Origin of the sequence: Nostoc sp. GT001 (assembly GCF_030382115.1) — a bacterium.
GTDB lineage: Bacteria > Cyanobacteriota > Cyanobacteriia > Cyanobacteriales > Nostocaceae > Nostoc.
Genome location: NZ_JAUDRJ010000003.1, coordinates 492,844 through 608,186, shown reverse-complemented (window position 1 = coordinate 608,186; position 115,343 = coordinate 492,844). Strand labels below are relative to the sequence as shown.

General features: G+C 42.0%; 103 protein-coding genes and 7 pseudogenes (2 of these 110 only partly in view). 54 read left to right on the top strand and 56 right to left on the bottom strand.

Translation table 11 applies throughout. The features are described 5' to 3' along the window. The 9 genes and pseudogenes from sbcD to pstB all read left to right on the top strand — a co-directional run. A protein-coding gene (gene sbcD, locus QUD05_RS05510) for an exonuclease subunit SbcD (RefSeq protein WP_289795203.1) crosses the window boundary here: on the top strand, positions 1-1,050 show its 3' portion. 204 nt of this gene lie to the left of the window's left edge; 1,050 of the gene's 1,254 nt are visible here — the last part of the coding sequence; its start codon lies off the left edge, out of view; its stop codon occupies positions 1,048-1,050. 324 nt (positions 1,051-1,374) lie between these two features. Further along, complete coding sequence (locus QUD05_RS05505; RefSeq protein WP_289795202.1) at positions 1,375-1,656, top strand: hypothetical protein; 282 nt, start codon at positions 1,375-1,377, stop codon at positions 1,654-1,656. Between the two features lie 15 nt (positions 1,657-1,671). Beyond that, a pseudogene (locus QUD05_RS05500) lies at positions 1,672-2,064 on the top strand (type II toxin-antitoxin system VapC family toxin). A 12-nt stretch (positions 2,065-2,076) separates the two neighbouring features. Beyond that, positions 2,077-2,226: a hypothetical protein gene (locus QUD05_RS05495; protein WP_289795201.1), complete on the top strand. Its 150-nt coding sequence runs from the start codon at positions 2,077-2,079 to the stop codon at positions 2,224-2,226. A 380-nt stretch (positions 2,227-2,606) separates the two neighbouring features. After that, positions 2,607-3,764 carry a sulfate ABC transporter substrate-binding protein gene (locus tag QUD05_RS05490; RefSeq protein ID WP_289795200.1) on the top strand — a complete coding sequence of 386 codons (1,158 nt, stop codon included), beginning with the start codon at positions 2,607-2,609 and terminating at the stop codon, positions 3,762-3,764. A gap of 57 nt (positions 3,765-3,821) precedes the next feature. After that, on the top strand, positions 3,822-4,823 hold the full coding sequence (locus QUD05_RS05485; protein WP_289795199.1) for a PstS family phosphate ABC transporter substrate-binding protein: 1,002 nt from the start codon (positions 3,822-3,824) through the stop codon (positions 4,821-4,823). A gap of 146 nt (positions 4,824-4,969) precedes the next feature. Continuing rightward, positions 4,970-5,911: a phosphate ABC transporter permease subunit PstC gene (pstC, locus tag QUD05_RS05480; RefSeq protein ID WP_289795198.1), complete on the top strand. Its 942-nt coding sequence runs from the start codon at positions 4,970-4,972 to the stop codon at positions 5,909-5,911. A gap of 6 nt (positions 5,912-5,917) precedes the next feature. Then, a complete protein-coding gene (gene pstA / locus QUD05_RS05475) occupies positions 5,918-6,817 on the top strand; it encodes a phosphate ABC transporter permease PstA (RefSeq protein WP_069068680.1) in 900 nt (299 codons plus the stop codon). Between the two features lie 51 nt (positions 6,818-6,868). Further along, positions 6,869-7,696, top strand: a complete 828-nt coding sequence (gene pstB, locus QUD05_RS05470; protein WP_289795197.1) for a phosphate ABC transporter ATP-binding protein PstB — start codon at positions 6,869-6,871, stop codon at positions 7,694-7,696. Between the two features lie 180 nt (positions 7,697-7,876). Here pstB and QUD05_RS34300 read toward each other — a convergent pair whose 3' ends face one another. The 3 genes from QUD05_RS34300 to QUD05_RS05460 all read right to left on the bottom strand — a co-directional run bounded on the left by QUD05_RS34300 (position 7,877) and on the right by QUD05_RS05460 (position 8,333). Then, a complete protein-coding gene (locus QUD05_RS34300) occupies positions 7,877-7,987 on the bottom strand; it encodes a PIN domain-containing protein (protein ID WP_502911381.1) in 111 nt (36 codons plus the stop codon). After that, entirely contained in the window at positions 7,980-8,126 is a 147-nt protein-coding gene (locus tag QUD05_RS05465) for a UPF0175 family protein (protein ID WP_289799886.1), read from the bottom strand. The genes QUD05_RS34300 and QUD05_RS05465 overlap by 8 nt, the downstream gene beginning before the upstream one ends. A 63-nt stretch (positions 8,127-8,189) precedes the next feature. Continuing rightward, entirely contained in the window at positions 8,190-8,333 is a 144-nt protein-coding gene (locus QUD05_RS05460; protein WP_289795196.1) for a hypothetical protein, read from the bottom strand. 171 nt (positions 8,334-8,504) lie between these two features. Between QUD05_RS05460 and QUD05_RS05455 the strand changes: the two genes are divergently transcribed. Then, entirely contained in the window at positions 8,505-8,930 is a 426-nt protein-coding gene (locus tag QUD05_RS05455; protein ID WP_289795195.1) for a hypothetical protein, read from the top strand. Positions 8,931-9,013: 83 nt separating this feature from the next. After that, positions 9,014-11,135: pseudogene (locus tag QUD05_RS05450) on the top strand (single-stranded-DNA-specific exonuclease RecJ). 78 nt (positions 11,136-11,213) lie between these two features. On the opposite strand, the gene psb30 reads toward QUD05_RS05450, so the two are convergent. Then, entirely contained in the window at positions 11,214-11,348 is a 135-nt protein-coding gene (psb30, locus tag QUD05_RS05445) for a photosystem II reaction center protein Ycf12/Psb30 (RefSeq protein ID WP_199784655.1), read from the bottom strand. A 226-nt stretch (positions 11,349-11,574) separates the two neighbouring features. On the opposite strand from psb30, the gene QUD05_RS05440 reads away from it, so the two are divergent. The 3 genes and pseudogenes from QUD05_RS05440 (at position 11,575) to QUD05_RS05430 (ending at position 12,934) form a co-directional block, all read left to right on the top strand. Continuing rightward, positions 11,575-11,925, top strand: coding sequence for a YkgJ family cysteine cluster protein (locus QUD05_RS05440; RefSeq protein ID WP_104907911.1), 351 nt, complete (start codon positions 11,575-11,577; stop codon positions 11,923-11,925). Between the two features lie 162 nt (positions 11,926-12,087). Then, positions 12,088-12,517, top strand: a pseudogene (locus QUD05_RS05435) (TMEM165/GDT1 family protein). Between the two features lie 114 nt (positions 12,518-12,631). Continuing rightward, complete coding sequence (locus QUD05_RS05430; RefSeq protein ID WP_104907910.1) at positions 12,632-12,934, top strand: TMEM165/GDT1 family protein; 303 nt, start codon at positions 12,632-12,634, stop codon at positions 12,932-12,934. Between the two features lie 34 nt (positions 12,935-12,968). On the opposite strand, the gene QUD05_RS05425 is transcribed toward QUD05_RS05430, so the two are convergent. Beyond that, positions 12,969-13,373 (bottom strand): phytochelatin synthase family protein, encoded by a 405-nt coding sequence (locus tag QUD05_RS05425; protein WP_289795194.1) that lies wholly within the window; start codon positions 13,371-13,373, stop codon positions 12,969-12,971. 200 nt (positions 13,374-13,573) lie between these two features. After that, positions 13,574-14,500 carry a cobalamin-binding protein gene (locus QUD05_RS05420; RefSeq protein WP_289795193.1) on the bottom strand — a complete coding sequence of 309 codons (927 nt, stop codon included), beginning with the start codon at positions 14,498-14,500 and terminating at the stop codon, positions 13,574-13,576. 449 nt (positions 14,501-14,949) lie between these two features. Here QUD05_RS05420 and QUD05_RS05415 point away from each other — a divergent pair, with 449 nt between their 5' ends. Continuing rightward, positions 14,950-17,169: a hybrid sensor histidine kinase/response regulator gene (locus QUD05_RS05415; RefSeq protein ID WP_289795192.1), complete on the top strand. Its 2,220-nt coding sequence runs from the start codon at positions 14,950-14,952 to the stop codon at positions 17,167-17,169. Positions 17,170-17,376: 207 nt separating this feature from the next. On the opposite strand, the gene QUD05_RS05410 is transcribed toward QUD05_RS05415, so the two are convergent. The 4 genes and pseudogenes from QUD05_RS05410 to QUD05_RS05395 form a co-directional block, all read right to left on the bottom strand. Then, a complete protein-coding gene (locus QUD05_RS05410) occupies positions 17,377-17,823 on the bottom strand; it encodes a GNAT family N-acetyltransferase (protein ID WP_289795191.1) in 447 nt (148 codons plus the stop codon). 193 nt (positions 17,824-18,016) lie between these two features. Then, a complete protein-coding gene (gene pruA, locus QUD05_RS05405; RefSeq protein ID WP_289795190.1) occupies positions 18,017-21,031 on the bottom strand; it encodes an L-glutamate gamma-semialdehyde dehydrogenase in 3,015 nt (1,004 codons plus the stop codon). A 348-nt stretch (positions 21,032-21,379) separates the two neighbouring features. After that, entirely contained in the window at positions 21,380-22,750 is a 1,371-nt protein-coding gene (locus QUD05_RS05400) for a protein kinase domain-containing protein (protein ID WP_289795189.1), read from the bottom strand. Between the two features lie 51 nt (positions 22,751-22,801). Then, positions 22,802-23,026, bottom strand: a pseudogene (locus QUD05_RS05395) (GUN4 domain-containing protein); the annotation flags it as partial. A gap of 47 nt (positions 23,027-23,073) precedes the next feature. On the opposite strand from QUD05_RS05395, the gene QUD05_RS05390 reads away from it, so the two are divergent. Further along, entirely contained in the window at positions 23,074-23,724 is a 651-nt protein-coding gene (locus tag QUD05_RS05390; RefSeq protein ID WP_289795188.1) for an HD domain-containing protein, read from the top strand. A gap of 147 nt (positions 23,725-23,871) precedes the next feature. Here QUD05_RS05390 and cpcF read toward each other — a convergent pair whose 3' ends face one another. The 11 genes from cpcF to QUD05_RS05335 all read right to left on the bottom strand — a co-directional run bounded on the left by cpcF (position 23,872) and on the right by QUD05_RS05335 (position 35,502). Further along, complete coding sequence (gene cpcF, locus QUD05_RS05385) at positions 23,872-24,600, bottom strand: C-phycocyanin alpha-cysteine-84 phycocyanobilin lyase subunit CpcF (protein WP_289795187.1); 729 nt, start codon at positions 24,598-24,600, stop codon at positions 23,872-23,874. A 170-nt stretch (positions 24,601-24,770) separates the two neighbouring features. Then, on the bottom strand, positions 24,771-25,616 hold the full coding sequence (cpcE, locus tag QUD05_RS05380; protein WP_289795186.1) for a C-phycocyanin alpha-cysteine-84 phycocyanobilin lyase subunit CpcE: 846 nt from the start codon (positions 25,614-25,616) through the stop codon (positions 24,771-24,773). Further along, positions 25,613-25,873, bottom strand: coding sequence for a rod-capping linker protein CpcD (gene cpcD, locus QUD05_RS05375; protein WP_502911380.1), 261 nt, complete (start codon positions 25,871-25,873; stop codon positions 25,613-25,615). The genes cpcE and cpcD overlap by 4 nt, the downstream gene beginning before the upstream one ends. A gap of 83 nt (positions 25,874-25,956) precedes the next feature. Further along, positions 25,957-26,826, bottom strand: coding sequence for a phycobilisome linker polypeptide (locus QUD05_RS05370; RefSeq protein WP_289795185.1), 870 nt, complete (start codon positions 26,824-26,826; stop codon positions 25,957-25,959). Between the two features lie 174 nt (positions 26,827-27,000). Continuing rightward, entirely contained in the window at positions 27,001-27,813 is an 813-nt protein-coding gene (locus QUD05_RS05365; protein WP_289795184.1) for a phycobilisome linker polypeptide, read from the bottom strand. A gap of 690 nt (positions 27,814-28,503) precedes the next feature. After that, a complete protein-coding gene (gene cpcA / locus QUD05_RS05360) occupies positions 28,504-28,995 on the bottom strand; it encodes a C-phycocyanin subunit alpha (protein WP_012411562.1) in 492 nt (163 codons plus the stop codon). Positions 28,996-29,087: 92 nt separating this feature from the next. Beyond that, positions 29,088-29,609, bottom strand: coding sequence for a C-phycocyanin subunit beta (cpcB, locus tag QUD05_RS05355; RefSeq protein WP_289795183.1), 522 nt, complete (start codon positions 29,607-29,609; stop codon positions 29,088-29,090). Between the two features lie 420 nt (positions 29,610-30,029). Next, on the bottom strand, positions 30,030-30,377 hold the full coding sequence (locus QUD05_RS05350; RefSeq protein ID WP_289795182.1) for a hypothetical protein: 348 nt from the start codon (positions 30,375-30,377) through the stop codon (positions 30,030-30,032). Positions 30,378-30,549: 172 nt separating this feature from the next. Then, positions 30,550-31,569, bottom strand: a complete 1,020-nt coding sequence (gene hpnH, locus QUD05_RS05345; protein WP_289795181.1) for an adenosyl-hopene transferase HpnH — start codon at positions 31,567-31,569, stop codon at positions 30,550-30,552. Positions 31,570-31,624: 55 nt separating this feature from the next. After that, positions 31,625-32,650 (bottom strand): hopanoid-associated sugar epimerase, encoded by a 1,026-nt coding sequence (gene hpnA, locus QUD05_RS05340; RefSeq protein WP_289795180.1) that lies wholly within the window; start codon positions 32,648-32,650, stop codon positions 31,625-31,627. Then, positions 32,650-35,502 (bottom strand): efflux RND transporter permease subunit, encoded by a 2,853-nt coding sequence (locus tag QUD05_RS05335; RefSeq protein WP_289795179.1) that lies wholly within the window; start codon positions 35,500-35,502, stop codon positions 32,650-32,652. Before QUD05_RS05335 ends, hpnA begins: the two co-directional genes overlap by 1 nt. A 120-nt stretch (positions 35,503-35,622) precedes the next feature. Between QUD05_RS05335 and QUD05_RS05330 the strand changes: the two genes are divergently transcribed. Further along, entirely contained in the window at positions 35,623-36,312 is a 690-nt protein-coding gene (locus QUD05_RS05330; protein ID WP_289795178.1) for a 5'-methylthioadenosine/S-adenosylhomocysteine nucleosidase family protein, read from the top strand. A 447-nt stretch (positions 36,313-36,759) separates the two neighbouring features. After that, positions 36,760-38,473 (top strand): annotated as a pseudogene (locus QUD05_RS05325) (putative bifunctional diguanylate cyclase/phosphodiesterase). Positions 38,474-38,580: 107 nt separating this feature from the next. On the opposite strand, the gene QUD05_RS05320 reads toward QUD05_RS05325, so the two are convergent. After that, the gene (locus QUD05_RS05320; RefSeq protein WP_289795177.1) at positions 38,581-39,243 is read right to left on the bottom strand and encodes a LuxR C-terminal-related transcriptional regulator; all 663 of its coding nucleotides are present in this window, start codon (positions 39,241-39,243) and stop codon (positions 38,581-38,583) included. Between the two features lie 111 nt (positions 39,244-39,354). Between QUD05_RS05320 and QUD05_RS05315 the strand changes: the two genes are divergently transcribed. The 5 genes and pseudogenes from QUD05_RS05315 (at position 39,355) to QUD05_RS05295 (ending at position 43,409) form a co-directional block, all read left to right on the top strand. Next, on the top strand, positions 39,355-39,774 hold the full coding sequence (locus QUD05_RS05315; RefSeq protein ID WP_289795176.1) for a DUF6220 domain-containing protein: 420 nt from the start codon (positions 39,355-39,357) through the stop codon (positions 39,772-39,774). A 56-nt stretch (positions 39,775-39,830) separates the two neighbouring features. Continuing rightward, on the top strand, positions 39,831-40,484 hold the full coding sequence (locus QUD05_RS05310) for a sulfurtransferase (protein ID WP_289795175.1): 654 nt from the start codon (positions 39,831-39,833) through the stop codon (positions 40,482-40,484). 67 nt (positions 40,485-40,551) lie between these two features. Beyond that, entirely contained in the window at positions 40,552-41,892 is a 1,341-nt protein-coding gene (locus QUD05_RS05305) for a transposase (RefSeq protein WP_289794346.1), read from the top strand. 13 nt (positions 41,893-41,905) lie between these two features. Beyond that, a pseudogene (locus tag QUD05_RS05300) lies at positions 41,906-42,130 on the top strand (sulfurtransferase); the annotation flags it as partial. A 154-nt stretch (positions 42,131-42,284) separates the two neighbouring features. Then, positions 42,285-43,409: a site-2 protease family protein gene (locus tag QUD05_RS05295; RefSeq protein ID WP_289799885.1), complete on the top strand. Its 1,125-nt coding sequence runs from the start codon at positions 42,285-42,287 to the stop codon at positions 43,407-43,409. A 234-nt stretch (positions 43,410-43,643) separates the two neighbouring features. Here QUD05_RS05295 and QUD05_RS05290 read toward each other — a convergent pair whose 3' ends face one another. The 6 genes from QUD05_RS05290 to QUD05_RS05265 all read right to left on the bottom strand — a co-directional run bounded on the left by QUD05_RS05290 (position 43,644) and on the right by QUD05_RS05265 (position 50,782). Beyond that, positions 43,644-44,363: a choice-of-anchor K domain-containing protein gene (locus QUD05_RS05290; RefSeq protein ID WP_289795174.1), complete on the bottom strand. Its 720-nt coding sequence runs from the start codon at positions 44,361-44,363 to the stop codon at positions 43,644-43,646. Positions 44,364-44,873: 510 nt separating this feature from the next. Further along, on the bottom strand, positions 44,874-47,087 hold the full coding sequence (locus QUD05_RS05285; protein WP_289795173.1) for a tetratricopeptide repeat protein: 2,214 nt from the start codon (positions 47,085-47,087) through the stop codon (positions 44,874-44,876). Positions 47,088-47,354: 267 nt separating this feature from the next. Continuing rightward, entirely contained in the window at positions 47,355-47,534 is a 180-nt protein-coding gene (gene psb34 / locus QUD05_RS05280) for a photosystem II assembly protein Psb34 (protein ID WP_289795172.1), read from the bottom strand. A 282-nt stretch (positions 47,535-47,816) separates the two neighbouring features. Then, on the bottom strand, positions 47,817-49,904 hold the full coding sequence (locus QUD05_RS05275; RefSeq protein ID WP_289795171.1) for a thiazole synthase: 2,088 nt from the start codon (positions 49,902-49,904) through the stop codon (positions 47,817-47,819). Positions 49,905-50,036: 132 nt separating this feature from the next. Further along, the gene (locus tag QUD05_RS05270) at positions 50,037-50,426 is read right to left on the bottom strand and encodes a hypothetical protein (protein ID WP_289795170.1); all 390 of its coding nucleotides are present in this window, start codon (positions 50,424-50,426) and stop codon (positions 50,037-50,039) included. Between the two features lie 17 nt (positions 50,427-50,443). Beyond that, the gene (locus QUD05_RS05265; RefSeq protein ID WP_289795169.1) at positions 50,444-50,782 is read right to left on the bottom strand and encodes a 2Fe-2S iron-sulfur cluster-binding protein; all 339 of its coding nucleotides are present in this window, start codon (positions 50,780-50,782) and stop codon (positions 50,444-50,446) included. 75 nt (positions 50,783-50,857) lie between these two features. On the opposite strand from QUD05_RS05265, the gene cimA reads away from it, so the two are divergent. After that, positions 50,858-52,528: a citramalate synthase gene (cimA, locus tag QUD05_RS05260; protein WP_289795168.1), complete on the top strand. Its 1,671-nt coding sequence runs from the start codon at positions 50,858-50,860 to the stop codon at positions 52,526-52,528. Between the two features lie 272 nt (positions 52,529-52,800). Here cimA and QUD05_RS05255 read toward each other — a convergent pair whose 3' ends face one another. Beyond that, positions 52,801-53,679 (bottom strand): M48 family metallopeptidase, encoded by an 879-nt coding sequence (locus tag QUD05_RS05255; protein WP_289795167.1) that lies wholly within the window; start codon positions 53,677-53,679, stop codon positions 52,801-52,803. Between the two features lie 212 nt (positions 53,680-53,891). Between QUD05_RS05255 and QUD05_RS05250 the strand changes: the two genes are divergently transcribed. After that, complete coding sequence (locus QUD05_RS05250; protein ID WP_289795166.1) at positions 53,892-55,112, top strand: acetate kinase; 1,221 nt, start codon at positions 53,892-53,894, stop codon at positions 55,110-55,112. 112 nt (positions 55,113-55,224) lie between these two features. On the opposite strand, the gene QUD05_RS05245 is transcribed toward QUD05_RS05250, so the two are convergent. The 3 genes from QUD05_RS05245 to QUD05_RS05235 all read right to left on the bottom strand — a co-directional run bounded on the left by QUD05_RS05245 (position 55,225) and on the right by QUD05_RS05235 (position 57,609). Then, positions 55,225-56,172 carry a hypothetical protein gene (locus QUD05_RS05245; RefSeq protein WP_289795165.1) on the bottom strand — a complete coding sequence of 316 codons (948 nt, stop codon included), beginning with the start codon at positions 56,170-56,172 and terminating at the stop codon, positions 55,225-55,227. Then, entirely contained in the window at positions 56,169-56,996 is an 828-nt protein-coding gene (locus tag QUD05_RS05240; RefSeq protein WP_289795164.1) for a DUF8581 family protein, read from the bottom strand. Before QUD05_RS05240 ends, QUD05_RS05245 begins: the two co-directional genes overlap by 4 nt. 103 nt (positions 56,997-57,099) lie before the next feature. Then, positions 57,100-57,609 carry a hypothetical protein gene (locus tag QUD05_RS05235; RefSeq protein WP_289795163.1) on the bottom strand — a complete coding sequence of 170 codons (510 nt, stop codon included), beginning with the start codon at positions 57,607-57,609 and terminating at the stop codon, positions 57,100-57,102. A 536-nt stretch (positions 57,610-58,145) separates the two neighbouring features. Between QUD05_RS05235 and QUD05_RS05230 the strand changes: the two genes are divergently transcribed. The 4 genes from QUD05_RS05230 to ftsH3 all read left to right on the top strand — a co-directional run bounded on the left by QUD05_RS05230 (position 58,146) and on the right by ftsH3 (position 62,200). Beyond that, positions 58,146-58,931, top strand: coding sequence for a hypothetical protein (locus tag QUD05_RS05230; RefSeq protein WP_289795162.1), 786 nt, complete (start codon positions 58,146-58,148; stop codon positions 58,929-58,931). Between the two features lie 82 nt (positions 58,932-59,013). Then, a complete protein-coding gene (locus QUD05_RS05225) occupies positions 59,014-59,433 on the top strand; it encodes a GNAT family N-acetyltransferase (protein WP_289795161.1) in 420 nt (139 codons plus the stop codon). Between the two features lie 29 nt (positions 59,434-59,462). Next, the gene (locus QUD05_RS05220; RefSeq protein ID WP_289799884.1) at positions 59,463-60,245 is read left to right on the top strand and encodes an aminotransferase class IV; all 783 of its coding nucleotides are present in this window, start codon (positions 59,463-59,465) and stop codon (positions 60,243-60,245) included. A 113-nt stretch (positions 60,246-60,358) separates the two neighbouring features. Beyond that, positions 60,359-62,200 carry an ATP-dependent zinc metalloprotease FtsH3 gene (gene ftsH3, locus QUD05_RS05215; RefSeq protein ID WP_289795160.1) on the top strand — a complete coding sequence of 614 codons (1,842 nt, stop codon included), beginning with the start codon at positions 60,359-60,361 and terminating at the stop codon, positions 62,198-62,200. A 518-nt stretch (positions 62,201-62,718) separates the two neighbouring features. On the opposite strand, the gene QUD05_RS05210 is transcribed toward ftsH3, so the two are convergent. Together QUD05_RS05210 and QUD05_RS05205 are read right to left on the bottom strand one after the other, a co-directional pair. Continuing rightward, positions 62,719-62,937, bottom strand: a complete 219-nt coding sequence (locus QUD05_RS05210; RefSeq protein WP_094350008.1) for a hypothetical protein — start codon at positions 62,935-62,937, stop codon at positions 62,719-62,721. 632 nt (positions 62,938-63,569) lie between these two features. After that, a complete protein-coding gene (locus tag QUD05_RS05205; RefSeq protein ID WP_289795159.1) occupies positions 63,570-64,346 on the bottom strand; it encodes an ABC transporter permease in 777 nt (258 codons plus the stop codon). Positions 64,347-64,666: 320 nt separating this feature from the next. Here QUD05_RS05205 and QUD05_RS05200 point away from each other — a divergent pair, with 320 nt between their 5' ends. After that, positions 64,667-65,815, top strand: a complete 1,149-nt coding sequence (locus QUD05_RS05200; protein ID WP_289795158.1) for a DegT/DnrJ/EryC1/StrS family aminotransferase — start codon at positions 64,667-64,669, stop codon at positions 65,813-65,815. Positions 65,816-65,957: 142 nt separating this feature from the next. Here the strand turns inward: QUD05_RS05200 and QUD05_RS05195 are convergent, their stop codons facing one another. After that, on the bottom strand, positions 65,958-66,701 hold the full coding sequence (locus tag QUD05_RS05195) for a DUF561 domain-containing protein (protein WP_289795157.1): 744 nt from the start codon (positions 66,699-66,701) through the stop codon (positions 65,958-65,960). 285 nt (positions 66,702-66,986) lie between these two features. On the opposite strand from QUD05_RS05195, the gene QUD05_RS05190 reads away from it, so the two are divergent. Next, positions 66,987-67,493, top strand: a complete 507-nt coding sequence (locus tag QUD05_RS05190; RefSeq protein WP_289795156.1) for a GAF domain-containing protein — start codon at positions 66,987-66,989, stop codon at positions 67,491-67,493. 15 nt (positions 67,494-67,508) lie between these two features. Here the strand turns inward: QUD05_RS05190 and QUD05_RS05185 are convergent, their stop codons facing one another. Both QUD05_RS05185 and QUD05_RS05180 read right to left on the bottom strand, forming a co-directional pair. After that, positions 67,509-67,901 carry a tetratricopeptide repeat protein gene (locus QUD05_RS05185; RefSeq protein WP_289795155.1) on the bottom strand — a complete coding sequence of 131 codons (393 nt, stop codon included), beginning with the start codon at positions 67,899-67,901 and terminating at the stop codon, positions 67,509-67,511. Positions 67,902-68,139: 238 nt separating this feature from the next. Further along, entirely contained in the window at positions 68,140-69,075 is a 936-nt protein-coding gene (locus QUD05_RS05180) for a putative 2-dehydropantoate 2-reductase (RefSeq protein WP_289795154.1), read from the bottom strand. Between the two features lie 168 nt (positions 69,076-69,243). On the opposite strand from QUD05_RS05180, the gene QUD05_RS05175 reads away from it, so the two are divergent. Together QUD05_RS05175 and QUD05_RS05170 are read left to right on the top strand one after the other, a co-directional pair. Then, positions 69,244-69,645 carry a fasciclin domain-containing protein gene (locus QUD05_RS05175; RefSeq protein ID WP_289795153.1) on the top strand — a complete coding sequence of 134 codons (402 nt, stop codon included), beginning with the start codon at positions 69,244-69,246 and terminating at the stop codon, positions 69,643-69,645. A 205-nt stretch (positions 69,646-69,850) separates the two neighbouring features. Beyond that, a complete protein-coding gene (locus QUD05_RS05170; RefSeq protein ID WP_289795152.1) occupies positions 69,851-70,180 on the top strand; it encodes a hypothetical protein in 330 nt (109 codons plus the stop codon). Between the two features lie 264 nt (positions 70,181-70,444). On the opposite strand, the gene QUD05_RS05165 is transcribed toward QUD05_RS05170, so the two are convergent. After that, positions 70,445-71,005 (bottom strand): GNAT family N-acetyltransferase, encoded by a 561-nt coding sequence (locus QUD05_RS05165; RefSeq protein ID WP_289795151.1) that lies wholly within the window; start codon positions 71,003-71,005, stop codon positions 70,445-70,447. A 442-nt stretch (positions 71,006-71,447) separates the two neighbouring features. Between QUD05_RS05165 and bicA the strand changes: the two genes are divergently transcribed. The 9 genes from bicA (at position 71,448) to QUD05_RS05120 (ending at position 78,957) form a co-directional block, all read left to right on the top strand. Continuing rightward, positions 71,448-73,148 (top strand): bicarbonate transporter BicA, encoded by a 1,701-nt coding sequence (gene bicA, locus QUD05_RS05160; RefSeq protein WP_289795150.1) that lies wholly within the window; start codon positions 71,448-71,450, stop codon positions 73,146-73,148. A gap of 242 nt (positions 73,149-73,390) precedes the next feature. After that, positions 73,391-74,806, top strand: a complete 1,416-nt coding sequence (locus QUD05_RS05155) for a cation:proton antiporter (protein ID WP_289795149.1) — start codon at positions 73,391-73,393, stop codon at positions 74,804-74,806. A 255-nt stretch (positions 74,807-75,061) separates the two neighbouring features. Beyond that, positions 75,062-75,397 carry a cation:proton antiporter subunit C gene (locus tag QUD05_RS05150; RefSeq protein WP_069073515.1) on the top strand — a complete coding sequence of 112 codons (336 nt, stop codon included), beginning with the start codon at positions 75,062-75,064 and terminating at the stop codon, positions 75,395-75,397. Further along, positions 75,394-76,833: a cation:proton antiporter gene (locus QUD05_RS05145; protein WP_289795148.1), complete on the top strand. Its 1,440-nt coding sequence runs from the start codon at positions 75,394-75,396 to the stop codon at positions 76,831-76,833. Before QUD05_RS05150 ends, QUD05_RS05145 begins: the two co-directional genes overlap by 4 nt. Beyond that, complete coding sequence (locus QUD05_RS05140) at positions 76,818-77,207, top strand: Na+/H+ antiporter subunit E (RefSeq protein ID WP_289795147.1); 390 nt, start codon at positions 76,818-76,820, stop codon at positions 77,205-77,207. The genes QUD05_RS05145 and QUD05_RS05140 overlap by 16 nt, the downstream gene beginning before the upstream one ends. Further along, positions 77,204-77,461: a hypothetical protein gene (locus QUD05_RS05135; RefSeq protein WP_289795146.1), complete on the top strand. Its 258-nt coding sequence runs from the start codon at positions 77,204-77,206 to the stop codon at positions 77,459-77,461. Before QUD05_RS05140 ends, QUD05_RS05135 begins: the two co-directional genes overlap by 4 nt. Then, positions 77,458-77,736: a monovalent cation/H(+) antiporter subunit G gene (locus QUD05_RS05130; protein WP_069073512.1), complete on the top strand. Its 279-nt coding sequence runs from the start codon at positions 77,458-77,460 to the stop codon at positions 77,734-77,736. Before QUD05_RS05135 ends, QUD05_RS05130 begins: the two co-directional genes overlap by 4 nt. Beyond that, positions 77,729-78,298 carry a DUF4040 domain-containing protein gene (locus tag QUD05_RS05125; protein WP_289795145.1) on the top strand — a complete coding sequence of 190 codons (570 nt, stop codon included), beginning with the start codon at positions 77,729-77,731 and terminating at the stop codon, positions 78,296-78,298. Before QUD05_RS05130 ends, QUD05_RS05125 begins: the two co-directional genes overlap by 8 nt. Continuing rightward, positions 78,295-78,957 carry a Na(+)/H(+) antiporter subunit B gene (locus QUD05_RS05120; RefSeq protein WP_289795144.1) on the top strand — a complete coding sequence of 221 codons (663 nt, stop codon included), beginning with the start codon at positions 78,295-78,297 and terminating at the stop codon, positions 78,955-78,957. The genes QUD05_RS05125 and QUD05_RS05120 overlap by 4 nt, the downstream gene beginning before the upstream one ends. 142 nt (positions 78,958-79,099) lie before the next feature. On the opposite strand, the gene QUD05_RS05115 is transcribed toward QUD05_RS05120, so the two are convergent. The 3 genes from QUD05_RS05115 to QUD05_RS05105 form a co-directional block, all read right to left on the bottom strand. After that, complete coding sequence (locus QUD05_RS05115) at positions 79,100-80,455, bottom strand: UDP-N-acetylmuramoyl-tripeptide--D-alanyl-D-alanine ligase (RefSeq protein ID WP_289795143.1); 1,356 nt, start codon at positions 80,453-80,455, stop codon at positions 79,100-79,102. 263 nt (positions 80,456-80,718) lie between these two features. Beyond that, positions 80,719-81,165 carry a tellurite resistance TerB family protein gene (locus QUD05_RS05110; RefSeq protein ID WP_289795142.1) on the bottom strand — a complete coding sequence of 149 codons (447 nt, stop codon included), beginning with the start codon at positions 81,163-81,165 and terminating at the stop codon, positions 80,719-80,721. A 177-nt stretch (positions 81,166-81,342) separates the two neighbouring features. Continuing rightward, positions 81,343-81,570: a hypothetical protein gene (locus QUD05_RS05105; protein ID WP_289800140.1), complete on the bottom strand. Its 228-nt coding sequence runs from the start codon at positions 81,568-81,570 to the stop codon at positions 81,343-81,345. 87 nt (positions 81,571-81,657) lie between these two features. Here QUD05_RS05105 and QUD05_RS05100 point away from each other — a divergent pair, with 87 nt between their 5' ends. Then, the gene (locus QUD05_RS05100) at positions 81,658-81,825 is read left to right on the top strand and encodes a hypothetical protein (protein WP_289795141.1); all 168 of its coding nucleotides are present in this window, start codon (positions 81,658-81,660) and stop codon (positions 81,823-81,825) included. A 231-nt stretch (positions 81,826-82,056) separates the two neighbouring features. Here QUD05_RS05100 and QUD05_RS05095 read toward each other — a convergent pair whose 3' ends face one another. Together QUD05_RS05095 and QUD05_RS05090 are read right to left on the bottom strand one after the other, a co-directional pair. Further along, positions 82,057-82,977 (bottom strand): histone deacetylase family protein, encoded by a 921-nt coding sequence (locus tag QUD05_RS05095; RefSeq protein WP_289795140.1) that lies wholly within the window; start codon positions 82,975-82,977, stop codon positions 82,057-82,059. Between the two features lie 53 nt (positions 82,978-83,030). After that, positions 83,031-85,667: an EAL domain-containing protein gene (locus tag QUD05_RS05090; RefSeq protein ID WP_289795139.1), complete on the bottom strand. Its 2,637-nt coding sequence runs from the start codon at positions 85,665-85,667 to the stop codon at positions 83,031-83,033. A gap of 825 nt (positions 85,668-86,492) precedes the next feature. Between QUD05_RS05090 and QUD05_RS05085 the strand changes: the two genes are divergently transcribed. Together QUD05_RS05085 and QUD05_RS05080 are read left to right on the top strand one after the other, a co-directional pair. After that, complete coding sequence (locus QUD05_RS05085) at positions 86,493-87,890, top strand: GTP-binding protein (protein ID WP_289795138.1); 1,398 nt, start codon at positions 86,493-86,495, stop codon at positions 87,888-87,890. 184 nt (positions 87,891-88,074) lie between these two features. Then, entirely contained in the window at positions 88,075-88,332 is a 258-nt protein-coding gene (locus tag QUD05_RS05080; protein WP_289795137.1) for a Calvin cycle protein CP12, read from the top strand. Between the two features lie 138 nt (positions 88,333-88,470). On the opposite strand, the gene QUD05_RS05075 is transcribed toward QUD05_RS05080, so the two are convergent. The 4 genes from QUD05_RS05075 to apcB all read right to left on the bottom strand — a co-directional run bounded on the left by QUD05_RS05075 (position 88,471) and on the right by apcB (position 91,345). Beyond that, positions 88,471-89,289 carry a TlyA family RNA methyltransferase gene (locus QUD05_RS05075; protein WP_289795136.1) on the bottom strand — a complete coding sequence of 273 codons (819 nt, stop codon included), beginning with the start codon at positions 89,287-89,289 and terminating at the stop codon, positions 88,471-88,473. After that, positions 89,290-89,724 (bottom strand): DUF29 family protein, encoded by a 435-nt coding sequence (locus tag QUD05_RS05070; RefSeq protein WP_289795135.1) that lies wholly within the window; start codon positions 89,722-89,724, stop codon positions 89,290-89,292. 164 nt (positions 89,725-89,888) lie between these two features. Beyond that, positions 89,889-90,359 carry a hypothetical protein gene (locus QUD05_RS05065; RefSeq protein ID WP_289795134.1) on the bottom strand — a complete coding sequence of 157 codons (471 nt, stop codon included), beginning with the start codon at positions 90,357-90,359 and terminating at the stop codon, positions 89,889-89,891. A 476-nt stretch (positions 90,360-90,835) separates the two neighbouring features. Then, a complete protein-coding gene (gene apcB / locus QUD05_RS05060) occupies positions 90,836-91,345 on the bottom strand; it encodes an allophycocyanin subunit beta (RefSeq protein ID WP_289795133.1) in 510 nt (169 codons plus the stop codon). 357 nt (positions 91,346-91,702) lie between these two features. Between apcB and glnA the strand changes: the two genes are divergently transcribed. After that, positions 91,703-93,124 (top strand): type I glutamate--ammonia ligase, encoded by a 1,422-nt coding sequence (gene glnA / locus QUD05_RS05055; RefSeq protein WP_289795132.1) that lies wholly within the window; start codon positions 91,703-91,705, stop codon positions 93,122-93,124. 123 nt (positions 93,125-93,247) lie between these two features. Here the strand turns inward: glnA and gifA are convergent, their stop codons facing one another. Then, on the bottom strand, positions 93,248-93,448 hold the full coding sequence (gifA, locus tag QUD05_RS05050) for a glutamine synthetase inactivation factor IF7A (RefSeq protein WP_012411649.1): 201 nt from the start codon (positions 93,446-93,448) through the stop codon (positions 93,248-93,250). A 376-nt stretch (positions 93,449-93,824) separates the two neighbouring features. Here gifA and QUD05_RS05045 point away from each other — a divergent pair, with 376 nt between their 5' ends. Continuing rightward, positions 93,825-94,724, top strand: coding sequence for a ferritin-like domain-containing protein (locus QUD05_RS05045; RefSeq protein WP_289795131.1), 900 nt, complete (start codon positions 93,825-93,827; stop codon positions 94,722-94,724). Positions 94,725-95,730: 1,006 nt separating this feature from the next. Here the strand turns inward: QUD05_RS05045 and patX are convergent. After that, complete coding sequence (patX, locus tag QUD05_RS05040; protein WP_094349725.1) at positions 95,731-95,958, bottom strand: heterocyst-inhibiting protein PatX; 228 nt, start codon at positions 95,956-95,958, stop codon at positions 95,731-95,733. A gap of 107 nt (positions 95,959-96,065) precedes the next feature. Beyond that, positions 96,066-97,811: an FAD-dependent oxidoreductase gene (locus QUD05_RS05035; protein ID WP_289795130.1), complete on the bottom strand. Its 1,746-nt coding sequence runs from the start codon at positions 97,809-97,811 to the stop codon at positions 96,066-96,068. Between the two features lie 167 nt (positions 97,812-97,978). On the opposite strand from QUD05_RS05035, the pseudogene QUD05_RS05030 reads away from it, so the two are divergent. The 3 genes and pseudogenes from QUD05_RS05030 (at position 97,979) to QUD05_RS05020 (ending at position 103,662) form a co-directional block, all read left to right on the top strand. Next, a pseudogene (locus QUD05_RS05030) lies at positions 97,979-99,026 on the top strand (zinc-dependent dehydrogenase). A 191-nt stretch (positions 99,027-99,217) separates the two neighbouring features. Then, positions 99,218-100,477, top strand: coding sequence for an inorganic phosphate transporter (locus QUD05_RS05025; protein WP_289795129.1), 1,260 nt, complete (start codon positions 99,218-99,220; stop codon positions 100,475-100,477). Positions 100,478-101,256: 779 nt separating this feature from the next. Beyond that, positions 101,257-103,662, top strand: coding sequence for an EamA family transporter (locus QUD05_RS05020; protein WP_289795128.1), 2,406 nt, complete (start codon positions 101,257-101,259; stop codon positions 103,660-103,662). Here QUD05_RS05020 and QUD05_RS05015 read toward each other — a convergent pair. Continuing rightward, positions 103,659-103,838 (bottom strand): hypothetical protein, encoded by a 180-nt coding sequence (locus QUD05_RS05015; protein ID WP_289795127.1) that lies wholly within the window; start codon positions 103,836-103,838, stop codon positions 103,659-103,661. The two genes, QUD05_RS05020 and QUD05_RS05015, sit on opposite strands and share 4 nt — an antisense overlap. A 1,719-nt stretch (positions 103,839-105,557) precedes the next feature. Here QUD05_RS05015 and hetR point away from each other — a divergent pair. Next, on the top strand, positions 105,558-106,457 hold the full coding sequence (hetR, locus tag QUD05_RS05010; protein WP_289795126.1) for a heterocyst differentiation master regulator HetR: 900 nt from the start codon (positions 105,558-105,560) through the stop codon (positions 106,455-106,457). Positions 106,458-106,905: 448 nt separating this feature from the next. Here hetR and QUD05_RS05005 read toward each other — a convergent pair whose 3' ends face one another. Beyond that, positions 106,906-107,541, bottom strand: a complete 636-nt coding sequence (locus QUD05_RS05005; RefSeq protein ID WP_289795125.1) for a hypothetical protein — start codon at positions 107,539-107,541, stop codon at positions 106,906-106,908. Positions 107,542-108,006: 465 nt separating this feature from the next. Here QUD05_RS05005 and rpsD point away from each other — a divergent pair, with 465 nt between their 5' ends. Next, on the top strand, positions 108,007-108,615 hold the full coding sequence (rpsD, locus tag QUD05_RS05000; protein ID WP_069071263.1) for a 30S ribosomal protein S4: 609 nt from the start codon (positions 108,007-108,009) through the stop codon (positions 108,613-108,615). A gap of 80 nt (positions 108,616-108,695) precedes the next feature. Here the strand turns inward: rpsD and moaA are convergent, their stop codons facing one another. Continuing rightward, entirely contained in the window at positions 108,696-109,682 is a 987-nt protein-coding gene (gene moaA / locus QUD05_RS04995; protein ID WP_289795124.1) for a GTP 3',8-cyclase MoaA, read from the bottom strand. Between the two features lie 162 nt (positions 109,683-109,844). Between moaA and QUD05_RS04990 the strand changes: the two genes are divergently transcribed. Together QUD05_RS04990 and QUD05_RS04985 are read left to right on the top strand one after the other, a co-directional pair. Next, positions 109,845-110,876 carry a hypothetical protein gene (locus tag QUD05_RS04990; protein ID WP_289795123.1) on the top strand — a complete coding sequence of 344 codons (1,032 nt, stop codon included), beginning with the start codon at positions 109,845-109,847 and terminating at the stop codon, positions 110,874-110,876. Positions 110,877-110,935: 59 nt separating this feature from the next. Continuing rightward, on the top strand, positions 110,936-111,061 hold the full coding sequence (locus QUD05_RS04985; RefSeq protein WP_289795122.1) for a hypothetical protein: 126 nt from the start codon (positions 110,936-110,938) through the stop codon (positions 111,059-111,061). Between the two features lie 45 nt (positions 111,062-111,106). On the opposite strand, the gene QUD05_RS04980 is transcribed toward QUD05_RS04985, so the two are convergent. The 3 genes from QUD05_RS04980 to QUD05_RS04970 form a co-directional block, all read right to left on the bottom strand. Continuing rightward, complete coding sequence (locus QUD05_RS04980; protein WP_289795121.1) at positions 111,107-113,434, bottom strand: two-partner secretion domain-containing protein; 2,328 nt, start codon at positions 113,432-113,434, stop codon at positions 111,107-111,109. Positions 113,435-113,966: 532 nt separating this feature from the next. Then, positions 113,967-114,248, bottom strand: coding sequence for a hypothetical protein (locus tag QUD05_RS04975; RefSeq protein WP_289795120.1), 282 nt, complete (start codon positions 114,246-114,248; stop codon positions 113,967-113,969). 840 nt (positions 114,249-115,088) lie between these two features. After that, positions 115,089-115,343, bottom strand: the final stretch of a protein-coding gene (locus tag QUD05_RS04970; RefSeq protein ID WP_289795119.1) for a two-partner secretion domain-containing protein. The gene runs 2,208 nt beyond the window's last position; the window shows 255 of its 2,463 coding nt (coding positions 2,209-2,463); its start codon lies beyond the right edge, outside the window; the stop codon is at positions 115,089-115,091.

Genomic DNA, 115,343 nt, shown 5'->3' with positions numbered 1-115,343 from the left:
GTACAACATGCTTTTGCCAACCAGTTTCGCCGTCTTATGGATGCCAATATTCCAACAGTGCTGTTGGTAGGCAATCACGACCAACATTCCCAAGGACAGGGAGGAGCGAGTTTAAATATTTACCGCACTTTGGGAGTGCCAGGGTTTGTTGTTGGTGATACATTAACTACTCACTACATCCAAACCCGTAATGGCAAAGTGCAAGTAATCACCCTGCCTTGGCTGACCCGTTCCACTCTTATGACTCGCCAAGAGACAGAAGGTTTATCTTTGGCGGAAGTCAACCAACTATTAACAGAACGTCTGCGAGTTGTTTTAGAAGGGGAGGTTCGCCGTCTTGACCCTAATGTGCCTACTATTCTTTTGGCTCACTTGATGGCTGACAATGCAACCTTGGGCGCAGAACGCTTTTTGGCAGTAGGTAAAGGCTTTACTCTACCACTATCTTTGTTGACGCGACCTTGTTTTGATTATGTAGCCTTGGGACACGTCCACCGCCATCAAAATCTGAATAAATCGAACAACCCACTAGTGATTTATCCAGGGAGTATTGAGCGGGTAGATTTTAGCGAAGAAAAAGAAGACAAAGGCTATGTGATGCTGGAACTGGAGCGGGGAAGCGCTAAGTGGGAATTTTGTCCCTTAACAGTTCGGACTTTCCAAACCATTGAGATGGATATCTCGAAAGCAGATGATCCGCAAGCGGTGTTAATGAAAGCGATCGCCAAGTATGATATTGAAGATGCTGTAGTGCGGCTAATTTACAAACTCCGCTCTGAACAGATGGATTTAATTGACAGTTCCTCTCTACATACTGCTTTAAGTCCCGCTCACACCTACACCATTCAAGCAGAATTAGTGAGTCAATTAGCCAGACCCCGAATTCCTGAATTGAGTGCGAGTAGCAGCATCGACCCAATGGAAGCGTTAAAAACTTACTTGAACAACCGCGAAGACCTCAAAGATATTGCAACATCAATGATGGATGCAGCGCAGAAGTTACTAGCAGATGAAGTGGAAGTTTGGCTGGAAGCAGCAAATAATTCGTAATTCGTAATTCGTAATTCGCAATTAACAATTCTTATGGAATTGCCACGGTAAGCGAGTGTATTTTCGTCAAATTAGTGACAGGAAATCCACCGCGTTATGCTTTATCAAAGGTTTTTTTGATACTAAACCCTGGAAATGAATTGTACCACGTGCTACGTATATTGAAGGGTCTGACTCAGTTGGTGAGTACTTAAATCTTATCGCCTGATTATCTGTTCTACCAGGAGAGTCAATATCTGACAACCAGCCGCTACATCAGTTAGCATTAAGTGATGAGAAAATGTCTGAGATTTGAATAGTAGTGATTACAGGAGTAAGTATAAAATGAAGATTAGGGGAATAAAACGCGGTCAAACTATTGAATTATTAGAGCAAATTCACAGTATTCCTGATGGAGCAGAAATAATCGTTAATCTAGAGCTTACTTCTACTGAACCTGTCGTAGCAAAACTAGACTTGACAGATGAAGAAAGGCTTGCAAAATTGAATAAATTATTTGGAGTTTGGCAAGACCAACCAGAGTTGATACATATATTTGCTGAAATTGACCAGCAACGTCATCCTTACCAAGGAAGGGTGATAGACTCAATAGATAAAAATAGATAAATAGAAGAAAGGCTAATGTATCTTCTAGATACTAACATTTGTATTGCATTGCTTAATGGCAATACCAAAGCAGTACCTATATTTAATCGCTATTTCAGCCAATGCTATCTATCTACAATAGTAGTTTCATAACTTTACAAAGGTGTTTACTGTTCTAAACAAGTTGAAAAAAATTTAGAAACACTAGCACAACTAACTGAGCTATTACCCATTGAGCCATTTGATATAGATGCTGCAAGAGAATTTGGTAAAATTCAAAGTGAATTGAGGCAAATTGGTAGACCAACAGGAGAAGTAGATGCACTAATTGCTGCCGTTGTCCGCTCTCGTAATGATATTTTGGTTACGAACAATATCAAGGATTTTGAAAATATACTTGATTTGCAATTAGAGAACTGGTTAGAGTAGCAAAAAATCTGTATGAGTATTTCTACAATTAAGCGATCGCTAACTTTAGATGAGTTAGTGGAACGCATTAAAGAAGCAATTGAACTTTGTTTAGAATTTGAGGAAGAACAGCAGGATTCACTCGACTTTGTTGGTATTCAACGAGTTGCAGTTGAGATATAAGTCAATTCCCAGGCGTCACAGGAAGGGAAGTTATTGCAATGAGTGCGATCGCAAAATATGATACTCAAGATGCTGTAGTACAGCTACTTTGTTTTAAAAAAAGCTTTATTGGCTAAAAAAATTTGAGTTTATATTATTATTCTGTATTACTTATTACATCTTTTTGGCAAATTTCATGTATGTGTGCAATCAGAGTGTCTCCCTTTCCAGCAGAAAAAACCCGTTTCTTGAAATTCCTTGCTAAATCAGACTTTTGATGGCAAATTGCTCACCTAGTAAAAAAAAATTAATCCAGATGATGAATATTATTCTATATACCCTATAATTCTTTTAATTACGGTATACATCTAGAAATACCGTAGATTTAGGGGTAAATTCTGATGAGCAAGTCGCAACAACCAACACAATTAAGTAAATTCCTAAGTGAAGGGATACAGGCTTATGCCATAAAAGCCTTGCGGACTATAAAATTCTGCTATCAACACACAATTAGAAGTTGGTTGAATAGACACACTGTGCAAAGCTTTGTAAGTCTATTTCTAATAGGTACTTTTTTGAGTATGGCTGTTGCCTCCTGTTCTGGAAGTAGTTCAGCTAGCAAAAATGATGTTAAGTTAAAACTCGCTTCTTTCTCCGTCACCAAAGCTGCACATGACCAGATAATTCCCAAATTTGTCGAAAGCTGGAAGAAAGAACACAACCAAAACGTCACGATTGAGGCGACTTATGGGGGTTCTGGCGCTCAAGCGGCTACAGTAATTGACGGTTCGCAAGAAGCAGATATAGTACATTTGGCACTTCCCCTAGATGTGATCAAAATTCAGCAAGCCGATTTGATTAAGTCAGGTTGGGAAACCAGATATCCGAGAAATGGTATTGTCAGTAAATCTGTAGCTGCGATCGTTACTCGTGAAGGTAATCCCAAAAACATTCAGACTTGGGCAGACTTAGCAAAAGATGGCGTGAAAATAATTGCAGCTAACCCAAAAACTTCTGGTATTGCTATCTGGGAATTCTTAGCTTTTTGGAGTTCTGTGAGTTTAACAGGTGGTGACGAAACCGCAGCATTAGATTATGTCACCAAAGTTTATAAGAACATCCCGGTATTGACGAAAGATGCCCGTGAAGCTAGCGATTCATTCTTCAAAAAAGGCGAGGGAGATGTCTTAATTAACTACGAAAATGAGGTAATTTTGGCGCAAATAGGTGGATTGAAACTGCCTTATGTTGTACCTCAAGTTAATATTTCCATCGATAATCCTGTGGCTCTAGTTGATAAAAACGTTGATAAACACGGTACAAGAGAAGTTGCACAAGCATTTGTTAATTTTCTTTACTCAACAGAAGCTCAACGGGAATTTGCTAAATTACAGTATCGTCCTGTTAACCCCACTGTCACTCAAGAAGTAGCGTCAAAACAGCCGCCAATTAAAACTTTATTTACCTCCCAAGATTTAGGTGGTTGGGAGCTTATCCAGAAAAAGTTTTTTGAAGATGGGGCAATTTTTGACAAAGTTCAAGCTGCTAGCAAAGCATAAACTTTACTTTTTGAAGCAGCATTATTTGTATAGTCACTTTATCTCAATTGATAATTTATGAGCTTTCATCGCAGATTTAAAGATAGCTTTTTCTTCACATCTTTAATGGTTCTTGCCAGTAGCATCACTGCTTGTAACGGTGGACAAGAATTGAAAAGTCAGGTGAGTATTGATGGTGCAGCCGTGGGTTTTCCTATTTCTTTAGCAGTTGCAGAAGAATACCAGAAGGTGAAATCTGACGCGAAAGTTAGTGTTGCTTCCAGTGGTACTGGTGGCGGTTTCAGTAAATTTTGTAATGGCGATATTGATGTTGTTGGTGCTTCTCGTACCATCAGAAATGAAGAAATTAAAAAATGTAAAAGTAAGAACATTGAGTTTGTGGAGTTACCGATAGGTTTAGACGGCGTAGCTGTAATTGCAAATAGTAAGAACGATTTTGCTAAATGTCTAACCATTAAGGAAATGAACACAATTTGGAGTGCTAAATCAGACGGCAAAATCTTGACTTGGGATCAAGTTAATCCTAAATTTCCTAAGCTACCATTGAAGCTTTATGCTCCGGCTTCTGATACGGGAACTTTTGATTATTTAACTCAAGCCGTTACTGGTAAAGCCAAGAATGGCCGCACTGACTACACTCCTAGCCATAATCAAAATCTGCTAGTGCAAGGTGTTTCTGGAGATGAATCAGCATTGGCTTATGTAGGGATATCTTACTACATTCAAAACCAGGAAAAGCTCAATTTAGTTGCTATCGAAAATCTCAAAGGAGAATGCAAAAAACCAGTTCCGTTGGATAATGTCCTCAAAAATACCTACACACCTTTGTCTCGTCCCCTGTTTATATATGTCAGTAAGATATCTTTAGATAACAAACCAGCAGTCAAAGAATTTGTAGATTTTTATCTAGAAAATTCTTGGAAGTGGGTAGATGGTGCTGGATATGTAGCACTACCTGATGAAGCTTACGTCAAGGTAAAACAAAAATTTGCTGCTGGTGAAACTGGGACAAAATTTCAAAAAGCTAAACCAGGTGAACCAATTACAAACTTTCTTTAGATAAATACCCAGTCAAAAAATTTTAGATTTTAGATTTTGGATTTTGGATTGATGCCGCAGATAAATTTGGGGGAATCTGGAGGGTTGTAGCATCAAATAATTATTGACCATTTGTAACTTGATTTGTAGTCACAACTTCACTGTTTATGCAAAATTCCACTTCTCAAGACGATCCTTATTTACTACCCAGACAATCACTAGACAAAGATATATCTGAAGATATATCAGAAAGGATTGTGGGAACGATTTTATTTGCTTGTGCTTTAGTTTCTATTTTGACTACCTTTGGTATTGTCATAATTATTTTTCAGGAGACATTTGGTTTTTTCCAAGAAGTTTCCTTTGCTCAATTCTTTCTTGATACTAAATGGACACCTCTATTTGCAGAGAGGCATTTTGGCATTTGGCCTTTAATTAATGGCACTTTCTTGACTACAGCTATTGCTATGTCAGTGGCGATTCCTTTGGGTTTATCTTCTGCCATTTATTTGAGTGAATATGCTCAACCCAAAGTAGCAGCAGTTTTACGCCCAGCCGTGGAACTTTTAGCAGGAATTCCAACTGTAGTATATGGTTACTTTGCACTATTGTTTCTGACACCATTGCTGCGGCATATTATCCCTTTAGAAATATTCAATTCCTTAAGTGCGGGGGTAATGATGGGAATTATGATTACTCCCACCGTTGGTTCTATTAGCTTAGATGCTATTAAATCAGTTCCGCGTTCTTTGCGCGAAGGAGCTTATGCTTTAGGTATCACTAAACTAGAAACTATTTTTAAAGTAGTTTTACCAGCCGCACTTTCGGGAATTATCGCCTCGATTATTTTGGGTATTTCTCGCGCTGTGGGTGAAACAATGACTGTCCTCATCGCCGCCGGACTACAGCCAAAGCTGACTATTAGCTTTGCAGAATCAATCGCAACGATGACTGCTTATATGGCACAAATTTCTGGTGGAGATAGTCCGCGTGGAAGTCTCAATTTCAAGACTTTATATGCTGTAGGTGCGGTTTTGTTTTTGATTACCCTATCTTTGAATATTGTTAGTTACTGGATTGCTAATCGTTATAAGGAAAAATACGAGTAATAAAATATGGCTACTAGTTATCAAGAAAATGATTCCTTTGCATCTGGGGCAGAATTTACTGATAATGTTGACAAAAGGGAGAGTTTAGGAAAAGTATTTGAAGTAATTTTTCTATTCGGTTTGATGATTGGGATATTTGTCCTAGCTTTGCTCCTTTTCGATATTTTGGGAGACGGATTAGGTAGATTTTTGTCCCCAGGATTTCTCACAGATACCCCTTCTCGTTTTCCTGACCAAGGTGGTATCCGTCCTGCTATTGTTAGCAGCATTTTGTTGGGACTTGTTGTGATTTTTGTCACCGTCCCAATTGGTGTAGGAGCAGCTTTATATCTCGAAGAGTATGCACCCAAAGCTTGGTGGACAGCGATTATTGAGATTAATATCAGTAATCTGGCGGGTGTACCTTCTATCGTCTATGGGTTGCTGGGTTTAGGAGTTTTTAATTATTTGCTTGGGTTTGGCCCTGCTTTGATTTCTGGTGCATTGACTTTATCTTTGCTGTCTTTACCAGTCATTATTGTCACCTCTAGAGAAGCAATTCGCGCTGTCCCGGATTCTTTGAGAAATGCTTCTTACGGCTTAGGTGTCACCAAATGGAAAACTATTAGCAGTCATGTCATACCTTATGCTGTTCCTGGTATTTTGACAGGGGTGATTATCTCTGTATCTCGTGCTATTGGTGATGCAGCATCTCTAATTGTTGTCGGTGCTGTAGGTTTTCTTACTTTTGACCCTGGTTTGTTCCAGAGATTTATGGCATTACCCATTCAAATTTACAGTTATATCACTCGTCCTGAACCGGGTTTTGCTAGTGCAGCAGCAGCAACAATTATTGCGTTGTTACTCTTGATTTTAGCTTTAAATGGTGTAGCAATTTATATCCGACAACGCTTCTCAATCCGTTAGATAATTAAATATCTAATTTAATACATTCACAGATATTAGGAGATACGAAAAATGACTTATAGCAATAGTAGAAGTCAATCAGATAGTGCCACAATAGACAAAGATAATTCTGTATTTAATGTTGAAGGTGTGAAAGTCTATTATGGAGGATTTCTAGCACTTATAGATGTCTACCTAAAAATTCCTGATAAACAAATTATTGCTTTTATTGGCCCTTCAGGATGCGGTAAAAGTACCTTATTGCGTTGCTTCAACCGGATGAATGATTTAATCCCTGGTGCTAAGGTTGAAGGTAGACTGAATTATCGCGATCGCAATATCTATGATCCTAAGATAAATTCGGTCAAATTACGCCGCCAAATCGGAATGGTTTTTCAAAGACCGAATCCTTTCCCTAAGTCAATATACGAAAATATTGCCTTTGCTCCCCTTGCTAACGGTTACAAAGGTAACGTTGATGAATTGGTGGAAGATTCCCTCAGACGCGCTGCTATTTGGGATGAAGTCAAAGACAAACTCAAAGAGAAGGGAACTGCATTATCTGGCGGACAACAGCAACGACTTTGCATTGCTCGTGCGATCGCCATGAAGCCAGATGTATTATTAATGGATGAACCATGTTCTGCTCTCGACCCGATTTCTAGCCGCCAAGTAGAAGAACTCTGCTTAGAACTTAAGGAGCAATACACCATCATCATGGTGACACACAATATGCAGCAAGCTTCTAGAGTCGCAGATTTCACAGCTTTCTTCAATACGGAAATTGACGAGTATGGCAAACGTCGCGGCAAATTAGTTGAGTTTAATCCGACAGCGCAAATGTTCAGTTCTCCTCAAACCAAAGAAGCTGAAGATTATATCAGTGGACGGTTTGGTTAAAGAGCCTGTTCTAAGTATTTAGGATAATAGACAACCTTGTACAATAAAGTAAAACTTTGTACAGGGTTTTGTTTTGTGATACCAGACTCACTAAAATAGCGATCGCACTACAGACTCAATCCATAATGCATAGGAGAGTCACTCTATGCTGCATAACACTCAAAAAATTTTGTTTGAGTTTTATGTGGGAAGTAATATTCGCTGATAAAGTTGGGGTAAAAGTTCCAGTTGCGCGATAATTGCCAAGGAAATGAGGGGGCTGCTATCGGCAACGATAACAGAGTTAATCATCGCGCAATTCGTCGGCGATTTGGTCATCATCTAAGTTGATAACAGGGATTTGCAAACGTCCTAGTTCGTACATGAACTGCGGTTTGTTCATGCTGCAAAAGGCGGCGGCTTTACCAAGCGATACAGCGCTTCCCGCTATTATGTAATACAGTTTTTATCCTTGCTCCTCTCCTAGCATAGCTTTCAGGTTTTAAAATGTACCTCATAGCTGCCGGAAGTGCTGGAGTCTGCGTAGCTCAAATAGTTTGACTGCGAGCAAAAATGTGAGTTCTGCTTCTAACGCTTGGGGTGATTTACCGGAGGTAATAAGTAAGTCATCGGGATAATGAAGGGATAGGATGTGCATGATTCACTTCTATGTTTCTGATTCCTAATTCTGTCTTGATTATGGCTTACACCAGTCCAACTTTGTGATGGGCTGATGTTGCTTTGCATTAGCTTAATTCTGGAAAATATGCTGAGGCTTAATAGTCCGAAGCTGAAGTAATATTTAGGACTAGTACTTATACTGTGTATTATGTTTAAACTTTTGTCCTTGGCTTTAGTTACAGCTACCATTTTAGTTGCATCAATCAATAATCCCAGTGCTACATTAGCTCGAACTTGTGCTTCTAAGTGTGGGTCGCACCCAATTCAGTTTACACCTGGGCAACATATCCGAGTTGAAGTTGTAAATAGCACACCTAATCTGATTAAAATTCAAAAACCCTCCGGGACTGATGCAATATCCTTGAGTCCAGGGCAGAAATTAAATTTAGGACAAATAGAAGGTACAGAACCAAATACATCTTTGATATTTTGGAGCGAAAAAGGTTTATCACTACAAGCAATTGTCTCTAAACTTAACTTTGGTACATTGCGACTCGAACTCCGTCCGACTTGGCGCTCTCCGGGCGATCGCTCGTTGTATATTATGGATGATGGTAAGATAAACGTGTTTTAACAGACAAGTTAGGAGTTAGGAGTTATGAGTTAAGAAATAACTTTTAATTCAAAACTCCTAACTTTTAACTCCTAACTTTTATTGTGCTAGACCGACCTGTATCTGAACTATCAAAGCCTCGCCGACGCTTACCCGATCAGCGCTGGCAGATTTATCCGCAAAAACCAGAATTTGCCCAAAATCTGGCGGTTTTGACAAATATTTCACCCATTGTTAGCCAGTTGTTGATTAATCGTGGTTTGGAAACACCAGAACAGGTACAAGAATTTTTAGATCCAGAGTCTTTAGTTTTGCCTTCGCCTTTGGAAGATTTCCCAGATTTAGCGATTAGTTTAGAGTTGTTGGAAAATGCGATCGCTTCTCAAACAAAAATTGCGATTTGTGGTGATTATGATGCTGATGGAATGACCAGCACTGCTCTACTTTTGCGTAGTCTCCGCACTTTAGGCGCACAAGTAGATTATGCTATCCCCAGCCGGATGCACGAAGGTTACGGTATTAATAAACGCATAGTTGAAGAATTTCACAGCGAAGGTGTGGGGCTAATTCTGACTGTAGATAATGGTATCTCTGCGTTTGAACCAGTTGCTAGGGCTAGAGAACTTGGTGTTGCAGTAATCATCACCGATCATCATGATATCCCCCAAAAATTGCCGCCAGCTAACGCTATCCTTAACCCCAAACTAATAGCTGAATCCTCACCTTATCGGGGTGTTGCTGGTGTTGGTGTTGCCTACATCTTGGCAGTTTCTCTAGCACAACAGTTAGGCCAAACTAAGGGCTTAATCCAGCCAATGCTAGCATTATTTACACTGGGAACGATCGCAGATTTAGCCCCTTTAACTGGTGTAAATCGCCGTTGGGTGAAACGTGGTTTACAGCATTTACCCAAATCCAACTTAGCTGGGATACAGGCGTTGATTCAGGTAGGTGGTGTGCAGGCGAGAGATGAGGGAGCAGGGGAGCAGGGGAGCAAGGGAGCAGAGGAGAAAAGCTCCAATCCAAAATCCAAAATCCAAAATCCAAAATCGCTAAAGCCTGAAGATATCGGGTTTCGCTTGGGGCCGCGAATTAATGCTATCGGTCGGATTGGTAATCCCCAGACTGTGATTGAATTGCTGACTACAGATGATATGGGAGTAGCGCTGGAAAGAGCAATGCAGTGCGAACAAATCAACGCTTCTCGTCAGGAAATGTGTCAGCAAATTGAACAAGAAGCGATCGCTTATGTGGAGGCAGAATTTGTTACATCTCTACAAAAAGACCGTGTATTAATTGTTGTTCAACCTAATTGGCATCACGGCGTTATTGGGATTGTCGCCTCCCGCTTGGTGGAACGCTACGGTGTTCCTGTATTTATCGGGACTTATGAAGATGAGGAACATATACGCGGTTCAGCACGCTCAATTCCAGAGTTTCATGTATTTGAAGCTTTGGAATATTGTCACGATTTACTAGGGAAATTTGGTGGACACAAAGCAGCTTAGTGGGTTCTCTTTACCAGCAGAGAATTTACAGGTGTTGCGATCGCGTTTGATTGAGTTTGCTAATCAGTGTCTTGAACCCCAACATCTCAAGCCTCTGTTGAAAATTGATGCCGAAGTCAATCTCAATCATCTTAATCAACAGCTTTATCAACAGCTTAATGCTCTACATCCCTGCGGTATGGACAACCCCGATCCAGTTTTTTGGACACCTAATGTCCAAGTGGTTGAGCAAAAAATCGTCGGGAAGGGTCATATTAAACTGACAATTGCCCAAACTATTGATAATCAGGAGTATAAAATAAAAGCGATCGCTTGGCGTTGGGGCGACTACTTCCGCTTACCATCGCGTGTGGATATCGCTTACAAATTGCGAGAAAATTACTTTAACGGTAACACCAGCATTGAGCTAGAGTTAATCGGAGTCAGATTGCCAATTCAGATTCAACAATTTTTTGCTTCGCCACTTCTCCAGTCAAGTACCACCTTTGAGTACAACCAGCGACAATATACTTGTGGTTTCTATAAAAACGGTATTGAAGCAGAATTAAGAATTAAAAATTCTGAAGGCAAAGTATTAGCCATGCACCCAGGACAGATGATTGGTTTACTGGGCACTAATCGTCAAAATGCCAAAGAAGTTGATATTTCTCGACCACAGTATGACAATATTATTCAAGCTGCCCTTCAGGCGTTATCAGTACTGAGTGCTGAGTTATGAGTTATGAGTTATGAATTCTTAATTAACTTCTCACTCCTAACTCTTAACTGTTAACTCCTTAGTCAGCACTCAGCACTACTATAGGTTGCCGTTGCGAAATGCCAGCAAAAAGATTACCACTGGTCCAGCAATTACAATTAGTGCCACGGATAGCAATTGGAAAATAACTTCCCAATTGATACTGGTAAAAGCGTTAAACAAAGAGTCAAACATTTTTCCTTTTCTCCTCCCAATAGTCTTAAAAAATTCAATAACTTAATTAGAAAACCCGAAATCGATCATATATGGCTATGGCTGTTAGATTTAATTTACTTAACAAAATTATAAGAAAAGATATAAAAACGTAAAATAGGGGGATTGGGATTAGGGGAGAGGTGACAGGGAATAATCTGTACCCTATTCCCTGTCCCCTATTCCCTTCTTCAATCCCTAATCCAAAATGTCAACTTGGCAATGTGTAAAGCAATGTGGAGCCTGCTGTAATCTCGACCCAGCAGAGCGTCCAGACTTGGAAGAGTATCTCTCACCACCAGAACTAGAACTCTACCTCAGCATGGTAGGCGAAGGGGGATGGTGCGTTAATTTCGACCATACCACGCGAGAATGTCGCATCTACCCTAATCGTCCGCGCTTCTGCCGTGTGGAATCAGAAGTGTTTCAAGATATGTATGGGGTTGAACCAGAAGAAGTCAACGATTTTGCTATTGACTGCTGTCGCCAGCAAATAGAGGGAGTATACGGCGATCGCAGTTTAGAAATATTACGCTTCGACAAAGCTGTTGGCCTTTGACCAAAAAGCAGGGGAGCAGAGGAGAAGTTGTAGTAAGTCTTTCCCCTCTGCCTCTTCTTTGACACCCAACCCTCCTTTTTTTGTGTGGGGTTGCAATTTATGACAAAAATCTGAGAAAATGATAGAAATATGAAAAGCCCCTAGCAACCCAAACTACTGCTTGTGAAACTTGACTCTGTACCTTTGGAGATTTCTGGCATATCTCACACTGAGATCGAGCTAGAACTGAAAGATAGCAATGATATTAACTTAACTCCCGTGATCGCTCCCTTGGTTCAGCCTGTAATTGCCGATAGTCCTCAAAAGCAGCAATCAGCGCTAGTAGTTTTTGGTACGACTTTTGTAACCATTTTTCTAGCAGAAATTGGAGATAAGACTCAGCTATCGACTTTGTTAATGAGCGCACAATCTCATTCGCCGTGGGTGGTATTTATCGGCTCGGCGGCGGCGCTAATAACCACCAGCTTATTAGGTGTGCTTTTAGGTAGTTGGATAGCCAGCCGACTCAGCCCAAAAACGGTAGAAAAATCAGCTAGGCGTGATGTTGTTAGTAATTTCTATAATGCTGTTTTGGGATGTATTCCAAGGTTAGTTAAAAGTTAGGAGTTAGGAGTTAGAAGTTACTAGTTAAGAATTAGGAATTAAAAGTTAGTAGTTATTCTCCCTCATCTCCCCCTGCTCCCTATTCCCCATTTCCCCTAAATATATGGATTGGCATTTATTAGGACTTAGCTTTATTACAGTTTTTTTATCAGAATTGGGTGACAAAAGTCAGCTAGCAGCGATCGCACTTTCAGGACGTTCTAATTCTCCACGTGCAGTATTTTTTGGTGCAGCAGGGGCATTGCTGTTGACAAGCCTGTTGGGATCGTTAGCAGGGGGTGCAGTAGCCGAATTATTACCTACACGTGTTTTAAAAGCGATCGCGGCTGTAGGATTTGCCATTCTTGCTGCACGCCTGCTGTTATTTAACAATGAACCATCGGTAGATTCTGAGCAAACACCGTAACTGACGTTAGTAATCCCAGTATTCCTTAAGGAGTTTATTCAGAATGGAGAGCGTTCAAGGCGATTTCTGCTGGATGAACCACCCCATTACCTGCTAGATTGACTTTCTCCTTCCTACGAAGCACAATCATGCCACGAGAGCGATTCGATGAAGAATCCTTATCTACGCAAGCGGCATATATGCGCCCAATTGGGCATTTCCAAAACCGGGTATATCGTTTGGGATTTGTATCTGCAATGGTGATTTCTTGAGTTTCCGGTTCATAGTCTGCCAATAAGGAGAAGTGACCACCTTCTAAGCTTGGATTTTCATGAGCAATACGGGTATTGAAGTTAAGAATGTGGACATCATTCTCATCACAAACGGCAGCTTCAACTTCACGTGTGAATGCTTCGAGCGTCATACTGGGTTTATCAAAATGCTCCACCCGAATGGACACAGGTATTTCTTTTCTTTCAATATAAGTTCGACAGGTATCATAAGTTTCTGCTAACTAGCCCTTTCAAGGTGACAAAGGAAGATACGATGTTCCAGTGCTACCACCTTGAATCCTCCGCCCAGATTTGGGGATTTTTGAAGGTCGAAATAACCACTCTTCGTTCCAAATTTCACCACCTTGAAAAGGCTAATCTAGTTAAGTTACAAAACTTCCCAAGCAGTTCCTTTGTAGCCGTATTGAAAAATTTCTGGATGCAAAATTTCTGCCAAAATTTCTAGAGAATCTACCAGTCGCGGCCCTGGACGATTAAAGTAAGAATTGCCGTCAGTAATGTAGACTCTACCAGCCTTGGTAGCATGTAGTTTTTCCCATTCTGGACGTTGAGTTAATAAATTGGCTTCTTTGCGAGTGCGGTTTAAATCAAAGCCACAAGGCATAAAAACAATTACATCGGGATTAGTTGTTAATAGTGTTTCCCACGGCAAGACCGGAGAAGGCTGACCTGTAGCGCAAAATAAAGACTGTCCTCCTGCTAAGTTAACTAATTCAGGAATCCAATTAGCGGCGACCATCAAAGGATCAGTCCACTCGATACAGGCGACAGTAGGCAGTTCATCTAAAGAAAGTCCTTGGATTTTTTGCTGACAAATTTTGACGCGAGCTTCTAAATTTTCTAAGACTTTTACCGAGTCTACACCAAAGATATTGCCGACTCGCTCAATGTCAGCCCAAACATCCGTGAGAATATTGGGTTGTAAAGAAATAATCTGAGGTTTACTGTCAATCAGTGTAGCAACTGCCTTTTCAACATCATGTAAGCTAACAGCACAAACATCGCACTGGTCTTGAGTGAGAATATGGGTAGGCTGCAATTTCTCTAAAACATCTGTTTTGATTTCATAAATACTAAGAGCAGATTGCAATAAATTATTCACTTCGTCGTGAATTTGGCTGCTGGAGGCATCATTATTTAAACGTGCTTGGGTACAAATGGGGCGATTGAGAATTTCTGGAGGGTAATCACATTCGTGCGATCGCCCCACAATAGCATTAACCAACCCTAGTGTCGCTAAAATCTCTGTTCCACCGGGAATCAGGGAAACAATTCTTACATCACTATCTTTCATCGCTCCACCTCCGCAAATGCTTGCCGTTACCTTTAGTTTGGCAGAATTTGAGCCATTAGGTATCTTTCTCTAGGAGAATCAAGGGTATTTTGCTAGTCAGTACTAAGCAAGAAATTGTACTGGAGATTGGGTATTGGGAAGAATCTTTACCACTCCCCAGTTCCAAATTAAAAATACTATACTACTTATACTACTTGATAGTAGAATTACTTAATAGTGAAATTACTTCAAATGCTAATTATCCCCTGGCAAAAATTAATCGTATGAAGTAATAGAAATAATCAGCAAAATCTAGCTTATAACTAATTAGCCAGAATTATAAAATTTGATTAGAAAAATTATACTTTCCGGTTATGAAAAACCCTATCAAGTAATTGTAGTTATACAAAGACAGTTTTACTTTTTCCGTAGAACTGCAAGTCCAAATTATTTCTTCTTGAGGGCAACTAATGCAGGTGGTGTCAGCTAGAGATATTACAGAGCAGAACCAGGCCCAAGAGGCTTTACGAATCAGAGAAAATAGTCGGCGAAAACAAAGCCAGACGCTGGTGCAACTGGCAAGAAGCAAGACATTTCAGCAAGGTAATCTCAATGCCGTATTGAGGGAAATCACTGAAACAGCTGCTCAGACGCTGTTAGTAGAGCGAGTTGGGGTATGGTTATATAATGAAGAGCGTTCAAAAATTGAATGCATTAATTTATATGATGTTAAGACTAAGGAGCATACCTTTGGTAACTCACTTTTAAAAACAGATTTTCCTGCTTATTTCCAGGCTTTAGAAGAGGAACGTACTATTGCCGCAGATGATGCCAGAAACGATCCCAGAACCCAAGAATTATCCGAGTCTTATCTTTCAGTGTTGGGGATCACATCTATACTAGACGCACCAATTTGGCTAGAGGGTCATTTGGTAGGCGTAGTGTGTCACGAACACATAGGCGAAGGTCGCCAATGGACTTTAGAAGAAGAGAGTTTTGCTGGCTCAATTGCAGATTTTGTGACACTGGCTATAGAAGCAAGCGAGCGAAACGTCGTACAGGAAGCACTGCGACAGAGTGAGGCACAATTTCGGGCGATTTTTGAGCGTTCGTCTATCGGTATTGGCCTGATAGATATGAAAGCGCAGATAGTCGATACTAATCTGGCACTGTGCGAGATTTTAGGATATAGCCGAGAAGAGTTATACGGCAAGTGCTTTACAGATTACATTTCCATAGAAAGGGAGGATTTAAAACTTTACAAACAACTGATGTCAGGAATTCGCACAGACTTAAAGAGAACTTCGAGGGACGGTTTACAACCTTCCAACCATCAGAAACAGCTTGTTGAAAGACATCGTATTGAGATAGAAAGACGCTGCCAGCATCAAAATGGTAGCTTAGTTTGGACTCATATCTCTGTTTCTGTTATACCAGGCAGCAATGGTAAACCTGAGTTTTTTCTAGCGATGATTGAGGATATTACTGAACGTAAGCAAACAGAGTTGAAACTACGCGCTTCTCAAGAAGCAGCAGAAGCCGCCAGTCGAGCAAAAACTGAATTTTTAGCAACCATGAGTCATGAGTTGCGGACACCTCTCAATGCGATTATGGGTTTATCACAGTTATTGCAACAAGAAATAGTTGGCTCTTTGAATGAAAAGCAGAACGAATATGTAAGTTGTATATACAGTAGTGGTGAACATCTGCTGGCAGTGATTAACGATATCCTTGACTTATCTAAGGTAGAAGCAGGTAAAGAGGAGCTGTTACTATCATCTTTATCAGTGGCAGATATATGTAATTATGCCATCTGGACAGTGCGCGATCGCGCCTCAGAAAAGGGATTGCAACTCACACATGAAATTGACCAAGAAGCTGATATTTGTATTGCTGATGAGCGCCGCATCAAGCAAATGCTACTCAACTTGCTGACCAATGCGATTAAATTTACCCCAGCAGGTGAAGTATCGCTGGTAGTCAAAAAAGTGCCACAAGGGATAACGTTTACAGTTTCAGATACTGGCATTGGTATAGATTCAAGCCAGTTTCAATTTCTATTTGAACCGTTTAAACAGCTTGACAGCCGGTTAAATCGGCAGTATGAAGGCACTGGTTTGGGTTTAGCCTTGACGCGGAAATTAGCGCGTTTACATGGTGGAGATGTTACCGTGACATCAACTTTAGGAAAGGGCAGTCAATTCACTCTGTTTCTACCAAATTTAGAGCATCCGGGAAATGGGGAAAATGAGACAAATGAGATAGATAAGATAGATGAGACAGAAGAAGAAGCAAATTTTACTTCTTCAGTCATCCCCACAAATAAAACTATTTTGCTTGTAGAAGAAGAGGAAAACACAGCAACAGTGTTGCAAGATTATCTCCACACAATTGGCTACCAAGTCATGTGGATAGATAATAGTAACGACTTTTTGAAACAGGTACAAAGCTTCCAACCAGATTTAGTTTTTTTTGATTTGCAGTTAGTAAAAAAAGATGTTCATATCTGTAATTTGCTGAAAATCCTTAGAAAAGAGCCTTATCGGGAACATTTACCGATTGTAATGACGACCTTTAGCGAACCTTTAGAGGAGGAAATTGCCATGTTGCCAGGTAGCGCTAATGACTACCTTGTTAAGCCAATTCGCATAGTCCAGTTAGAGTCTATTTTGATAAGATATTTTAGCTAATTGCTCATAAAAATGCATTTTTGTATAAACATTTCTGTGAAAAAATATACTATAGCAGTCCTAAATCATTTGTGAAAATTATATATCTCTTTCTTCTTTCTTCCCTTTGCGCCCTTCTCTGAGGAGACGCTGCGCGAAAGCGTACTTTACGGTTCGTTTTCTTATTTATAATTTTTCACGAATCAAATAGGATTGCTATATATAACTTTACTTTAGCTGTGAAAACCTTTTTCTCATTTTCACATGGAGAATACTAGCTTCTTCAAATATTTCTCCTTCTTCTATAAAATCCAGTTTCTTGTATAAATCTTTCACATATTCTTGAGCATGAATCACTACTTCTAGAATATTTTGGTTAGCTATCATCTGTAGGGCATTTTCCATAATTTTCTTACCAATACCTTGCCCTCTAACTGTCGATAAAACAGCTAACCTTTCTATTTTGGCAGTTTTATCATCTAAATATCTGATTCTAGCAGTCCCCACAACTTCCATATTTAAATAAGCAATTAGATGATCGGATATTTCATCTTTGCCATCAAACTCTAAAGCTGGATCTACCCCTTGTTCTTCTTGAAAAACTGATTTTCTAATTGCTTGAATTGCCGGAAAATCTTTAGGTAATTCAGCAACTTTTATAACTAAATTACTCATTAAACTCTCTTTGATGTTAATACCTATTGTAGTTTAATGTGAGTTTGATGCACCTCTCCCTGCTTTGAACGAAAGTGCAAGCCTGTCCCTCTCGTAGTCGGAGAGGGAGGGTTTTACGCAGTAAAATCAGGGAGAGGTGTTTTGATTGTGCAAATTAGACCGATACTATATGAGCCGTGGAATTCACGTTAGTTTAATCTGCACCTTCAATTGGTGCAAAACCTTGACGTTGGATATTTTCTGTAACCGCGCGTGGTTCTAAAAATTGCAGTAAGTAATCAGGGCCGCCTGCTTTAGAACCTACTCCAGAAAGTTTGAATCCACCAAAGGGTTGCCGTCCAACGATCGCTCCGGTAATATTGCGGTTGATATACAAATTACCGACTTCAAATTCTGTCTGCGCTTGCTGAATGTGCGAAGGCGTTCTAGAATAAAGTCCGCCAGTTAAGGCGAAGTTTGTACCGTTGGCGACTGCTAAAGCTTCCTGAAAATCTTTCACCCGAATCACCGCCAGCACAGGGCCAAAAATTTCTTGCTGGGAAATTACCGCATTGGGCGATACTTCACTAAAGATGACTGGCCCGATAAAATATCCTTGTTCGGGTGCTGGTAACTCCAAAGCTAATTGTGATTCTGCCTTACCCTTCTCAATATACTCGCGGATGCGATCGCGGGCATTAGCATCAATTACTGGCCCAACTTGTGTACTTGGTAACTCTGCTTCTCCAATATTTAAGGATTTCGTTGCTTCCACCAACCGCTGCACAAAGGCATCATAAATCGGTTGCAGTACAATCACCCTGGAAGCAGCAGAACATTTTTGGCCGCTGTAACCAAATGCCGACTGTACTACCCCCACAACAGCTTGGTCTAAATCAGCACTTTCATCGACGATAATTGCATTCTTGCCGCCCATTTCTGCAATCACCCGCTTCATGTGCTTTTGTCCAGGTTTCAATGTTGCTGCTTCTGCGTAAATTCGACAGCCCACTTCTTGGGAACCTGTAAAAGCAATCACATGAGTATCTGGATGATTTACCAAATAAGCCCCAACTTGCGAACCCTTGCCAGGTACGTATTGAAATACACCTTTGGGAAAACCAGCGTCTACCAAGATTTCTGTGAGTTTTGCTGCAATTACAGAAGATGTTTCCGCAGGTTTGAGGAGAGTGCAATTGCCCGAAACTAAAGCTGCAACTGTCATTCCACAAGCGATCGCTAGCGGAAAATTCCAGGGAGAAATCACTACAGCAATTCCCCGTGGCTGGTAAATATAACGATTAGTTTCGCCAGGTATGTCGTAATTCACACCTTTATCTAACCGTTCAATCTCATCAGCGTAGTAACGACAAAAGTCTATCGCTTCCGAAACCTCTCCATCGGCTTCCTTAACTGGTTTCCCAACTTCCAAAACTATCCAAGCTGAAAGTTCAGCGCGGCGGAGTTCCATCAAATCACCCGCTTTCCGCAAAATATCAGCGCGTTGTTTAGCTGGTGTTTTCTTCCACCCTGGAAACGCCGCTTTCGCAGCTTGCATCGCCTGTTCCGCTTGTTCGACGCTAATCAACCCAACTTTACCAATTACCTCACTGAACTTAGAAGGATTGAGAGAATCAACAAATTCCGGCGTGTTAACATACTCGCCATTAATCAGTGGTAAATAAGTTTTACCCAACTGTTGACGAACGTTTTGGAAAGCTTGCGCCGCCTTGGCTCTCACCTCTTCCTCAGCGTAATCGGTATCAGCAGCACCGAGGAAATGAGAGTCAGGAGTTAGGAGTGAAGAGCGATGCCCTGAGCCTGCCGAAGGGTTAGGAGTTAAAGATTTTTCTTCTTTGAGAATTGGTGGTGCTAATAATTCCTCAATTGGTCGATTTTCGAGATTTTGGCGTAAAAAAGAACTATTCGCGGTATTTTCCAACAATCGGCGAATTAAATACGCCATTCCAGGCAATAATTCACCGTAAGGACAGTAAACTCTGACTCGATAACCTTTATCAACCAAAGCCTTGGCAACTTTATCTCCCATGCCGTAGAGGACTTGCAATTCAAAGCGACGACGGGGGACATTTAAACTTTCAGCTATGGCAATGGCGCGAGAGTGCGATCGCACATTATGGCTACCAATGGCAGAATAGACACATTGATGATTTTCTAACAACAACTGAGTGATGGTTTCAAAGTTAGCATCAGTTGCGGCTTTATCGTTGTAAACTGGCTGTTTCCAATGCTTTTGGGCTGCTTTAATGGTTTCTTGATCCCAATATGCGCCTTTCACCAAGCGGATTGTCAGAGGATAACCGCGCTGTTTCAACCAGGAAATTAGGTCTTCGGTATCTTGTTCGCTATCACGCAGATATGCTTGAATTGTCATGCCAATATCTGTGCGTTGCCGAAACTCATCTTCTAGTAACAGTTTTTTCAGAATGCTGAGAGTTATGTCCTTATAGGCATACTGTTCCATATCAAAATGCACAGCTGCACCCAACTCTTTAGCACGACGTAAGAGAATCCGAATGCGATCGCTAACTCGCTCCTCACTACCTTTAGCATCTAATGGATCAAATTGGGAATAAAAGGCCGTTAATTTCACAGAAACCTGAACTTTTGGTATCGGTTCGCCATCAGCCTCATCAATCGCCGGAATAACTGCCCAATTCTTCGATGCTTCCACCAATTGTTGCATTAATTCTAGATAGCGTTCTAGATAAGACTGCGCTTCGGTTTCAGTAATTACGGCTTCACCAAGTAAGTCGATGGTGAAAGCCATTTTTTCTTTTCGCAGTCGCTCAACTGTTTTGATGACTTGTTTAATATTTTCCCCAGAAATATATTTATGGGCAAGAGTCTCAACCGCTGTACCAACGGTTGTCGCAGCAACTTGTCCTGGCATGGAGTCGGGATTAGCAAAGTTTAGCATTCCCTTCAAAGCTGTCGGTAATTCTACAGATTCATCGCCTAAATATTCTTGTAAATGTGAGGCAATTTCTGATTTACTGTGCAAAGCAGGTAACGTATCTATAAAGCGAAATAGCTGCACCCGCAATCCAGGGTTACTCATTGCCCAAGCTAGTAATTTATCATCCCAACGGATTTGATCCCGCAGGGAAGAAAANAACGAACGATTTTCCTGCGTTGCTGCGAGAAGTTGTTTAGCAATTTCTTGGGTTTTAGCTTCGTAGGTGCTTGTTTGTACTTGTAATACCACTGATAATAACTCCGTTAATCAAGGCAAGGCTTTTTGTCGAAAGCTTGTGTCTTCTATTTTGACGCTTTCATTTAGCTGTCACCATGATGCGGAATTCGTAATTCCTATACCGTAAGGATTTGATTGATTTTGAATGATAAGCTAAACCACATCTAGTTTGCATATCTAAAATTTATATAACTCTTGTGGGGTGGGCATCTTGCCCGCCGTAATTATGCAATTTAAATGTGGAACAGCTTATAGTTACGCCGTGCATTCTAGGGACTTGCAATTAAAAAATATTCCATTGTAGGGGTGCAAGACCCTACGACAGAGGTGGATTAAATAGATAATAAAATGCTGTAAACTCTACCATGACAACGCACTTAACAATGCCCGCTTAAATTCAGCTGCACTCTTAAAGTGAATTTCTGGCTTATCAACCAACGCCAAATCAATCACCTGCGCTAGGGGTTGCATAATTGTTGCATCTCGTTGGCGAATTGGTATGGGATTATTCTGTAAAACTGCCAGAAAGGGATCGCCTGTGAAGTTGCGGGGGAAACAACCTGTTAGCATATTGTAGAGACAAGCCGCAACTGCCCAAATATCTACCTCCGGTTGGGCATATTTAAAGTTAAGCACCTGCTGGCGCGGCATGAAAACGGGAGTACCAGCTTGAGTACCAGTCAAAGTTTGACCACTTAAACCAGCTAAGTCAAAGGCCTTAGATAAGCCGTAATCACCGATTTTAGCCACCAGTTTTCCATCAATCTTAGTCAGGAAGATATTACTCGGTTTGAGGTCGCGGTGAACTATACCTTTACCTTTGCCAAACTTCCCATCAGCCAGTTTGACATAAGGCAGTTCAACATTGTGGGCATATTCTAAAGCGTCTAAAATTTGCAGAATAATCGGTACTGCAATCTCAACAGACAATCGCCCACCCAGTTGTTGCATGAAATCCCATACAGTACCGCCCTCACAATATTCCATTGTAAAAAAGAAGATAATTTGCGAGAAGCCACAATCCATCAGTTGCACTACATGAGGATGTTGCAAAGCCTTGGTGTTTTCCGTCTCCCGGAGAAACATCTGCACAGCGAAGTCATTCGCCGCCACTGCTGGTAACATCACCTTTAAGGCTATGAACTTGCCAGACTGATTATGCTGTGCTAAATAAACTTCTCCGAATTCACTAGTGCTGAGAAGTTTGACAAGATTATAACCGCTAATTGCTTTGAGGTTGCGATCGCCACTCTTAGCCAAATTCAGAAAGTATTTGATAATGTCTAAGAAATAAGCTTGTTGTACTGGGTTATTTTTGACAGTAACATCGTCAGGGATGAAGGTTGGTAGATTTACTTCATCTGGATGTATTTCTATACTAACTTTGAAGACAGTGTGACCTAAGTTGATTTCGTCGCCTGTTCGTAAGTCATACTCTGGAAACTGTAATTTTACGGCTTCTTCAGCCGTTTGATTTCGTTGGCGTTGTCCGATGTTTTTACCGTTAATGTAAGTGCCATTTTTACTACCAAAGTCCCGCACCCGAATATCAGGAGGATTAATATCCAGTAGACAGTGATAGCGGGAGATGCCCCGATGATTCTCATCATCTGGTAACTGGGGATTGCAATCTGGACTTCTACCGATTATGCAGCTAGTGCGGCAATCAAAAATATATTGTTGTCCTAATAATTGTCCTTGGATAACGGTAAGGATGATTTTAGCTGGCATCTTAACAATAAAAAATTAATGCCCACGATCATAACTTCCCTGTATCAGATATCACAGTGGTGAACCACTCATATCCCGCAAAGTCTCTGAGATTAAATTCGGTTGAATACTGATTACAAATCTTGATGGGAAAGAAAACACCCACAACTTGGTACGGATGTCCTCACAGGGAAAGTTGTCAATATCTTGAGGACGAAACCAGCCTTCCTTTTCTCTTTTAGGGACTACTAACATAACTCGCATCGCCTCTTCATTTGCTTCTTTCCACTCTCCATCTGCATATACTTGTTTTTTCCAATACTCAGAATGGGTATACTGCCTCTATGCCTACAGAAAACTTTATGGATATTTTATTTTATAACTGGCAACACACACTCCAACCCTTTGGCGTTGACCAGGTAGCGGCTGAAAAAGCCTTTAATCTCTTGGTTGAAGCTTATTCTACCCCTGGTCGCTACTACCATACACTGAAACACATTGATCGCGTCCTCAGCACAATTGAGGTTTTGCAAGGTTACACCAACAACCTAGCTGCTGTTCAACTAGCTGCCTGGTTTCATGATGTAGTGTATGACGCTGAAGCTAAAGATAACGAAGAACGAAGCGCAGACTATGCTTTTGAGTTGCTGAGTAATTTTGGTATTCCAGAAAGTATCATAACTACTGTCACCCGTCTGATTCTGAACACTAAAGACCACCAAGCTGCGGTAAATGACTATGATAGCCAAGTCTTAATTGATGCAGATTTAGCGATTTTGGCTACTAACTCAGTGGATTATGAAGAATATGCCCATGCTATTCGTCAGGAATATGGCTGGGTGGCAGAGGCAGATTATATCACAGGTCGTCAGAAAATTTTAGAAAGATTTTTACAGCGATCGCGTATTTATTTTACGCCTTTAATGTCAGAGTTTGCCGAACCATCTGCTCGTGGCAATATCCAGGCAGAAATTCAGTCTTTATCGCCTGGTTAGTTTTACCAAAACTAAGGTCTTGGGAACCAGGACTCCCCATCGGAGAAGCGAATGCAAGAACTAATAAAACAAGGAGTTCTGAAGGCTATCCCCGATGAATTGGCAGAACCTAACACCATACCGCAAGGGCGGTTGGTGTCTGGTAATTTACCGTCTGCCACCACCACGATGAGGTATTTCAGACACTTCAGTATTTTCTAGCTTTCTTTTCGGTGCAAACATTTCTTGATGTTGTTGCTGTTGAATTTTTTGCTGTGCAAATTCTACGCGGGTACGAACTCCCAAATCGGCATCAGTATCGAGTATTTGCTGAAGTTGATTTGTAATCCGTGACGCTTGCTCTGGTAAAGTGACTGCTATGGCTAGTGCAAGTGTTTCTAAACTCGTCACTGCTGCATAACGCACTATCCACTCTGGATCTTGAGAAATTAGTAATAGCGCCTCTAATACCTGAGTCTGAACAGATTCCACTTTCTCAGCAGGGAGTTGCTGCCAGCGTAAAGTGCCTAATCCCCTAGCAGCTGCTCGCCGCACGCTTAAGGAAAAATCGTTTTTTGCTGCCTCTAACAAGGTATCCAGCGCCCGAACATCGCCAATTCCCGCTAAGGCACGGATAGCCCAAGCTCTAGCACTGTAGTTGTAGTCATCAATTAGTTCCAATAGTGACGGTACTGCGGCTTCTCCGATCGCAATTAGTCCATCTACTGCCGCCACTGCTGCCCCTGGATTGTTGTAGCCCAAAGCTGCAATCAGAGTGGGAACAGATTCCTCTATGCCAGCTGCCGCTAACTCCTGAACTGCGTCTAATAAGCGATCCGAGGAGTCTGCTTCTTCCACAGCACGAATTAATATTTGGGCAAGGTCACTGTTATTCATAATAATCTGCCATCAGTCATTAGGGATCTGCCAATTGTAGCTTAAGTCCTCCGTAGTTGACATCAGGCGTAAACCCCCTAGCCCTTATCTCGCAGTTATGTTAGGGGTTTATGCCTGATTAACAGTTAATTTAAGCGTATTAATAACAACTAATGCCTGGGAAATTATAACTACAAAAGCGAGTCCATCAAATTTATCACTTTAATCGCACCATCAGACAAAGTGCTTGTTGCTGTGTGGTTAACTTGATGTTCTAGTAATCCTTTAAGAGAAATTAGCTTTAGACTATTTTCGGCAAGAGTTTCGGCGATCGCATCTGCTGCGGGTAGATAGCCAATTGCTCCCAAGTCTGCTAACACTGCTCGACGCAATTGCAATTTTTCTCCTGCCAGAGCTTTTACTAACCGTTCTCCATAAGCTGGTTCTTGAGTTAATTGATACATAGCTCGTGCGGCAGCATATTGCACCAATTCTATTGGATGCTCTAAAAATGGTTTTACCAAGGGGACGCACTCAGTCGCCCTCAAGGCTCCCAAGGCTTCTAAAATGGCTTCGTAGGGTTGAGATAAATCAGGCTGCTTTGATATCAGCTGCTCTCCTTGCAAACCTACTTGTAATAACTCAATCAGGGCGGGAATGCAAACCGGATCACCCAGCATTTCTAAGGATTGTGCTGCTGCTTCGCGGACATAAAAATCTGAGCAGTCTAAACACGCAATTAAAGGTGAGACTGCCTGGCGATCGCCTAGTTTCCCTAATGCCCTAGCTGCGTTTCTTCGCAGAGGATATCCGCCTTCTGGTGTTCTATCGGCTTCATCCTCTAACGCTTTAATCAATCCTGTAACCGCAGCTGCTTCACAGATCCGAAACCTACCCAACCACCAAGCAGCATAAAATCGCAGACCTAAATCTGCACTCTCAAGATTAGTGATCGCTTGCTCTACTGTTAAAGATTCACCATCGCCAGAGTTACCTGTCGGTGATAAATCTTCAAATTTCTGCGGACTAGAATTCATTGTGAAGAAGGAGGATCGCTTTGTTCGCTATCTGTTTGAGGTTCAGCGTTCAATGGCTGAATGCTGACTATTTTGCCACCCAAGCGAGTAATCCGCTGCATTTCTTGATTCATCCGGTTCTCAGGTACTGTGAAAAACACAGTTGCACTAGAACGAATGGGATAGTTGGTTTTTTCAGTTTCTTCGCTTTGGCGCAGACCTACTACTTCATACCGAAAGTAGCGACTACTCGTTCTACTACTAATTGACCCAACCATAAAATTAATTCCCAATTTTAAATTGTCATTAGTCTTTTGCCTTTAATAATGACTAATGACTAATGACTATTGACAAATTGACACTAAAGGGGTTTCACACTAGCTATTTTACCACCTTGTTTTACCACTCTCTGGAAGTAACTAGATAGTTCTTCATAAGGTATAACCACGGCTTGATTGACGCGGCGTGTGCTAGGATAACCAGCTCCAAAAACACCTGCTACTTCAATACGGTAAAGTCTGCCTTCTTTACCAAAGGTTCCTGCACCACCAAAAGTACTGTTGGGGGTAACGCCTTTTTCAGAAGCAACGTATGAAAAGCCTGAGGAAGCACCAGAGGGAGGAACAACAACGGATGCGCTATTGCGACCTAGTTCGCTAGCAAGGCGAGAGGATTTGCCTTTGAGTTGGGAGGTATCGCTACTGGCATAGCCGCGATAAAGTTGGAATATCCGGCTAAATCCGACAGTTTTCTGTCCTGTTTGGGTATTAAAGCCACGATAGTAAGGCACTATATTTTCACCAAAGCTAGATTGATACTCTGGCGAATCAATATAAGAATCAATATCGGCTTCATATCCCTTGGTTTGATACAAGTCTAAGTGATAGACGACATCAGACTCATCATAAGGGGCACGACCCAACAAATGTTTGTAGTTTAGTTCAATGACGCGAGTTTGGAAGTTGTCGTAGAAAAATTTGGTTTTGTACAATTCTGATTTAGCTAATTGACGCACAAACTCTTGGACTGTACTTTTGCCATCGCGCAGAATAGATTCAGCACTTGTCAGGCGGTCAGATGCCAAGATGTAGTTGTTGCCCAACACCTGACGATAGACGGCAGAAATTACTCTTTCAATGTCTTCTTTGGTTGCATTTGGACGCAATTCCACAGGAGACTGATCGCTAAAAGGTTCTGTTCCCAAACGGGAAGCTGCTGTTGTAATAGCCATTGGTAATTTTCCTTTTGTAATTAGTAGTTGGAAAAATTAGGAGTTAGGAGTGTAAGAGTTAGGAGTTAAGGGTAGGGATATAGTTAGGAATTTAAAACTCATAACTTCTAACTCCTCACTCCTCACTTCTAACTCCTCACTCCTAACTCCTCCCTTAATTCCCCAATTCCCTATTTATACGGCTGTAATGCTAATAACCTTACTGCCCTTGCGATTCAACTGCTGCAATTTACTAGAAAGTTGCTCGTAGGATACGATCAATTCCGCAGTACCGCGCCTTACTACAGTTGAGTTTGGGGAAGCAGCTTGTAGCACTCTGATCCGGTATGTTTCGCCGCGTTCGCCTCGAGAAAGACCTGCTAAGGCTCCAGCAGAGACTGGGTAAATGGGTGAAGCTAGATTTTTAGCCACTTCCCAAGTTAGCCGTCCTTGTTTTTGTCCTTGAGCGCGATCGCTATTGGCATAACCACGATACAGTTGAAACAGTCGGCTATAGCCAACATTTTTCTGTCCTACTTGACTTTTAAAGCCTTTATAGTAGGGGACAATATTTTCGCCAAAACTCTCTTGATATTCTAATGAGTCAATGTAGGAATTAATCTCAGCTTCGTAACCTTGTGAGTTGTAAAGCTCAACATGATACGAAATCTCTGACTCATCTTCTGGGGCACGCCCCAATAAATGCTTATAATTCAACTCGATAAACCGAGTTTGGGAGTTGGAGTGGAAAAACTTATCCCGATAGAGTTCTGATTGAGCAATGGCTAGCACAAATCCCCTAACGGTGATTGCACCTTGCTGCAACAGTGATTCTGCACTCTCTAGACGATCTCCTTCTAGTAGATATGCGTTACCTAAAACCTGACGGTAAGCCGCCCGGATAACCACTGCTACATCGGCTTCTGTTCTATCAGGGCGTAGTTCTACTGGTGCTGAATTTTCAAACGCTCCAATCCCTAATCTTGCTGCTTGTCCCAAAGCTGCCATCTTTAAAACCTCCTCAGTTTTAACTGCAAAACTGAAAACTTTTTAGAAAATTTTTTCTAGTCTTTTAACAGTCTTTTTGAAATTGACACTCACCTTACCTAAAGTAAGGCGATTTTTAAGACATAGCTGCCTTAACATCCTGTTTCCACAGGTTCCCAGGCTCACCCTATCGGTTTGGCAGTCTCTCATGGGGGAGAAACCTCTAGAAGTTCTCTCTCTGCCAGAGACTACGCATATCTTGCTTCCTCATAGGGGACTGCGCTAGCGTCTTTCCTTCCCTATGGGACGCTCCGCGAACACGTAGCGTCTCATAAGAGAAGGGAGAAGATTGCGCTCGCTGCCTCACCACATCTGCCACAAGGGCGTAGTGATATCTCCTTAAGTTATTTCGGGCGTATACTTTCCCCCAGTCTGAGGGTAGGTTTTTAAATCTTGTACTGACAAAAATATTGTGCCAATTGACGGTAGCTTAAAAGAGGCACTGGGTTGTTAACTTTCCCAAAGTTGTAGCAAATACCGTGCTACTTCGGCAGCTTTCATCCCTGTTCTAAAGCAAAAAATACAGAACTATGTTCCTCTTTCTCCAGGGTTTTCAGCTAGCTTTTCTTAAAAAACTGCCCGGAGAGGTAAACAACTCATAGAACTCACTTGTCATAAGAGCTGATTTCCTCTCCGGGCTAAAGAAACACTCTAGCTTAGAGTATTGATTACGTAGTCGATGTAGGAATTTGCTTCAACAGCTGGATCGCCGCTGAGTCCGTGGTTAGCTTTGATGTACTTGAGAGCTTCAATGTACCAGCTAGGAGACAGATCAAAAGTCCGGTTGATTTCAGCCAAACCAGAAATCAAGAAATCATCCAAGGGACCTGTGCCACCAACAACTAAAGCGTATGTGATAATCCGCAAGTAGTAGCCGACATCACGTACACACTTGCCTTTACCGCGCGCATCAGACGCGAAGTTAGGGCCTTGTTGTTGAGTGGTGTAAGGGAACTTGTTATATACTGCTTGAGCAGCACCTTCGGTCAAGCGTTGAGCATTAGCGCTCAATGCTTTTGCTGCTTGTAAGCTAGCAGGAGCTTGGCGGAAGCGACCAAAAGCAACTTGAATTTCGGTGCTGCTGAGGTAGCGTCCTTGAGAATCAGCCGATGCGATTGCTTCAGTTAGAGGTGTTTTTGTCATTTTTGGTATTTCCCTTTTACAAACGTTATGGTTGAAATTTTGTTTTGTCCTATGGACAATTATTTAGTCAACATCAGCAATGCAAGCTTTGCTTAAGCTACAGCAGCAGCAGCACGATCAAAATAGCTAGCTATTTCAGATGCCAAAGCACTGCAATCGCCTCTGGTGATATTGTTTGTATCGTTGACAATTGCCAAAGAAGCTTGTTTCAGCTTTTGAATACCAACAGCAACTGAAGCTCCTGGAGTTCCCAATGCCAAGTAGGTTTCCCGCAATCCATTGAGGGCACGATCATCTAGCACGCTGGAATCGCCAGCAAAGATAGCGTAGGTGATATAGCGAAGAATGATGTCCAAGTCTCTGATACAAGCAGCTGCACGACGGCTGGTGTAAGCATTACCACCGGGAGTGATCAATTGGGGTTGTTCTGCCCACAAATCACGAGCCGCAGCAGCAACAAGAGCTGACGCATTGCTGGTAATACGGTTAACAGCATCTGCACGCTTGTTACCATCTTTGACTAGTTCGCTCAATGCATCCAATTGTGCATCGGAGAGATATTCGCCGCGTGTATCAGCTTGGGAAACTACTTTTGCAAATGCATCTAAAACCATTGCGTTAAATCTCCTAATTTGCTTGGTTAAGAATAATTGGACTCAAAACTGAATGGTTCAGTTAGATTTTTGATGTCAGCACTGCCTGACGAGTTACGAAAGGTTTAAAACAGACACCCAAGAAATAAGTTTACGATCTCCAGGCTTTCAGATTAAAACTTTTGTTAAAAAACTTCAAACTTCTATGAACGACTGGAAAACCTGATTAAGATGTTGTTTTTTACTTCCAAGTTCTCTTTATACAATGCTGCCGTATCATAATTTATTACAAATTATTATTATGTTTGTGAAAATTATTTACATAACTTCATATTTTGGACTCGATTTTAGTTTATGAGCCGAGCGCTGCTCTTGTGGAAGGACAATAGGTGTTGTAGTTACTGTCACTTTGTAGCTATGTCTTATATGTCTTATGTAAAATTACTCGAATTTATTGTTGAGAAAGTCGATTATGTGTATCGTGAGCAGCACGAGCTTCAAGCTGGCGACACGCCCAACTTCACGACTTGGTTCGTCTGTACCCGCTTGAGAAACTGCTAGTGTTAACTTCACTAATTTCTGAAATTGTGTAGTTCGGCTAGAGAGCCAAGCTTCCTCTTGCCAACGAGTATCAGCAATTGTGATTTGCCGATGAGCTAGTTTTTCACTAGGAAGGTTCGCGAGTTCATGTAGTGGATATGACGATGTACCACTGATACTAAGTAGGCGTTGACCAGTGCCACGAATCTCATAATACATTTGCAGGTCACGACCAGATACAAATGGCATGAGTATTTTTCCTGATGAATTTCGGCGAATTTGGCTGAGGGAGCGATCGCAATATCTCTAAATAAGCATCCTTTTTTAACTATCGTATGTTGTTAGACATAGTTCCAGTGCAATCAGAATCCTTAAAGGGTGCATAAGCGTCGCACCCTTGATATGTAGTATTTACTACTTCTTAATTCCTACCAAACACACTGCCAAGGGCACGCGCCATATTTTGCGGCTGCATTGCATCCATTGCGGCGGTTGGTTCGTAGCCACAATGAACCATACAATCGGCACACTTAGGATTACCACTCTTCTGGCCGTATTGACTCCAGTCAGTTTGTGCGAGTAATTCCTTAAAGGTAGAGTAATAACCTTCGTTCAGTAGATAGCAAGGTTTTTGCCAACCGAGAACGCTATAACTAGGGCTACCCCAAGGTGTGCATTCGTAGTCCTTCTCACCAGTGAGAAAATCTAGGAATAACGGATTGTGATTGAAGTTCCAGTTTTTTTCACCACTTTTGTAAGGAGCCAAAATTTCGCGGAAGAGGGCGCGGGTTTGTTCGCGGTGGAGAAAATGATCTTGATCTGGTGCCCACTCGTAACTGTAGCCGGGAGAAATCATCATCCCGTCAGTATTTAGTGTTTCCAGAAAGTTAAAGAACTCTTGCATATCTTTAGGTTCAGTACCTTCAAAGATAGTGGTGTTAGTGGTGACACGAAAGCCTTGAGCTTTAGCGGCGCGAATGGCTTTAACAGCAATATCAAAAACACCTTTACGATCGACGCATTGATCGTGTAATTCCCGCATTCCATCTAAATGCACGCTGAAAGTTAGATAAGGGGAAGGTTGAAACTTATCTAGGCTTTTTTCTAATAACAAACCATTGGTACACAAGTAAATATATTTCTTGCGCTCAATTAATCCCTGGACGATCTCATCAATCTGGGGGTGCAGTAGAGGTTCTCCCCCAGGAATTGAGACAACTGGTGCGCCACACTCTTCCACAGCGGCAAAACACTGTTCTGGGGTGAGATTTTGCTTTAATATTTCCTTTGGATGTTGGATCTTACCACAACCAGTACAAGCGAGATTACACCGAAAAAGAGGTTCTAACATCAACACTAAGGGGAAGCGTTTGCGTCCTTTCAAACGCTGTGTAACAAGATACTTCCCAATATCCATAGCTTGTTGTAGATTAACTGCCATTGTTGCGATCGCTCCTCTTTTAAAGATAAATGCACCACTTTCTCAACCCCAAGATTTATCTATGGGGTCTTAAATTTTGAATTTTGAATTTCCCAGAGGGGTTAACATATCCCTGAGCAACAAACCAATCCACAGCATCTTTGAGTGCGGCATTCAGCGAAGATTGGGGTAGACCCAATTCTCGTACAGCCTTTGAAGCATTGTAATACATAGGTTGTTTCGCCATCCGAACACCATCTAATGGTACTGAGGGCGATTTACCTAGTGGTGCGAGAATTTTTTCATCAACCCAGGCAACACTCAGGGGCAACCAAGCGGGTACTGTTTGTTGAGGTGCGCTAAGACCTGTGATATCGGCGAGTTGTTCGAGTAGTTGCTTGAGACTGAGGTTTTGATGACCTAAGATATAGCGATCGCCAGATTTACCCCGCTGCAAAGCCAGTAAATGCCCCCATGCCACATCCCGCACATCGATAAAATTTAGACCAGTATCTAAGTAAAAGGGCATTTGCCGTTGCAAAAACCGTAAAATTATATCACCCGTCGGGGTAGGTTTGATATCCAACGAGCCAATGGGGCTGCTGGGATTGACAATAACTACCTCCTGACCTGTAGCAACGGCTTGCATGGCTTCTTGTTCAGCCAGAAACTTAGACTTTTTGTAGTTACCCACCAACTTTTCTAAGGGACTCTGATGTGTTTCATCAACGACTTGACCAGATGATCCTACCCCAATCGCTGCCACTGAACTCGTGTATACGGTGCGCTCAATGTTAGCCTTGCGAGCGGCTGCCAACACATTGCGCGTACCCAGGACATTGTGACGGTGGAGTAATTCACGGTCTGTTTGCCAGAGGGAATAATGGGCTGCGACATGAAATAGGTATTGACAACCTGCCATCTGTTGCCAGAGATTTGGATCGTTCAAATCACCTTTGACAATTTCCACATCCAAACCGTGTAGATTCTCCAAATTGCTGCTTGAGCGTACCAGCGCTTTGACAGCATATCCTTCTTGTAGGAGCAATCGTACCAAATGAGCGCCAATAAAACCCGTACCCCCCGTGATAAAAACCTGCATCAACTTCCCCCCTGCTCTCCTGCTCCCCGGTCACTGAGCGAAGCCGAAGTGCTACTCCTGTTCTTAAACCGAGGAAACCAATCATCCAAGATGGTGTAAACTACGGGCACAACAATCAAACTGAGGATAGTGGAAGTTACTAGTCCACCTGCGATCGCTACAGCCATAGGCGATCGCAATTCCGAACCAGCACCAAAACCTAATGCGATCGGTAGCATCCCTAAAAGTGTAGAGGCAGTGGTCATCATAATTGGTCTAAGGCGCACTGGCCCTGCTCTGAGAATCGCCTCTGTGCGGTCTAAGCCAGATTTGCGGAGTTGGTTGATGTAATCTACTAGCAAGATGGCATTTTTGTTTGCTAGTCCCAACAAAAACACAAAACCAATTAGCGAGATCATGCCAAAGTCACTTTTGGTAAAGAGTAAAGCTAGCATGGCACCGACAATTGACAAGGGCAAAGAAACACCAATAACTAAAGGGTCTATCCAGCTTTTGAACAGCAAAATCAGTACTACGACAATGCACAGTGCTGATAAAAGTAAAGTAGTGCCAAAACTACTAAATACTTCACCTTGGCGGGCAGAATCTCCTCCCAAGTCTAAAGTTACACCAGCAGGTAATACTGCTTTTGCTTCCTCTACTAATTGGTCTGTGGCACTCCCCAAGGACAAATCTTTGCCCAGATTGGCACTGATATAAGCAACTCTTTGATTGTTGAGCCGCTCAATTTGAAAAACTGTGCCCTGCAAATTTGTTTCACTTGTTACGGTCACATCAGCAAATCCCGGTAGTCTTTCGATGCGCTCTTTAATTGCCTTGGCAGCTTTGCTGAGGCTTTGGAGGTTATCGCCTTGTAGTGATGCCTGTAAGGGTTTTTGTCCACCAGTGTCAACAAATTGAATATCTTCCACACTCGTACTCACGCCAGAGAGATTAGGCAAAGACGAGCGTAATTGGTCTTGTACTTCCGCAGTCTGGATGTTGCGATCTTCCTTGAGCTTTACATAAAGCGTACCTTTATTTGGCTCACCCTCACGAGAACCAACAGTAGTAAATACTGTTTCTACTAATGGAGATTTTCTCACCACATCTTCTAATTTCTTGGCAACCTCTAGAGAATCGTTTAAGGGGTTAGGAATTGGTGACTGGAGACTAGGATTTATCCCCTGCTCCCCTGCCCCTCGGTCACTGAGCCTGTCCTGAGCGTAGCCGAAGGGCGTAGTCGTTGGCGTGGTAACTGAGCGTAGTCGAAGTGCAGCCTCTGTCTGCGACACGCTGCGCGAACGTAGAGAAGTGCTGCTCCCCTGCCCCCCTGCTCCACTAGGAATACTCGGCAAAGGTGCGGTATAAGTAATATTGAACTCGCCGCGATCTAATTTAGGAATAAATCCTTTGGGAATTAGTAGACTCAGCGCCATACCTGCAACAAAGCTAAGTATGGCTAATGCAATAACTATCTTACGGTGGTGTAAAGACCAGTTAAGTAAGTTTCTATAAAATTGGGCAAAATTCACCCAGGTGTTTGCTTTCTGACGGCGTTGGGGATTTGAATTAGCAGGTTTTAACCAGTAGGTAGCTAAAGCTGGCGACAATGTACGAGCAACCAATGTTGAAGCAATCATCGCTGCTGAAACTGTGATCCCAAATGGCTTGAAGAATTGTCCGATGACTCCTCCCATCAAACCAATGGGTAAAAAAACTGCTACAGCAGTAGCAGTGGTGGCGATAACTGTTAAGCCAATTTCATCTGTAGCAGAAAAAGCGGCTTGGCGAGGAGTTGCGCCATCTTCAATGTGCCGCATGATATTTTCGACATCAATGATCGCATCATCAATTACACTACCAATCACCAAAGCTAAAGCCAGCAGGGTGATCGTTTCCAGGTTGAAGCCGAAAATCGCCATAACGATAAACGTCGCCAACAAAGATGTAGGAATAGCTAAGGCAGAGATCAGAGTTGCCCGCCAATTCCACAAAAAAGGAAAAATCACTACGATAGACAATAAGACTGCTTCCAGCAAAGCATCGATTGTTGACTGGGTGGCTTGGCGGATGTATTCTGCTTGGGTGGCAGCTAAGGTGAGTTTGACATCTTTTAGGGTAGAGCGTAGTCTTTGGACTTCTTTTTCAACTCGACTCACGACTTCCAAAGTATTAGCACTACCGCGTTTGATTACCTGAAATGCCAGTGCATCTTGACCGTTAAACCGGACTAATGTCGCCCCACCTTGGGGGAGAGCCGTTGCACTCGCATTCGCTGGATTTAATGGAGGAGTTGCCGTCGCAGCGCCTAGTAGTGAGACTTTTAATACTCCTGGTAATTTAGCGATCGCACTGACAATCTCATCTTGCGCTAACTTCGTCAAATCTTTGAGATTCCGTGTCGGACTCTCTATGGCATAGCTAATGGCGGCTGACTCGTTTAGATTCAGGGGAATAATTTTAGAAGTCGCTCCTTGAGGTAGAGTCAACTGCTTCAGAGCAGTTTCAACCTTTTTAGTCGATGTTTCTAAATTCGTCCCAACGGCAAAAGAAAGGGCAACCGCTGTTTGACTAGGATAGGTTGATGAGCGAATATTCTCCAGTCCTTCTAGAGAGCGGAGGCGTTCTTCTAGGGGTTTGGTGAGCTTTGCTTCTGTATCCAGGGCTGTTGTCAGGGGAGCTGTAGCATTTACAACCACCACTGGAAAGGTAATATCTGGAAACAAAGCATACTTCAGGGAACTGAAAGCTAGAACACCAGCTACCGTTACGGCAATCCAAAAACTCACCGTCAGCCACGAAAATTGAATTGCCAATTTGGAAATATTGAAGAGTTCTCGTGCGGATTTGGAGTTATGAAGCTTTACCATCTTGGAAAATTATCGTGTGGATGACACAATTATTTAGTCATGCTACAGCAATCATCTTCGGTTTGCTAATTTTGGTTACTACATATTGACCGTTAAAATTTAAAACTATCGAGACAGCTAGTGCCTAATTTTTTGCCCATCAACACAATTCTGGTACCTCAAGGAGCAGAATACAAAGCTGTGTGTCGCGGATTAAGCGGTATTACTAGCTCCATCCCAAAAGTAGTAGCCATACCTGTTGGGATGAAGCCTTTACTCAAATACCTGCAACAAGGACAATTTCGGACTCCAAAATCCAGAGTGCTGATTATGGGTATATGTGGCAGCTTGAGCGATCGCTATACAGTTGGTGATATTGTGCTGTATCAAAATTGTATTTATCAGGGGAAACAGCAAGAATGCGATCGCACTCTTACAACACAATTGCACTCTTCACTATCAGAAAAAGTATCCTTAGTCAAGTCTCTGACAAGCGATCGCGTAATTTGGTCTGCATCCGAAAAACGTCGTTTAGGTGAGACTTTGGCGGCTGATGTTGTTGATATGGAAGGATTTACCGCTTTAGAATTTTTCAATGCGGCTGGAGTGTCCGTGACAATGCTGCGAGTAGTTAGCGACGATTGTCAGCATAATATCCCCGATCTCACACCAGCAATTAACTCTGATGGCTCTCTCAATCCTTTGCCGTTAGCGATCGCCATGCTTCGACAACCCTTTGCCGCTACTCGGTTGATTCGAGGTTCATTAACAGCATTAAAGGTGTTAGAGCAAGTTACAAATCTGCTTTTTTCAGGCTTTAGCAATAAATAATCTATTACGTCTTTACAGCAATTTTTAGATAAATAACCATGCAGTGAGACACAGTTTTGCTATGCCCTGATAAAATATAGCAATCCTAAATTATTTTTGAAAACATCTCTTTACTTTCTTTGCATTCTCTGCGTCTCTATCATTAATTATAAAAATAATCTTTCACTAATAAAATCGAATTTATATATTTTTTTACTCTGACATCACCTGAAGACAAACTAATAAAAATTAACCTGGTGTAGGTATTTATTGTGAGATTATNNNTGGNATAATTTTTACATAAACTTTATGNCTAAACATATCAAAGAGAAACCTAGATTGGGAACCATAATATATAACCTTATCAGGGTTGGGTTCCATGAGAGCTAATTGTACTGAATTGTAAATCACAAATACCCTTTTGCCAGAATAGCTCGGAACTAATTTACCAACTATCGAACAGAATTTATGAAGCTCAATCTATACTCGTTCCTAGCTAGTTTTCCATTACTCAAAAAAAGTTACACCGCTAAGATCATGTTGGTGGCATTTTTGGGTACTCACATACCACTTCTAAGCTTACTCTTGAGTTTCGTTATCTCAAACTCCTATTCCTTAGAGATGACGATCCGAGTTATGCTTATTGCTCTGTTGGCTACTTTAGCGGGTACAGCCGCCACCCTCTACGCAATACACCACCTCCTCAAACCGGTTATTTTTACATCTGCGGCATTGCAAAATTATCTAAACACCAAAACCTTGCCTGAATTGCCCACAGAATTTACTGATGAAGTCGGTACACTGATGGCAGATACCTCACAAACTCTTCACAAATTAGATGAGTTAATTCATTACATCAGTAATTATGACGATATAACTGGATTGCCCAATCGCGATTTATTCCGCGATCGCCTCCATCAGACTCTATCTCAACCTGAAAATAACCAGCGCTTTGTAGCGGTGTTTTTACTAGGTATTGATGATTTCACTGCTATGAGTCATGGTTTGGAGCATGAAACAACAAATTTGTTGTTAAGAGCAGTTGGTCAGAGGTTATCACTTTGTATGACACAAACAGATATTCTTGCCCATTTGAGTGGAGATGAATTTACCATTGCCCGCATAGACATTGTTTCTTTTGAAAGTGTAATTAAGCTATCTCAGATGCTGTTAAGTACCCTGAGTAAACCCTTTTCCATAGAGGGTAACTTGATTCATATCACCGCCAGCATCGGTATCACAATTAATGGAATAAATGAGCATAATAGCGGAGATGAACTTTTGAAGCAGGCTCATATAGCACTGTATCAGGCGAAGCGGCAAGGGCGTAGCAAATACCAATTCTATTCACCAGAAATTAATGCTCAGTTGCAGGAGCGAATAACTTTAGAAAATGAATTACATGGGGCGCTTGAGCGCAACGAAATGCTGGTTTATTATCAACCTCTAATTGATTTACACAGCGGACAAATTACAGCTATGGAAGCGTTGGTTCGCTGGCAGCATCCGACATTAGGTTTGGTTTCTCCAACAAAGTTTATTCCCATTGCAGAAGCCAATGGTTTGATCCTACCAATTGGTGAATGGGTCTTGCGAGCTGCTTGTGCCCAAAACCGTACTTGGCAGCTTGCTGGATTTAACCCAATTCGGATATCTGTAAATCTGTCGAGCTCGGCAGTTTGAACTACCGAATCTGGTTGAGGTCGTCAGTCAAATTCTTGAGGAAACTGGACTCCAAGTATCTTACCTGGAATTGGAAGTAACAGAAAGCTTTTTGATGGCTGATATGGAGCGATCGGTTAAAACCTTAAAACAATTACGAGAACTGGGTATATGCTTGGCTCTAGATGACTTCGGTACTGGTTATTCCTCCCTTAACTACTTGAAGCGCTTTCCCGTGAATATGCTCAAGATCGATCGGTCATTTGTACAGGATGTCACGTCCAATCCTGATAGTGCTGCCGTCACGAATGCGATTATTGCTCTGGCAAAAAGCCTGCGGTTGAACATCACGGCAGAGGGTGTGGAAACCCAAGAACAGCTTGACTACCTAAAAATGCTGGGATGTGATGAAGGTCAGGGTTACTACTTCAGTTGTCCTGTTCCCGCCGATCTAATTACCCCGATGTTGCAGAAAACTTCTCAGCAGATGGAGAAAATTCCAGCATCAGTGGATGCCTAAGCCAGAAGATCCCCCCTGATCGCGTTTCACTTTATATTTTCATAGAAATGCTTATCAGGGGGAGATGAGGAGAGAAATCCAGGATTAATCAGGCAATAAAAGGTCATTTATTTTGAAACTGGGGAAAGTTTTGCAACCATGTGAGCGCGAGATGAAACCTCAAGCTTGCGAAACATCCTTTTTAAGGCTTGTTTGACAGAGTTTTCAGTAATCCAAAGTTCAGCACTAATTTCTGCATTGGTTTGTCCTTGAGCCACCAAGGAAGCAATTTGCATTTCACGAGGCGTTAAACGCTTTGTCTGTAATAGTGGTTGTTGCAATTGCGCCATTGCCACCCAAGTAGAAATATGCAGACAAAGCGCACTCAAATCTGTAAGATTTTGTGAATCAAATGCAGGCATTCCTTGTTGACGCGTCAAACCTACCACACCTACTAACTCACCATTGCTGACAATTGGCCCTGCCATGACGTGCCAGTGATCGGCACGAGGACAAATCAATTTCCATGTTTTAGGTTCTACTACCAAAGCTTCATGAACAGGGGCATGGCGTTCTAGCAAGTAGCGTGCAACTGGATTGTGTTGAGGTGATAATGCAATTTGCAGTGCTTTTTGAATCTTGCTGTCAACTAAAGAAATTTGGGCAAAGAAAAACAGCCCACATCGTGTAGCTGAAAAATACTCACTCATTTCTGCGGATATGTGCAATCGCAAAGTCTGTTCATCTTGAGCTTGAGCAATTCCATGAAATAGAGCTTGTAAGGCAACCATGATTTGCAAAGTGTACTCGTTTGAGGTCTAGGCGCAGTATCGCAACCAGACCTATCTTAGCTTTAGTCACACCAACTCAAATCCTTTGTTTGGTTTTTTGGATTACTTTACATGACTGTAAATTCTGGCATTGATGACACACAGATATCCGGGCGCTGGATTAAAATCAGTTTTTTGATCGCCGCAGTGCTTTTCAATCTCTGTTTAATAATCCAAATATTCAGTGTTGGACTGGCTTACTTTTACAACTCTGATTGGTGGAACCTACATATTTGGCTCGTGCGAGGATATGGCGGACTCTCACTAATTTTGTTGATTTGGGTGTTTTTAATTCCGTTTCCTCGAAGAATCCGAAACCTTACGGCAAGTATGCCAGTGCTGCTAGGACTGCAATTTCTCACAATTCACTTGCAGACTTCTTTTCCTCTAGCAGTGTTTCACCCACTGATTGGCTTTTCCTTATTCTCTATTTCCACAACCTTAGTGCATCGCACATCGCACATCGTATTTCCCAACTACAACCAAGACTAAATCGTTGAGGAAACACAATTTTCAATTCTTTTCGCGCTATTACAGGAGAAATACAAGTGTCTCAATTGTCTCAATACGCCGATCCATCTGTTCTCGTTGATACCCAGTGGCTTGCAAATCATCTTAACGATCCAAACATCCGCATTATTGAAGTGGATATGAGTCCAGAGCCGTACAAAAAGGCTCACATACCTGGTGCTGTCTTCTGGAACATAGTTACAGACTTACTCTTGCCCGACTTGAAGACGAATTTGGATGCGATCGCTTTTGAAAGGCTGATGGCACGTTCAGGCATCACCAATGACACCACAGTGATTGCTTATGGCAGCTATCCAGGAACGGGAGCCTGGATTTTCTGGTTGTTGAAAGTCTTTGGACATGAGAATGTACGAGTTCTCAATGGCGGCTACCAAAAATGGAAATCAGAAGGCCGTCCACTAGCAACTGAATTATCTACGTTTGCTTCCACTAATTACTGTACCAAAGGTATTGATGCTCATCTGCGAGTATTACACAATGAAGTTCAGGCATCGATAGGTAGAAGCGATAGGGTGTTGTTAGATGTCCGAACACTGCAAGAATACTCTGGTGAGTGGTTTTTCGATCGGCCACCAAAAGCAGGCGAACGTACTGGACATATTCCCGGTGCAGTGCATCTTGAGCATATTTTAACTCTCAATAACAATACCTTAGCCAAAATAAGAGGATGAGGAGAGAGGGCCGATGTAGTAGAGTTATTGTCTCTCACAACGACAACTCAAAAACTACAATCAGCCCATGTCCGATATCTTATCACTGCTACAATGCTTGCTACCGCAGATAAACGCTACGACGATGCGGCAATTGAACCAGATAATCCTGGCTATGTTAGCGATGAGCGGACGAGTCACGATGTTGGGAATTTCCCGTTGGGCAGGCATTGGTGGTAGTTATCGGACGATGTTGCGGTTTTTTCATACAGTAATACCTTGGGCTACATTGTTTTGGCTATTTTTCCGCAAGCATTTGTTCCGTGCGAATGAGGTATATTTGCTTGCAGGAGATGAAGTTGTAGTCAGTAAATCGGGTAAAAAGACTTATGGATTAGATAGATTCTTTTCTAGCCTAGCCAATAAACCGATATCAGGATTATCTTTCTTTGTATTATCATTAGTGAGTGTTGAACAGAGGCACTCGTTTCCGATTCAGATAGAACAGGTAATAAAGAAAGATACTCAAACAAAAAGTACCTCGACAATCGAAAAACCAAACAAAAAAGAAAAGCGTGGGCGTGGACGACCAAAAGGAAGTAAAAACAAAAATAAAAAGGAAGTGATATTAACATCTGAATTAATACTAATTCAGAAAATGATTGGTTCACTATTCAAGTTATTAGCTAACTCTATTTCCCTCACCTACTTGGTAGTAGATGGTCATTTTGGTAACAACAATGCTTTGCAGATGGCACGTCTTGTCAACTTGCAGATAATTTCCAAATTGCGCCATGATTCAGCATTATACTTCCCTTATGAAAATCCTGACTCCAGTAAGCGCTCTCGTCGTAAATACGGTGATAAGCTAGACTATCGTAATATACCTGACAAATACTTATGTAAAAGTGCTATTGAGGATGATATTCAAACTGATATTTATCAAGCCACTCTTATTCACAAAGAATTTGCCCAAGCTCTCAATGTAGTGATTTTGGTCAAAACCAATCTTAAAACTAATGCTTGCAGCCATGTAATTATTTTTTCTAGCGACCTAACTCTGTCATTTGAAAAAATTATCGACTATTACAAACTCCGTTTCCAAATCGAGTTTAATTTTAGGGATGCCAAGCAGTTTTGGGGATTGGAAGATTTTATGAACCTGAGCCAAACTGCCGTGACTAATGCTTCTAATTTAGCATTTTTTATGGTCAATTTATCCCACCATCTTCTCGCTGATTTCCAGCAACTCAATCCCGGTTCTGGCATTATTGACCTTAAGGCTTACCATCGTGGTTTTCGATATGTTCGTGAAATGTTAAAAATGCTTCCCGAAATCCCTGAGCCTATTTTATTAACCCAGATTTTTGCCAAGCTTACTTCTTTAGGACGTATTCATCCCGTTTCCACTGGCGTTGAACCCTCGTAAATTGGCAGAGGTATTGAATAAGGATGGAACTTTTAAATCATTCAACAAATTGAAAAATCTTTATGAGAGTAAAGGCATTACGACTGATAAGGAAGTGTTCCCCTACTGTGCCATCGGTGGGCGTTCTGGATATACCTGGTTTGTCTTAAAGTATTTATTGGGCTATCCGAATGTTCGCAATTATGATGGCTCTTGGAATGAATGGAGTCGCCTGCCTGATGTACCAATCGAGAGCTAGTGAGAGTTATTGGACAATATTCCTAATAACCGCACCTTTACAGACGGACACCACTACCGCCGTCAAGATTAAAATCTCTTAACCTTTCGTTACACTAGAGACATCGAGAGGGAAGAAAGCAAACCTCTCGAAGCTGAAATCAAAGGTGAACGACATGAATGGCACAATTCGCGTTGGTAATCTCTTCGGAATTCCCTTCTATATCCATCCGTCATGGTTTTTAGTTCTGGGTTTAGTCACTTGGAGCTATAGCAGTGGACTGGCGGCGCAATTTCCCCAATTGTCAGCGGGATTAGCTTTGCTACTAGGATTGATGACAGCGCTGATGTTATTTGCCTCTGTCGTCGCCCATGAATTAGGCCACAGTTTTGTTGCGATTGGTCAGGGAATTGATGTCAAATCCATCACACTGTTTATATTTGGCGGTTTGGCGAGCTTAGAAAAAGAGTCGAAAACCCCAGGTGAGGCTTTCTGGGTAGCGATCGCCGGGCCAATGGTAAGCTTACTACTATGCGGTATCGTTACAGCGATTGGTGTTAGTACTGCTGCATCAGGGCCGTTAGCTGCAATCCTTGGTGTTCTAGCTTCTGTTAACTTGGCATTAGCCCTGTTTAACCTGATTCCTGGCTTGCCCTTAGATGGCGGTAATATACTGAAAGCTATCGTTTGGAAAATTACAGGTAATCCTTATAAAGGTGTAACCTTTGCGAGTCGAGTTGGACAAATCTTTGGTTGGGTAGCAATTCTTTCTGGTGTAGTTCCCCTACTATTATTTGGCAACGCTGGTAACTTCTGGAATTTGTTAATTGGCTTCTTCTTATTGCAAAATGCTGGTAATTCGGCTCAATTTGCCAGAGTCCAAGAAAAACTCACAGGTTTGACAGCCGAAGATGCTGTAACTCATGACAGCCCGATTGTATCTGCTAATCTTACCCTGAGAGAGTTTGCCGATGAGCGAGTCATAAGTGGACAAAACTGGCATCGGTTCTTAGTGACTGATGATGATGGACAATTAGTAGGTGCGATCGCAGTTGATAATTTAAGAACCATCCCTACAGCACTGTGGTCAGAAACTCAAGTTAAACAAGTCATGCGACCAATTACTGAATCTACCACAGTCCAATCAGATCAACCTCTGCTAGAAGTCATGCAGTTACTCGAACAACAAAAACTATCTGTGCTTCCCGTGATTCGTGAGAATGGCGTTCTAGTTGGAATCTTAGAAAAAGCTGCAATTATCCAGCTACTTCAAAGCCGAACCCAACCTAACCCTGCATAAAGACGCAATTCATCGCATCTATCAAAAAACCATAAACCCTTGTAGAGACGCGATAAATCGCGTCTCTACATTTTTTTTATCACCCAAATTTTTGATTGCATGAAAAAAATCCGTACAATTCAAAGAGCCTTCTTGAGCGTTGCCTCTTATCTGTCCCCGTAAATAAATTCAAAAATCAAATCGGATTGTTATGTAGCACTCCTATTTAATTTTTGAACAAGACTCAGTATATATCTATTCCCTATTCCCTGTATTTTTNTTCCAAGAATTTTTACGAGATATCAGGTATATCCCTAGCAAGGATAGACCCAACACTGACGCAGGTTCGGGTATAGTTTTGATTTTGGCATAAATAGCTGTTGTAGTTGTAGCTTCTTCGAGAGCCTTAATACTTATCTGGCGACGGTCTGGATTAAAACCGATTAACTCAAGGGTATATTTATTACTTCCAAAGCTGAAACTGCGATTACTCAAATTTGTGTCTAAAAATACTAAGTCTGCACTCTTTTCAGGATCTTTTGGGTCGTTAAGTGTATTTACTAAACGCAAGTTGAAGTCAAAAACTTGGCTGGTTCCCACAGGAGGGCTGAAAGATACATTGAGATTTAAAGGTACAAATCCAACGCCTGAATCAGTGCGTATCTTTCCATTGAAGTAAGTCAAATCAGCTATTTTGAATACAGAGTTAATGTCCGCAGAAAATGAAGTTCCATTAAAGGTTAGTTTATTTGGAAATTTTGGCGGCAAATCAGCTTGACCCCAAGTAAATGTGTTACTTCCCACACCTGTATATATGGGATTAGTATCGCTGATTCCTGGAGTAGGATTTCCCCATGTCGCACTAGAGATGCCAGAAAAAGTTAGAGCTTGTGCTTGACCAGAGAAACCAAATCCTGTGGTCGAACTCACAAAAAAACTAGATATAGCAGTAGCCAAAACAAAACTTAGTTTCATAATTCTAGGTTTTAACGTTCATTCTGGAGCTTATTTCAAGTAAGTATTCAGTCTACCTTAGTAAAATTACGGAAAATATGCCAATGTCTTCTTGTATTTTTTATAAAATCTTTATGTTTATTTCAAAATAATTTAATGAATAATTTATATTTATGAAGTTAAAATTATTGACTGTCAAAATATATTTCACTAGTTTGTAATTAGTAAAACAGTAAACCTATTGCAAAATTTCCCTAACACGCTACCTTCCGGCAAGAGTGGAGACTTTGACGTAAGTCAAAGGCGGAGTGGGGTTCTTTTTTGGATTTATGCAATAAGTCTAGTAATTGCGTAGGCGTAGCCCGCACTTCTCTACGAGACACAACACGAACGGCATGGTTCGACTCCGCTCACCAGCCGCTCAGTGACCATCGTAAACATCGTTACCTTACTTGACTTACCAATAAATTGTCAAGCTGATATGAAGTTACAGTTTTTTGACATTCTCCAGACTATGGGGAGGAATGGGATTCACAATTTTGACAAAATCTCTGGTAACAACTGGCTTGGAACTTTAGATAAAGCCAGATTTTGTCCTTGTATCCCCAACTCATTATGAAAAGCACGAATAGTTTTCACCACATAAGCAAAGGTTGTTTGATAAGCCTCTAGTTGTTTACTTAATCCGTTTAAGGCTTGCAAATGGTTATCTAATGCCACTTCTAAGTGTTGAGAGCGTGTTGCTTTGTCGCCATTAAAAGACTTATCTATTACTAGCTGATAATGTGCTAATCCCAGGTTATTGTGAGAGGCAAGCAAATCAAAACTTAAAGAAGTACCGCTAAGTGAGTTAGCCAAAGCTATAGCTTCTTCGTAAGCGCTGATACATAGTTGCAGATACTTTTGCCGTGCCTCTTTAGTAGTCTCAGATAGGTTTGCTAGATGCCAGTAAGCAGTACCCAGATTATTTTGTGTAGCGGCGCAAGCACTGGGAACATTAGCTGGAGTGCGATACTTGAGAGCTTCGCTATAAACATCTATAGCTAGCTGGAGATTTTGGGCAGGTTGTTCGTATTGTGCCAGATTCCAACACGCAGTACCGATATTGTTTTGAATCATCCCATACTTCAGCGGTTCCTCTTCAGGGTTGTAGTGTATAAGTGCTTCATTGTAAGCTGCGATCGCTTTCTTTAAATGCACAATCGGTTGGTTGTATTGCCCTAAATGCCAGTAGGCAGTACCCAAATTATTTTGGCAAGCCGCATACTTTAATGAATCCATATCCGCTGTACGGTAGCTGAGTGCTTCACTGTAAGCGAAAATTGCTTGTTGCCAATTTTCCGATGGGTGAGAGAAACGAGCTAAATCACCATAGGCTGTCCCCAAATTATTTTGCACACGAGCGTAAGTTTCCGAATGTGTCTGGGGCGAAATTATCTTTAACGCCAACTGATAAAATTCTATTGCCTGCTCTATATAAGTTTGTCCCTCCTCAGAATTGGGTGGTGTGCGGTATAGCATCCAGTAGAGTGTACCCAAATCATTCAAGATATCTGGGAGTTGCGGTGAGCTTTCGTCATAGCTAATTGCCTCCTGATAGGCAATAATTGCCACCATCAGGTTTTCTAAAGTCGCCTCTCCTTGCTCAATGCGAAGACGGTATAAAGTACCCAAGCGATGATAAGCCTTTGCCAGTATCTCCTCTGAAACAAGATTTTCGTGTAATTCTTCAATCTCCAATAAAATCTGCTGTGGTTGTAAGGAATCCTCTGTATTTCTAGCAATACTTGTATTAATTGTTGCTATTACTAGCTCCGTTAACTCACTGCTAATATAAGATAAAGATGACAGCGATTGATTATTACTCCCACTACCAGACCGATTTGTAGATTCCTGTTGTTGTGGCGTAGCCTTCAATAAATCTGCTGTTGATGGTGAAACTTCCTCAGTTTTGTGTACGCGATTCCCTTGTACCTCTACTGGGAAATCAGAATTATTCTCAAATTTGAATTCAGTGGCTGCGGTTCTGAGTTCTGCTTGGTTAGCTGATTCATCTAGAATTGACTGCTCAATATTCCCTAAATCTAAGCTTCCAGAACGTGAAAAACGTTCTGGATAGGCCAAATTCTGAGTTGCTGGTGTGGGTTCTCCAGCAAACACAAATACGCCAGTACGACAACGCCAAAACTGTGGTGCTGATTGCTTGATAGCCGATAACCAAGGACGCGGTATCCACAAAAGCAAATTAGATTCTAGAAATCGGCTGGATTCTTGTGTAGAGAAATATTGTTCGCTTAAGCGGAGATAGTGCAAAAATAACCGCTGTGTCGCCACTGGTTGCTTAGTGAGATGCTCCACGCCGACAATCTGAAATGCTGGTACTGGAAAAGGTCTTCCAGGAGTATCTTTTGATGCCCCAACTATTGGCGGTGGGTAATTAGTCAACCATTGATTAATCTGGATTATGGGATTGGGATCGTTTAAATTCAAACGCAACGTGACTAATCGCGGATAAGCTGGAGTGCTATTTTCCTGAGCATTTGATGATTGATATAGCACCTGTCCAACAGGATAAGCCAATGTAGAATGCAAACGGGCTGCCACCTGATTTCTTAGGTATAAATCATCACAAACTGCCAAAAGAATTTGTCGTCGTAAGCCAAGACTTAAGGCAAGTTTCAGGCGGTGGTATACTTGCCGATTCCAAGTAGAATTATTGTTGTGTGCAGTATCATTCACGCTCATAGCGGCTAAAGAGCCAAAACACAGTACATATCACCTTTTTGGGTGCATTCAAGTGGGCTAAAGTCATAATAAAAATGATTTTTAATAAGTAGATGTTGTGCTGCTCAAGATATATTGAGCCTTCAATTATAGTAAGAACAATAAAGTATAATTATATACTTTCATTCCTAGTTCAATTTTAACAAAAAATAAAAAAGCAGGCTCCCTCTTAAAATCGGAACCTGAAAAACTATAAAAAAGATGAAGTTTTCTTAAAATGTTTTACGATCAACTGCTCTTAGAAACAAAGAAGGCGACTAGAATCAAGCCGACAACCAAAGCTGTAGCGGCAATTCCTAGTAGGATGTAAGTTCGCTTTTGCCCTTCTGTGGGAGGTTCTGCTTGATAAACCTTTGGTTCCCGGGCAAAATTATTTAGAAGACCGCCTTCTTCATTGGTATAGGGCATGAATAAATTCCTTTATCTTTATCGTTAATTTAATGTTACATAAATGCTAAATCTGGTCTTAAACTGCTAGATAAATCGTTACATTTTGGATTTAAAAGAGGCAGAGGGGCACAGGGGAAAAACTTACTGCAACTTCTCCTCGGTAACATAACGTAGCTGTTGGCGCAGCCTCTTGTAGAGAAGTGCTACTCCTCTGCTCCCTGGTCACTGAGCGTAGCCGTTGGCGAAGCCTCTCGTAGAGAAGTGCTACCCCTCTGCTCCCCTTCCTCTTGTCCTCATTCTTTAACTAGTAATCGTCCCAGTTAGAGGTGAACTAGGACTGGCGTAATCTTTAATAGGCATTCTGCCAGCAAGGTATGCTAGACGACCGACAACTGCTGCCAAATTCATGGCACGAGCCATTGCTGCTGGTTTTGGAGAAAGAGCGATCGCACTATTAATCAACAAAGCATCTGCTCCCAATTCCATTGCCTGGGCGGCTTCTGAGGGCGAACCAATACCAGCATCTACTACCACTGGCACACCTGCATTTTCGATGATAATTTGGATATTGGCAGTTGTTTTCAGTCCTTGTCCAGAACCAATGGGTGATGCCAAAGGCATGACTGTAGCACAGCCTACTTCTTCTAAACGCTTGGCTAACATAGGATCGGCGTTGATATAGGGCAATACTGCAAAGCCTTCTTTAACTAGTTGTTCTGCTGCTTGCAGTGTCCCAATTGGATCTGGGAGTAAATACTTAAGGTCAGGTATTACTTCTAACTTTATAAAGTTATTATCTTCTTGCCCCAACAATTTCGCCATTTCTCGCCCTAAACGCGCCACCCGAATCGCCTCTTCGGCAGTTTGACAACCTGCTGTATTGGGTAACATCCAGATTTTCGTCCAATCCAAGGCTTCAGCTAAACCTTCATGTCCAGGAGCCTTGGTTTGTACCCGTCGGACTGCTACGGTGACAATTTGGCAATCGCTGGCGGTGATGCTTTGCTGCATTTCCTCAATGCTGCGATACTTACCAGTTCCCGTCATCAAGCGGGATTGGAAGGTTTTGCCAGCGATAATCAGTGGGGAGTCTTGAGTGGGAAGTGGGGATATAGCAGAGTGATGTCCGTTAGAGAAATTGGCAGAGTGAGTCAGCATTGGGGTGGAGGTAGATGACTGGGACTGGAAGCGCGAATAGTGAAAATCAGCAAGTAGGGGGTCAGATTTTTGTTCTAAGATTAAATCGGCAATCAAAGCGGCGGTTACGGGCGCAAGTAGAATTCCATTGCGGTAATGACCCGTAGCAAAGGTTAAATTTTGACAGTGGCTAGTGCCAAGAATGGGTAATTCATCAGGGGTGATTGGGCGAAATCCCCACCAAAATTCCTGGATGGGATAATGCTTTAATTGGGGATACAGGCGGATGGCAGCTTGTAGTAATTTTTGAATTCCTTCTGGGGTGTTGTTGGGGATAAAGCCAACGTCTTCACTGGTTGCGCCAATAACCAGGCGATCGCGTCTTGGTACGATGTAAATATCCTGCCCAAACAAAACCCGCTTCAAAGGCAATTCCGGCGAAACTTCTGGTATCCGCACACTCAGCATTTGTCCTTTTCTAGGTAGCACAGGTAGCGGTAACAATTCATTTGACCAAGCACCTGAAGCTAAAACATAGTGTGCGGCGCGAATTATTCCAGCATTGGTTTGCACCCCAACCACTTGTCCTTGCTGCTGTAAAAATCCTTCTACCGTAATACCATCTTTGAGTTCAACACCAACAAACTCAGCCGCCGTCCGCAATACATGAGCTAGAGCTTTATTATCAACTTGTGCGTCTTCAGGATACCACCAGCCACCAACTACCTCTGCTCCCAATCCTGGCTGATATTGATGAATTGCCTCTTTATTTAACCAGTAAGAGGGGGAAGAGGGAGATGAGGAGGAAAGACTTTCCCCTCTGCCCCCCTGCTCCCCTGCTCCCTGGTCACTGAGCGTAGCCGTTGGCGAAGCCTCTCGTAGAGAAGTGCTGCCCCCCCGGTTACTGAGCGTAGTCGTTGGCGCAGCCTCTCGTAGAGAAGTATGCTCCCCTGCCTCTTCAAAGACGGGTGCAAGGATACCACAGGCACGGTAGCCAGTATTTAAGCCGGTCAGTTCTTCTAATTTGCGCGTCCAGTCGGGATATAAGGCACGCGATCGCCAACACAAGGAACGCATTGCTTCATTAGCAATGTTTTCCGCATCTGGTGCCAACATCCCGGCGGCGGCGTGGGTAGCGGCAGCCTGGAAGTCACGACAAAGCACGGTGACGTTTGTCCCGCGCAATTTTAGTTCAATGGCGATCGCTAAACCAATAACGCCGCCACCAATAATCACAGTCTCACTAATCATTAGTCATTAGTCATTAGTCATCTGTCATTAGCCATTTATCATTAGTACATAACTAATAACTCATAACTCATAACTCATAACTTATAACTTATAACTTGTAACTAAAGACGGGTCTGAAGAAGGATCTGATCGTTACCACAAGGCGCGAATTGGTTCGTTGCCTTGATTTGGATCGCTAGATGGTGTGCTTGTTTCTGAAGAATCTGTATTGTTATCTGTTGTATTGTCAGTTGAGGCATCGCCAGAATTCTGGGCAACATTACTCCTGTTATCAGGTCTTGGGGCTACAATACCGCGTCTATTTTCGTTGGTTTCAGTTGTTTCGTTTCCTTCTGTTGCAGTTTCTTCATTCTTGCTGCCAGCACTGCTATTAACATTGATATTAGCTGGCAGGACTTCTGATTTCTTGTCACTAGGAGCGTTAGCAGTTTGTACGCCCATTGGAAAGTTGATGCCCAGTAATGTACCAAGCAGAATGGCTAAACCGCCAGCCATTAAAATTAAGGGTGTCCATCTACCCATCTTGTCTTAACTCCTTTTTAACCTTTTGGTGTCCACACTATTCGAGAACCTTGTCCCCAAAATCCATCAAACTTTGTCACTTTCACGTCGCCCAAAACCTGAGTTTGACAGGCTAAACGTAAGTCTGTTGTAGGAGAATGGGGAGGAAGCGAACGCCGTGTTCGATCGCGCCAGTTCGCTGCTGAGACTTTGCCCTCTACCTTAACCGCGCAGGTACCGCAACTGCCAATGCCCCGACAGTTTATTACCTTAGCACCGTCATTGTAGAGGTTAATACCATTTTGCAGCAAAATCTTGCGGAGATTGCTTCCATGCTCGCAATCAATTGTTTTACCTTCAGCTATTACTTTAGGCATTTTTAAATTGCCAAACTGGCTTTTTGTTGTATATTGACACATTGCCTCGAAAGTTGTCTCGTCGGTCCCAGTTTTATGACCACAAATTCTTCACCTCAACTTTGGCTCTATGACACTACATTACGGGATGGCACTCAGCGCGAGGGGCTATCTGTATCGATAGAAGATAAGTTACGCATTGCCCGTAGACTCGATCGACTGGGAATTCCCTTTATTGAAGGTGGTTGGCCTGGAGCCAATCCCAAGGATGTACAATTTTTCTGGCAACTCCAAGAAGATCCGCTCAAACAGGCTGAAATTGTCGCTTTTTGCTCGACTCGCCGCCCTAACTCTACTGCCGCCACCGAACCGATGCTACAGGATATTTTGGCTGCGGGAACTCGCTGGGTAACGATTTTTGGCAAATCTTGGGATTTACATGTGACAACCGGACTCAAGACGACATTAGAAGAAAATTTGGCGATGATTCGCGACACTATTGAGTACCTCCGTTCTCAAGGTCGTCGCATTATCTACGATGCCGAACATTGGTTTGATGGCTATAAGCACAATCGAGATTATGCTTTACAGACATTAGAGGCTGCGATCGCCTCTGGTGCGGAATGGCTAGTCCTCTGTGATACCAATGGTGGCACTTTACCCCACGAAATTAGCCAAATTGTTCAAGATGTCATTAGTCATTTGTCATTGGTCACTTGTCAAGAAGCAATAACTGAGGACATAGACGCGCTAGCGGCTTCAATAATTCCTCAAATTGGAATTCATACTCATAACGATTCGGAAATGGCGGTTGCTAACGCAATAGCCGCCGTGATGGCAGGGGCAAAGATGGTACAGGGCACAATTAATGGTTACGGTGAACGTTGCGGTAATGCTAACCTCTGTTCGTTAATTCCCAATTTACAACTGAAGGCGGGTTACAGTTGTATCACAGAAGACCAGCTCACACAACTTACAGAAGCCAGTCGTTTTGTGAGTGAGGTAGTCAACCTTGCGCCAGATGAACACGCTCCCTTTGTGGGACGTTCGGCTTTTGCCCACAAGGGCGGTATTCATGTATCAGCGGTGGAACGTAATCCCCTGACTTACGAACACATTCAGCCGGAACAAGTCGGGAATCGTCGCCGCATTGTGATTTCGGAACAGTCTGGACTGAGCAATGTTTTAGCCAAAGCCCGCAGTTTTGGGATTGAATTGGATCAACAAAAGGCAGAGGCTAGAGAAATTCTCCAGCGCCTCAAAGATTTGGAGAGTGAAGGATTTCAATTTGAAGCCGCAGAGGCGAGTTTTGTGCTATTGATGCACGAAGCTTTGGGAGGTCGCCAAAAGTTTTTTGAAGTCAAAGGTTTTCAAGTCCACTGCGACTTGATTGAGGGGAAAGAAACTAGCAATGCCCTAGCTACAGTTAAAGTCGCTGTTGACGGGAAAAATATCTTGGAGGCGGCGGAAGGTAACGGGCCCGTTGCAGCTTTGGATGCAGCTTTACGCAAGGCTTTGGTGAACTTTTATCCCCAAATTGCAACCTTTGATTTGACAGATTACAAAGTACGAATTCTCAACGGACATACGGGCACTGCGGCGAAAACCCGTGTGTTGGTAGAATCAGGCAATGGTCGTCAACGCTGGACGACGGTAGGGGTTTCTACCAATATTTTGGCGGCTTCCTATCAAGCGGTGGTGGAGGGTTTAGAATACGGTTTGTTGTTACATTCCCAAGCAGAAGCAGTCGTGAAAGCTTCTAGTTGACAAAAGGGATATGTAGTGTAACTACGGTTGGGGGAAAGGGGAAAGGGAAAAGGGAAAGGGGGAGAAAAATCTTTAACCCAAACCCACTAAACCTTTTCCCTAAAGGTAATTCTGAGTTCAAAATATTTATCCGAACTGTATTGTATGTAGTCTAGGGAAAGTTTGCATTTTTGGATGAAAAGGGGAAGCGATCGCCAAAGTGCGATCGCTTCTTACCATATATTAAAAATTTTTCTGCTTATATAGCAAAAAAGCCGTTGTAAATAGAAGCTCTACCAATTGCGCCATCCACCTTTGGGTGCAACTTCATTATTAGTAGACTTCAGTCCGTGACTGTGCAACAGAGTTTGATATTCGGTGCTGCTGGCCCAACGGTCAATTTCTCGCGCCCGCAGTACTGGCACTGGATGGGTTAATTGGGCTGTACGGGCAGCTTTGACCATTTCACCCAGTTCTGTCTTGCTAATATCATCGTAAGCGCGGGCTTGGGCAACAAAGGCATCGAGATTCAGTTGGGGCGCTAAGGTGGGAGAACCACCAGCCAACTTCATCAACACCGACATGACAACTTTCGGGTCTTGGGTTGCTAGTAATGCGGCGCGATCGCAGGTAAACTCAGCACAACGTACCCATTCCAAAAGTTGCGCCTGTATGGCTTGAGCAACAAAAGTACCGACATTGGGGACAATCGCCGCAGCTAATATTAATAAGTTTACAGGAGTCAAGTAAACGCTATGGTCACACTTGAGATGTCCCAGCTCGTGGGCGATTACTGCCTGTATTTCCTCTGGTGTGAGAATATCAATCAGGGAAGTGTGTAGCACCACAAAAGGCTGCTTACCCCGCACAGCAAAAGTATAGGCGTTGGGAGCCGGATGTTGCCGGACGTACAACTGGGGAGGCTCTATATCCAGGATTTTACAGGCATCTAACAACAGCTTGTATAAATCGGGTAGTTGCTTTTCACCCACCAAAATGCTAGAGGCAATATTTTCCACATAAAAAACCTGCTCTGCCATTGGCCTGAGCCAATTTCGCACCAACATATCTATGCCTGGTATCTGCTTGAGCGTTTTGGTAGCTTCCAGGTCTAATGGATGACGAAATGAGTCAGCTTTTAAACCAATCAGCGGGGTTTTGAAGAAAGACATAGTGCAACAAGCTATAAAAAAATACAACTATGGAATCTGGCTGGATAGATAAACAGCCTCCCACAGTTAGTATAACGATTTCATTAAGGGGAGCAGTATTTTTAGTTTCTCGCGATCGCAAACTCTAAAAACTTATACATCGTTGAAAAAACTAAACATGAGGCCAGATTTAGTGACACGATCAAAGGTGATCATGTTTTTATGTTGTCACTATGAAAATATTGGTACTGAATGCCGGATCGAGTAGCCAAAAGAGTTGTCTGTATGAAATTGCAGATGAAACTCTGCCTACCCAAGCACCCCAACCCCTTTGGGAAGGGAAAATCAACTGGACTCAAGATCGAAGTGTGGCAGAAATTGAGGTGAAAACTGCAACAGGTGAAACGCTGCAAAAATCAATCTCTGGTGATTCCCCAGAGGCGCACCTCACCTATATGCTCAATACACTTAATCGTGATGCTACCAAGGTAATCGATCAGTTATCAGAAATCGATGTAGTGGGGCATCGGATAGTACATGGTGGAGAGGATTATCGAGATAGCGTGGTAATTACGGAGGATGTCAAAAAGGCGATCGCCGATCTGTCTAACCTTGCCCCAGCGCATAATCCGGTGGGTTTGGAAGGCATAGAAGCAATTGAACAAATCTTAGGAAATGTCACCCAAGTAGCAGCCTTTGATACCGGATTTCATGGTACTTTACCCGATGCAGCAGCAATCTATCCCGGCCCATATCAGTGGGTAGAGCAAGGTATTCGTCGCTATGGGTTTCATGGTATTAGTCACCAATACTGTTCTCAACGTGCTGTCCAAATTCTCGGTCGAGATGTTGCATCTGAGCGGTTAATTATCTGTCATCTGGGCAATGGTTGCTCTTTAGCGGCGATTAAAAACGGTCGCAGTATTGATACTACTATGGGATTCACGCCCGTAGAAGGATTGATGATGGGTAGTCGCTCTGGTTCAGTCGATCCGGGGATTCTGATTTACCTGTTGCGGCACTGCAATTACTCTGTAGAAAAGTTGGATGAGTTATTAAATAAAGCTTCTGGGTTAAAGGGAATTTCGGGTGTATCTAGCGATATGCGTGAAGTGAGAGAAGCCATCGCTCAAGGTAATTCCCGCGCTCAACTAGCATGGGATATCTACGTGCATCGCTTGCGTTCTGGTATTGGCGCAATGCTTGCTAGTTTGGGCGGATTAGATGCTTTAGTATTCACCGCTGGCGTGGGTGAAAACTCTCCACAAATTCGCCAAGCCACCTGTGAAGCCTTTGGATTTATCGGACTGAAAATAGACCTTGAGAAAAATCAACAGCAGCCAGTCGATAAAGATATTGCCACACCTGACTCAACGGTGAGAGTATTAGTGATACATACTCAAGAAGATTGGGCGATCGCCGGACAATGTTGGCAGTTGTTGAAACATAATTAGAAAGTCTAATTGAATTTGGGTAAGATTGTTTGAATATTTCAGCTACCCTAATCTTTTTCTTAAAACAGTCTTTCACAAGAAAATACTTTTTTCAATGCCTCACACCCAGTTTTCAAGCTAGTAACCAACGCATAAAGACTTTACCAATTTGCCCTACTATAAAACTAAAAACCCATTGTAATAACGGCCCAGTTAGTGACAAAAGTAGCAAAAATAAGAAATTAGTGGGAGTAAAAATAAAAATACTAGAAGTGACACAACTTAGTCCCCATGCCAGCCAATTTCGATATTGATAACTAATATAAGTCCATCTTGGAAGCTGATTAACCAGCCAATAGCGAATAGTAGCAAATACAACAGATGTTACTAATCCAGCAAGTATTGATAATGAAAATGCTAAGTTTAATCTCCATACAAAAAAAGTAGCAGGGAATAACGAAGCTAGTTCCCAAGAGAATAAATTTAATTTAGTCCGAAGACAGCTTAGTATTTGTTCAATAAGCCAATAATGCAAATAAACAATATTTAAGCACTCAGGATTTTTGATAAAATCACTCTTGATTTTGTGAATTATGTCACCATAAAATAAAATATTACTTTGTAAAACAATATCTTGTTCTTTCCAGAGATATAAATCTGATGTATCTTCTCTATAATAAGAATTAAAAGTAATTCCATACTGTAGCGTTGATTTTTTTTGTAATGATTTATTCCAGAATAATTTGATAAAACTTATTATAAAAGTATCATCAAATATTTTAAAGTTTTTTTTAGTAATTACTAATTTCTGGTATGGCGTAGTATTCTTATTAACGCAAATCTGCTCGCTAAAACAGTTGTAGTACCAAATATAAGCTAGTAATTTTGACGGAATGTATAAAGAGCAGCCTATTTCTCGTGCTTCTTCAATTTGTTTTAAAATGGTCTTATTTAGATAAAAAGTATACTGTCCTGGCTCAACCTTAATTTCAAGTTCAATAGGAGTGCCTTGAGGGATTTGTACAAAAAAAGATAGTTGAACATCAGCTTCACTATCAGTGTATGTTTTATCAGCTTTCATTGTCGGGATAATTTCGCGATATTTTGTACAATACCAATCAGAAAGTCTAGTGTTCCACGCCACTGTTTCTCTCCAGCAACTACCCCTTCATTATGTATTTTTAGGATTAAATCTCTATCACCTTCAGGTAATTGAAATAGCTTTTTATGGTAACGGCTGATAATATCTCCATCTAGCTGCATAACAGTTTGAGCATAAATAATATCAATATCTACGCTGGTAATATTGCCACTATTAAGTGCAGCTTTAAGCTCAGACATTTTCCGCAGTGTACGAATAAATTTATCATTATTCAAAAGTTCTTCAATCTCTTGCCACCTTTGCTGCAATTTTTTGTGATTATCTTCTTCACCCGCAAAAGGTGTTGGAGCAGGCAATATTGGTCGAGCTAACTTTATGTATACCTCGTCAGTTGGAACAATATTTGCTTTATGTTCCACCTGATATTTAAGACGATCCTGATATTGTATTATCCTGGAGTCTGGCTCACTAGTCTCAGTACTTTGTTCAAGAAGAATGTAAAAATATTCTCTTTCAAGTTGCGAAAATAGACTTGTATAACGCTTGCGTAGCTCTTGAGCTTGAGTTTTTTCTGGTTCTGGTAAATCGTCTGGATTTGGAATTCCTTTGCTATCAAAGTAGTCTTTGTCATTTATTGAATAAATCTCTTCATACGCTTGCCAAGCATTAAACTTTGCGCCAGTAATTTGATCCACAACCATTGTATTGACTTCTAAAGCTGTAATATCATCAACTAATCCATGTACAGATGAGACTACTTTTTCTAGCAAATCTTTGGCTTGTTCTTGAATTTTATTAGGCATAGTCATAATTTCCTTGATTTATTTAAAGCAAATTAACCTACAGGTTAGGATAACCTCATATCCTGTAGGTATTTTTTGGTTAATATCAATTAATAAATATCAACTACTGGGGACGGGATAGCGATTGTTGTGAAGTTTTACGAGATTTCATAATTTCTATAAAAAATCCATACAACTTCTGCAAACTTTCTATATTTTTTTGCATAATCTCCCGACTTTCTTTGATTTGAGTTAGATGAAATTCACGAAGTTCTGTATATGGCCCGCTACCAACAAATTGGCTACCAACTTCATTAGTTATATCACCATCAATTAAATTTATTATGGTGTGCATTCGATTACCTGCTTGAGGAATTTGCTGCCCTTGTGGTTGTTCTAACTGAGTAGATGAGTCTGGAACCCAAGTAGTAATTTCTAGCTCTACAACTTCCACTATTGCTGTTTGAATAGCATCAATAATTTCATCAATGTTGAATCTTTCTCCCTGACTGTTCAGCTTCTTAACTTTTCTTTTAAATTCACTACTTGGTTTGCTAAATTGACTATTATTTTCCATGTTTTCGATGTCTTGACTATGAATTTTTGTGTTTTCGTTAAGAGTATCATTAACCATGAAATTTAGAGGTTACAGATAGATTCAAATATAAACAAAATACAATCTTATGTTATGTCAAATTTTGGAAGGCTTTTACTACAAAAAAGTAACTAAAGTCAAAACAACTTAATATTTTTTTAATAAATTTTTACTAAAAAAAAGTTATGATTTCCAAGAGCCAAATTTATCTTAGAAAAAGAATAATACCATTTTAGATTTTCGAGGTACTGCATTGCAGTGAATCCAGCACTGCGGCAGGGGTTTTCCCGTTGTTCTAAGTGGCGTGATTCTGAAATAATTATTTAATTAGCTTTTAGGTGTTTCGTTCCATTAGCTATAAATTAGATATTGGTATATATAAAAAATTACTGTAATTTATCTCAAAACAAAGATAATATCAAAGTATAAATAAACACTAAATACTTCAATCAGTTTATTTGAGTAAACTTTTTTATCTTACTTAGCAAAGCATAGTCTCATAAATATGGCTGACTTTTTTTATACCACTTGTATACAATGATCTGACTATGATGATAAAGAAAGACAAGAAAAATATGTTGTTATCTCGTCAAGCTTTTGCTACACCTTTTGTAATTTGCCTGTGTATTGTAGGAGTTGGCTTGATTCAATTCCCCCAATTGCAAAAACTAATAAATAGAAAACAATCTGCCTCTTTAGAAACTCTAAAAAAAGAAATAAAAGCTGAAAATATTCGTCTGAATTTCCTCGAAAAAACGCCTAGTTTTGGTTATGATAATTTGATCGCAGATTTGGTATATCTCAATTTTCTCCAATATTTTGGAGATGATGAAATTCGGGATAAAACAGGCTACAGTTTAAGTCCAGAATATTTTGAAGTTATTCTAGAACGCGATCCACGATTTTTAGCAGCGTATCGCAGTCTTTCGATCAGTACTTCATTATATGCTGGTATGCCGGAACGTGCGATCGCAATGTCAGAGAAAGGCTTAAAATCACTATCTCCCTCAGTTCCCGAAAAGTCTTATTATATATGGCGTTTTAAAGGAGTTGATGAGTTATTATTTTTAGGTGACGCTCAAGCTGCCCAACAGTCTTTTGCAACAGCGGCAAACTGGGCAAGTAAATTTTCAGATGCAGAGAGTCAGCTTATAGCTAATACTTCCCAAAGAACTGCTGAATTTTTGAGTCGAAACCCTAACAGTAAATATGCTCAAATTTCTACATGGTCAATGGTTTTAAATAATCGTGCTGATGAAAGAACTCAAAAACGCGCAATTAAGGAAATCGAAGCCTTGGGAGGAAAAATAGTTACAACTCCTGAAGGTACTAATAAAATTATATTTCCCCCAAAGGATTAAAATAATTCGTAATTCGTAATACTTCGGCTACGCTCAGTACAAGTTCGTAATTCGTAATTCGTAATTTTTATAAGCAATACTAATGTCAATACAATTAGCAGAATCTGAATTTCAAATATTAGGATGTTTTCCTGTTATTTCCCAGTTGCGCCCTTACCTTGAGCAGGATAATTTTGTAGAACAAGTTCGATATCAAATGAAAGAAGGATATCAACTTGCATTCTTGGAGGTAGAAAAGCAAGCTGTAGCAGTGGCTGGATTTCGCATTTCTAATTGTTTAGCATCGGGGAAGTTTTTATACATTGATGATTTAGTTGTTGATGAGTTGAAACGGTCACACAGCTACGGTCAACAATTATTTCATTGGCTAATTGAATATGCCAGAAATCATGAGTGTAAACACCTGAGTCTGGATTCTGGTGTTCAGCGATTTGCAGCTCACAGGTTTTATCTTATGCAGCGAATGAGCATTACAAGTCATCACTTTTCAATGGAGTTGTAGCAATAAGCTATTTGGTTGTGACAAATAATATTTTTTGGTATAACGGTAAATTAATTCACTCTCAAACCCTAGAATTAAACATTAACGATCCGGGTTTACTTTATGGGGCAACTGTTTTTACAACATTGCGGATTTATCATGACTCCCTAGATAGTAATTTAACTAATTGGGAAGCACACTGCGATCGCTTACTCTTCTCACTACAAACTTTTGGGTGGCAGCAACCCAATTGGAACCGTCTGCGTCAAGGCGCTCAAATTCTTCTCCCACACTTCCCTGTTCTCAGAATTACCCTCTTTCCTGATGGACGAGAGTGGATAACTGGCAGATTCTTACCACAAAATTTGACAAAAAAACAAAAGAATGGTGTTTTGTGCGCTGTTGCCAGTCCTGAATTTTCTCGCTCGCTCCCCTCTCATAAAACTGGAAACTATTTGAGTGCTTGGTTGGCAAAAACTAGCTCAGATGCTCAAGAAGCAATATTAGTCGATGCTCAAGGAAATTGGCTAGAAACCAGTACAGGCAACCTTTGGGGATGGTGCGATCGCAATTGGTACACACCACCAATAAAGGCCGGAATTTTGCCGGGAATTGGGCGATCGCAACTTGTAAACTGGTTGCAAAACCACCATCAGCCAGTGCGAGAAGAAACTTGGAGCGTCGGGTTAGTCCAGAGATTTGAAGCGATCGCCTACACTAATAGTGTGGTAGAGATTATTCCCATTCATACCGTTAATCAGCCTTCAGGGTCGCTACAATATAATCCCCACCATCATAGTTTTCAGCTAATAAGGGAGCTTTTTTTAGCATGACAACCACGCCAAATTTGTTATATCTTAAGATAAGTTAACATAATTCTTAATAATCACCTTTCCGAGCAGAGAAGCTAGGCGATTGCGCGAAAAATACCGGAGGATAGACCTTAGTGAATAAAAGATGGAGAAATGCAGGGCTGTACGCGCTGCTGTTTATTGTCGTAATTGCGCTGGGAACAGCATTTTTTGACAAACAACCCCAAAGCAGAGAGACATGGCGATACAGTCGCTTCATTCAAGAAGTTCAGCAAGGCAGAGTAGAAAAAGTCAGTTTGAGTGCAGACCGCTCTACAGCACTGGTTACACCCAAATATGACCCAGCTAAACGGATTGTTACCTTAGTCAATGATCCAGATTTGATTAATACTCTGACTTCTAAAGGCGTTGATATTTCTGTATTGCCCCAAACCGACGAAGGATTTTGGTTTAAGGCACTGAGCAGCTTATTTTTCCCTGTATTGCTTTTGGTTGGCTTATTCTTCTTACTACGTCGCGCTCAAATGGGCTCAGGCAGCCAAGCGATGAACTTTGGCAAATCTAAAGCCAGAGTGCAAATGGAACCACAAACTCAGGTAACATTTGGCGATGTTGCTGGTATTGACCAAGCCAAGTTGGAATTAAACGAAGTCGTAGACTTCCTAAAAAACGCCGATCGCTTTACCGCCGTTGGTGCAAAAATTCCTAAAGGTGTGTTGTTAGTTGGCCCTCCTGGTACAGGTAAAACCCTCCTAGCTCGTGCTGTAGCAGGTGAAGCAGGTGTCCCCTTCTTCTCAATCTCCGGTTCAGAATTTGTGGAAATGTTCGTAGGTGTGGGTGCATCTCGCGTCCGCGATTTATTTGAACAAGCTAAGACCAATGCTCCTTGTATCGTCTTCATTGATGAAATTGATGCCGTAGGTCGTCAACGGGGTGCAGGTTTAGGTGGTGGTAACGATGAGCGGGAACAAACCCTCAACCAGTTGCTCACCGAAATGGATGGTTTTGAAGGTAACACTGGCATTATCATTATTGCCGCTACCAACCGTCCTGATGTTTTAGATGCAGCCTTGTTGCGTCCTGGTCGCTTTGACCGTCAAGTTGTGGTAGACCGTCCCGATTATGCCGGACGCAGCGAAATCCTCAAGGTACATGCTCGTGGCAAAACCTTGGCGAAAGATGTGGACTTGGATAAAATCGCCCGTCGTACCCCTGGATTTACTGGCGCAGATTTATCCAACCTTTTGAATGAAGCCGCAATTCTGGCAGCACGCCGGAATTTGACTGAAATTTCAATGGATGAAATCAACGACGCAATCGACCGCGTATTAGCTGGGCCAGAGAAGAAAGACCGAGTAATGAGCGAAAAGCGCAAAACCTTGGTAGCTTATCACGAAGCTGGTCACGCTTTAGTTGGTGCTTTGATGCCCGACTATGACCCAGTACAAAAAATTAGCATCATCCCTCGCGGTCGCGCAGGTGGTTTAACTTGGTTTACCCCCAGTGAAGACCGGATGGACACTGGTTTGTACAGCCGCGCTTATTTAGAAAATCAGATGGCTGTAGCTTTGGGTGGTCGGATTGCTGAAGAATTAATCTTTGGTGAAGAAGAAGTTACCACGGGTGCTTCTAATGACCTCCAACAAGTAGCGCGTGTTGCTCGTCAAATGATTACCCGATTTGGGATGAGCGATCGCTTAGGCCCTGTTGCTCTTGGTCGTCAACAAGGTAACATGTTCCTCGGACGCGATATCATGTCAGAGCGTGATTTTTCTGAAGAAACCGCTGCTGCTATTGATGAAGAAGTCCGTAAACTTGTAGATGTAGCCTATACACGCGCTAAAGAAGTATTGGTGCGTAACCGCCACATTTTAGATGAGATAGCGCAAATGCTTGTTGATAAAGAAACAGTAGATGCTGAAGAGTTGCAAGAAATTCTATCGAATAACGATGTGACAACTGCTGCGTTTGCCTAATTCAATGAGGAGTTAGGAGTTAAGAACAATTCGTAACTTTTAAAATTTGGGGTAATTCTGGGATTTTCCAGAGTTACCCCAATTCTTTTATTTCTTGGCAAAAGCCCGGCCATGAAGACCGGGCTTTTAATCCGTAATGGGGTTATATTCCCCGGAGGTTCGTTATAGAGTTTCAGTATAAATCGCTAGTCTGATGATAAAGACTACCACATGAGCATAATCAGTTCCGGAAAATTAGAAAATTTTTTTTAGATACACCAAAATCAAATTACTAACGTCGGCAAAATTTGCCCAAATCCTGGCATAGTGGTTACGCGAACTTGGTATATATGCTGATTCTCTTCCGTAAGAACTCGAAATCACGGTAACTCGGAGATTTTACGAATTACCTTGATTGCGATCGCTGCAAAATAGTTTATGCATTCTGTCGCGCACCCTTCATGACATCAAATAGATGACTTTCTAAATCTCGATCGGACTAGCGCCAAAAGTGACTGGATACTAATCAGTTGGTTAACTTACACTCTGGATGTCGGTTTCAAAAATAGCCACGCCACAAAGAATGTAGCCGCCGTAAATAGTTGTGTCAAATCTAAAGCAGATAGATAGCCATCTGCAAATGAAGCAATACTGCGATCGGTAATGCCAAATACCCAGGATGACAGGCCAAATAGCCAAATCCCATTCTTGAGATTTCCGACGAATTCTTTAGAGTCCGATCGTTTTTGATCTTTCATAATCTTCTGTTCCGTTGGTGAAGAATCTGGTGATTGATGCTAAATACCTGCCATTAGGAATTTTTTCGGATTCCTGACGCTGAATTTACATTTACTATCTATTAACAATATTAATAAATATTTCACCTACTTGACATCCCTACCCAAAGGTACATCTCCTAATGATGACATTCCTCTTTTGGTTCTGTTACCTCCGATAGACGGCAATAGGTTGAGTTCTCAGCTTTACAGCGTCAGGTTTGAATACTGAAATCACATGATTTTTAAATAACCATATAAATATTTATTTATGCTTTGCATAAAATGCTTCATAGGATAGATGCGTTACCAAAATATCTTTATACTTCAATGTGTAAAGACTTTGTAGGGGCGCATAGTTAGCTGTGCGCCCCTACAAGGAAATAAAATACTTATTTTGGAGTAAATTAATCCCTTTAGCCTACTCAGCACTGGCTCAACGTACCGCTATTTATATACCAATACGCTTGGGTTAAGAAGAATAGTAGGTTGGGTTGAGCAACAGCGAAACCGAACAAAGCCTTAATAATGTTGGGTTTCGTTCCTCAACCCAACCTACGCCAGTTTTAGTTTTTAGCCTTAACCCAAGCGTATTGATTTATATACAGCACTCTTCATCTCACCAACTGCGCGGCGGAATTAAAAAATTGACGATACAACCCCTTTGTGACTAAAACTGTTGTCAACAAGTTAGCAAAAGCAACCATAAACATAATCAAAATTTCGTAGGATACAGCATCTAGAGGTTTGACACCAGCTAATAACTGTCCGGTAGTAATTCCTGGTATTGCGACCATACCTATGAGTATCATTTGATTGAGAGTAGGAATCAATCCGGCTTTGATGGCGTCTTTGCGATACTGGCTAACAGCTTGCTCTGGAGTTGCACCTAAGCTTAAATGGGTTTCTATTTCGAGATGGCTGGAATTAATGGTGCTGACAAGACGATCGCCTGCGATCGCAGCTGCATTGGTAGCATTACCTAAGACTATCCCTGCTAGGGGAATTATATATTGTGGTTCGTACCATCTTTCTGGTTGAACGATTAAGAAGCTGATGTAAAACACTGTCACGGCGGTACTAATTAAAATTGCACCCCACACCAAAGGCAACACATGAGGAATTTTTTGGCTGATGCGATTTCGTGCGACAATCGCCGTAATTGTCAGCATTATTGCTAATAGCGCCAAAACTGCCCAAGCATTGTCTAAAGCTAAGATGAAATCTAAAATGTATCCCAATACAAGAAGTTGTAAGATGGTTCTCCCAGTAGCAAGGGCTAAGTTCAACTCTAATCCTAATTTTTCCCAGGCAGATAAACCAATGGCGATCGCCATCAATCCCACGCCAATAGCTAAATCCACGAAATCCAGCTCGATCAGATCCTGCATGGGTTTTCTATCTCCTAGTATTTTCTTCTCAAAGCAGCACACACTCCTGGAACTTTGACCAGATGTGTTGGATCTTGGTTGATATATATCACTTTCATCAATTCAAAATGGTACGACCTTAACATGGCAAACACCTAGTATGCCTACTATCTGTAAATTAAATGTGCGGTGATTTGCCGCACCACAATTTAAGTAAAAACCCTAATAGATGCGTATCTTGGGCGATAGTCTTTTAGTAGCTCCTCTTTGATTAATAATTCAATCAGCAAAAATTGACTGTCGAAGTGCATCCTTTGTATCTCCCGATAAAATGAGAACTCATGATCCAAAGTGTAAATCCCATCCCTGCCTTTGATATCAAGCAGCAATACACCACCATCGAAGCAGAAGTAAGTGCAGCCGTATTAGAGGTTTTGGCTTCCGGCCGCTATATTGGCGGCCCCTTAGTCGAAGGCTTTGAACAACAGTTTGCCGCTTATAATACTGTCACTGAATGTGTGGCTTGTAATTCTGGTACTGATGCGCTCTACTTAGCGTTACGAGTTTTGGAAATTGGTGCAGGCGATGAAGTGATTACAACGCCTTTTACCTTTATTGCGACATCTGAAGTAATTAGCGCCGTCGGTGCAAAGCCTGTTTTCGTTGATATTGACGCGACTACGTTTAATTTAGATGTGGAGCAAGTCGCAGCGGCGATTACACCTAAAACTAAAGCGATTATCCCGGTTCACCTATTTGGGCAACCTGTGGATATGACATCATTAATGGCGATCGCTCAGTCTCACAATTTGTCAATTATTGAAGATTGCGCTCAGTCTACAGGAGCGATTTGGGCTGGTGAAAAAGTCGGAAGTATTGGACATATTGGTTGCTTTAGTTTCTACCCTACCAAAAATCTTGGTGGTTGCGGCGATGGTGGAGCAATAACAACTAACGATCCAGCGATCGCCACGAAACTGCGAATACTACGAGATCATGGTAGTAAGATTCGATATTTACACGAGGAAATCGGTGTAAATAGCCGCTTAGATGCTCTCCAAGCAGCTATTTTGCAGATTAAGCTACGTTATTTAGATATTTGGAACGATCGCCGCCGAGATATCGCCAACTATTACTATCAGTTCCTCAGTCAAGTTCCGGGGATTGTTCCACCCCAAGAATTACCTGGGGGTATTGGGGTATGGAATCAATACACTATTCGTATATCTGGCGAAGGGCGCAATGGTTCTAGTGCCAAATACCGAGATTGGGTGCGTAGTCAATTGCAAGAACAGGGCGTGAGTTCAATGATTTACTACCCCCACCCTTTACATTTGCAGCCAGTTTATCAAAGTCTGGGCTATGAAATTGGGGACTTACCAATAGCAGAGCAAGCTTGCCATGAGGTTATATCCTTGCCTATGTTCCCAGAACTGACACAACAGCAGCAAGATCAGGTGATTTATGCGTTGAAAGAAGTTATGAGTTAGAAGTTAGAAGTTAGGAGTTGGAAGTTAAGAGTTAGAAGTTTGGAGTTAGGAGTTTGGAATAAATAAGTTTCTTCAACTCATCACTCATAACTCATAACTCATAACTCATTACTCATTACTCATCACTCCTAACTCATAACTCTTAACTCCTTACTACATTTGCAGTCGCTAAGGCTTCTACTAGTCCACGCACGGCGGCAATCATTGCGACTTCACTATTGAGTTGGTTGATGGCAGAACCAACACCAACGCCAGCAGCGCCAGCCGCGATCGCTAATGGTGCGGTAACGTTAGAAATGCCGGAAGCACATAATACTGGTACTGACACCACACGGGAAATCTCAAAAGCTGCTGCCAAGGTGGGAGCAGCTTTTTCAATTAATCCTAGAGTTCCGGGGTGAACTGGGTTACTGCTAGTACCGCCTTCGGTTTGGATAATGTCCGCTCCAGCTTTCACCAGTTCTTCTGCTAGCTGTACCTGTTGATCTAGTTCCAGGATGTGAGGAACGGTTACAGATAAGGTAATTTCTGGAAGGAGAGCGCGGGTTTGCTGAGTCAGCGCTAGCACTTCTGGAGCCTCAAAGCGCCGTCCTTGAGCATAGAAGGAATCGAAATTACCGATTTCAATTAAATCAGCACCAGCTGCGACAGCTTGCACGAATTTCTCTGGCTCTACTGCTGATACACAAATAGGTAAACTTGTCAAACTTTTAGCTAGCTGGACTAAAGCTGGATCGGCGGCAATATCGACAAAAGTAGCACCGCCAAATTCAGCAGCTTTGACAGTAGCAGCGACACTAGCGGCGTCGAAGTTATTTAAACCGCTAATCACTTTGAGAACGCGGCGGTTAGTAAATGCACGTTGGAGTGTGGAATGCATCGTCATAATTTGGCTTTTGAAGCTACGAAAATTAGGTATATTCTACCGTTCCTCAGTTGATTGGGGACTAAATCACTATGGTAGTTGCCAAATATTGATAATTTTATCCTTACCACCGATCAAAGTTTTGCCATCTGTACTGAAAGCGATCGCATCAACTTCTAATTCCATCCATATTAATTATGGAGACAACAGACCTCTCTAGGTGCGATCGCCCCATGAATTCCCGTGACTTTTTACGGAATGTGGAAAGGGGAGATTGGTTTTACTAAATGAATTTTCCTAATTATTTTGCGCGTTTTCGGCCAAACTTTATTTTCTACGACTATGACTTCAGATACCAAACCCATTTTTGATACCCTGGCTGAAGAAGGGTCTGCCATCGACTGGAGACGACTGCTGACCGAAATCCTGAACGCTTTCGACTGCTCTACAGGTAGCATCCATACCCTAGATAAAGACAGCCAGTTATTGCACGTAAAGGCTTACCAAGGCATTCCAGAATTGCTTTTGCCTAAAATGACAATAATTTCTATTGGTAAAGGAATGGCCGGTGTCGCCGCTGAACGCAAGCAACCTGTACAGATTTGCAACCTGCAAACCGACGAATCAGGAGTGGCCAGACCCTCAGCAAAAGAAACGAAGGTAGAAGGTTCCATCGCAGTACCGCTGATGCTGAATGGCCAATTGCATGGTACTTTAGGCATTGCCAAGCCGATTCCCTACGAATTTACTGCCGAAGAACAAGAAACACTGACGCAGATTGGAGAGGCTATTAGCCGAAAAATCGTCAGTTAAAATCAAATACTATTACTATTTTTCAAAATACTCCATTGCTGTTTGTAATTTCTTAACTTGCCTGGGTGCTTGCATTTCGTTAAAGAGTGCGACCGCTTGTACAAAACTTTCTCTACTTTGCTCAATTTCACCCATTTTTTTATGAGTCAATGCCAACAGATAATAAGCCTCAGCTAAGTCTGATTTTGCACCGATTTTATCCAGAATTTCTATTGCTTCTGAATGATGAAAAGTTGCTCTGGTAAATTCTCCCTGTTCTCGAAAAAGTCCAGCTAGAGAACTTATAGCTTTAGCTTTGATTTGGGTAAAGTTGTTTTCTTCAGCATGAAATATTTCGCTTTGCCTCAAAATCCTTAAAATATTTTTTGTTGGTGCTATTCGGCATTGCGATCGCTTACGTTTTATCAAGTGGTTTGGGCATCTTACAAATCATACCCATACTGCTGTACCTTTTACAACAGTTTTTGCTTCCACTGGGAATTATCCTGTTGTGTTTAATTACAATAGCCGTCATTTTTGAATCCCTGCGTTAAAAATTGGGGGAGTGGTAAGTTAGGAGTTAAGAGTTAGGAGTTAAGAGTTAAGAATAGAATTGCTTCTCTTGTCTCCCTCATTCCCCTTTTCTCCCCCATCTCCTTAATCTCCATCACTTTCCCCTAGCACCTAAAAACTTCAACTGGTGGTATAAACAGCTAATCTGCACTAAATCCACACCTACTGCTTGGGCTTTTCGTAATGGGTTGCCGAAAATTGCTTCTACTTCCAAGGGACGATGTTCGTCGTAGTCAATTTTCATGCTGGGGCGGTAGGGCGTCATTTTGACAGTATAATCGAGCATTGTTTGAATGAAGCGATCGCTAATAATCCGCCCATAACTTTTCGCCCCCGCCGCTACTTCATACATCAACTGTTCAACTAACTTGCGGGTGTACTCATACGCCATTAATTCATCTGTTCTAGCGTTGAGAATCACAGAAAGCCCATTGTACGGGATATTCCAAACCAACTTTTTCCAACGTGCTAGTAGTAAATCTTCAGCTAATTCAATTGAGATACCAGCGCTTTCAAAGTCATCAGCAATTTGCTGCATCCTCTCAGTTATCCCACTAGGCTGATAGTTAGGGGTATATTCACTGAAAGTTATATGCCCATAGTCTAAGTGGTGTATATGCCCTAGGCCCACTTTGTTAGAACATAAAAAGCACAATCCACCGATAACCGTTACATTACCAACAATTTCAGCGACTTCTTCTTCTACACCAAGTCCATTCTGTAATACCAACACCACCCCATTATCTTTAACTACAGGTGGCAACATCTTTGGTAGTAAATGGTTTTGCGTCGTCTTCAGTGCCACCACTACCACATCGCATTGTGGCATTTTTTCTACGTCGTTGTAGGCGTGGACTTCAGGAAGGGTAAAGTCAGCGTCTTTGGAATCTACTACTAAACCATATTTCTTTACCTGTTCGTAATCACTCTTGAGCAAAAAGTGGACATCCAACCCAGCTTTTTGCAGTCTGGCGCCATAGAACCCACCTAATGCTCCAGTTCCCAGAATGGCATACGTGCGATCGGACATTTCTTTTATAACGGAATTTTCCTAGAAACATCATAAGGTGATGTCTGGCAGGAGTAAGCATTTAGGTGTAGTTTATTCAACGCCTGATTTTAAATTTATTTTGTTTAATAAAACTTAAAAGAGGTTTATTATCCTTTAAAATCTTTTGCAGAGATTTAGGTAAGATATATGGCTGATATTGTTGATATTGCAGTTACGGCTGAGTCGTTTAAAACACTGGTGGCAGCTGTACAAGCTGCTGGTTTAGTAGAAACATTAAAAAGTCCTGGCCCGTTCACTGTCTTTGCACCAAATGACGATGCTTTTGCCAAGTTACCAGCGGGAACTATCCAAACTTTGTTACAAAACATTCCCCAGTTAACGCGGATTCTAAAGTATCATGTCGTTTCGGGAAAGCTGCTAAAGGCTGATTTGGCACAACTCGGTACGGTTAATTCTGTGGAAGGTTCACCCATTAAAATTCATTCTTCTGATGGTTTTGAAGTTAAAAATGCCACAGTTTTAGCAGCAGATATCGAAGCTGATAATGGTGTGGTACACGTTATCGATACGGTAATTTTACCGGGTTAATTTAGCTAGGGTGGGTGTTTTCCACCCTACTTATCCAAAATCTTTATAATTAACTAACTATTGGTAGTATCAAAAGGCAACTCAATAGTTTAAATTATGTTATATTTGCAATGTGATTACTCACTTACACCTTAATATATATTTCGTTATTTTAAATACAATAAACTAAATTCTTAAAAAGTTAACATCTATCCCAACAAAATTAATGCTCGATTTTAACACCTTAGCTGAATTTTCTCGTGGCAACTGCATAGGTATCTGTGCATTTCTCGTACCAGCGAACTTACTTGTCACAATTTTAACGATGAGCCTGGTAGCGTTACGTCGCCCATCATATCAAGTGTGGCAATCTGCTGGAATCGCTAGCTTTTTCGCTTCTGTAATGATATTGCACGTATATACTTGGTTCATGATTGGTGTGGTGATGGCTCCTACTTATATCTTGCTGTGGCTAGCAATCACCTGTTTAGTGACTAATTTTGCAGCAATTCTTTTTCAAAGACGCTACAGTAACAGCCCTAGTCTTTCTAACTGAAGTCTATCCAGGCGTCTATGGGTGATATTTTCAGAAGATCATCATTTGACCAAATAATTACTAATTCGTAATTCGTAATACAACTCTTGGAGAGGCTGCGCCCGAAGCGTAGCTATGCCGCAGGCTTTACGGCTACGCGGTAGTTGAGCGCAGTCGAAACTCAGTACAAGTTCGTAATTCCTAATTAAAAAGGGTTCAAGCCCTAAAGTAATTGCAACTACGAATTACGTTAGCGTAGCGGTAGCGAGTCTGCGAGCGTCATTATCAATTACGAATTATGTTGACGCTTCTCCATTCATGCTCAAGGATGGCATATAGCCAAGAGTCTCGCCATTCTCCCTTAATCCAATGGTGTTCTCGCAAATATCCTTCTTGTTGCATTCCGATTTTTTGCATAACTCTTGCTGAGGCAATGTTTTCTGGGTGACAAGTTGCAAAGATGCGATGTAAGTCTAACTCCTGAAAACCAAATGATATAACTGCTTTTACAGCTTCAGTTGCGTATCCTTGCCCCCAAAATTGCTTAGAAAAAGAGTATCCAATAGAGCCTGTTTTATTGTCAGTATCTTTAACGGATATGCGACAGATACCAATTAAGTGCTTTTGGGCTTTCAAAGTCACTGCTAAGGCAAAATGCTGACGGGGTTCTTCGCCTTGCAATGAAATCTCTCTTCGCAAAAAATTTTTAGTATCTTCTTCACTATTTGGGCCAAAAGTCAAATAACGCACAACTTCGCGATCGCTAGCGTATTTATGAACTGCTGGCCAATCTGATTCTACAAAGTCTTGCAGTATGAGACGTTGGCTTTCTAGCGGTAGATTCATTGTTTTGGATTAACAAGCTACATACTATATAGTCACAAGCCAAAAAAATATTGTAATCAAAGTTAGCCAACACGTATAGCCTTTTATCTATGAAAGCAATTTAATATTGATTTAATATTATGGCTTGTAAATTAATAACATTGTCATATAAAGCTGTAAGCTATTATTGATCGCATTGAACTTGACAATCAATAAAACTTGCAACTCTTGTAAGTTTTTCCAGTCAAATTTTTGAACCGTCTTTGGTCTAAGCCTTCCCTATTGGAGATTCGTGTTTAGCGACTCGCCATCTAGAAAGGCACTATAGCCTGCTGATTTGCAAAGAATTAAAGTTTTCTTTGTCTAATTTTTCATGGCAATAAAACATGAAACTTACGCAAAGTAGCTGGCAATTTTTACAACCCAAAATTTATTTTGCTGTTTTTGTAACCAAAACCCCAGTATGTCATTGACTAATACGATCAACTTTAGAAACTTACAAGGCGATTTATTCGGTGGTTTAACTGCTGCGATCGTTTCGTTACCTCTAGCGCTAGCATTCGGTGTTGCCTCCGGTGCTGGGCCTGTAGCTGGCCTTTATGGTGCAGTTTGTGTCGGCTTTTTCGCAGCCTTATTTGGTGGGACACCAACCCTAATTTCTGAGCCAACCGGGCCAATGACCGTGGTTATGACTGCAATTGTCGGTTCCATGACCGCAGCTAACCCCGAAAACGGCTTGGCAATGGCATTTACCGTAGTCATGCTAGCGGGAATATTTCAAATCTTTTTTGGGATATTTAAGTTGGGTAAATACATTACCCTCATGCCTTACAGCGTGATTTCTGGGTTTATGTCTGGGATTGGCGTGATTCTGATTATTTTGCAGATTGCTCCTTTTGTCGGACAGCCAAACCCTAAAGGTGGCGTACTGGGGATGGTGCAAAATCTGCCTCAGTTATTAACTCAGATTAATCCTGCTGAAACAGCTTTGGGCTTGCTGACGCTGGCAATTATTTTCTTCATGCCACGCAAGCTTAAGCGCTTTGCTCCTCCCCAGTTAGTAGCATTAATTATCGGAACTATAGTTTCTTTGACCATTTTCGGCGGTACGGATATCAGACGAATTGGGGAAATTCCCGTAGGATTGCCGACATTACAATTGCCTGTCTTTACAGCATCCCAAATGACAATCATGTTTGTTGATGGGGCAATGTTGGGGATGTTGGGTTGTATTGATACTCTACTAACGGCAGTAATTGCAGACAGTTTGACCCGTACCGAGCACAAATCTGACAAAGAATTGATTGGTCAAGGTATCGGTAACTTAGTATCTGGCTTGTGTGGTGGGCTACCTGGTGCTGGTGCCACGATGGGAACGGTAGTTAATATCCAAACTGGTGCTAGAACAGCTGTCTCTGGTTTAACTCGCGCATTAATTTTGTTAGTTGTAGTTTTGTGGGCTGCGCGTATCACTCAACCTATCCCAATGGCGGTGTTGGCTGGTATTGCTCTTAAGGTCGGGGTTGACATTCTTGATTGGAGCTTCTTGAAACGCGCTCACAGGGTGTCGCTGAGAGGCACAATCATCATGTACGGTGTGTTGTTTTTAACCGTATTTGTTGACTTGATTGTTGCCGTCGGCGTGGGAGTGTTCATTGCTAATATCTTAACTATCGATCGCCTCTCGGAATTACAATCTCAGGAAGTGAAGGTAATTAGCGATGCTGATGACGCAGTTATCTTGGATGATGAAGAGAAAAAATGGCTTGATCTAGCTAATGGACGTGTACTGCTATTTTACCTGAGCGGGCCGATGATTTTTGGGGTATCCAAAGCGATCGCTCGTGAACATTCAGCAATGGCAGACTCTGATGTGCTGATTATGGATTTGACAGATGTACCAATGTTGGGTGTGACTGCTTCTTTGGCAATTGAAAACGCTATCAAAGATGCTAGTGAACAAGGTCGTAATGTGTTAGTTGTTGGTGCAACTAGCAAAGTCAAAAAGCGCTTAGACAAGTTTGGCATTTCGAGGTTTGTACCAGAGCATCACATGTTTGCAGATCGTATAGATGCACTTAAACAAGCCGTTGCTTTAGTTAATCCTCATGCAGCTGAGGCTAATAATCCTGGCGTTGGTACTTACACTGACACCTATTCGTAATTCGTAATACTTCGACTCCCTTCTCTACGAGAGGCTGCACTTCGACTACGCTCTGTTACCACGCCAACGGCTTCTCTACGAGACGCTACGCGTTAGCGGAGCTTTCGCTTTAGCGATACGCTCAGGGCAAGACGCTCAGTACAAGTTCGTAATTCGTAATTACATCATTAATGACGAATTACGAGATATAAATTGCATTTTTTAAATTGGCTTCAAAATAAATCAGAAACACAAGCAAAAACATGATTTTTTCAGAACCAATAGTTAATTCGTTTGCCGATTTAAGTTTTCTCACCGTAGGTTTACAGTCTCCTTTACTAGCAACAACTAACGAGGCGGAATATGCTCCTATTGTGCTGACTGGAGTATTGCTAAGTTTAGTAGTCATTTATCTGGCTAGTAAAATTGGTGGCGAATTATTTAGAATGATGGACTTGCCCCCTGTCTTAGGAGAATTAGTTGGTGGGGTGCTTGTAGGTGCTTCTGCTCTGCATTTGGTAGTGTTTCCCGACAGTGGAGCAGCTGGTAGCGACTCCATTATCATGACTATCCTGCAATTCATTAATAACCTCAGTCCTGATGCCGTCACATCAATCTTTCAAAGCCAGAGTGAGGTTGTTTCTGTGCTTGCCGAACTAGGTGTGATCATTCTGTTATTTGAAATTGGTCTAGAATCAGACTTAAAAGAATTACAGAAGGTCGGTTATCAAGCGACAATTGTTGCTTGTGTTGGGGTAGCTGTTCCTTTTGCGGCTGGTACGGCGGGGTTGATTTTATTGTTTCATGCCCCAGTAATTCCAGCGATTTTTGCAGGTGCAGCGCTCACAGCTACTAGTATTGGGATTACCTCCAAAGTTTTGTCAGAAATTGGGCAGTTAAAATCTCGTGAAGGACAGATTATTGTCGGTGCAGCGGTAATTGATGACATTTTAGGCATCATTGTATTGGCAGTGGTTGCGAGTCTTGCTAAAACTGGTGAGGTTGATATTTTCAACGTCATTTATCTAATTGTCAGTGCTACAGTCTTTCTCATTGGCTCGATTTTATTAGGGAAATATTTCAATCAAAGTTTTGTTGCCATTGCTGATAAATTACAAACGCGAGGCAACTTAATTATCCCAGCATTTATCTTTGCCTTTTTCATGGCTTTTCTGGGTAGTGCCATTCATTTAGAAGCTATCTTAGGCGCATTTGCAGCTGGCTTAGTTTTGGATGAAACGGATAAACGCAAAGAGCTAGATGAGCAGGTTAAACCGATTGCTGATATCTTAGTACCAGTTTTCTTTGTGACAGTTGGTGCGAAAGTTGATTTAGGCGTTCTTAATCCTTTAGTTCCAGAAAATCGAGAAGGATTAATTATTGCTACCTTCTTAATTGCGATCGCAATTATCGGTAAAGTTGTCACAGGTTGGTCGGTTTTTGGACAACCCGGAATTAATCGGTTAGCGGTTGGTGTGGGGATGATTCCCCGTGGCGAAGTTGGGTTAGTGTTTGCCGCCATTGGTGCAGCTAGTGGTACTCTTGATAAACCATTGCAAGCTGCGATCGTGATTATGGTGATTTTGACAACCTTCTTAGCACCGCCTTTATTGCGGTTTGCATTCAAACAATCACCAGAAGAAAAAGAATCTTTAGAGAAAGCCAATTTAATAGGCTAGTTACTTTTACCTTTAGAGGTTGTTTGAAAAGTTTTAGGCTGTAATTTTAGGTACTTATTGATCCCCCCTAACCCTCATTCAAAAGGGGGGGAACCTGAATAAAAGTCCTCCTTTTTAAGGAGGATTTAGGAGGATCTAAAGTTTTTGATACATCAGCCAGCACATTTTAAAACATCCTCTTAAACAGAAAATAGCTAAAAGAGACGAATTTTCTTTTCTCTTTTACCTTCAATCCTTATCCAACAGGCAATTTCCGTGTTAGAAGCGTGCATATTCGCAACAATATTTTGCGGATTTTTCGGCATCATCCTTAAAAAGAACCTCGTTATGAAGATCATCTCTATGGATGTCATGAGTACCGGGGTTATCGCCTATTACGTGCTAATTGCATCACGAAATGGCTTATTCACACCAATTATTTCCAACGTCAAAAATATCAGATACGCCGACCCGGTTCCCCAGGCGGTTATATTGACGGCGATTGTGATCGGATTTTCGATTCAGGCGTTAATGCTCGTCGGCGTTATGAAGTTGGCACGAGATAATCCGACTTTGGAAAGCAACGAAATCGAGAAGAATAATACGCCATGAATAGCATTACCATCGCATGGATTGCACTACCGTTTTTTTTGGGCTTTGTCATTTATCTGCTCCCAAAATTTGACAAATATCTTGCTCTGTGCGTTGCTTTTGCTTCCGCAGGATATGCATTGCAGCTATTTGTCACTCAGTCGCCACTAACACTACAGTTAATAGATAATTTTGGCGTTATTTTAACAGTCGATCAATTAAGCGGCTACTTTATATTAACTAATGCGTTGGTGACGGCAGCAGTCATCCTCTACTGTTGGCACAGCGATAAGACAGCTTTTTTTTACGCACAACTGATCATTTTGCACGGCAGTGTCAATGCCGCGTTTGTCTGTTCGGATTTGATCAGTTTATACGTGGCGTTAGAGGTGAGTGGTATTGCTGCGTTTCTGTTGATTGCCTATCCCCGGACTGACCGCTCGATTTGGGTTGGCTTACGTTATCTGTTTATCAGCAACGTGGCAATGCTTTTTTATCTGGTTGGCGCGGTGTTGGCATATCAGGCGCATCATTCCTTTAGTTTTGAAGGCTTGCGCGTAGCACCTCCAGAAGCCCTTGCCCTGATTTTTTTGGGACTCTTGACAAAAGGAGGAATTTTTGTATCAGGATTATGGTTGCCGTTGACTCACTCGGAATCGGAAACGCCAGTGTCGGCGATGCTATCGGGAGTTGTGGTAAAAGCTGGTGTCTATCCATTGGTGCGGTGTGCGCTAATGGTGGCAGAGGTTGATCCGATAGTAAGAACCTTTGGAGTTGGGACGGCGCTTTTGGGAGTTTTCTATGCAGTATTTGAAAAAGATACCAAACGGATGCTAGCGTTTCACACGGTTTCGCAGTTGGGCTTTATCCTCGCTGCGCCGTCCGTGGGCGGTTTTTATGCGCTGACGCATGGACTGGTTAAATCGGCGCTTTTTCTAATTGCCGGGGCTTTACCGAGTCGCAATTTCAAGGAACTACAACATCAAGCGATCGCTACCCCAGTTTGGATTGCCTTAGTTATAGCCAGCTTCTCAATATCCGGCTTTCCCTTGTTATCTGGCTTTGGGGCAAAAGTGTTGACAACGAAGAATTTGCTGCCTTGGCAAGCGATCGCTATGAATATTGCCGCCCTCGGAACAGCAATATCTTTTGCCAAATTCATATTTCTGCCGCGTGGGGGAAAAGCGGAGGTAAAGCCTGGTTTTTGGGCAGCCATGATTCTATTGCTCGGTGGGCTGTTCCTAGCTAATATTGCGTATTACGAGGCGTACACCGTTGAGAATATCATTAAACCCCTCGCAACCATCGGCATTGGATGGTTGGCGTATTTACTAATTTTTAAACACTCAGCACTCAAGCTACCGCGTGTCCTTGAACAATTTGACCATTTGATCGGTGTCATGAGTCTGATTTTAATCCTATTGTTCTGGAAGGGATTTGCATGGTTGGGTATTTAAATCTAATATTGCGACTGACTATCTGGTTTTTGCTCACTGCCGATTTCAGTGTGGCAAATATCATCATTGGCATCAGCATCGCACTTCTATTGCCGGGTGGTCGCACAGCTAAACAATCATTAAAAGATTGGCTGCGTGTGCTAGGTGAAATTATGGTGGCGATTCCGCAGGCGTATATTGAGGCATTTCAACTCATCCTCCGCCCGCATAAATACGAAGATATAACGATGGAACAAGTTAAACCAGGACGCACACCAGGGCTTGTATTCCTAGATATCTTCCTAATTACCTTTACGCCAAAGACCATTGTTTTGAAATACCACGAAGCAGGCTGGTACGAAGTACATTGGGTGCGACGGAGGAGAAAAGTATGATCCTGAATGTAGTATTGATTGCCATGATTTTGGCACTGCTCATCCCCATGTATGAGGCATGGCAAGATGATGATATTTGGCAAAAAATGCTCGCATTTGCCAGTGCTGCCACCAAAACTTCAATCATGATTCTGGTCGTATCCGTCTTCCGTGATGATTGGATGATTGGTGTTGTCGGGGTCATCATCCTAAGTGTGGGAAATGCTGGCTTAATGTTGCTGGCTCATGTAATCAAACGAATGAATGAAGTATGATTGACTTTTTAGGTTATATATGCATAGGGTTAGGACTTTTCTTCTGGTTTTGGGGAACCTTTCCTCTGCTGGGCAAGCGATCGCTATTATTCAAACTCCATAGTCTTTCGGTTGCAGACACCCTTGGCTCAATGAGTATCATTATCGGGCTGCTCTTAAAGATACCCAGCGAATGGCCGCTACTCATCCTCGCTCTCATCTCCTTGGCCATCTGGAATACAGTGCTGGGGTATGTATTGGCTTACTGTTCTAGTAGCGAGGGTAACTATGAATGATAGCTATCTCTATATCATCATCGCCCTACTGCCGTTGGCTGCGTGTATGGTGGTATTTCAGGTCAATCCCTATCATGCGCTGGTAATTCGCGGCATATTGGGAGCGGTGGCGGCAATGGTATATGCGGTTTTAGGAGCGCCAGATGTTGCTTTGACCGAAGCATTGGTGGGTACTATGCTGGCAATTACCCTTTACGCGGTGGCAGTACGTTCATCCCTGGTGATGCGTCTTGGCTTGGTGAAAGACGAGGCAGATGACGAACAGCATTTTGGGCAACTGATGGACGACTTACGCACAATTTTTCGCAAACGCCAGATGCGTCTAGAACTGGTTCCCTACCCAAATACCCAAGCTTTAGAACGGGCGTTGATGGATAAAGAAGTCCATGCAACTTGTGTCAGACGAGAACAAGACCAGCCAACCAGTGAGGACGAAAAACAGTTTTATCACACCACCATTAGGGTGAAACGCATCTATGAGATTATGCAAACTGAACTTACATCACCAGCGACAATCCTGAGTTATGTAAGTACACCAGTTGAAGGGGAGAAGCATAAATGAAATGGATCTACATTGCAGCAGGGATAGCGCTGTTTATAAAAATGCTCGTCTTGCCGAATTCAGCGCCAGTCATACCGGATTTCTCGATCGTTGAATCGGTTGTTAAAGATGGTGGCATACCCAATGCGGTTACAGTGATCATTCTTAGGAATCGTTTGTATGACACTATCTTCGAGGTGGTGGTATTTACGATCGCCATTATGGGAGTTAATTTTCTGCTAGCGAATGAACAGCCGTCCTGTGCGATCTATCGTTTTACCGATCAACCATCCATTGTGCTGGCGCGTCTGGGAGCGACTATTGCTGCGATGGTAAGTATTGAACTAGCTATTCGGGGGCATCTCAGCCCTGGCGGTGGTTTTGCGGCTGGAGTCGCAGGTGGAACTGCGATCGGTTTGATTGCCATCACCTCATCACCGGAGTGGATGCAAGAAATCTACCAGCGCTACCACGCCGCTACATGGGAGAAAGTTTCGGTTCTTGTTTTCATTGTACTGGCGGCTATAACTCTGACTGGAGTTGAGTTACCCCACGGAGAAATGGGCGCACTTTTGAGTGGGGGGATTGTCCCCTTGCTGAATATTCTGGTTGCAGTCAAAGTCGCCTTGGGATCGTGGGCGGTGATTTTGATTTTTATTCGTTATCGGGGATTGTTGTGAGAGGAACGCCGCTCCGGTACTGGGTACTGGGTAAGTACTGGGAAAAAGTTTTTTAAAATTTGGTGGTGGGTAATGAGCACCACCATAATTTTTCGATTTTACACCCAGTCCCCAATCCCTAATCCCCAGTCCCCAGTCCCTTTTACTTGGGAAATTCTGCACGTAACTGATTGACTACCCGATCTAATCCCACAGAATGGGCGGCTTTGAACAATAAACGATCGCCTGTTTGCACAAATGTTTTCAACCTAGCTACCAAATCAGCATGGGTTGCAAAGCACTCCGATGGGATACCTTCGGCACTTTGAGCGATCGCTTCGGCATCTTCTCCATCTACCAAAATCAACAAACCGTCTAAATTCAACTTTCGCACTGTTTCTCCCACTCGCTGGTGCAACTGCTGCGATCGCTCTCCTAATTCTTTCATTGCACCCAATACGGCAATCTTCCGCTTTCCGGGTGTGTCTGCCAATAATTGCAACGCTGCGATCATAGCTTCTGGTGCAGCATTATAAGTTTCATCTAAAATTACCACATCATTAGGTAAAGTAAATCGCTGCGATCGCCCTGTGGGCATATCTACCATCACACCTGCTTTAAGGGTTGCCCAATCGATTCCCAACACCTTTGCTACCGCTAAAGCTGCTAAGAAATTAGTCGCATTGTGACGACCGGGTAAAGGCAGTGGTAGTTGGATTCCTGCAACTTCCACTGTCTCGTTATCAATTAACTTTCCTTGAATATCGCCGCCAGAAAAGCCGTAAGTCAAAACTTCTCCGTGCCAAACTTTCGCCGCCGTGGCCATTAATAAAGGATTATCGTGGTTGAGAATTGCCACACTATCAGCAGACATTTCAGCTAATAACTCACATTTTGCCTCAGCGATCGCTTCTTCTGAACCCAGTAACTCAATATGCGCTGTCCCCACATTGGTAATCACACCAATTGTTGGACGCGCTATTTGTGTCAGTTCGGCAATTTGTCCTCTACCGCGCATCGCCATTTCAATCACGGCGTAGTCATTTTCGGCGCCAAGTTCTAGGAGAGTTTTCGGGACACCGATTTCGTTGTTGTAATTTCCATAAGTTTTGTGAACTCGTCCCTTCGTTCCTAAAACTGCGGCGATTAATTCTTTGGTTGTAGTTTTACCCACCGAACCCGTTACGCCAATTACAGGAATATTAAAGCGATCGCGCCACCATCTGCCAATTTGTTGATATGCCTTGAGGGTATCTTTTACCTGTAATACCGGAAATCCCGGATTTTCGTATTCAAAATCTACGATTGCAGCTATTGCACCCTTGGCGATCGCAGTTGGTACAAATTCATGGCCATCAAACTTATCACCTCGGAAAGCGACAAATACTTCACCTGGTTTTAAGGTACGACTATCTGTTTGGATACCGCTAGTGACTTGTGTTAAAGCAGTTTCAGATAAGTTTACAGAATGGGCCAAAATAACTTCAGCCAGTTGGTTTAGGGTGGCAGAACAACGCATAAGCAATTTACAATTTAAAGTTCAAAATCATAAAATCGAATTATGACATAATATTGTTGAGATGAGATAATTTATACGATCAATCTAGAGACGTTGTAATGCAATATCTCTAATCGATATTGAACGATCGCAAATAAATAATCAAAGAACAGCAAAAAATAGTGGCAAAGAAGCTCAACTTCCTTGCCACACTTTGTTTATAAGCTACTTATACAGTTTAATCAAGTAAGGACAATGGGCATAACAAGTTATGTTCGATTGCCCTATGCGCGATTTTTAATTAAGATTACTTCCACAATTTGTATTGCTATCTCACTAGAAACCCCTAAAGCTTGATATAAATCATTTAAGAAGTTTTTTTCTTCTTCAGGTATAATACCTTCAGCTAAGACTAAATCAGTGGCCACTGCAAAGGCTGCTTCCCGCAACTCTTGAGATAGAGAATCTTTGGCTGCATTAAACAAAGCATTAAAGCCATCACCCTGGAGAATGCCCAAGATTTTGTCAAACAGCCTGTTCATCATTTCATTGGGATAACTTTTAAAAAGTTTCATCCGAGACAGCACAGAAATGGTAGAATTTGCTTGCTCAACAGAAAGATAACCGTCTGAAGCCGTTGCCGTCAATATAATGACAGCAAAAGCTTCCGCTGGATTGAGTGCTGCTTGGGTTTGGCTTTCTGTACCCAACACAGCGTCGAATAGACCCATTGTAGTAGCTCCTTGGTTAGAGTCCCAATAGCGTTACTTTTAACTGTATGTTTGGTAGATTTACAGGTAAGACTATAACGCTATAAGACTTTCATCCTTTAGTGTTCCCAGGATTTATTCACAGCGAACACTTGTATCCAAAGGTTTTTGGCAGGAACTACATTGCCATCCGTAAACTTAGCGTTCTCCTGTCTTTTCTATTGTCTCAATCACCGCCAAACCTATACCAGAAGCTGCCATTAACAGTACTACTGATATCAAATAGGCGTTGGTCAGCATTCGTAGGGCTTCATCGAAAAAAATATAGGTGGTCATTGCTTCACCTTTTAAATTTGTGCTGCTTGTGCTTTTTATTTCTCCACACCCGATAGGTGAATTTCGCTGAGAAACTGCTAGCAATTGCATCTTAACAAAACTTTAGCTCTTTCAGAACCCCGCTGAAAATTTTTCTTTCTGAAGATTCTATGAAGTTTATCAGAAAGGGAGTGAGGCATGGGGCCCATACCAGTATCTTTGCCGATGGGTTTCGTGGTGAAAAAAGGATCAAAAATGCGCGAGCGCACTGTTTCAGGCATCGCACAACCATCGTTGGCGATCGCAACCGCACCAACTACAATCCTTAATAAGGAAACACCAACAAAGCTTGCAACCAGTTTGTGAGAAATTTTCATAACTGTATGTCAGCTATAACCGTGTCAGTATTCAGTGTTCCCAAATCTTCGTAGAGAATTTAGGCTATTACCCTTGTTAATTGCGATCGTCGGTATATATAGCAGGAGGCAGAAGGCAGAAGGCAGGAGGCAGAAGGTAAAACTATTACTATTCCTAGCATTCACGTTTTCAAAATGTCCTAACCTATGTGACTACGGCTATATATCAAACAAGACAAGCTTAAAGTAAACAACGTTCAATCGTCGCTACAACTGATTGAGAAAGAGTATCGAAGTCGTAACCACCTTCTAAGCCAAACAGAATTTTACGAGTTAGCCCCAAACAATAATCAGTAAATAAAGCGTAGTCTTCTGGCTGTAAATTAATACTTGCCAAAGGATCTTCCGCATTGGCATCGTAACCAGCACTCACAATTAGTAAATCTGGCTGGAAGTTGGCTAAAAACGGTACTACCTGTTTTTCAAATAGTGGCTGATATACAGCAATATCACTACCAGGGGGTACTGGTAAATTTAATACATTATTGTGAAAACCTCGTTCTGTCGATCTTCCCGTACCGGGATAGCATGGGTACTGATGTAGAGAACAATAGGCGATGCGTGCTTCAGTTTCCACGATCGCCTGAGTACCATTACCATGATGTACATCCCAATCAAGGATGGCGACGCGGTTAATTCCAGGTTGTTCTAAAGCAAATAAAGCAGCGATCGCGGCATTAGAAAATAGGCAAAAGCCCATCCCTGCATCACTTTCAGCATGATGTCCTGGGGGACGCGCTAGTACAAAAGCTGGATTAGCCGACCCTAACACAACCTCAACTCCATCCAACCATGCACTGACTGCCAACAATGCCACATCATAACTACGCGGGGAAACTGGCGTATCTCCATCCAAAGGGCCGCCGCCACTAGAAGCGATTTGCCACAGTTTTTTGATGTAGGCTGGGCTATGTGCTTTAACCAACGAAGACATCAGTGATGCTTGTTCTGATGCTGGTGTAGGCAAGTGCCAAGTGATTTGATCTGCGAATGTAGCTGCTTTTAGGGCATTTGCGATCGCACTTAAACGTTCTGGTTTTTCGGGATGGTATTTTCCAGTCTTGTGATCTAAAAATTCGTCGGAATATATGACTGGTAGCATAGGACGAAAAAGGTCGGCAGCAGGACGATGAATTTTATTGTATCCTCACTGGTCTAGATCGTTAGTCGTTTGCTTTCGAGAACTTCTGTTGCTTTCTGTTCAGAAAGTGGGCGGTAGAATAAAAAACCCTGCACCTCCTCGCAGTTGATAGATTTCAAGAATTCCAATTCCTCTTCCTTTTCTACCCCTTCGGCTGTTAACTTTAATCCCAAGCTGTGTCCCAAGGTAACTATGGCCTGGATAATATGAGCTACTTTGGCATCCTGCGTCAAATATTGAATGAAAGATTTATCTATTTTCAGATTGTGGAGTGGCAAAAGCTGTAGGCGCGAGAGCGAGGAATGACCTGTACCAAAGTCATCGATGGAGATGTAAATACCCATCTGCTGTAGCTCCTCTAACACCCTTCTGGTAAAACCCAAGTCTTCAATCGCTGTGGTTTCCATAATTTCTAATTCTAAAAAGCGCGGCTCCAGACCAGTTTGTTCTAAAACCTTAGCTATAGTCTCTACTAATTTTGGTTGGCGGAACTGCTTCAGAGAAAGATTGACAGCGATTTTAATCGGTGGCAATCCAGCATCTTGCCATGCTTTATTTTGGCTACAGGCCGTCTGTAGAGTCCATTCGCCGATGGGGACAATTAATCCACTTTCTTCGACCAGAGGAATGAATACACTAGGGGCAACCAATCCCATCTCTGGGTGCTGCCAACGCAACAGAGCCTCCATACTAGTAATTTCTCCTGTGGCAATGTTCACACGAGGCTGATAATAAAGCTTAAATTCATTCCGTTCTAGGGCATAGCGCAAGCTCTTTTCTAAAGTCAGGAGTTCAGGATTTTTAGCACTCAGGGAAACACTGTAAAATTGATAGTTATTCCGCCCTTTGTCCTTGGCGTAATACAAAGCAGCATCTGCGTGCTGGATTAGTGTTTCGGTATCAGGGCTGTTGCTATCAAGTAAGGCAATACCGAGGCTAGCAGTTACATAAAGTTCATGCTCTTGGAGATGAAAAGCATCCTCTAAGGCTTGTAAAATTCTCTGCGCCACCAGAGTTACCTCTTCAATATCATTGACTCGTGGGAGTAAAATAGTAAATTCATCGCCTCCCCAACGGGCTACAGTGTCTCCGCCTCTGAGTGAGTCTTTTAATCTTTGAGAGACGCTTTGTAACAATTGGTCTCCCAGAGTATGCCCCAGAGTATCATTAATCACCTTAAAGCGATCCAAATCGAGGAAAATCACAGCTAAACTTTCGCCATTTCGAGTGGCGTTAGGCAGAGTTTTACTGAGCAGCTCATTAAATAACAGACGATTGGGCAACCCTGTCAGCAAGTCATGGAGGGCTTGATAGCGAATCTTTTCTTCTACTTGCTGACGCTGCCGCGCACCAATAATACTGGCGGCCATGGTCAAAAGAGTAGATTCTTCATGCTTTGACCAATGACGCTCAAAGGTGCAGTCTGCCAAGCCAAGATACCCCCAGAAATCATTATCCAAGCGAAGAGGTACCAAGAGAAGGGATTTAATGCCATCTCTAATCAGGAATTTTTGTTCGGCGACAGGAAATTTTTGAGTGATACCGCTAATCGACTGGCCGCTAGAGAGAATTGTGTACCAACGGGCTAATTCAGGAGCTTGATAAGGCTGATTCTGCCAATGGTGATGGGTAGATTCAATAAAAGATTGTGTCCATTCAAACCTTAGACTGACTGCCATTTCCTCTGTAATCGGGTGAAGATGGTTCTGAAAGAGATAGGCACGATCTGCCTTGGCAGCTTCACCCAGTACAGCTAGAGCTAGATCGATACCAGTTTCGTAATTCATTTCTCCTAGCAAATAATTGGCAGCTTCTGCAACTGCTTGTAGCAAGCGATCGCGCTGGCGCAGTTCGGCTGTAGCTTGCTTTTGCTCTGTAATATCCCTAATAATAAAAGTTCTAATTAAATCACTTTCAGGAAGATAAAGTACGGATTGTTCAAAAACTTCTGTACCTACTTCCACCTCCCGCACAAAAGAATTTTTTTCTAAATTGTTAACTCCAATCAAGAGTCCCGTTAAGATTGGGTGTTCTGTCCCAACTTCCCTAAGATTAGGAAACTTGATAGCTGCGGCTGGATTGAGATACGTAATTCTTCCCTCGAAATCCATCTCAATAATTGGATTGGGGATGAGTTCAGGAAAGGATGCTAGGCGAGCTAGAGCAGACTCACTAGCTGCTTCAAAACTGGGATCGATGGCTAAGGTTTGAAAAGGATTGGCAGGACTGGCTTGCTCTGAAAAAAAACCAGATAAGTCTTCAACATCAAAAGATTCAGAAAATGCTTGTTCGGAAATATTGGAAATAGCATAATATTTAGCCTGAGCTTTATTACTGCCAAAAGCAATGACATCTCCATGCCTAAGATTATGAGAAAAGCATTTAGTGCCATTTACAAATAAGCCATTAGTACTTCCTTTTCCCTTATAGTTACCATCAATAATCTGGAAGCCGTACTGGTCAGTTTCTGGAACAGTTACTCGCAATAAAATTGCATGTTGCATTGATACTGATCGGGAAGCCAAGACAATAGTGTTTGCAGGATGCCGCCCCAGAGAATAAGTAGTCTCTCGCAAGGGGACAGTTCGCCGCCCTTCCAGGTCTTGGATGACCAACAGATGGCGTATTTTTTCCCGCTCATTTCCTCGCATGGCTGTTCCTCAATTTCTTATATAATTAGTATTTATGTCTTAATCTGAAAAAGACTGCTCCTATAAGTCCAGAATTTCAGGCTGCACTTATAAGAAAACTTGCTCAATCAAAGTTCTCACCATCTGCGTAGGCTAGCATTTACCGCAGGCATCGCAAAATTGGTATGAGGGTGTAGACGAGCCTTTACCTTCATGATTGACCGCACTCAGCGCTAACGGAACTCAGCACTCTTCTTTTTATAGAATGAGTTGGCTAATTGTTCAATCAGTTTTTGTAGTAGAAATTATAGTTGTTTTCTCTACTCATACATAAGTTATAAACTTTGTTCCTGCGTCTATATCATCTAACCTTGTCTTTCTTAGGATACCCAGATTAACAACTCAAAATTAAAATTTCAAAATTGTACCCTTACAGGGAAGCAACCTACGTGTAACGTCATGTTGGGGCAGCCTCTTGTAGAGAAGAGAGTTACATAAGAGGATTTCAAACCAGACTAAAACTGAACAAAGCCGGAGCCAATCCGCCTCCGATCTAAGTGTAGATTTTGGCGTTAGTCTCTCTTTGAAGCTATACATTAGTCACATATTTCTTAAGATTTATAAAACACCTAATCTCTGACCTCATAAAGTTAGAGACTTTTTATGTCCTATATATAGAGTATTAGTCCAAGAACTTAGGGATATAAGATAGAGAGGTGTGTTTAACTTTTCCTTCCCCTGATCATGGGGTTGAAAAAGTGAGCATTAGTTAAGCATGGTTAATGAGTACAAATTCATACCTATTATTCACAATCGAATGCTGAAAGTAAGTTTTTTGAGCATTGGATGAGCATTTTAGAGAGAGTGAAGGCTAAAAGTGTTGATATTATGTCGGTTTATCGTAATGTGCAAGAAACTCACTTAAATCGTGCCCGCGCCAGTCTCAGACAAGCGCTTTCTTGGTATGGATATCTTCGTAAGTCAGGACAGTTGTCATCTAACCCAGAATTGGTAGGTTTGATGAAACCAGAATTTGAAGCTTTGAATGCCACACTCAACAAGCTAGATTCTAACGTCATTAGAATTGCCGTCTTTGGTTTGGTGAGTCGGGGAAAGTCAGCAGTTTTAAATGCCTTGCTGGGAGACAAGATTTTGCAAACTGGGCCCCTGAATGGTGTCACCCAATGGCCCCGTTCCGTGCGCTGGCAGCCCAGTGATAAGGTGCTAGTAGAGTTAATTGATACCCCTGGATTAGATGAAATTGAGGGGGAGTCACGGGCGGATATGGCACGAGAGGTGGTACATCAGGCGGATTTGATTTTGTTTGTCGTGTCTGGTGATATCACGCGCACTGAGTATCAAGCGCTGCTGCAATTAAGGCGATCGCAAAAACCCCTGATTTTAGTGTTTAACAAAATAGACCTTTACCCAGATACAGACCAAGGAGCAATTTACCAAAATTTACAACAACTGGGTGCAGGGCATCCTGAAGCAAAGCCTCTACTACCTGATGAAATTGTGATGGTGGCAGCGGAACCAACAGCAATGGAAGTTAGGGTTGAATGGCCTGATGGGCGTGTCACTTATGAATGGGAAACACCACCACCCCAAGTAGACGAACTCAAAGAGATAATTCTGAATATTCTCAATCGGGAAGGGCGATCGCTTCTGGCTTTAAATGCACTCATCCAAGCACGGGATGCAGAAGCCGCGATCGCTCAAAAAACCATCGATTTACGCGAAAAGGAAGCCGAAGAAATTATTTGGCAATTTACCAAATACAAAGCTTTGGCAGTAATGCTCAATCCCATCGCCTTTTTAGATATCCTTGGCGGAACTGTTGCTGATTTAGCTTTAATTCGCGCTCTCGCTAGATTATATGGTTTGCCGATGACTAGCTATGAAGCCGGGAAAATTTTAAAAACGATTTTATTTAGTTCTGGTAGTTTACTACTGGGAGAACTAGGTAGTAGTTTGCTTTTGGGTTTAGGTAAGAGTACTGCCGCAATAACTAGTGGTGATAATCCCAGCAATATTACTGCTTTTGCTGGCAGTGCGATCGCTCAAGCTGGTATCGCAGGTTATGGCGCATATTCCGTTGGTAAAGCTGCCCAAGTCTATCTCGAAAAAGGCTGCACTTGGGGACAATTGGGCGCTAGCAGTGTCATTCAAGAAATTTTATCTCAAGTTGACCAGAATACAATTCTGTATCGTCTGCGACAAGAGTTAGGCATAAAATATTGAGAATAAATAAGATTTATTAAGCATTTGTTACCGTTTATAAGTGTTTATCAACTTCTATCAAACTCCTCTGACAATTGACTGACATTCTGAATTTGGGATGCAAGATTGAGGGAACAGGTTATAGGAAATAAAACGATTCCCTATTTCCTAATATCTATCTGCGTAAATTAAAGGTGAAATGATCATGACAACTACCCTAAAATTTGAAACTGCTAAGGCAGCAAATCTTGAAGAAGCCATTACTGAAGCCATTACTGAAGCTCGGACAACTTGCGATTTAGATGGCAGTAATTCTGCTGGTTGTGCTGTAGCCTGGGACATTGTAGAAGAATTGCAAGCCGAGAAATCTCATCAACAGCAAGCAAAATCAAAGAAAACCTCTTTGGAAAATTATTGCGATCGCCATCCAGCTTCCGTAGAATGTTTGATCTACGACGTTTAACAAGAAAGAATTCAGGAGTCAGGAGTCAGAATGGGCTAAACCTTAGCTATCCGCTAACAGTATGAATTAGAGTCCAAGTGCAAATGAATATGTGGGTTTAAGCACCCTACTAATTGATTCTGAATTCTGCATTCTTGTTTAACTTTTCCGTAAATCAGTTGTTGCTAATTGCGTTATTAGCTTAATTGCCTCTAAATCAAGTGATGGTATTTCACTTTCCATTCCCAACCACAGCAGATATTCGATATTCCCAGCCGGGCTAGTGATCGGCGACCAAGTTAAGCCTTTGTATTTCCACCCTAATTCGTGGGCTGTTTGCAACACCTGGAAAATGGCATCAGCTTGGTCGTTTGGATCGCGCACAACACCTTTTTTACCCACACGGGATCTGCCAACTTCAAACTGTGGCTTGACTAACAACACAACTTCTCGGTTAGCTTGAGTTAATTGCCACAAAGCAGGCAGAATTTTCGTTAAAGAAATAAACGAGACATCAACCACCGCCAAATCAGGAATCGGGTCATTTTCACCATATAACTCATCCGGTCGTAGTTGCCGTAAATTGGTGCGTTCCCGCAAAATCACCCGCGGATCGTTTCGCAACCGCCAGTCAACTTGTCCGTAACCGACATCAATACCGTAAACTTGTTTTGCTCCAGCTTGTAAGAGACAATCAGTAAAACCACCAGTAGAAATCCCACCATCTAAACAAATGCGCTCTACTACAGGAATGGCAAATACTGATAAAGCTTTAGAGAGTTTTTCACCGCCTCTAGAAACAAAAGGCGATCGCTCTTTAATATTTATTTGAGCTGCAATATCAACTTCAGTACCAGGTTTATCAACTAACTGCTGATTAACAGTAACTTCCCCCGCCTGAATTAACCGCTGTGCTAAGGCGCGAGAAGAACATAAATTTAGCTCTACTAATAGTGTATCGAGTCGCTGTTTAGCCAATTAACTAGACTCTCCTGGTAAGATTAAAGCCAAAGCACGATTGATAATTTGTTCTCGGTTAACCAGCTTTTCTAATTCTTGGGCTTCATAACGACCTTCTTCTACTTCTAAGGAAGCCTCATCAATGGCATTTAAATAGGCTTCTGCTAAGGTTTCTAGTAATTCTTCTGGCGCAAGATAATAGCCTCCAGCTTTGCGCCGCTTGTTTTCCCGCTGAATTTCCCGAACCGAATTCCGAATTGATACTTCCCAAGAGCGAGTAGTGCGATTTTCAGCTTGTTGTTTAATCAAATGCAACAGCAAAATCACTGCATAGCTACGAATCGTCTTTATTATGTCATTTCGGCTCATTTCCTCTAATTCTTCAACTATAATTAATGCTCCTTGAACATCGCCCTTAACAAGCAAGTCTTTCAGAGTTAATAATTCTTCCATAATCAGCGCCTCAAACATCGGCAACTTCTATTGTGGCTTATAGCGGTTCTAGTCTAGATAAGATAGGCTAATGCATTTCATCTAGGAGCGATCGCTAATTCAAAATATCACCTATTCATCCTCATTATAATTAAACATTAAAACAAATTTTTGTTTAGGTAAAACTAACATAGGTAGATATAGTAGATATATAGGATGACATCCCATTTCTTGCTTTTTTCACCTTTTTGATAGCAAATAATTAATGTTGGGACATCAGGATATTTTTCTTTAGCTTCTAATGACCATCTACCTGATCCGAAGCCAAACATCCACTCAAAAGGATCTTTTCTCGTCATGTCTAATCCCTGATTATTATTTCTTTCACCTCTACGAACATTTAAACGACCCTTTGTCATACCCTTTGATTTTATATCTGTTAATCCTTTGATAATACGTTTATCTTCCCATTTTTCCGATAGGACATAATGACTTTTTGTATAATTGAGTATTTTAATGATAAATTCTATATCAACTTCATAATATTGATTATTGCCTTGGTAATTTATTAAAAGGTTATTAATTTCTTGGAAATTATTCTCGATTTCATCTTTTTTATAGGCTGGGCTTTGAGGAAAAACTAATGAACCTGGCACTAATACATCAATTACTGAAGGATCTAAAACATTAGAAAGAGTTGGTTTAAGATTTCCTCCTATCCAAACAGGTTGTAGTTTGATATTTTAAATAGAATAGCTGATTCTTGATTTGAGCTTTTTATAGTATAAAGAGATGAATAAATATAAGATAAATAACTGATAGAGATATAAGATGTTCCTTTGAGGAGTCGAAGAAAAGCCGCACCGTGCAGAAATTCTAGATCATTAATACTCATAGAACTATTGGCAAAAATTATTTATATGAATAATAAACATCAGAAGAGCAGGTATAAAATTTTTCCAGTACTTATTCTCGTTGTAGTACTAATTAATTTGTCACACAAGAAATAGTTTTTTGCATTAATAAAAGTAAACGCACCTTGCCAATCAAGTCAAAGTGCGATACATGATTAAGTCCACTTACACGAACTTTGTTTGTATAGTTCTGCGATTCCTAGTCCCAGAACTAGATGCTAAATATCTATCTCGCTCAACTCGCGTGTGATGTGATCAAATGGTTCATCTACAAAAGCAGTATTAACCACACCTGCTGCTGCTACTTGCTCCTTAATTAGATCCTTGAGAATCTGGATACCACGAACAGTAGGCCCAATAGGCACTCCTAGAGAATTGTAAGTTTCCCGCAGCCCTTGCAGCACTCGTTCATCCAACACATTTGTGTTCCCAGCAACCAACGCATAGGTGGCGTAACGCAAGTAGTAGTCTAAATCCCGCAAACAAGCCGCATAACGACGAGTCGTATAAGAATTTCCACCAGGACGAATCAATTCTGGTAGTTCTTCATATAACTTTAAACCAGCTTGCTTGACAAGTGCAGCCGCATTAGAATTGATTGCCGCCGCTGCTTGTACTCTTGCTGTACCACTATCAAAGTAAGACTTTAGGCTATCGATCGCATTCCGGTCAAAATACCGACCAGCTAAGTCATAATTCTTAATTAAACTTGTTACCGCATCGCGCATTCCTTCTTCTCCCAATCATTGCTATTTATGGTTTGATATTTATTTGGCTGCACTTATGCACCAGTAAATTTTTGTGCTATTAAAAATAGATTCGGCACAAAAACAATCTATCCACTACATAAGGATTTTATGTCAAAGTTGACCCCTATATGATGAACTTTCCAGTTTTGTACAGATGAACGCTGAAAGGTTAATATAACCTGATAATCCAGATATCTGTAGTACAAGCTACAAAATCAGCTAATGTCTAGTATTTAAGATATTTCTGGTGTGTCACGGCCTGATTGAGATCAGCAGGGTTAGGATGCAATGTAAGATTCTGGTTGACTTTAGGAAATTGGTAGAGAAGGAGTAACAATGACAACACCACAAGAACTCTTGAAGAAAATTCAAGATGAAAAAATTCAGCTGATTGATCTCAAATTCATCGATACAGTAGGCACTTGGCAGCACCTCACACTGTACCAAAACCAAATCGATGAAACTGCGTTCACTGATGGCGTACCTTTTGACGGTTCCAGCATTCGGGGTTGGAAAGCGATCAACGAATCGGACATGACGATGGTACTCGACCCCAACACTGCTTGGATCGACCCATTTATGGAAGTCCCAACACTAAGTATAATTTGTAGTATTAAAGACCCCCGCACGGGTGAACCTTACAACCGTTGCCCACGCGTTATTGCCCAAAAAGCAATAGATTACCTGGTTTCCAGTGGTCTTGGTGATACAGCCTTCTTTGGCCCTGAAGCTGAGTTCTTTATCTTTGATAGTGCTAGGTTTGCTCAAACTGCTAACGAAGGTTATTACTTCTTAGACTCCGAAGAAGGTGCTTGGAATTCCGGTAAAGCTGGTACAGATGCAAAACCCAACTTGGGTTACAAACCACGCTTCAAAGAAGGTTACTTCCCAGTCTCACCAACGGATTCTTTCCAAGATATCCGTACAGAAATGCTGTTGACAATGGCAGAATTAGGTGTGCCCATTGAAAAGCATCACCACGAAGTAGCCACTGGTGGTCAGTGCGAACTAGGTTTCCGTTTTGGTAAATTGATCGAAGCGGCTGACTGGTTGATGATTTACAAATATGTCATCAAGAACGTTGCCAAGAAATACGGCAAAACCGTCACCTTCATGCCAAAACCAATTTTTGGCGACAACGGTTCGGGAATGCACTGTCACCAGTCCATCTGGAAAGACGGCCAACCTCTGTTTGCAGGTGATAAGTATGCTGGTTTGAGCGATATGGCGTTGTACTACATTGGTGGTCTTCTCAAACACGCACCAGCGCTGTTGGCAATTACCAACCCTAGTACCAACTCATACAAGCGCTTAGTACCTGGTTATGAAGCTCCTGTTAACTTGGCTTACTCCGAAGGAAACCGTTCTGCTTCTATCCGTATTCCTCTATCTGGTAAGAACCCCAAAGCCAAGCGTTTAGAATTCCGTTGTCCAGATGCTACATCTAACCCCTACTTAGCATTTGCTGCAATGCTTTGTGCTGGTATCGATGGCATCAAGAACAAAATCCATCCTGGTGAACCCTTAGATAAGAATATCTATGAACTTTCTCCAGAGGAGCTTGCAAAGGTTCCCTCAACTCCAAGTTCTTTAGAACTAGCATTGCAAGCACTAGAAAACGATCACGGTTTCTTGACAGAATCAGGCGTATTCACGGAAGACTTTATCGAAAATTGGATTGACTACAAGCTTAACGAAGCCAAGCAGTTACAGCTACGTCCTCATCCCTACGAGTTTTACCTCTACTACGATGCTTAATGAAGAGTCGTATCTTAACTAAAAAGTAATAAGTTTTGCCACCCTAAAGTAAAGGGTGGCTTTTTTTTCAGATTTATCAGTTCAGACATTCACTCAAAAAATCCAGCTTAGAATTCCTGAAACTTAGCTCATGGAAGCGTGGCTGGGACCATAAATCATCCGACTGCTAGCATCTACTTTCCCTTGAATCGGGTTCCAGTAGTGAGATACTTCTTCAGGAAGACCAAGTTCTTGTGCCGCACGCATCAGCATTGATTGTTGGCGATTCTTGACTTGTTGATGTTCGCGTACCATTAATGCACGAGATTTATCTGCAATAGACATAACCATAGTCCTCTCTATTTCGTGAATATATAATTTTCCTTTCCTTACAAGACTAATATAACAAAAATTCTGTAACATAAGCTACTTTTTACAAAAATTTATATTTTGTTTTGCCTACAGTTTTCCGGCTTTGGGGGAAAATCTCTCCAAACCACTTTTGATAACTAAAATCATCTAGCTTCAGATTGGTCTGACCTTAAAAACACACTTTACCCAAGACTGAACATTTATTCGTTACTTTTATTTACACTTGAGTTGAACTTAAGTGATTAATTCTTGTAACTTTTACTCTTTCTTTCGGTGAAGCGGCACAAATACAGCACTCGCAAAAATTAAGTTACTATCAAATAAAGATTTACAAAAATTTACATAATTTATGACAGTTACCTACCCGCGTAAATTTCAGAATGTTTTGAGTGCGAGAGATGTATTAAAACGGGTGGTATGCGATCGCGAAATCCATCTGATTACTCTCAACCGCTACCGTTACAGTGAACAACGCAGTTGCAAAGACCTGACTGATTTAATTGAGCAACTAAATGGACAGCCACGGGAACTAGTGCGGGATTTGTCTCACCACATCTCAGATGAAGCTCGTCATGCAATGTGGTTAACTGACTTGTTGGCAGAACTGGGAGCAGATATTGGTAAGCCACCCGGTTCCTCCTATATCAATGAATTTGAACGCCTGCTCGATCACGAACAACAAAATCCAGTCCAAAACCTCGAAGATTTTGTGATTTCTTCCCTTGCCGCAATTAACGTCACCGAAAAACGGGGATGTGAATATTTTTCTGCCCACATTTATGCACTCAAGCAAGCAGCGCAAACGGCAGAAAACATCAAAATTCGGGAAACGATTGAAAAAATTCTCCCAGAAGAAGCAGGACATGTCCGTTGGGGTAATCGTTGGCTAGGAGAGATTGCGCGTAAGAGTCCAGAACATCAGCAAAAAGTAGAGCAAGCCAAGCGAAAATATACCGCAATCGAACAAGCCGCATTTGAATCAGGAATGGACATCACCTTGGGTGCAGAACTACGGCGAGTTGCCAACTTGGTGGAAGTGGCAAATACCATGCCGCTTTGGCAACGTCCCCAATACCTCATGGAACGCTTACCCCAGACTTTGCTAGCACCTGAATTGCAATTTACTAGGATTCAGGCTGCACAAAAGGCTTGGCAGCGAGATCCACAGACATTTATTGAGAAGTTTGTGCCAATGTTCCTCAACGGCATCCAGGGAAGAGACAATAACCGCAAGAAAACAACGGTGTAAAAGGGCATTGGATACAAGAGGCAGAGGTGCAGCACTTCGGCTCCCTTCTCTACGAGAGGCTGCGCCCGAAGCGTAGCTATGCCGCAGGCTTTACGACTACGCTCAGGGCAAGTTGCTCAGTGACCGAGGGGCAGAGGGAAAAAACTTACTGAAACTTCTACTTAGTCACCGAGCGTAGCCGTACCCTTCCGGGGAAGCAAGCTACGCGCAGCGTCTTGTAGAGAAGTGCTGCTCCCTACTACCTTTTCTTTAAATAAAATTCATCTAAAAAGGCCAAATGCAAAACTTTGCATCTGGCCTTGGGTGTAAAATAATTAAAAAGACTAAGATGATCTGGCAGATCCTTCTTAACACCTATTTTGTTGGGAGCCATCTACGAAGAGAACGAACCAAGGGGCAAAAGTAGTTCAAAAATAGTAGATTTTTAGCAAGTGCAATAAACCTATACTACTTATGTGAATCCATACGCTAGATAAGCAAGAAATGAAACGAAAGGGATTTTATGCTTCGGCAAAGGACGCTAAACAGATGTCAGAGCGAAGATCAGTTACTTGCTTATGTAGATAATCAGCTACTGAATGTATGAGAAGAAAATTTATTGGGGAATAAAGTGAAGTTGCCTTAAGACTATTTTCTCAACAAACAAAATGTCTGAATTAGATGTACTTTAGATTAACTGATAGCCTAAGTAATATCTATTTCTAGAGCCATTAAGGATTGAAATACAAAGCTTTCTAGCGAATATGAGCAACAGTTGTAGAGCTTTTGAGGAGTTGGTAATGCTATCGACCAAAGCCCTTAATTTGATTTGCTTTTTGATCGGCAGGATTGAGACCAACTATTATATATACAAAGTTTGCAGTTGAAATACTAAGCGATCGCTGAAGATTTTCGTGTGTCAACTGTATATATCTCTGCCAGAAAAGCTGTGTAAGAGACGTTAGCACAACATCCTGTTTTCTGGTAATTCTGTTCCTTTGGGAAAAGAGGTATTACCCTACAGTAGTTAAACCACAGCATAGATATTTCGGACTTTTTGTGTCACTTCTCTGCGCCCACTACCGCGATGACGTGGCGCATCATCTGAAGCTTGTTCAGATGCCGCCGAGAGCCACTGTTCCGAAGTAGGCGTGGAAGGCAGCTCTGTTGATAAGTGATTGACCATTGCTTGGCAGTTAAAAGCTAAGGGGCCGAACACCAGACTCGATACTAAAAGTGAAATGGCAGCACGCATAGCAAATGTCTATTTGGGAACTCTCCACTTCACTGATACTTAGCTTTTTGATTAATATCCGGACAATTCATCAAAAAGTATTCTGTTTTACTGAAAATAAACTCTTCTTATCCTCCGTTTAGATGTTCGACTAATAACCAATTGCCAGAGTGATTGTAACGACCCCACAATGTAACTAATTGTTCGTGGGGATAAGCGCGTAATTGCTCGTCGATATGCGATCGCAAAGTCACAAGCTGCCAGCTTTGCCCTTGATATGTGGCTGGTGCTGTGACAGTGAATCTGTATTCCTGCTGTTCCAAGCGATAAAAAATCCCTGTAAAACAGTTACTTTCCTGAATTAATGCTTTGTCAAAAGCAGAGTCAGGGCAATCGCCATTAACTGGATAAGCTTGTGGGTTATCTAAGTAATACAGTTGCCAGTGCCGCCAATCCGAACGATTGGAGGGAAGATTAAACAAAGGAATAATTAGCGCTTTTGAGCGATTATCTTCTAATAAAGCCGTTTGCAGCTTTCTAATAGGTAAATCCCTTGGCTGGCAGTTTAATTCAACACATATCGCCGCCGCCATCCCTGCTGCTTGACCAATACCCATAACCACAGGTTGTAATCTGGTAGCGCCATTGGCAATGTGGGAGACAGAAATATTCTTTTCACATACCAAAAAACCATCTGTGGTGGCTGGAATAAGACAACTGTAGGGAATTGTAAAGGGAGTCCCAGTCCAGCGTCCCCCCCAACGGATGGATTTAGGTTGCAGTGGGAATTGAACGCCAGGATAATGATGGTCATTGGCGTAGTTACCAACTGCGATTGCATCATTAAATATAGATGCAACTCTCCCTCCAGCGATCGGCAAAATATCCTGTTCTCGTATAGTAGTTAGCCCCACTAAGCGGCGGCTTTCTCGGTAATAGGGATGCAGTGCAAAAGCTGTAGAGGTGTGAGGAAATACTTTTTCTGCTAAACCATAGCGACGACCAATCTGATTTTGGATAAAATGGGCAAAATTTTGGCTGTGCCAGCGAGATTCTTGGATGAATTCACCTCTGGATACATCTGACTCTATCAATCGCCCTACCCCTTCGCCGTAGTCATTGCCACAGATTGGCCAATTCATCATAAACAGGCCACCAGGCAAACGTCCATAATTTAAAAATGCCTCTGCTCCATAGCCATCCCAAGCACCTGTAAACTGCGATGGATTATAGTTAGGCGCAGCCGGAATCTCTGGGGCAACGGCTTCACCAAAGTCCTGCATAATCACTACATAAGTGGGCGCTTGCACAGGATATTTCTGAGTTAAAGAGTTAAAAGCCACTGGGGCGCTGGGTTCTCCCCACTGCGATCGCAATTCCCAGCCCCAACGGTAAGGTATGTCAGCTAAAGCTAATAAATCTCCTAATTCTGTGCCATCGAGAATAATTTTGGCTGTGACAGCAAAATTAGCAAAGCGGACACCAGTTATCGAATCACCCTGCCGAAAGACTTCTAAAGGTACTTGTCCAGAAATCCAATGCAGATTGGGCAATTCCTGCACCCAATCTGCAAAAATCTCTGCCCCAATCTGGGGATCGTAACTAAAAAAACTTACCCAACTGTTATCTAATCCACCGGGCTGTCTTTGTCGCAATTCCTGCAAAAACGCACCCCATAACCCGGTTTGAAAGGCTTCTAATTCGTTGCCATCGGGTACAGACACTCCAGCCGAAGTGAGCATTCCCCCCAACCAAGGAAATTCACTCACCAAAATGGTTTTGGCTCCCCGTCGCGCCGCTTGGATAGCAGCCGCAGTCCCTCCAGTTCCCCCACCGACAACTAAAACATCAGCTGTGTATGTCTGATTAACCATCACTTAACCTCACTGGAGTTTTGACATATTCTCCCCAGATAGCTTGGCATCAGACAAGATAATTTATTTTACGAATTAGAACAAGCTAGACAGAGAAATCACAAATCGATAGCTTAACGTTGACTGCTAATGTTACATCTAGTATCGTTGAGCGGGGAAAAACCAACGTGAAAGCACAGGTATTTAGAGGCGTTAATCAACTTTCTTACGAAGATATCCCAGTTCCAACTCTGGAACCAGATGAAGTGCTGGTACAAGTGCGGGTTGTGGGATTATGTCAGTCAGATATTAAAAAAATTCGTTATCCACTTTATGAACCGCCGCGCATTTTTGGACATGAAACCGCTTAACACGATCGCAGCATTAGGCAATAATGTCAAAGGTTGGCAAGTTGGACAACGGGTGGCGGTAATGCACCACATCCCTTGTATGCGTTGCGCTTACTGCCTAAATGATAATTTCTCCATGTGCGATGTCTACAAAAACATCTCCACAACCGCAGGCTTTAACGCCAGTGGTGGCGGTTTTGCCGATTATGTCAAAGTTCCCGGACATATTGTCGAAAATGGTGGGTTGATTCCCATCCCGGATAATATCAGTTTTGAAGAAGCCAGTTTTGTAGAACCGACTAACTGCTGCTTGAAGGCTGTGAAAAAAGCCCAAATTGCTCCAGGACAAACTGTATTAGTTACTGGTGCTGGGCCAATTGGGTTAATGTTCATTATGTTGGTGAAGTATTTTGGAGCAAAAGCGATCGCTACTGATTTACTACCCTCTAGAATTGATAAAGCCTTGAGTGTCGGTGCAGAAGCGGCTTTTGATGCGCGCGATCCTGATTTACCAGCCAAAATCTCTGCCTTAACTGGTGGACTAGGTGTTGATGTTACTTTGCTGGCTGTTCCTAGTGATAAAGCCTTTTTTCAAGCACTTGATAGTACCCGCAAAGGCGGTAAAATCTTATTTTTTGCCGAATTCCCCGATGAAGTAGAAATACCCATTAATCCCAATATCCTCTATCGTCGGGAAATTGACTTGATAGGCAGTTACAGTTCATCTTATCGGCTTCAGAATTTATCGGCTGATATTGTATTTAATCAGCGAATTGACGTGCAAGCGTTGATTAGCGATCGCTATCCATTGAAAAATTTATCAGCAGCTGTGGAGCAAGCGATCGCACCCACACCGGATACTTATAAAATCTTAATTTATCCGTAAAAGGAAGATGAGGGAGATGGGGGAGTGTTAAAACTAGAAGTTTAAAGTTCTGTCTGAGATTCAACGACGGAGCTAAAAGGTTCAACGATGGAGCTAAAAGGTTTAACGATGAAGCTCAAAGCTTTAAAGTTCACCCTTAAAAGCTCAAGTTTCATCCTCATCTCTCTCACTTTCCCCTTGTCCCCAACAAAATGCTTATTACCCTACTTTTCGTAGCTCTACTAGCTTTCTACGTCGCCTGGAATCTCGGAGCAAACGATGTCGCTAATGCGATGGGAACCTCTGTAGGTTCGAAAGCTGTCACTCTCAAGCAAGCGATAATTATTGCTGGAGTATTAGAGTTTACGGGGGCTGTGTTGTTTGGACATGAGGTAACGGAAACTCTAGCAACGAAAATTGCTAATCCCGCCTTATTCGCAGCTACACCCCAAATATTAGTTACTGGGATGGTAACGGTACTAATATCGTGTGGTGTGTGGTTGCAAATTGCCACATCACGCGGTTTACCTGTATCTTCTTCTCATGCGGTTGTTGGTGCCATCGCAGGATTTAGTTGGGTAGCTTTAGGAGTAGGTGCAATTGATTGGGCATCAATTGGCTTAATTAGCATTGGCTGGGTTTTAACGCCGTTAATTAGTGGTGCGATCGCTGCCTTATTTTACAGTCAAATCAAGCACTGGATTTTGGATCAACCTAATCAAGTAGTCCAGTTACAAGAGTGGATTCCCTGGTTGAGTACTGCGCTGCTAGGTGTATTCGGCGTGATTGTATTACCATCGCTCACAGAACCGCTAACCAATTTTGTAATTGAGCAAGTTGGTTTTACAATCCCTGCTTACGACATCCCCCTGTTAACAGGTGCAGTAGCAGCAGTTGGACTCACAATCATGAGTTGGCGACAATTGGGAGATAAGGAAGACAAGGGAGAAATACTCCCTAATCCTGTAGAAAGATTATTCGCCCGATTCCAACTCCTAAGTGCTTGCTTTGTCGCCTTTGCTCACGGTTCTAATGATGTGGGAAATGCAATAGCTCCTTTAGCTGCGATCGTTTACATCAATCGCACTGGTAGCGTACCTACTAATGGTATAACTATCCCCCTTTGGATTTTAATCCTTGGTGGTGCTGGTATTGTTGGTGGTTTAGCTGTTTGGGGAAAAAAAGTCATTGCTACCATTGGCGAAAACATCATTGCCTTGCAACCCAGTAGTGGATTTTGTGCCGAACTTGCTACTGCTACCACCATCCTCATCGCTTCCCGGCTAGGTTTACCAGTCTCCACTTCCCACGCTCTCGTCGGCGGTGTAGTTGGTATTGGACTAGTGCAAAATATTAAGTCGATTAAGTTTCAAACACTAAAAGGCATTGCCGCCGCATGGCTAATTACAATCCCAGTCAGTGCTGCCCTTAGCGCTGCCATCTTCAGCATCGCCCAGATTTTATTCTTCTAAGAATTATTAATATTTTCCAAACTTTTCCTCTATTGGAATTTACTCAAAGCAAAACCCAGACTGCAACAACGCCAAAAAAAGCGTACTTTTGCAGAATTGCTGCTCATTCATTAGAATGTTGTGCAGGGGATAGCGTAACTTAGAATTTCCATAGAAGGATACTTTAATCTCCATTTAGAGATATAAACTGTCACACCAGTTACATTCCACACAAATTTACAGTTAGTTTCGCAAGTCAGACAATTTGGTGAGGATATCTAGCGACGAGTCGCCTACGCACACGCATCTGTGAATCTTTGACAATTATANTTGGCAGCAAAACAATAAATATTTATTTGGAGTGAGATTTCTTTAAAAGTAAANATTTCATTGGCAAATAATTTATGAAAATTAAACTGACCAAAAATAAAAAAGTCTCTATTTAATGGACTTCCAAGCGTGGCGATCGATCCAAAATCCCTTCGGGTTAGGCAATCTCCCAGACGCTCTGGTGTCCCTAACGATGGGAATCGNNNAGATGGGTGCTACCTCACCAAAATTCCAAATCTAATGGTTAAATACTTATCAATGCTGAAGAGGACACGCTGTAGTAAGCTGTGTGGCAAACTTAGATGCTTTGCTAACTTGTGTCTAGTATGACAGAATTACGTTGAAATGCGGAAGTGCTGTTAAAATTTTTAATTTATCTGATATCTGACAAAATACAGGAAATTAGGATGACCGCCAATAAAGTGTACGGGAAGCAGCTTTATCGTCAAAGTGTTAGAGGTTAGAAGCTAATGGGGCGATTCGAGAAGCAACCAGAAAACCCAAGAGTCAGAGGGGAGCTATCTAGAGCAGCAGAAAATGCTCTTTGGGCTGTAGTTGAAGACTTAGAAAATCTTCAGCAGAATGTCCTCAGAGGCTTGCAGGAAGACGTAAAGCGGCTTCAGTCAGAAAAAAATCGGTTATCTGATGAGATTCAAAGCTTGGTAGAGGAAAAAGAGCATTTACAACAAGTGCGCCAAATTACTGAGCAGCAAGTGTTAATTCGGCAACTGGCAGAAGTTCTGGCAAAGCATATATCTTCACAACTGCAATCCTCTCTGGCAACTTTAGCTAATCAAAGTATGGAGGGCAAATCTTACGAACAAGCGGCGTTGAAGTCTGCTGAAGTGAGCAGCAATGTAGTCGGTGAAATTAATGAAAAAGTCGAACATATGTTTGACAGTCTCGATGACACCGTTACTGTTACCTTTAATTCCTTACAACAGGAACTGAAGAACTATCAAAGTAATCTTTCCCAACAGCTGTCACGGATGTATAGCCAGCAGCAGCAAGGGGAAACGATTTTGGCGGAGTTTGTTAACCGCCTGCATGGAGAACTAGAAAAAACTATAGAAGAAACTTCACGCAAATCAGCAACAGCAGGTATACCTACTGTTTTGCAGTTTACGGAGCCACAAAAAAATAGCTCTGTTGAAACATCCCTGCCAGAGTTTGAGGAAATAGTAAGAAATTCCCTTGAGCCAATTTCCCCGATCTCCAATCAATTTTCACCAAGGGAAACGACATTAGAGCCGCCGATTGTTAAAGAAAATGTCGCGAATCCGATTTCTTCTCCCAGCAAGGATTTGTCGCCAAAAGAAACAATATTACAGCCACCGATTGTTAAAGAAAACACTGCGAATCCGATTTCTTCTCCCAGCAAGGATTTGTCGCCAAAAGAAACAATATTACAGCCACCGATTGTTAAAGAAAACACCGCGAATCCAATTTCTTCTCCCATAAAGGATTTATCGCCAAAAGAAACAACATCAGTAGAGCCGCCGATTATTAAAGAAAACGTCGCGAATCCAAGCCAGGATTTGTCGTCAAGGGAAACGCCATCAGAACCTACTACGGCTGTTGTTCCGCCACCAAAGGACAATGCCACCGAACCAATTTCTGTCCTAAATCAGGAATCGCCAGAAAACGAAACGAAATCAGAGCCTACGATCCCATCTGTACTACAGCCGAGAACAATCCGACCTTTTCTAAAGATTCCTACTGAACCACTTTCTGTCCGCCGCAAGAACGTATCGCAAAGCAAAGCTGAACCCTCATCCACTACTGCGCCAGAACCGCAGGTGGAAGCAAAACCTCCACAATCGCGATCGCCTAATTCCTCTGGCTTATCGACACTTAGAATCGGTTTGTTTTTGATCGTCTTATCAGCAGTGGTATCGTCGCTTTACAACGTAGCCATCAAGGTGATTTTCCACGAAGGTTCCCAGATTTTTGGAGTATTAGAGGTAGAGCAATTGCTACCGCCGACTTTGGGCAATACTCTGTTAATTTTGACGCTACGGTTTATGGTAGTCGTACCATTAATGGTACTTTTGTCTCCGATATTGCATCCAAGACTGTGGCAAGACTTGGAAAGCTTGTCTGCTTCAGTCCGAGGAAATTCCACACCTGCCAATGCCGCTACCAAGCAGATTTTGGTGTTGTCAATTGTGAGTGGGTGCTTTTTGTTTTTATCGCAGGTACTAATCTACATTGCGATCGCTCAAGTCCCAACCGGAATGGCGATCGCACTGTTCTTTATCTATCCAATGGTTAGCGGTCTATTTTCGTGGTTTCTGTTTCGCGATCGCCCCACTCTATTCCGCATCGTAGCGATCGCCGCAATTTGCTGCGGTGAATTGTTGGTTTTAGGGGGTTCTCCCAGCATCGGTATCGGTAATACTTCAATGGGAAGCAGCACCGCCATTCTTTCGGGTGTGGCTTTTGCTGCCTATATAATTCTGACGCGAGTCTGTGCTAGCAAACTGCATCCCGTGACTTTTACTTTAATTAACTTCACTACGATGCTGTTGTTGAGCTTTATCTGTTTGATGCTACCTTTGCCAAGCAGTTGGAACTTGGTAGTAGTTGACCCCTCTAAAATGCTGGAATTGGTTTTAAGCGCATTTATTTTGGGTGTGCTGACCCTTGCAGGTTATTTGCTCAATAATGTTGGTATTAGTAAACTAGGTGCCTCGCGATCGGCGCTCATTGGTGGTAGCATCCCAGTTTTAACCGTGATTTTCGCTGGGTTAATCATTCAAGAAAATTTGGATATTGTGCAAATTCTGGGAGTGTTATTTGTAACCTTTGGCGCGGCTGCTTTCAGCTTTGAAACAATGCGAAATCAGGTTAAACCCTCTAGTCCCACGAATTAAATGGCGAGTTCAATCAGCTTAAGGGTGATGGGAGCTACTTTACCCCCATCACTCTCAGCATCAATCCTGACGCTAATGCACTCACTTGTAACTTCAAGATCCCCGACTTCTTTGAGAAGTCGGGGATTTAAATTTTTACGAATGATTTCAGAATGCTGTATGGGTGCAGAGAACACTTATAGATCGGCAAGCAGTATTTATATTTTTAGGGATTTAGCCTGATACAGGTAGGGAAAACACGTATATGTAAGCAATATGAGTAGTACTGACTCCAGCAATTGAGCACGAGTACTTGCTCAGAGAGAAGATTCGCAAGGAGTTAAGACTATTGCAGCACATTTTGGAACTAAGAGATGGAGAAGTCGCAGAAATGTTTAGAGTACCCCGTTTTTTCAAGCCAAACGCACTTTGTTGATATTAGGCGGTCGGCCTACCTGTTTTTCAGCGTGGGAGGCAAAGTAAGTGGGCAAGAATAGACTAGCTTATGTTAAGCAATGTAAATTTAATCAAATTGCCTTGTAGTCAGGGCTAAAGTCCTTATCTTTCGGTTTTATTTGTCGCTAATGGGGAAGTCTCCCAGACCGCACTCAGTCACTATAAATCTTTAATTATTCACACCCACTTACTAATTGTGTTTCGTAAAATGGTATCTTTATTTCTGTCGTTTTATACTAGTCAACTTAATCTGTGTAGGCGTAGCCTACCGTAGGTATCGCTCAGACACCTAGAAAAAGAAGCTGATATCGTAGCTTGCTACGGATTATCATCCTTTTATAGCAACAAACTATCTACGTAATTAAAGTCTCTCAAATATATAAAATAGCAAGGTAAAAACATACTTGAAAGTAGCCAATAAATTAGTTAAATCATAAAAGTTTAAAATTCTTTCATGAAAGAAATATAAATTTATGCCAAAAAAACCTCTAAATAATTATCGAATTTAACCCAAGATGTTTTATTATATGTATGGCTATTAACTAGTCTTTCGGTTATTAGCACGAGCGACAAAGCCTTATAGATACGCGATTTAGTCTAAAGCAATCGCGGCTTTTTGTGTCTAATAGTCAATATAAAAGAATAAATAAAACTTGATTTAAAAGTAGATATAGAAATATCATCAAACCTTGATTTAAGCAAGATATAAAATATTTAAATAGCCATCATTTATAAACTTGAAAATGCACAATTTTATTTCAAAACCAAAAAAAAGTGATATGATGAGGAACAATATTTGAAAAGCAACAGGTATTTTGAAATTGGAATTATTTGCTCTACTTGATGTCTACTATTTTCCCTCAATGCCAAGACATCACCGGAGGTTGTGAACGAGATGAGAGTTCACAACGAGCTGTATAGCTCAATCTCTAAATGTGGCTACACCTGGCAAGCGATTTGTTTTGAGANNNTTCCCAATTATTTCTAGTCACTTGTGTACTAAAAATAATTCGCCAAGGCTGCAAAAAAGCATCTTTTTCTAGTAACAAATATCCCAAATTAACCGCGCAAACTAGTTTNNNCTCTGAGTCGGCATAGTGCCATAATTAGATGTAAGCAGCTTGACGTTGTTACTCTTGAAAGATGAAAANAACCAGAAACCTGAAAGGCTTTGGAGATTAATTGCAGCATATTTGACTGTTGGGAAATAAACCGCCGTTAAGCTAGATTTGGTGGCGTCTCTAATTTTCCGGTTAGATGCAGAGACAGTTATAGTTACAACTAGCGACTCTGCTTTNTCTACCAGGAAATATGCGAAAATGGTAGTTTGCGCTACCACCGATATCATCGTTATCGCATACTAATATAGTTTGAAGTAAAGACAGCCTTCAGCCAGGTGTATACTACCTATTTTCATTCGATTAAAAATTGTGTAAACGTGCTATTCAATTGTCTGTAATATGAGTAACGACATAGATCTGATCAAACGTCTTGACCCCAGTGCGATGGATCAGATCATGCTTTATCTGGCTTTTAGTGCCATGCGGACGAGTGGGCACAGGCATGGGGCATTTTTAGACGCAGCCGCAACAGCAGCAAAGTGTGCAATTTACATGACCTATCTAGAGCAGGGACAAAACCTGCGAATGACAGGGCACTTGCATCACTTGGAGCCGAAACGAGTAAAAATTATTGTAGAAGAAGTCAGACAGGCACTAACAGAAGGCAAACTGTTAAAAATGCTTGGTTCTCAGGAACCTCGCTATTTAATTCAATTGCCTTATGTCTGGCTAGAAAAATATCCTTGGCAACCGGGGCGATCGCGCGTTCCTGGTACTAGTCTGACAAGTGAAGAAAAAAGACAAATTGAGCAGAAACTGCCCAGTAATTTACCTGATGCTCAGTTAGTTAGCTCCTTTGAGTTTCTGGATTTGATCGAGTTTTTACACAAGCGATCGCAAGAAGACTTGCCACCCGAACACCAAATGCCTTTGAGTGAAGCTTTGGGTGAGCATATTAAGCGCCGTCTGCTTTACTCAGGAACGGTAACACGCATTGATTCTCCTTGGGGAATGCCCTTCTATGCGCTTACCCGTCTTTCTTATACCCCAACAGACGATGAAGAACGTACACACATCACCGTGGAAGATACCGCTCGGTATTTCCGCATGATGAAAAATTGGGCAGAACGGCGACGAAACGCCATGCGCTTGCTGGAAGAACTTGATATTCTCCCAGAAAAAATGGATCAGGCTATGGAAGAATTAGATGAAGTTATCCGTGCCTGGGCAGACAAATATCACCAAGATGGTGGTATTGCAGTGGTTTTACAGACGGCTTTTGGTGAAAGAGAAGACTAGTACAACTAACTGTGCAAACTGTGCAAAATTCTAAATTACCAAAGCTGAAAAACTGACGTGAGTTCAACTAACCTCTCTCCAACTCCTCTTTGCGTTGGAGAGGAGAATTATAATGTTTTTCATTTATTTGAATGCTTACCTGGTCAGTGGACACTTTGGGAACAGTGCTAGGTATCGTATACCCACAAGTGGCAGAAGTGTTACTGAAGTTTGTCTGAGCTAATAGAGCGTTTGACGGAAGTTACATTACTGTACAATCCGCCTGAAGGTTCGCGTGATATCTTTGTAGTCTGGATAAGACCAGGTAAGGTCGGGTTTCGCTGTTGCTCAACCCAACCTACTAATTAAAATCGAATGATTTATTTTTTGGTAGTCCCTGAATCAGGTTGGCAAATAGCCACTCTATATTCAACCTGTATTTTCAATCAATTATACAAAGCACTGTAATCTAATTAGTGCCCGGTTGAGTTGGAACAACTGGTTGGTTTGGAAATGGGGTAGTTTCTAAACTTGGACTTGAACCCGCAGGAATTATCGTTGGCGGTGTAGACGAAGATGAAGCACCGATAACACTATCATCAGCACTGATACAAGTATCTAGCGCTTGAGTAGGGGGAAAGTCGATTTGACTACGTAAGCCAACCACACACTGGCCAAAGCGCACGGGTAACAAACTGCGTCCACAATAATCTAAAACTGTTGGATTAGCTTCTTCCTTAGTACTTAAGCTAACGCCAACTACACAGGTTGCTAACTCTTCAGGACGCCGAGCCTTCCCACAATAAGAAAGCGCATCTGTGGCAGCAATTTGGGTTTCCTTATCAATTTTCACCACGCAAGCAGCCAAATCTTTTGGACGCAGTGCTGCTGCACAACCTTCTGATGCCGCTTCTGCCTTTACGCCCACACTCAACAGGCGACCCGCACAAACACTATAATCATTCCTGTAGGAGGCAGCAACAGCCACATTAGGCAAGATTGTTAAACATCCAGCTATAGCCAAAACTGGTAATGTTAAAATCCTGGAGGTGGAACTGCCTTGTTTGTTCTTAACTCTGCTAACCACTTTTTTGCTCATTGACATTGCCATTCTCCAAACACCCAAAGTTATGCTAACTCAAATATCTTAAAAATCCTCTGTAATCTAAGAATTTCAGAGGTAGTAAAGTATAGACATAATTAATTATGTCGAAAATTGTGTTAACATAGCTGTTTGAAAGATAAGTAGGCAACGTAAAAAGTATTTCAGAGTAAGAATACTGCGTGAACCAATCTGATGATTGAGTAGCTTACGAAACTAAATAAGCACAAAAAACTTATGGGCAGGAGTACGGCGTGACAGGTCGGAATTCAGGCTTGGAGGCTAGTTTGTCGGGTTTACCGATTAAAAGCAACTGGCGCAAAAATCGATGCGTCTACCTTGGTGAGATACGTCTTACCTCGGTAAGCAGCTTCAAAAAACCAAGAATCCTCTGATTATTAAAAATTAGGGGAATGTCAAAATTGAATGTTTCGGTAAAGTTTAAACAGGATTAGATTAAGGAAACTCATGTCCCGATATAGAGGGCCCCGCCTCAGAATTGTCCGCCGCTTGGGCGACTTACCAGGATTAACTCGTAAAAGTGCCAGACGCGCTTACCCACCTGGGCAGCATGGCCAGAATCGCAAGAAGCGCTCTGAGTATGCTATCCGTCTAGAGGAAAAGCAAAAGCTCCGCTTCAACTACGGTTTGACTGAAAAGCAATTGCTCCGCTATGTGCGGAAAGCCAGACGTGTTACTGGTTCTACCGGACAAGTGCTGCTGCAATTGCTGGAAATGCGCTTGGATAATACCGTTTTCCGCTTGGGTATAGCCCCGACTATCCCAGCGGCTCGTCAACTGGTAAATCACGGTCACGTAACTGTTAATGGTCGTGTAGTGAATATTGCCAGCTACCAATGCCGTCCTGGGGAAACAATTGCAGTCAGAGATCGGGCACAATCCCGGAAGTTGGTGGAAGCGAACTTGCAATATCCCGGTTTGGCTAACCTCCCCAGTCATTTGGAATTTGACAAAAATAAGTTGGTTGGTAAAGTCAACAGCGTTATTGAGCGCGAATGGGTGGCACTACAAGTTAATGAACTACTTGTGGTGGAATACTACTCACGACAAGCTTAAACAGTTGGGAGTTAGGAGTTATGAGTTAGGAGTTGCAAGATGATAATTCCTAACTCCTCACTTTTTACTCCTAACTTTTTTCATCCGCCAATTTGCGACATGGTACGGGTGTATATACCTGAAATGCCAGAATCACGTTGTTTAAAGTTAATTTCTGGCTTGATTCCGAGTAAATGTCTGACCTGCTCTTGTAATTGAGCGGTGCTGACACCAGAACGCAGAGCAGTTTTTAAATCTATTTGACCAGTTTCATTTAATAAACAGGGACGCAGCCACCCATCAGCACTCAGGCGCATCCGATTACAACGATCGCAAAAACATTCTGACATTTGACTAATAAATCCTAGTGTCCCCTTCGCATTGGGAATTTGAAAGACATCAGCAGGGCCAGCACCACGAACTTGTGATTCTGTCAAGCCCCAGCGATCGCGAATACGTTCTCGTAAATCGGCTGAAGATACCCAACCGCGATCGCCAAACAAATGCACATTACCAATGGGCATAAATTCAATAAATCGAACGTGCCACTGTTTTTCAATTGTCAGGGCGGCTAAATCGAGAACTTCGTGGTCATTAACGCCAGGAATCACCACTACATTCAGCTTCAGGGGGTCGAATCCGACTTGATGGGCAGCTTGAATCCCCTGCCAAACTTGTTGCCAACGAGAACGCCCCTGATTACCGATAATTTGGTCAAAAATGTCGGGATCGAGAGAGTCCAGACTAATATTAATTCGTCGCAGACCAGCATTGTAGAGGTTTTGCGCCATCGGAGCCAGCAAAAAACCGTTGGTGGTCATTGAGATATCTTGAGTTTGGGGTAAATTTGCGATCGCACCGACTAAATCCACCACACGCGGACGCAACAAGGGTTCTCCCCCAGTCAAACGAAACCGATTAAAGCCTACTGGAATAAATACTTCTTGAATTAAGGTGAGTAGTTCCTCATCAGTCAATAACTGTTGCTTGAGAATATAGTCCAGTTCTACTCCCTCTGGCATACAGTACTGACAACGAAAATTGCAGCGATCGATTAAGCTTATGCGGAGGTAGTCTACCTGGTTCATCGTTTTATTTTTATTCTCTCTGATTAATTAAAGACTTTACAAAAGTGGTTTACCCCTTCCTACTATCTTTGTTGTAACTCAAAATACCGTACTCCCCCTTAAGTATGAGTCCACAGATTGTGGCATAATAAGCCGATCGCATCCACTAGTTAGTCATCAATCGTGCAAGATACCGACTCCATCAACGACCTTGCTGCTGCTTTACTACAGCCAGCCGATATCAGCTTTGAACTGCCCGATCCAGAAGATGAACAGATTCTAGAGTCAGATTTTCAACAGCAGCTAGAAATAGCTTGGCAGGTATGCGATCGCTTTGATTTGCAAACTGAAATCTGGCGGGGGCGAATTTTACGGGCGATTCGCGACAGAGAAAAAGTGGGTGGTGACGGACGCGGTACTGGCTTTCTCCGATGGCTAAAAGAGCGGGAAATCAGTAAAAGTCAAGCATACTCCTGGATTCAACTGGCAAATAGTGCCGATACTCTCATTGAAGACGGTAAACTTGACCCCGGATCTGTGAACAACTTCAGCAAACGGGCATTTGTTGAAACCTCCAAAGCAGTTCCAGAAGTGCAACAGATGGTGAGTGAAGCCGCCCAAAAAGGCGATCGCATCACTAGGCGGGAAGTGCGTCAACTCAGCGACGAATGGACAGCCATGTCCTCAGATTTACTACCTGAATCAGTTAGAGAAAAAGCAGCAGATAACACCCTTCCCCCGCGCTACATCGCCCCACTGGTGAAGGAAATGGAAAAACTGCCAGAATCACATCAAAAGTTTATCCAAAAGGAAATAGCTGCCAATCCTGATGTGGATACCCTGAAACAGGTAACTACCGAAGCGCGTAACTTAGCGAAATATCTGAAAGGGGCGGCTCAAGTTCAGGCGCTAACCCAAGAAAATATTGACATTGAAACAGCTTTAGAAGAAGCCCAAAGAGTCGGCTGTTTGAGCATTGCTGCTGATTTGGTAAATCAAGCATCGCAAATTGAACAAACGATCGCTAAATTGTACATGACTTGGAAACGGATCGGTAATTTAGCAGATCGATTATATGTAGATACTGGAGCAAGTACACCCAACTTGCGATCGCTCCTCACTTGCTTGGAACCTCTAGGTGGTGAAATCATGGAATTGCAACTTACTGGTGCGACTGAACACACTGTTCGTTTGCAAATTCAGGAGACGAGTTAGGGAGTGGGAATTAAAAGTTGTGCGAGATAATAGCAATAACCACCTGACTCCAGGTTTCTATGTCAACAACTATCATTGAACCCATTGTCACTTGGGAAAAGTTACCTGATGACTTTCCTTTACCCGATGAGCCTGTGGATAATATTCAACAAGAGCAGCAATTGCGTAGGCGTAGCCCGCCGTAGGTATTGTGCATAACAAAGTTACGAAATATCGCCATATCTCAAATTTTAATGAGCAGGGCAAGATGTAGGGGTGAGCGAGGAATTATGGGGCAATTCTGTAGGTACTTGAGCAACCAGAACTACGTTCCCATTGGCATCCATTACCCAGCCTTGGGCTTCTACAATTTGAATAGGTTCGTTGACAGAATTAACTTTCTGTGATTTTACTTCTGTGTTTCGCTGCGCCTGAACAACGGCTCTTTTCTTAATACCGCCAGCACGATTCCGACTCTCTGGAGGTAGCGCGATCCAATCTGCTAGCACTGCATCATCAGCTATCAATGGCTGGGTGGGATCGGCTACTAGTCCTCCACGTCCAGTGGTAATAAATGAACTTCTTGCTATTTTTCCACCAGAACTACAACTAGCAGCAATTTGCCGCGAAGCATCAACCAGATTTACGGGTAGTTCCACTAATCCCCTACTGAGATCAGCATCTGGTGAGTTGATTTGTACAGTGCCATTTAATGAAGGGTTTTGCTGAGAAAACGCCGTGATGTCATTTGTTTGGAGATTATTTGGGTCTTTTTCTTTTGGATCAAGCTTCTCTACGTCTGCACCTGTGCGGGGTACAAAACCAAAGATGTTCTTAGCAGTGATTGTGATTTTACCACCAGAGCCAGAGACGGTGTTGGCGGTGATATCGCTATTTCCTAAGAGACTGGCGGCAAGGAAACCATTAGGTGCTTTGATAGTAATATTACCGCCATCTCCATCACCCCTGGCGTTAGTGGTTATTTGACTGTTGCCGCGTATCAGTAATAAGTCCTGCACCTGTAGCGAAATATTACCGCCCCGACCTAATTCACTATCAGATGTGAGACTTCCTTGATTGTCCAGAAGAATCGATCTAGCAGTGATATTGAGATCGCCTGCTTTTCCTGAGCTAAATACATCCTCTGTGTATTTGAAATAGTCTGGAAGAAGTTGACTGCTCACAGTTACTTTAGCTCCGTTCCGGATAATTAATTCTTTTGTATCAATTATTACATTACCCGCATCTCCAGAAGTATTTGTAGAAGCAAACAAACCAGTGGACGCACTTGTTAAGCTTCCAATTAGCTCTACCGAAGAGGCGTTTACAGTCAAATTTCCTCCTTTTCCTGTACCAGCTATTTGCTCTAATGCAGTAGAATCTGTTGCTACCTGTCCCCCATCTTCAATAAGTAACCTGCCAGTGTTAATATTTATGTCACCCGCCTTTCCGGCAACAGTAGTTGAACTCAACAATCCACTAGGTCGTCTATCATTACTATCTGGCAAGGGAAAGCCACCAATCACCTCCACAGATTCTGAAGCATTTAAGGTCAACTTTCCTCCATCACCCTTGCCCAAAGTAGTAGTGCTTACTTGTGCTCCATCCCGAATGATTATTTTCTTGCTAGTAATCGTTAAATCTCCGCCATTTCCAACACCCGTAGTCTGAGTTTTTAAAACTACAGGACCAGTTAGTTCCACTAAGTTACCCTGGATTTGGATATTGCCGCCACTGCCATCTCTATTACTAGCACTGACCTGAGATGCAATCTTATTACCGTCAACAGTTAATCGAATATCTTGGAAATTCTGGACACCTTGATATCCTAAAATCCAACCTTGGTCTGTTGGTTTAAGGTCGACCAGACTATTACTAGCAACACTTCCTAACTCAATTCGTCCTGACGCTGCTGTTAAATTTCCGCCCTCCAGAGTTATGTCGCCACCTACAAGTGCCAAGGTTTTATTTGGCTGTACTTGTAGACCAACAGGTATATTAGTTGTCACGTCATCTGAGCTAGGTGCTTGAGATTGATTGTGGATGAACGCCGCAGTTGTGCCGAATTGTAAGCCATTGGGAACATTTACCGTTAGCAGAGGTGGGGTTTGTGGATCTGTGGCACTAAATTTAGTTCCATCGGTAAAGTTTAGGCTACTCGCTGTACTCGCCACAAATGAGCCGCCAATTTGTAAAGAAGAATTGGGACCAAAAATTATTCCGTTAGGATTAATCAAAAATAGGTTGGCTGTACCATTAGCTTTAAGAATGCCATCAATATTAGAAACAGACTTACCTGTTACCCGGCTAATAATGTTCTGAACACTGTCAGCATTTTTAAATTCAGCAATGCTATTTTTAATTACGGAAAACTCCTTAAAACTGTGGAATAGATTGCGTCCACTTTGGGATAGGGTTCCACCTTCAATAATTGTGATATTACCCTGTAGTCTAACTTGAGAATTATTAGGTAAAGTATCATCCTGGGTAATTTGGGCAATAGCAGAGTTTGCAGAAAAGGCTATTGTACCAATGATGGCAATTCCTAGACCTTTAAACCAGACCCAACGAGTACTCATACTTAATGCACTCCTTCAAAGAATTAACAGTTGCTGAACAATGCTAACGCTGCATTTGTATTAAGTACACTACATTGAAATTGCTAATCTATAGAGTTGCTAAGAGGATGTTTTAAAAGGGTCTTTTACTATCCTAATTAGCACAGCAAAGTATCTTATTCGATAGCTAAAACCTTGATTTTTGTCCGGAGTTAACCCAAGTTACAACTACAAAATCATCCTTACTTCTAGGAGTTTTAAAACAACCTCTAAGAATATAGGACTCCAATTTAATTGTTGAAAAAATGCTGAGAATTAAAAGCCCATTATATCAGGGTTTTATCTAAAATTCTGTTCAAACATTAGATAGAATTCCTATATATTACAGCGCTTTTGAGGTACATGAGGTACACCAATTTCAGGGATAGTTTTTAAACTTTGAATTTGAATCGGTTTCTGTACCTCATAAACATCGAATCTGCTGTATTAACTTTCTATTGTTAACTATTACCTTAATTCTCAATAGAAAGTTAATTATTAAGTTGATACACAATTAAGGTCTACATACCCTTATACCTTGTTGGTTATACCAGCAGACCTCTTCTGCAAGTTTTTTAGATTGAATTACTCCTGTCAAATCCTTAATTTCTTGCTTGCTAACAGTATCATCAAATTCATTTGTTTTTAGGCCGATACTGGTCTGCAATTCTTCTTGAGAATCGTCTCCCACTACATCGTTATTTTTGCTCACAACACTCACCTCAGAGTTCTTCAGGTCTTCACTCAATTCGTTTTGAATATTGTTTGTTGACTGCCGTGTATTTTGAGAATTCATAATTTTCGCTCTTTTTGCAGACTGGTAAATGTATAAACTTATCTTGTGATGTACTCAATTAACGTGAGTTTGATTAGTACAGTTTGGCAACGAAGGAATCAATAATACAAAGTTTAGAGTGTAACGAAAGCATTAAGTTTCTAACGCTCTTGTGAACTCCGATAATTATGAATTCAGCTTGACTAGTTATAATTACGCATTGTGTTACAAAACTTCATATATTTGTGCTGGATTTGCTTAAAGAATTGATAAATCTGGCTACTCACCGTTGATTACTCAAGAGAATTGAGTAATTGATATCTCTTCAAGTCTCACACTCTGTTTATGATTTGGATAAGCTCACAGGCTTTATTAAGGCGATCGCTCGTATGAAGGTCATTGCAAATCAATGATTGCACTGGCGCACTGAATTCAGCCAAAAAAGCGATCGCTTGTATGAAGGTCATAGCAAATCAGCGATATCTACGAAGGTCTACGCCAACGCACTGATTTAATGGAAAGGGCGATCGCTTGTATGAATGTCATTGCAAAGAAGCGATCACACCACACTTGATTTGAGTAGAAGGGGCGATCGCACTGATATCATGTCCGCTTAATTACTTACTAAACCCCAAGAACCCCACCCCGCCAAAGCTGCGCTTTGTCTCCCCTCCCCGCAAGCGGGGAGGGGCTGGGGGTGGGGTGCAATGACTGTGGTTAGCATAACTAATTATGCGGACATGATATGACACCTGAATTCAGTCAAAAGAGCGATCGCTACATATAAAGTTCATTGCAAAGAGGCGATGTCTACGATGGGCTACGCCAACGCATTAACAAAAGTTATGAGAATCTCAATTTTTAGTTAGCACCGCAAAATGTAGCGACGAGCGAGGAGTTATGGGGCGATGCAGTGGGTACTTGAGCAACCAGAACCACATTCCCATTGGCATCTATAATCCACCCTTGGGCTTCTACAATTTGAGTAGGTTCATCGATAGAATTAACCTTCTGTGATTTTTCTTCTGTGTATCCCTGCGCCTGAATAACCACTTTTTTCTGAATACCACCAGCACGATTCTGACTCTCTGGAGGAAGGGCAATCCAATCTGCTAG

What these genes read in the sequence shown, in the direction of transcription:
- bicA (WP_289795150.1), top strand. Translation starts at nt 71,448, where the DNA reads ATGTCATTGACTAATACGATCAACTTTAGAAACTTACAAGGCGATTTA.
- patX (WP_094349725.1), bottom strand. Translation starts at nt 95,958, where the DNA reads ATGCGTGCTGCCATTTCACTTTTAGTATCGAGTCTGGTGTTCGGCCCC.
- psb30 (WP_199784655.1), bottom strand. Translation starts at nt 11,348, where the DNA reads ATGTTTGACTCTTTGTTTAACGCTTTTACCAGTATCAATTGGGAAGTT.
- QUD05_RS05265 (WP_289795169.1), bottom strand. Translation starts at nt 50,782, where the DNA reads ATGCCTAAAGTAATAGCTGAAGGTAAAACAATTGATTGCGAGCATGGA.
- QUD05_RS05100 (WP_289795141.1), top strand. Translation starts at nt 81,658, where the DNA reads ATGGGGCCCATACCAGTATCTTTGCCGATGGGTTTCGTGGTGAAAAAA.
- pstB (WP_289795197.1), top strand. Translation starts at nt 6,869, where the DNA reads ATGACTTATAGCAATAGTAGAAGTCAATCAGATAGTGCCACAATAGAC.
- QUD05_RS05080 (WP_289795137.1), top strand. Translation starts at nt 88,075, where the DNA reads ATGACAACTACCCTAAAATTTGAAACTGCTAAGGCAGCAAATCTTGAA.
- QUD05_RS05155 (WP_289795149.1), top strand. Translation starts at nt 73,391, where the DNA reads ATGATTTTTTCAGAACCAATAGTTAATTCGTTTGCCGATTTAAGTTTT.
- QUD05_RS04985 (WP_289795122.1), top strand. Translation starts at nt 110,936, where the DNA reads ATGTCAACAACTATCATTGAACCCATTGTCACTTGGGAAAAGTTACCT.
- QUD05_RS05110 (WP_289795142.1), bottom strand. Translation starts at nt 81,165, where the DNA reads ATGGGTCTATTCGACGCTGTGTTGGGTACAGAAAGCCAAACCCAAGCA.
- QUD05_RS05035 (WP_289795130.1), bottom strand. Translation starts at nt 97,811, where the DNA reads ATGGTTAATCAGACATACACAGCTGATGTTTTAGTTGTCGGTGGGGGA.
- QUD05_RS05335 (WP_289795179.1), bottom strand. Translation starts at nt 35,502, where the DNA reads ATGGTAAAGCTTCATAACTCCAAATCCGCACGAGAACTCTTCAATATT.
- gifA (WP_012411649.1), bottom strand. Translation starts at nt 93,448, where the DNA reads ATGTCTATTGCAGATAAATCTCGTGCATTAATGGTACGCGAACATCAA.
- QUD05_RS05085 (WP_289795138.1), top strand. Translation starts at nt 86,493, where the DNA reads ATGAGCATTTTAGAGAGAGTGAAGGCTAAAAGTGTTGATATTATGTCG.
- QUD05_RS05350 (WP_289795182.1), bottom strand. Translation starts at nt 30,377, where the DNA reads ATGCCATTTGTATCTGGTCGTGACCTGCAAATGTATTATGAGATTCGT.
- QUD05_RS05045 (WP_289795131.1), top strand. Translation starts at nt 93,825, where the DNA reads ATGACAGTTACCTACCCGCGTAAATTTCAGAATGTTTTGAGTGCGAGA.
- QUD05_RS05205 (WP_289795159.1), bottom strand. Translation starts at nt 64,346, where the DNA reads ATGCAGGATCTGATCGAGCTGGATTTCGTGGATTTAGCTATTGGCGTG.
- QUD05_RS04975 (WP_289795120.1), bottom strand. Translation starts at nt 114,248, where the DNA reads ATGAATTCTCAAAATACACGGCAGTCAACAAACAATATTCAAAACGAA.
- QUD05_RS05400 (WP_289795189.1), bottom strand. Translation starts at nt 22,750, where the DNA reads ATGCCAGCTAAAATCATCCTTACCGTTATCCAAGGACAATTATTAGGA.
- QUD05_RS05365 (WP_289795184.1), bottom strand. Translation starts at nt 27,813, where the DNA reads ATGGCAGCTTTGGGACAAGCAGCAAGATTAGGGATTGGAGCGTTTGAA.
- cpcB (WP_289795183.1), bottom strand. Translation starts at nt 29,609, where the DNA reads ATGGTTTTAGATGCATTTGCAAAAGTAGTTTCCCAAGCTGATACACGC.
- QUD05_RS05495 (WP_289795201.1), top strand. Translation starts at nt 2,077, where the DNA reads ATGAGTATTTCTACAATTAAGCGATCGCTAACTTTAGATGAGTTAGTG.
- glnA (WP_289795132.1), top strand. Translation starts at nt 91,703, where the DNA reads ATGACAACACCACAAGAACTCTTGAAGAAAATTCAAGATGAAAAAATT.
- cpcA (WP_012411562.1), bottom strand. Translation starts at nt 28,995, where the DNA reads ATGACAAAAACACCTCTAACTGAAGCAATCGCATCGGCTGATTCTCAA.
- QUD05_RS05175 (WP_289795153.1), top strand. Translation starts at nt 69,244, where the DNA reads ATGGCTGATATTGTTGATATTGCAGTTACGGCTGAGTCGTTTAAAACA.
- QUD05_RS05200 (WP_289795158.1), top strand. Translation starts at nt 64,667, where the DNA reads ATGATCCAAAGTGTAAATCCCATCCCTGCCTTTGATATCAAGCAGCAA.
- QUD05_RS05440 (WP_104907911.1), top strand. Translation starts at nt 11,575, where the DNA reads ATGTCAACTTGGCAATGTGTAAAGCAATGTGGAGCCTGCTGTAATCTC.
- QUD05_RS05025 (WP_289795129.1), top strand. Translation starts at nt 99,218, where the DNA reads ATGCTTATTACCCTACTTTTCGTAGCTCTACTAGCTTTCTACGTCGCC.
- moaA (WP_289795124.1), bottom strand. Translation starts at nt 109,682, where the DNA reads ATGAACCAGGTAGACTACCTCCGCATAAGCTTAATCGATCGCTGCAAT.
- QUD05_RS05195 (WP_289795157.1), bottom strand. Translation starts at nt 66,701, where the DNA reads ATGACGATGCATTCCACACTCCAACGTGCATTTACTAACCGCCGCGTT.
- hpnH (WP_289795181.1), bottom strand. Translation starts at nt 31,569, where the DNA reads ATGGCAGTTAATCTACAACAAGCTATGGATATTGGGAAGTATCTTGTT.
- QUD05_RS05235 (WP_289795163.1), bottom strand. Translation starts at nt 57,609, where the DNA reads ATGGTTAATGATACTCTTAACGAAAACACAAAAATTCATAGTCAAGAC.
- QUD05_RS05285 (WP_289795173.1), bottom strand. Translation starts at nt 47,087, where the DNA reads ATGAGCGTGAATGATACTGCACACAACAATAATTCTACTTGGAATCGG.
- QUD05_RS05210 (WP_094350008.1), bottom strand. Translation starts at nt 62,937, where the DNA reads ATGAAAGATCAAAAACGATCGGACTCTAAAGAATTCGTCGGAAATCTC.
- QUD05_RS05225 (WP_289795161.1), top strand. Translation starts at nt 59,014, where the DNA reads ATGTCAATACAATTAGCAGAATCTGAATTTCAAATATTAGGATGTTTT.
- QUD05_RS05485 (WP_289795199.1), top strand. Translation starts at nt 3,822, where the DNA reads ATGAGCTTTCATCGCAGATTTAAAGATAGCTTTTTCTTCACATCTTTA.
- QUD05_RS04980 (WP_289795121.1), bottom strand. Translation starts at nt 113,434, where the DNA reads ATGAGTACTCGTTGGGTCTGGTTTAAAGGTCTAGGAATTGCCATCATT.
- QUD05_RS05320 (WP_289795177.1), bottom strand. Translation starts at nt 39,243, where the DNA reads ATGGTTGCCTTACAAGCTCTATTTCATGGAATTGCTCAAGCTCAAGAT.
- QUD05_RS05140 (WP_289795147.1), top strand. Translation starts at nt 76,818, where the DNA reads ATGGTTGGGTATTTAAATCTAATATTGCGACTGACTATCTGGTTTTTG.
- QUD05_RS05390 (WP_289795188.1), top strand. Translation starts at nt 23,074, where the DNA reads ATGCCTACAGAAAACTTTATGGATATTTTATTTTATAACTGGCAACAC.
- psb34 (WP_289795172.1), bottom strand. Translation starts at nt 47,534, where the DNA reads ATGCCCTATACCAATGAAGAAGGCGGTCTTCTAAATAATTTTGCCCGG.
- QUD05_RS05370 (WP_289795185.1), bottom strand. Translation starts at nt 26,826, where the DNA reads ATGGCTATTACAACAGCAGCTTCCCGTTTGGGAACAGAACCTTTTAGC.
- QUD05_RS05460 (WP_289795196.1), bottom strand. Translation starts at nt 8,333, where the DNA reads ATGCACATCCTATCCCTTCATTATCCCGATGACTTACTTATTACCTCC.
- QUD05_RS05415 (WP_289795192.1), top strand. Translation starts at nt 14,950, where the DNA reads ATGCAGGTGGTGTCAGCTAGAGATATTACAGAGCAGAACCAGGCCCAA.
- QUD05_RS05505 (WP_289795202.1), top strand. Translation starts at nt 1,375, where the DNA reads ATGAAGATTAGGGGAATAAAACGCGGTCAAACTATTGAATTATTAGAG.
- QUD05_RS05410 (WP_289795191.1), bottom strand. Translation starts at nt 17,823, where the DNA reads ATGAGTAATTTAGTTATAAAAGTTGCTGAATTACCTAAAGATTTTCCG.
- QUD05_RS05240 (WP_289795164.1), bottom strand. Translation starts at nt 56,996, where the DNA reads ATGCCTAATAAAATTCAAGAACAAGCCAAAGATTTGCTAGAAAAAGTA.
- QUD05_RS05180 (WP_289795154.1), bottom strand. Translation starts at nt 69,075, where the DNA reads ATGTCCGATCGCACGTATGCCATTCTGGGAACTGGAGCATTAGGTGGG.
- QUD05_RS05275 (WP_289795171.1), bottom strand. Translation starts at nt 49,904, where the DNA reads ATGATTAGTGAGACTGTGATTATTGGTGGCGGCGTTATTGGTTTAGCG.
- QUD05_RS05490 (WP_289795200.1), top strand. Translation starts at nt 2,607, where the DNA reads ATGAGCAAGTCGCAACAACCAACACAATTAAGTAAATTCCTAAGTGAA.
- QUD05_RS05170 (WP_289795152.1), top strand. Translation starts at nt 69,851, where the DNA reads ATGCTCGATTTTAACACCTTAGCTGAATTTTCTCGTGGCAACTGCATA.
- hetR (WP_289795126.1), top strand. Translation starts at nt 105,558, where the DNA reads ATGAGTAACGACATAGATCTGATCAAACGTCTTGACCCCAGTGCGATG.
- hpnA (WP_289795180.1), bottom strand. Translation starts at nt 32,650, where the DNA reads ATGCAGGTTTTTATCACGGGGGGTACGGGTTTTATTGGCGCTCATTTG.
- apcB (WP_289795133.1), bottom strand. Translation starts at nt 91,345, where the DNA reads ATGCGCGATGCGGTAACAAGTTTAATTAAGAATTATGACTTAGCTGGT.
- QUD05_RS05315 (WP_289795176.1), top strand. Translation starts at nt 39,355, where the DNA reads ATGACTGTAAATTCTGGCATTGATGACACACAGATATCCGGGCGCTGG.
- QUD05_RS05095 (WP_289795140.1), bottom strand. Translation starts at nt 82,977, where the DNA reads ATGCTACCAGTCATATATTCCGACGAATTTTTAGATCACAAGACTGGA.
- QUD05_RS05305 (WP_289794346.1), top strand. Translation starts at nt 40,552, where the DNA reads ATGTCCGATATCTTATCACTGCTACAATGCTTGCTACCGCAGATAAAC.
- QUD05_RS34300 (WP_502911381.1), bottom strand. Translation starts at nt 7,987, where the DNA reads ATGATTAACTCTGTTATCGTTGCCGATAGCAGCCCCCTCATTTCCTTG.
- QUD05_RS05120 (WP_289795144.1), top strand. Translation starts at nt 78,295, where the DNA reads ATGAAATGGATCTACATTGCAGCAGGGATAGCGCTGTTTATAAAAATG.
- QUD05_RS05255 (WP_289795167.1), bottom strand. Translation starts at nt 53,679, where the DNA reads ATGTCTTTCTTCAAAACCCCGCTGATTGGTTTAAAAGCTGACTCATTT.
- rpsD (WP_069071263.1), top strand. Translation starts at nt 108,007, where the DNA reads ATGTCCCGATATAGAGGGCCCCGCCTCAGAATTGTCCGCCGCTTGGGC.
- QUD05_RS05020 (WP_289795128.1), top strand. Translation starts at nt 101,257, where the DNA reads ATGGGGCGATTCGAGAAGCAACCAGAAAACCCAAGAGTCAGAGGGGAG.
- QUD05_RS05105 (WP_289800140.1), bottom strand. Translation starts at nt 81,570, where the DNA reads ATGCAATTGCTAGCAGTTTCTCAGCGAAATTCACCTATCGGGTGTGGA.
- QUD05_RS05145 (WP_289795148.1), top strand. Translation starts at nt 75,394, where the DNA reads ATGAATAGCATTACCATCGCATGGATTGCACTACCGTTTTTTTTGGGC.
- QUD05_RS05245 (WP_289795165.1), bottom strand. Translation starts at nt 56,172, where the DNA reads ATGAAAGCTGATAAAACATACACTGATAGTGAAGCTGATGTTCAACTA.
- QUD05_RS05295 (WP_289799885.1), top strand. Translation starts at nt 42,285, where the DNA reads ATGAATGGCACAATTCGCGTTGGTAATCTCTTCGGAATTCCCTTCTAT.
- cimA (WP_289795168.1), top strand. Translation starts at nt 50,858, where the DNA reads ATGACCACAAATTCTTCACCTCAACTTTGGCTCTATGACACTACATTA.
- cpcD (WP_502911380.1), bottom strand. Translation starts at nt 25,873, where the DNA reads ATGGTTGGGTCAATTAGTAGTAGAACGAGTAGTCGCTACTTTCGGTAT.
- cpcF (WP_289795187.1), bottom strand. Translation starts at nt 24,600, where the DNA reads ATGAATAACAGTGACCTTGCCCAAATATTAATTCGTGCTGTGGAAGAA.
- QUD05_RS05115 (WP_289795143.1), bottom strand. Translation starts at nt 80,455, where the DNA reads ATGCGTTGTTCTGCCACCCTAAACCAACTGGCTGAAGTTATTTTGGCC.
- QUD05_RS05420 (WP_289795193.1), bottom strand. Translation starts at nt 14,500, where the DNA reads ATGAAAGATAGTGATGTAAGAATTGTTTCCCTGATTCCCGGTGGAACA.
- QUD05_RS05430 (WP_104907910.1), top strand. Translation starts at nt 12,632, where the DNA reads ATGGATTGGCATTTATTAGGACTTAGCTTTATTACAGTTTTTTTATCA.
- QUD05_RS05070 (WP_289795135.1), bottom strand. Translation starts at nt 89,724, where the DNA reads ATGGAAGAATTATTAACTCTGAAAGACTTGCTTGTTAAGGGCGATGTT.
- QUD05_RS05270 (WP_289795170.1), bottom strand. Translation starts at nt 50,426, where the DNA reads ATGGGTAGATGGACACCCTTAATTTTAATGGCTGGCGGTTTAGCCATT.
- pstC (WP_289795198.1), top strand. Translation starts at nt 4,970, where the DNA reads ATGCAAAATTCCACTTCTCAAGACGATCCTTATTTACTACCCAGACAA.
- pstA (WP_069068680.1), top strand. Translation starts at nt 5,918, where the DNA reads ATGGCTACTAGTTATCAAGAAAATGATTCCTTTGCATCTGGGGCAGAA.
- QUD05_RS05130 (WP_069073512.1), top strand. Translation starts at nt 77,458, where the DNA reads ATGATTGACTTTTTAGGTTATATATGCATAGGGTTAGGACTTTTCTTC.
- QUD05_RS05455 (WP_289795195.1), top strand. Translation starts at nt 8,505, where the DNA reads ATGTTTAAACTTTTGTCCTTGGCTTTAGTTACAGCTACCATTTTAGTT.
- QUD05_RS05250 (WP_289795166.1), top strand. Translation starts at nt 53,892, where the DNA reads ATGAAAATATTGGTACTGAATGCCGGATCGAGTAGCCAAAAGAGTTGT.
- cpcE (WP_289795186.1), bottom strand. Translation starts at nt 25,616, where the DNA reads ATGAATTCTAGTCCGCAGAAATTTGAAGATTTATCACCGACAGGTAAC.
- QUD05_RS05165 (WP_289795151.1), bottom strand. Translation starts at nt 71,005, where the DNA reads ATGAATCTACCGCTAGAAAGCCAACGTCTCATACTGCAAGACTTTGTA.
- QUD05_RS05090 (WP_289795139.1), bottom strand. Translation starts at nt 85,667, where the DNA reads ATGCGAGGAAATGAGCGGGAAAAAATACGCCATCTGTTGGTCATCCAA.
- QUD05_RS05135 (WP_289795146.1), top strand. Translation starts at nt 77,204, where the DNA reads ATGATCCTGAATGTAGTATTGATTGCCATGATTTTGGCACTGCTCATC.
- QUD05_RS05005 (WP_289795125.1), bottom strand. Translation starts at nt 107,541, where the DNA reads ATGTCAATGAGCAAAAAAGTGGTTAGCAGAGTTAAGAACAAACAAGGC.
- QUD05_RS05125 (WP_289795145.1), top strand. Translation starts at nt 77,729, where the DNA reads ATGAATGATAGCTATCTCTATATCATCATCGCCCTACTGCCGTTGGCT.
- QUD05_RS05230 (WP_289795162.1), top strand. Translation starts at nt 58,146, where the DNA reads ATGTTGTTATCTCGTCAAGCTTTTGCTACACCTTTTGTAATTTGCCTG.